A 113,861-nucleotide genomic window follows, 5' to 3' on the forward strand; every position below is an offset into this window, starting at 1 on the left:
CTGGGGTTACCCGCAAATCGTGGACAGTCGATCAGGCGGCTTGTGCCGGCTGAGGTTTATCCGTGGTGAGGAGTCGTTCGTGTTCCACGGGTGTGGTGTAGCCGATGGCTGAGTGGAGCCGGGCACGGTTGTAGAACTCCTCGATCCAGCGGCCGGTTGCCCGGATTGCGTCGTGCCTGGTTGCCCAGCGTCGCCGGTCGTAAAACTCGGTTTTCAGGGTGGACCAGAACGATTCCTGCATGGCGTTGTCCCAGCACACCCCTGTCCGGCCGACGGACTGTTGGATGCCTAACCCGGTGCAGACATCGTTGAGCTGGGTCGAGGTGTACTGGGTGCCGCGGTCGGCGTGGAACACGACGCCGGTCGGGCCTGCGCCGCGCAGGATGTAGGCCATACGCAGTGCCCGTTCGACCAGGGCGGTGGTCTGGGTTGAGTCCATCGCCCATCCGAGCACGCGTCGGGAGCAGGCGTCCCGGACAGCGCACAGATACACCCAGCCTTCATCGGTGCGCAGGTAGGTGATGTCTGAGATCCAGACCGCGTCCAGGGCCCCGGTGTCCCATTTCCTGGCCACCAGGTCCGGGATGGAATGGACTCGTGCCTCACCGATCGGCGCTATCGGCCGGAAACGCCGCGGAGAGATCCCTTCCAGGCCCTGCCGGCGCATTGAGGATGCCACGGTCTTCCGGTCAACGCCGGTCCCGTTCCTGGCCAGGGCCGCCTGGACCCGAGGGGCCCCGTAGATCCCGGACGAATCCGCATGAGCCCGCCTGACCTTCGCATCCAGTTCCGCCCGGGCAATGGCCCGCTCCGACTCCTCGGAGCTTCGTCGGCGCCAAGCGTAGTACCCGGACCGGGACACCCCCAAGAGCCGGGCCATTCGCTGGACCGGGTAGTTAGCCTTCTCCGCCTCCATCAGCTCGAAGCATTCCGATTCTGCTGCTTGGAAGCGAAGAAGGCTGCGGCTTTTCCCAGGAACTCGTTATCCATCCGCAGCTGTGCGTTTTCCCGCCGCAAACGCTCCAGCTCGGAGTTCCCTGCCTCCGCTGCCGCGGATTCCTCTGGAGCGGCCAGCCGTGCCCGTTCCTGGGCAACCCACCGGCCCAGCAGCTGCTCACCCAGGCCCAGTTCGCGGGCCACCGGCGCGACCGGCCTGCCCGTGTCAATCACAAGGCGGGCAGCCTCCCGCCGATACTCCGGGGTGAATTTTCGTCGTGTCGTGCTCACAAGAACACCTTCCCGCAGAATCCAAGGATCCCGCTACTTCAGGTGTCCATCAACAGAGGTTAACCCCACGTCGGGATCAACCTGCCCGAGACCAAAACACCCCAAAAACAAGCCCAGTGACTCCACACAGCTTGACAACTAACGCGTCAGGGGTTTTTCTGCGTTAAGTGAGAGAGCGTTCCGGCTGGGTCCTGACGTGCGCGCACGCGGCGGGACTATATTGGCCCTGTCGGCTCATCAACAGCCAGCTCTTCAACCAGCCAGCCCTTCAACCTGATCGCGGGAGTGTGCACCATGGCCAAAGAACTCGCCAACCAGCTCATCGAACAACTCCAGGCTGCCGGCGTGCAGCGGATTTACGGGATCGTGGGCGACAGCCTCAACCCGATTGTTGATGCCGTCCGGCAAACGGGAGGCGCCAAGGAGGGCGGGATCGACTGGGCCCACGTCCGGCACGAAGAGGCGGCAGCCTTCGCCGCAGCAGCCGAGGCCCAGCTGACCGGCAAACTGGCTGTCTGCGCCGGATCCTGCGGGCCCGGCAACCTGCACCTGATCAACGGCCTGTACGACGCGAACCGTTCCGGGGCGCCCGTCCTGGCCATCGCCTCGCACATCCCCAGCAAGCAGATCGGCAGCAGCTTCTTCCAGGAAACCCACCCTGACCGGCTCTTCAACGAATGCTCCGTCTACTCGGAAATGGTGAGCACCGCCGAGCAGGCGCCCCGCGTGGTGCACAGCGCCATCCAGCACGCCCTTGGGCTCGGCGGCGTGGCTGTGGTGACGCTCCCCGGCGATATTGCCGGGCTGGAAGCGACCGCACCGACGCCCCTCCCGGCCACCTTCCGGCGCGCCACACTGACGCCTGACCCGGCAAGTGTGCAGGAACTGGCGGATGCGATCAACAACGCCGGGAAGGTGGCGATCTTCGCCGGGGCCGGGGTGGAGGGTGCCCACGATGAGCTGATCGCACTCGCGGAACTTATCAACGCCCCGATCGGCCACTCCCTCCGCGGCAAGGACTTCGTCCAGTACAACAACCCCTTCGACATCGGCATGACCGGTCTGCTGGGCTACGGCGCTGCCGCCGAGGGGATCGAGGACGCCGACCTGCTGATCCTGCTGGGCACCGACTTCCCCTACGACCAGTTCCTGCCGGAAACCCGCACCGCCCAGGTGGACCGGGCCGCCCACCGGCTGGGCCGGCGCACGGATGTGGACGTCGCTGTCCACGGCGACGTGCTGCCCACCCTGGCCGCGCTGATGCCCTTGCTGAAGCCCAAGAAAAGCCGCCGGTTCCTTGACCAGATGCTCAAGAAGCACGACAGGCTGATGAACAAATCCGTCCGTGCCTACACCCGCAAAGTGGAGAAGAAGCAGCCCATCCACCCTGAATACGCGGCATCACTCCTCGATCAGGTTGCGGCGGAGGACGCCATTTTCACCGCGGACACCGGCATGTGCAACGTCTGGACGGCCCGCTACATCAATCCGCTGGGCACCCGCCGGCTGATCGGCTCGTACCTGCACGGTTCCATGGCCAATGCCCTGCCGCACGCCATCGGCGCCCAGCTGGCCTACCCCGGGCGCCAGGTGGTCTCGGTTTCCGGCGACGGCGGCCTGTCGATGCTGCTGGGCGAACTCATCACGGTGGCCGCACACAAACTGCCCGTCAACGTGGTGGTTTTCAACAACTCCACCCTGGGCATGGTCAAGCTCGAGATGCTGGTGGACGGACTGCCCGATTTCGGCGTTGACGTGCCCGACGCCGATTACGCCGCGGTGGCACGGGCGCTGGGTTTCCACGCCGTGCGGGTCGCCGATCCGGCGCTCATCGAGGGGGCCTACCGGGCGGCATTTGCCCATCCCGGCCCCTCGCTGGTGGAGCTCATCACCGATCCGCAGGCGCTCTCGCTGCCGCCGAAGATCTCCGGTACGCAGGTGCTGGGGTTCGCGACGGCTATGTCCAAGGTGGTGCTGAACCGCGGTGCCGGCGAGGCGGTCAGCATGGCGCGGAGCAACCTGCGGAACATTCCGCGGCGCTAAGCCCGGGTCCGGTGCGTCCGCCAGCGCCCGCGCGTCGCGTGAGACGGAAATGAGCGCAAAGCGTGACCCTGCCGCGCTCGCCGTGGACCGCCGTCGCTAATTGACTGGGAGGAGGCGGATTCCCGCCTGATGCGCCGGGGGAGGCAACGGAAGTGTTTCGTTTACAGCGGATGATGGCGTTCGGCGCGGTGCTGGCAGTGGCAGGATGCGCGGCCCCGGCCCCGGCCCCGGCCCCGCCGGAGCTGGTCACGGCCGACGGCGTTGAACGGGTTTCGGTGGACCGCGCCTCCTACGCCACTGAACTGCGCGCCTTCCGGGCGTCCGCATTCGTCCTCGGTTCGGCACTGCTGACCGACGGCCGCGACGGTCCGAGCGGGAACGTGGTCTCCTCACCCGGCAGCCTGCTGGTGGCCCTCGCCATGCTGCGGGCCGGAGCGTCCGGCGGTACGGCCGCCGAGATGGACGCCGTCCTGCAATTCCCTGCGGCGAGGCGCGATGAGGCGATGAACGCGGTTCTCGCCTCGCTTGAGAAGTTCGACGGCGACCCCGGCTCCGTGGATGAGGAGAACCCGCCGCGGAAACCGGTGATGCACGCAGCGAACGGACTGTTCGTGGACAGGGGCGTGCCCGCCGGGAAGTCCTTCCTGGACACCCTCGCCCGGCACTACGGGACCGGCGTGTACCCCGTGAACTTCAGCGATGAGGGTACAACCAAGCCGGCCATGGATGCGTGGGTGAACCGGAACACCGGCGGGCGGATCAAGGAAGCGCCCGCAAAGTATGACCCCCGGAACACGTTCAGCCTGCTCAATTCCCTGTACTTCGCCGCCGCCTGGAGAGCGCCGTTCGACCCGAACAACTCCTCCGATCTGCCCTTCACCACAGCCGCCGGTGAGGAGATCGATGTGCCGGCCATGCACAACGAACTCAGGATGAAATATGCGGAAGGTGCCGGCTGGCAGGGGGTTGACCTTCCCTACGCGGACGGTTTTGTTATGCGGTTGGTCCTGCCGGAACGCTCATCCGATGCCGCCGGCCGCCCCGTCCCTGCGGACTTCGGTCCGGCGAAGCTCACAGAAATCGCCGACGCCTTGGATGCTGCCCGGCCGGCCTCCGTGCAGATCCAGCTGCCCCGCTGGGACCACAAGTCCAGTTTTGACCTGCGGAAGGTTTTCGACTCCCTCGGCCTGCAGACGATGCTCAACACCACGGAAGACTTCAACACCATCCAGCAACAGATGATGATCACCCAGGCCGCCCAGGCAGCGAACATCACGGTCGCCGAGAAGGGCACCGTTGCCGCCGCGGTAACTCAGATCAACGGCATGGTGACCGGTGCCCCGCCGGAGCCCGAGCGGAGCATCGACTTCAACCGGCCGTTCCACTACCAGGTTGTGCATGTGGAGACCGGCCTGCCCCTGTTCATGGGAACGGTGGCCGACCCGCGGTAGCGGCGCTGTGCGGCACGGCCCGCCGTCGTCCGTTTGCCGGACGCTCTCTCACTTAATGCAGGAAAATCGACGGCCGCACGCTCGCTCACTTTCCCGGAGATAGTGAGCGAGCGTTGTCGAAAAACCCACATTAAGTGAGTTTCTCAGGGGCGCTGCGCTCCGCCGTGGGGGCCGAAAATGTATTGCTGCCGGGAACCTTTGCTGTGTCTGGGCTGCCGGAGCAGACTGGAGAGTGTGTTCCGGTCGACCCCGGTCTCTCTTTAGTGCCGGTGAGCCTGTAAGTGAGTTTGGTGGTGGAGGGCACAGCTTTTTGTCCGCGGGACCGTGGAATGTTGCCGTTGAGCACGAATGTCAGATTTGTTGTTTATCCGCCTTCCCCGGGACACAGACGCTATCTGTTGGAACCGGTCGAGGAAGGGTGGGCTCTCATGGAGGTCATTCACCCGCGCTGCGCGGGTATCGATATTTCAAAGAAGGACGCGAAGGTCTGTGTCCGCATCCAGGGCCGCGGCGGCCGGTCCACCACATCCACCGTCACGACCTGGGGCTCAATGACGGGGCAGATCCTGGGGCTGAAGGAACACCTGCTGGACGAGCACGTGGATCTGGTGGTCATGGAGGCCACCGGTGATTACTGGCGCCCCTTCTACTACCTGCTTGAAGGCGACGGGCTGAACATCATCCTGGTCAACGCCCATGACGCCAGGAACGTCCCGGGCCGCAAAACCGACGTTTCCGACGCTGCCTGGCTGGCCGACCTGGGCGCCCACGGGCTGGTCCGGGCCTCCTTCGTGCCCCCGCCACCGATCCGTGAACTGCGGGACCTGACCCGGGCCCGGACCATCATCACCCAGGAACGGACCCGGGAGATCCAGCGCCTGGAGAAACTCCTCGAGGACGCCTGCATCAAACTATCCTCGGTAGCTTCGAACATCACCGGGGTCTCCGGACGCCTGATCCTGCAAGCACTCATCGACGGGCAGACCGACCCGGCGGTCCTGGCGGAGATGGCCCAACGCCGGTTGCGGTCCAAAATCCCTGAACTCACCCAAGCACTCACCGGCCGCTTCAGCGCACACCACCGCTACATGACCGAACTGTATCTGCACCGCATTGATGCCCACACCGCCGACATCAACGACCTCAGCGCCAGGATCGAGGCGGCGATGGAGCCCTTTCGTTTCGCCCGGGAGCTCCTCGTGAGCATCCCGGGGTTCAGCACCACCATCGCGGAAGTCTTCATCGCCGAAACCGGGGCCGACATGAGCATGTTCCCCACCGCAGGGCACCTGGCATCCTGGGCCGGCACCTCCCCGGGATCCAACGAATCCGCCGGACGGGTAAAATCCACCAAAACACGGCCCGGCGACCGGTACCTCAAAGGCGCGCTGGGCATCGCTGCCCTATCCTGCGCGAGATCGAAGAACACCTACTTCAGCGCCAGATACGTCCGCGTCGCCTCCCGGCGGGGACCCGCCAAAGCCCTTGTCGCCGTCGAACACTCCATCCTCACCGCAGCCTGGCACATGCTCACCACCGGCGAACTCTACAACGACCCCGGCGCCGACTACTTCACCCGACAGGCACCAGCCAAGACCAAAGCCCGCGCCGTACGACAACTAGAATCCCTCGGCTACCAAGTCACCCTCGAACCCCTACAACAGGCCGGATAACACCCATCACCCCACGCCCCCCGCCGTGCTCACCCAATTTTCATGTCAGAGAGCGTCCTCGGGTGGGGTGGGGTGGGGAGTGGTGGGGTGGCTAGCGCGCGCCGCCCTGCCAGAGGGCGTCGAACGGGGCTCCGGAGGCCACACGGTTCCGGATCCCTGCCGTGACAAAGGCCTTGGCGGTCCGCGCAGCCTCGAGCGGCGCGGCGCCCTTGGCCAGTTCGGCCGTCACCGCGGCGGCCAGCGAGCAGCCGGCACCGGACACGGCCACCTCGCCCACTTTGGGGGCGCTGAGGACCTCGAGGGTCGCGCCATCGTAGTAAACGTCGACGGCGTCCGGTCCTGACAGCCGCACCCCGCCCTTGGCGAGCACCACGGCCCCGCTGAGCTCATGGATGCGGATGGCCGCGGCCTTCAGGGACTCGACGTCGGTGATCACCAGGCCGGACAGCGATTCCGCTTCAAAGTGGTTGGGCGTGACGAACGTGGCCAGCGGCAGGATTTCCGCTTTGAGGGCCTGGTCCGTGTCCAGCGCGTGGCCGGGTTCCTGGCCTTTGCAGATCAGCACCGGATCCAGCACCACGTTCCGGAAGTCACCCGCCGCCAGGGCTGCTGCCACGGTGCCAATGGTCGCAGGGCTTCCCAGCACGCCGATCTTGACGGTATCCAGGACCGGGCGGCCCGGCTCAGTCCCGCCGGAGGGCGCCCCGGCAGCGGCGCCGTACGCCGCCGTCGTGGCTTCCAGCTGGTCCGCGATCACCTGCTGCTCCATGGGCACAAACCGGTGGTTCCAGTTGTCGTTGGGGTCGAAGGAGACGATGCAGGTGAGGTTGGCGATGCCAAAGACGCCCAGCTCCTGGAACGTCTTCAGGTCAGCCTGGGCGCCGGCGCCGCCGGTGGCTTCGGAGCCTGCGATCGTGAGGACGACGGCGGGGGACTGGGCGGGGGACTGGGCGGCGGTTGAAGCAAAGGTCATGGATCCATCCTGCCATCCGCCACCCGGTGGCTCAGCGCCGCTTCCGCTTTGAGCGCTGTTCCTCCTCCCGCTCTGATCTGGCCCGTTCTGCTGAACGCTGGGATTTTCCCCCGCCCACCACTTTCTGGTGCCACTCGCGCTGATAGGCGCGGGTGGCTGCGGCATCCTTGCGGCGGGCCAGCGCGGCCTGTTCGCGTTGGAGTTTCCGGTAGTTGTTCCAGCGGCGGTCATCGAGCGTGCCGTCAGAGAGGGCGGCCTGCACAGCGCAGCCGGGTTCGTGCTGGTGGGCGCAATCGGAAAACCGGCAGAGGTGGCCAAGCTCCTCCACGTCCCCGAACATCTGCTGCATCCCGTCGTCGGCGTCGAACAGCCCGAACCCGCGGACGCCGGGCGTGTCCATGAGGACCGTGCCGTCCGCCAGCGGCACCAGTTCCCGCGACGTGGTGGTGTGCTTGCCCCTGAAATCACCGGCCCGGACCTCGCCGGTGTGCTGCACGTTGTGGCCAACCAGGGCATTGATCAGGGTGGATTTACCTGCCCCGGAGGGCCCCAGCAGGACAAGCGTGCTGCGCGGGGGCAGATGTGCCAGCAGGTTATCGATCCCGTCCCCGTTCTCCGCCGATGTGGTGACCACATCAACCCCTGCCGCCTGCAGGATGACCTCCCCGACGACGTCGTCCGCCACGCGCGCCAAGTCGGCCTTGGTGATAATCACCAGGGGAACGGCGCCGGAATCCCAGGCGGCGACGAGGGTCCGTTCGAGCCGGTTGTGAGTGAGCGGCCGGTCAACCGGGACCACGACGCCGATCACGTCCATGTTCGCAGCAAGGACCTGGGCGGCCGAGGAGTCCTCGAAGGCACGCTTCCGGCTAAGCTCCGAATGCCGGGGCAGCACGCTGAGGATCTGGCGGTCACCCGCACGGTTGGGTCCCACCCACACCCAGTCGCCCGTGACCGGCACATCCGCATCAAGCGGGTAGGGGAGGTGCAGGAGCTCCATGCCCACAGCCACCAGGATCAGGCTGCGGTCAACCCGCACCACGCGGCCGGGCTCGCAGGGATTGTCCGCGCTGGAGGCGGGTGCGGGGTTTTCGGCGAAGTGCCGCGCTACGGCCGGGTTGTAGCCGTAAAGGGTTGGGCCGGCGATGCCGGAGGCGGACGTAACAGGACTGGCCAGGCCGGGGCCTGAAGAATTTTTCACTGTGTGATACCTCGGGAAGGAGCCCCCTGGCACCGGCCACTAGCGGGCAAGGCCCAAGGGTGTGGCATCCCGCGGGCAGTGCCCTATGCGGTACGGAAGCTGGGGGCGGGGGTGGTTATTTTGATGGTTTCGGGGCGCCGAGGGCGCACGGCAATGGCAATCATCTAAAACACCTCCCTTCCCGCTGCGGTCCGGTCGACGTGGAAACCGGACTGGCTTCCACTGTAGCTTCCGTCCGAGGCTTTCCGCCATGGTTTTTCGCATGGCTTTCGCCTGTGGCTTTCCCGGTCCGAATCTCGCCCGGAGGCCCGTGAACTAGCCCCGGCTGAGACCGGCAGCATCGTGTGCGAGCCTGGTGATCTGCTCCCAGTCATTGCTCTCGACGGCTGCGCGCGGGGTCAGCCAGCTGCCGCCCACACAGGAGACATTCGCCAGCTTGAGGTAAGACGGCGCTGAGTCCAGGCTGACGCCGCCGGTGGGGCAGAACCGCACCTGCGGGATGGGAGCTCCGATGGCGGCTAGGTAGTCCGGGCCCCCGGCGGGCCCTGCCGGGAAGAATTTCATGGCCGTCAGACCCCGTTCGAGGACAGCCATCACCTCGCCCACGGTGGCCACGCCGGGGAGGACCGGGATGTTCAGCCGCAGCATGTGGTCCAGCAGTGCCGGTGTTACCCCGGGGCTCACCAGGAACTGCGCACCGGCTCCCGCCGCGGCGTCGGCCTGCGCGGGTGTGAGGATGGTGCCGGCCCCCACCAGGATGTCCGGCACCTCGGTGGCGATCCGCTTCAGCGATTCGAGGGCGCTGCCGGTCCGGAGCGTGAGCTCGATGATCCGCACGCCGCCGTCGGCCAGTGCCCGGGCCACGGGAACCGCGTGCTGTGGGTCGGCGATGGTGACGACGGGAATTACGGGGGAAACGTGCAGGACGCTGGTTGCGTCAGCCATGGGTGATCTCTTTTCTCAGGCCGTCCAGCCCGTCGGTGTCGATGATGCGGTACCAGTGATTCCTGCATGGGCTTGGGTCTGCGCCAGGGTGGGGATAAAGCCTGTACCGCCCTTGCCGCCCACGACCAGTGACGCTGCCGCGGCACCGTACCGGGCCGCCACGGGGAGCGAGTCGCCGAAGACCATCCGGGCGGTCAGGGTGCCGACGAACGCATCGCCGGCTCCGGTCTGGTCCACCACCGCGGGGGCCGGAATGGCGTCGATCCACGAGCCATCCAGGCCTTCGCCTTCGAGCTGGATGCCCTCGGCCCCGCAGGTCACGGCAACGTTTGCGGCGCCGAGGCTCCGGAGCTTCGCCGCCGCCTCTTCCGCCGTACTGCAGCCCAGGAGCGCGGACGTTTCGGACGGGAACGACGGCGTGACCAGGAAGGTGCGCGGCGCAAGTTCCAGCAGGGCCGCCGTCGCGTCCTCCGCGGACGTGAGCCGGGGGCGGAAGTTCGGATCGAAGACGAAGCGCCGGGCAAGGCCGGCCGCCTTCACCACGGCAGCGCGGGACGACGCGGAGATGGCGCAGGCGATGCCGCCTGCCACCACCGCCCCGGCAGCGGCGAAAACTGCAGGATCGACGTCGTCGGGGCCCAGGCTGGAACCGACGCTGCCGCTGCGGGCGTAAGAGAATTCGCGCTGCCCCTCCGGGTCGCAGTGCACCAGGTAAACGCCCTGCTGTCCCGTCCGGAATGTCAGCAGGGCGGGGGAAATGCCGAGTTCAACAACCCGGGCGGCGATGGCCTTGCCGAGGTCGTCGTCGGTCAGCGCCGAGAGCAGGCCAACGCGGGCGCCGGCTGCCGCAGCGGCCGCCGCGACGTTGAGGGCGTCCCCGGAGATGCCGAGCTGGGCCGGGACGCCGTGGGCGAACGCGACGTCCGTGGCGACCTCTACGAGGATTTCGCCCATCACGATGACGTCGAACGGCGTGGCGGGATTTTGTGTTGGCTTGTTCACCAGTCATGCACCGATCCGTCGAGCCGCCGGTTGATCGGCAGGTATTTGTCGTAGGGGAAGCGGCCGTCGGCTTCCTCGTTGAACTTTACGCCGAGGACTGGACGCCAGGCTCAGGCGCCGATCTCGACTTCGTCACGCGTGGTCACCAGGCGTACTACCGCCAGCCGTCCGATGGCGGCGCAGGCGCCCGTCACGGCCGGCCTTTGGTGATGCTGAGCAGGGCGCGCCCCAGCTCGGGCTGCCGGAAGATGAACCCGGCGTCGATCAGCTTTTGCGGCTGCACCCACCGGCTTTTCAGCACCAGTTCGGTTTCGGTGCGGATCAGGACCGCGCCCAGGCGCAGCAGCCACTCCGGCGTGGGGATGCCCAGCCTGGCACCGTACGCCCGCCGGACCAGCCGCATCAGTTCGCGGTTGCCCACCACGTCCGGCGAGGCAGCATTCACCGGGCCCGAAATGTCAGTCCGTGCGTGCAGGAAGCGGACGGCACGGTACAGATCTTCCACATGAATCCAGCTGAACTTCTGGCCTCCCGGGCCCATGTGCCCGCCCAGGCCGAGCCGCGCCAGGGTGGCGAAAGGGCGCAGCGCACCGCCGCCAGGTCCCAGCACGATGGCGATCCGCAGCGGAATCTTCCGGGTGCCGGGCGTGTCCGCCGCAGCCAGGGCAGCTTCCCAGGCCCGAGCCACGTCCACGGAAAAGCCGCTGCCAAGTTCGCCGTCGGCCTCCGCTTGGGGCCGGTCGTCCGCGTGCCGGTAGATGGTGCCGGTGCTGGCGTTAAGCCAGCACGACGGCGGCGCCTGGCAGCGTGCCAGGGCGCGGCCAAGCGCCGCGGTGGTGGCAACGCGGGAATCGAGGATAGCGGCTTTGTTCCGCGCGTTGTAGCGGCAGTGGACGGAGCGTCCGGCGAGGTTCACCAGGAGATCGGTGCCGTCCAGCACCCGGGCGATGGCGCCGTCGCCGTTCCAGCCCGCCGACGTCGCCGTGCCGGTCGTGACCCGGCGGCCGATGGTGCGCACCGCCCAGCCGTCCCGCTCGAAGCGCGCGCGGAGGTACCTGCCGATAAAGCCCGAAGCTCCGGCGAGGACCACCGTCTGTGTTTTGATCATTTGTTCCCCCATGATGTTTCAGTTGCGGATGCTGCGGCTCAGGCTGAGGACATCGTCCAGAACCTTGTTGACGCCCGGAATTTTTGCGAGCGAGAGCCCCCGGGCGATCAGCGGGACGGCTCCGTCCACGAGTCTCCGGGTGCGGCGCTGGCCGTCCGAGGTGTCATACACCCAGAACAGGGCGATCCCCATGTAGCCCAGCCACAGCAGCTCGGGCAGGTCTGCGCGCAGCTTCTTCGGCGCGGGCGGACTGGCGCCTTCCACCGCCGCCCGGAAGATGCCCAGCGAGGCTTCACGGGCCTCCGTCGACTCTCCGGCGAACGGGTTGACCGGGGACGTCGGCCGGATGGCCGTGGCCACGAAGTCGGCGCCGAAGCGGTGGTAGGGCGCCATGACATCCAGGCCGGCGTGCAGCGTGGCCTTCAGCCTGCTGGCCAAGTCCTTGACTCCTTCGAGGGCTTCGTCCGCCTTGGCTGCATGCTCGGCCTGCACCCGGACGTAGAGTTCCTGGACCAGATCGTCCTTGGACGCGAAGTAGTAGTAGGCGTTGCCCACGGATACGCCCGCCTCCGCAGCGATGGCCCGCATGGTGGTCTTCTCAAACCCGATCTCCCGGAACATCCGCAGCGCCACGTCCGCAAGGCGTTGCTTGGTCTGCTCGCTCTTGACTGCTGCCACGGAACTCCCCTTTTTGAACACGTTCAGGGAATCGAGTATGCCACCTTTTTGAACATGTTCAAAAAGGTGGGCTCCGGACGGATGGGAGAATGGCGTGACAGTGCTAATACAGCCAGGCGTCCCGCGGTCAGTCTTCGGCTGAGGCGGATGCCCGAGCGAACCACTACGAACGGACACCCCCATGCCATCCCCCTCAGGCCCGCGCGTCCTGCCGGCCACAGTCCCCGCACACCCGGTTGCGAAATTCGCATCCATCGGCTCGCCCTACTTCGGCATCATGCTGGCCTCTATGGCCGTTGTGCTGATCCTGTCCAACATCGGCGCGTCAAAAGGCGTGGCGATCGGCCCGATCATCACCGACGGCGGCTTCTTCCTCTTCCCGCTCGCCTACATCCTGGGCGACGTGATCAGCGAGGTCTACGGCTTCAAAGTGGCGCGCAGGGCCATCTTCACCACCTTTGCGCTGTCCGTGTTCGCCTCGGTCTGCTATTGGGTGATCATCGCCCTGCCCGGCTTTGACGACGAGTTCGGCGCGTCCAAGCAGGCCGCCCTGGAGGGTGCACTGGGCCCGGTCCCGCAGATTGTGCTGGCTTCGCTGCTGGCGTTCCTGGCCGGGCAGACCATCAACTCCTGGATCCTGGTAAAGATGAAGGCCCGTTCCGGCGAAAGATCCCTGTGGGCACGGCTGATGGGATCCTCCGGCGCAGGCGAGTTCGTGGACACCCTGATCTTCTGCAGCATCGCCGCCTCCGTCATCGGCATCACGGACTTCGGCATGTTTGTGAACTACGTAGTGGTGGGCTTTGTGTACAAGACCCTCGTGGAGTTCCTGTTCGTCCCCGTGACGTCGCTGGTGATCGGCTGGATCAAGAAGCGCGAACCAAGCTACGGCGTCCCGAGCGCTTCGGTGACCAACGCCGCGGTAACCGGCGCCGCGTAGCTGCCGCCCGGCGTCGTACTTTTAGCCGCATCCGGGAGCAACCGATGGGGTGCGGCTCTAGGCCTTCAGCGTCCCGTCGAGGAGCGCGTGGAGCTCGGTGAAGTGCCGCTCGGTCGCCTCAGCATGGAACATGGACGTGTCTGCCATCGTGTAGCCGTGGGGTGCGCCCGCGTAGACCTCGTTGGAAGCCTCGAGTCCGGCGGCCTCGAGCGCCGAACCCAGGCGTGCGACGGCGTCGGAATCCATGCTTTGGTCATGGTCCGCATGGCCGAAAACGAAGCGGGCCTTGGCCTGGGGGAGCCCCAGATGCGGGCTGTCGGGGGTCTCCGTGGCGAGGCCGCCGCCATGGAAGCCGCCGCACGCGGCCACCACCTCGGGGTGGGCGGTGGCGGTGCGGACCGCGAGGCGGGCGCCCATGCAGTAGCCGAACGTGCCGATGGGACCCGCTGCGACGCCGTCGAGCTTTTCCAAGGCCGCAACCCACGCATCAATGTCCGGGAGGGCTTTCTCGGCGGTGAGGTGCCCGACCCGCGGGAAGGCTGCCTTCCCGGCGGCGGAACGGCCCTCCGGGGTGGTCATGTCCACCTTCGGTGCGAGTTCCGCGACGGTCCCGTCCCGATAGAAAACGTTGGGTGCCAGGACAATGTAGCCCCAGTCAGCGATGCGCTGCGCCATTTCCTCGATGCGCGGCCGCAGACCGAACGCGTCCATGTACAGGATGACGCCCGGGAACGGCCCGGTGCCGGTGGACGGACGGACAACAAGGGCCTCGGCGGTGCCTGCTGCAGCAGGGATCTCAATGAACATCTGGTCAGGATAACCGAGGCAACCGGGAACAACGCTCAGGAATAATACTGTGCCAGGGTCTCGGCCTTGAACTCGAAGAAGGTGCCGGCCTCGATGGCCAGCCGGGCGTCATCCACCATTTTCACCACAAAGCGTTCGTTGTGGATGGAGATCAAGGTGGCGGACAGCATCTCCTTGGCCTTGAACAGGTGGTGGATGTAGGCGCGGGAGTAGTTGGCGCAGGCGTAGCAGTCACAGCCTTCCTGCAGCGGGCCGAAGTCGCGTTTGTACTTGGCGCCGGAGAGGTTGTAGCGGCCGGTGGGGTGGTAGAACGCCGAGTTGCGGGCTACCCGGGTGGGGGAGACGCAGTCGAAGGTGTCCGCGCCGTTTTCGATGGCGGTGAAGATGTCGTCCGGCTCGGAGATGCCCAGCAGGTGCCGCGGCTTGTCCTCCGGCAGCTCCTCGTTGCACCAGCGCACAATGGTGCCCAGGTTCTCCTTCTCCAGCGCCCCGCCGATGCCGTACCCGTCGAAGTTCATCGCGCCCAGGTCCTGGCAGGCTTTGCGGCGCAGGTCCTCGTACTGGGCGCCCTGGATCACGCCGAACAGGGCCTGGTAGGGCTTTCCCTCCCGGGACGCGGTCAGCCGGAAGTGCTCGTCCAGGCAGCGGAGGGCCCACAGCCGGGTGCGTTCCAGAGATTCCTCCTGGTAGCCGCGGGAGTTCTGCAGGGTGGTCAGCTCGTCGAAGGCGAACATGATGTCCGCGCCGATCTGGTGCTGGACCTGCATGGAGATTTCCGGGGAGAACCGGTGCCGGTCTCCGTTCAGATGCGATTTGAACCAGACGCCGTCGTCGTCGATGTGGGCGAGGCGTTCCTTGCCGGGGGCCACGGCGTCGTCGGGGAGGGCCGCGTTCGCGGCAGACACAGTTTTCATGTCGATGACCTTCTTGAACCCGGACCCCAGGCTCATCACCTGGAACCCGCCGGAATCCGTGAAGGTGGGCCCGGCCCAGTTCATAAACGCGCCCAGGCCCCCGGCCTCATCCAGGATGTCCGCGCCCGGCTGGAGGTACAGGTGGTAGGCGTTGGCCAGGAGCGCCTGCGCCCCGAGCTCCGCCATGGACTCCGGCAGCACCGACTTCACCGTGGCTTTGGTTCCGACGGCGATGAAGGCCGGGGTGCGGATCTCGCCGTGCGGGGTGGTGATGGTGCCGGTGCGGCCCAGGAACTTGCCGCCGTTCTCCGCGACCTGGGCGTCCGACGGCGGACAGCTGTCAGCCAGGCGGGTGCCTACGGTGAAGGAGAACTGGGACTGCGGCTCGGAGGCGGGGTTTGCTGGCACCGTTACAGTGTGCCAGCAAACCCGGCCCAACCTTCAGCGGGCCGCCGTCTGTGTGGGGTAGTTCTCAGTCCGCCAGCCGTCCCAGGCCGAGCGGATGGAATCCAGTTTGCGGGCACCCAGGTCATACGTCGAGGCGATCACGATCGCACCGCCGTCGGGCCTGACATCCTCGATGACAGGCTGGTCCGCCACAATCAGCAGGCCATCGCCGTGTTCGGCGTAGCCGTGGACGGTCAGGCCCACCTGGTGGTTGCTCCGATACCAGACCTTGCCGCTGATTTCCTCACCGGTGGCCAGGGTCAGCTGGTACGGTTCGCCCGGCTTGGGAACATCAGACAAGCCCAGCTTTTCGATGGCGGAGCCGTGCCCTCCCGGCAGTTCGAAGAACAGGGTGTGCCTGTTGCCGTGCGGGTGGTGCTCCAGCGCGAAACGGAGCTGCTGGAGGAAGGTCAGCCAGCCCTGGGTGATGTCCTCGTCCCACGCGGCCCACTCGGAGTTGTGGTCCAGGGCGGCCCGGGTGACACTGACCTGCGTCCCGCCGGGCACGGGTTTGAGGTCGAAGACGTCGCCACCGTTGGTGGTGAGGCTCGTATGGTCCGGGGCCTCCACCACGCCCTTGCCAAAGTAGATCTGGTTGATCTCGGCCGGCAGCTCCTCAGTCTCCCAGCCATGCCACTGGGCCACCTTGGCGGGTTCGCGCAGCATGATCCAGACCTGCGGCGCATCAGCATTAATGACCACGCTCAGATTGTTCGTCATAGCCCGAATGTACAGCGCGTGCGCAGCTCCGGGTAGGGGGCAATTCCCCCATCAGGACACCCCCGGAGCAGACGCTCCAACCCTGACGGTTCAGGCGCGGACGGCCTCGAGTTCGTTGCTGATGCGGCGCTGCAGCTCGCCGAGGCCGATCGTTTCGGATCCGCCATGGGCCCGCAGGAAAAGCAGCGACTCCAGGCGCAGCAACCGCCACTCCCGCTCGGCCTCGTGATTGGAGTTGTCGATCGAGCGGAAGATCTCTTTGTCGTACAGGTTGGGTTCGTTCAGGGAGCGCTGGCGGACCTTGGCATTCATGCGCGCCTTGAACGGGTCTGTTTCCTGGTTCTCCGGCGTGCGGAGCAGCTTTTCGTAGACCTCGGCGCGCTCTTCCTGCCGGTCCTGGCGGCAGATGTAACTGGACAGCGCCAGCGACGCCTCCACCGAGGCCCACCGGCCCGGGTTGCCGTCGAACGGCAGGACGTTGAGCAGGTCCGCCACAGCCAGTGCGCCGTCCGGGTCCTTCAGCGTGATGAACAGTTCGTGGGCGAGGTCGCTGAGGTCCTTCAGGCAGCTGCCGGACTTGAAGTTGATGCCCTTCGCCAGCTTGTCCGCCAGCAGCAGCACACCCACCGCATCCGGGTGGGCCTCCGCCGCAGCTTCCACCACAGCCTCCGGTGTGCCGGCCGGCGCGGGGATCAGCGCGAGCTCGTCCGCAGACGGGCCGCTCACCGCGGGCGGAATGGCAGGCTGGGGAGGAACGACGACGGCGGGTGCTGTGGGTGCCGCGCCGCCGGTTGCGGCGGGCTGATTTCCTGGCTGTTCTGCGCCGCGCGCTGGTACGGCCATCGTTTCGGCACCCGTGGTTCCTGCGCCGGTGCCTTCCCGGTCGGTGCCTTCGCCGCCGTTCGCCTCGACTCCCGGCGCTTCCCCGGCAGTGGCCGCCTCGTGGGGGCCGCGGGCAGCGGCCTCATGCCCGGACGCTGCCGCCGGAAGCCGCGTGACGTCGTCGGGCCCTGCTTCCAGGCCACCTTGACTGACCGCGGTGTCCAGGACGTTGACGGTGGAGCCGGCCGCGATCCTGATGGTGCCGCCGCCGGTGAGGCTGGCCAGGATCACCGCAGCGACGCCGAAATCGTCGAATTCGAGCTCAACCCGCTCGATTTCGGCGGTGCGTCCGCCATCAGGAAGGAGGAGGTGATCGCCGGAAGTCAGAGATCCAGCCTGCGTTTCGCCGTAGTGCCGTGCGGCTGGGGTTTCGGTCATGGGGATCCTTAAATTCTCTTGCGGTCCGCCCTACAGTCTACTTAGCGGGGCGGGCCAAATCCGGGAGGGTGGGGACTCCGCGGGCCTCAGAAACCCACTCCGGCGAAGGCCAGCGCCTGCCGGACCAGGGCGCCGCGGCCGCCGCTGAATTCGAGCTGGACGCCGGGGCTCAGCACTTCTTCGGGGGTCATCCAGGTCAGTTCCAGGGCATCCTGGCGGGGCTCGCATTCGCCGGTGACGGGGATGACATAGGCCAGGGACACGGCGTGTTGGCGGTCGTCGGTGAAGCCCGTATGGGACGGAGCCGGGAAGTATTCGGCCACCGTGAACGGCACGGGGCTGATGGGGAGCTGCGGAAACGCCAGCGGGCCCAGGTCCTTCTCCATGTGCCGCAGGAGCGCCCCGCGGATGGTCTCCCGGTAGATCACCCGGCCCGATACCAGCGACCTGATCATGTTGCCGTCCTCATCGGCCTGCAGCAGCGTGCCGACCTCGTTCACGAACCCCAGCGGATCCAGCCTGACCGGTACGGCCTCCACGTAGATCATGGGAAGCCTCCCGCGCGCCTCGAAGAGGTCTTCCTCGGAGAGCCAGCCGGGATTGGGGTCAGGAGTGCGAACGTTCATGGTTAAGTTCTACCCCATCGGACGCGTCCGGGTCGGCGAGTGGTGAGCTCTCAGCGTAAAGCGGCCGTTTTAGTGCCGGGATCCCGCCGGTCAGTTGGGCCGCTGCGAGATCCAGAGGGTGGGCGGGACGTGGGCGGCCGGGTGGGTGCCCTCGGCGGCGTCGGGGGTAGCGGCGTCCGGGTTGGCTACGTGCAGGGTCCGGCCGAAGGCTTCCTCCGTTTCGCTGACTTCAAAGCCGGCTGCGGTAAGCCGCGCCCGCAAGGTGCCCGGATCGCCGTCGTACTCAAATCCCAAACCCGAGCGGGGGCCGCCCGACGCCGGGCGCACCATCAGCACACCGCCGTTCTTGGCGGTAAAGTCCGCGGTTTCGTCCGCATCCGGGACGGGACGGAACCGTGCGCCGATGTCCTGCAGCGTCATTGCGGCGGCGCCGGGATCGGCGGAGAACCAGACGCCGACGACGGCCAGGGCAGGGTCTGCGTCGGCGCAGTTCGCGCCGTGGGCGGCTTTGTCCGCCAGGAAGCTGAAGCCGTCGGTGCTGGTGATGCGGCACGACTCGCCGTGGGCTGCGGTGATGAGTTCCGCGGTGGTTTTCCCGGACTCTTCCGCGGCCAGGCCGGTGCGCCGGGCAAACTCGGCCAGGTCGCCCACCTCCACGCCAAGGGCCGTGGTGCCGTCGACGTCCTGTCCCGCCGCGGCGGTGTGCAGTGCCAGCCGCCCGGAGCCGGCGTCGAACTCCCGCCACGGGCCCTGGTCAACGGTCTTGACCAGGCCCAAGGCAATCAGGAGTTCTTCCCACCGTTCAGGGCGGGACGTGTAGTGGACGGGCCTGACACGCAGCATGGGTTTCTCCTCGAATCCGGGACAGCGCAACTACCGCCATCATGCCACCTCTTGAAACGGCTGGCACCGTGCAGAATAGGGCCATGGCGATTGAACTTGAGGAATTGCTGGTGCCGGATGCCGCAGCGTGGCGGAGGTGGCTGGAAGCCAACCACCGGGACAGTCCCGGGGTGTGGCTGGTCCTCCACAAGAAGGGCGGCGGTGTCACGGAACTCGATTACGACGCGGCCCTGGATGAGGCGCTCTGCTTTGGCTGGATTGACGGCCAGGTCATCAAGCGCGACGCCGGGAGCTACAGCCAGCGCATGACCCGCCGCGGCCCCAAAAGCGTTTGGTCGGCCAGGAATGTGGGGCACATCGCCCGTCTGGAAGCCGCCGGCAAGATGACCGACGCGGGGCGCGCCGCCGTCGAAAGCGCCAAGGCTGACGGCCGCTGGGAGGTGGCCTACTCGGGCCAGGCGGCGGCGGAGGTTCCACCGGACCTTGCCGCAGCGATCGCCGCCGATCCCGCCGCCCAGGCCATGTTCGATGTCCTCACGTCGGTGAACCGGTATGCCATGATCTACCGGACGAATTCGGTGAAACAGGCGGCCACCCGGGAACGGAAGATCGCAGGGTTTGTGGAGATGCTGGCCCGCGGTGAGGCGCCGTACCCGCAGAAGAGGAAGCCCGCCGCCCCGCCCAAGTAGGTAGCGCTAAGTGTCGTTTTGACCCCTCAAAACGACACTTAGCGCTACCTAGTTGGGTTTAGTCCTCCATAGGGAACGCGACCGCTTCGCCAACCACCCGCAGGCAGAGCTCCATGCCCGGCCGGGCAATGGAGGCGTTCCAGTGCCGGATGGTGATAATCTCGCCGCCGCCGGGGTAGCGGTGATCGCTGATGCCGGCCAGTTCGGGCGGCACCGAAAGTTTGAGCCGCACCGTGGTTTCGGGGCCGAAGTAGTCGGTATCCACCACCACGCCGCGGATGGGGCCGTCCTCGGCGATCCGGATCTGCTCAGGCCGCAGCATCAGCTGCACGCGGCCCTGCGACGGCGGCCGGCGCACCGGAATTGCGCCCAGCGAACACGTGCCGAGCGAACCTTCCATCCAGGCATCGAGGATGACGGCGTCGCCCAGGAACTCGGCCGTGGCCCGATCGGCGGGCCGGGTGTACACCACGAACGGATTGCCGATCTGGGCCAGTTTGCCGCCGCGCATGACGGCCACCTGGTCCGCGAAGGACAGCGCTTCAGCCTGGTCGTGGGTAACCAGGATGGTGGTGACGCCGGCCTCGCTCAGCACCTTGGCCACCGCCCGCCGCGTTGCCACCCGGAGCCCCGCGTCCAGGGCGGAGAACGGCTCGTCCAGCAGCATCAGTTCGGGTTCACGGGCCAGCGCCCGGGCCAGCGCAACCCGCTGCTGCTGACCGCCGGAGAGCTGGTGCGGGCGCCGTTTGGCCATGGCCGGATCCAGCGACACCATCTCCAGCAGTTCACTGATCCGGGCGGCCACTGCCCGGCGGCCGCCGGAAAGCTTGGCGGGGTCCAGGCCGAAGGCCACGTTCTGGCCCACCGTGAGGTGCGGGAAGAGGGCGCCGTCCTGGGCCACATATCCCACGTGGCGTTTATGGGCGGGGAGCCAGACGCCGTCGCCCGCAACCTTGACCCCGTTCAGCGAGATGCTGCCGGTGGCGGGGTGTTCAAAGCCGGCGATGAGCCGCAGCAGCGTTGTTTTCCCCGAGCCGGACGGGCCCACAATGGCGGTGGTGCCGCCCTTGGCCACGGACAGGTTGACGCCCTTGAGCACGGCCTGGGATCCGAAGTTCTTGGTGACGTCCGTGATCTGCAGGTGGCTGTTGGTGGAAGGCTCCACGGACGGCGCGATCCGGGGTTCCGGGAGGCGTGAGGGGGATTGTTCGGTCACTGTCCGGCCACTTTCTTGGACTGCTGGAAGAGGAGGTAGGTCATGGGCGCGGAGAGCAGGATCATCAGCAGGGCATAGGGGGCCGCGCCCGCATAATCGATTTCGCTGCTCTTGCTCCAGAATTCGGTGGCCAGGGTCCGGGTCCCGTTGGGTGAGAGCAGGAGCGTGGCGGTCAGCTCGTTGGCGATGGCCAGGAACACCAGGGCCGCGCCGCCGGCTGCGGCCGGGGCCGTGAGCCGCAGCGTCACCCGGATGAACGACTCCAGCGGCGGCTTGCCGAGGGCCTGCGCCGCTTCGTCAAGTTCCTTCGGGGCCTGCGCCAGCCCGGCGCGCAGGTTTACCAGTGCACGGGGCAGGAACAGCAGGACGTAGGCGGCCACCAGTAACCCGGCGCTTTGGTAGATGCCGGGGACCACCCGGATGCTGACCGTAACAAACGCAAGACCGACCACGATTCCGGGCATGGAACTGGTGACGTAGTTCGACAGTTCCAGGGACTTACTGAACCAACTGGGGTGCCGCACCGCAAGGAAGGCCATCGGAAACGCCACCACCGTGGTCACCACGGCGCCAGCCAGGCCGTAACCCAGGGTGGCAAGCAGGGCGGGCAGGAACTCGTCCGCCGCCCAGATGGCGGGGCCGCCCGCCGCGACCCACCGCAGGACCAGGAAGAGCGGCAGCCCGAAAGCCAACGCCGTCAGGGCGAGCAGGGCAAGCTGCGCCGGCCACTGATAGACATGCAGCGGCAGCCGCAGGGCTTTGGCCTGCGCGCCGGAGCCGATCCTGGCATAGCGGGCACTGCCGCGGCCCCGGACCTCCACCACCAGCAGGACCAGGCAGAGGAACACGAGCACGCTGGCCAGCATGTTGCCCGCCGTGCCGTTGAAGGTGGACTGGTACTGGATCATGATCGCCGTGGTGAAGGTGTCGAAGCGGATCATCGCGAAGGCGCCGTATTCGGCCAGCAGGTGCAGTGCCACGAGCAGCGCACCGCCGGTCATCGCGATCCGCAGCTGCGGTAGCACCACCCGGAAGAAGACCCGCCAGTTGCCCAGGCCCAGGGCAGCCGCGGACTGTTCGATCGCCGGATCCAGGCGGCTGAGCGTCGCCGCCGCGGGAATGTAGACCAGCGGGAAGTAGGAGAGCGTGGCGATTAGGACACCGGACCCCAGCCCTTCCAGTGAAGGCACGGCCGACACCCAGGCATAGCTGTTCACAAACGCGGGGATGGCCAGCGGCGCGGCAAGCAGAACCGCCCAGATTCTGTGGCCCCGCAGCCGCGTCCGCTCCACCAGCCACGCGCCGCCAACACCGATGATGAGGCAGAGCGGGACAGTGATCAGCATCAGCAGGACGGTGTTGAGCAGCAGCTCGCCCACCCTGGGGCGGAAGATGAGTTCGACGGCGGTGTCCCACCCGGTTGCCGCCGTCATGTAGACCACGTAGCCGAGGGGGATCAGGGAGAACAGGGCAATCAGCACAGCCAGGATGGACACCGTGGAAACGCCGAGAGGCGGGCGGGGGCTCTTGCCCCGGCCCGCCGTCGTCGTGCTCCCCGCCTTGGGGGGAGCCGATAGATCAGAGGTCACAGAATTACAGGAGTCCTGCCTTGGTCATCAGCTCGGTGACCTTGGCGGAGTTGAGCTTAGCCGGGTCCACGGTGGGAGCCTGCAGGTCCTTGACGGGAACCAGCTTGTCGTTGGCCGGAACATCAGAGGCGATGGCGTACTCGAAGGAGGTGCCGTTCTTGAGGACTTCCTGGCCCTTCTTGCCCGTGATGAACTTCAGGAAGGCCTGGGCCGCCGCTGCGTTCTTGGAGCTCTTCAGGACACCGCCACCGGACACGGAGAGGAAAGCGCCCGGGTCCTGGTTCTTGAAGTAGTACGGCGTGACGTTCTTGGAGTTCTCGCCGGTCTTGGCCTGATCGCCGTAGTAGTAGTAGTGGTAGATCAGCGCGGCGTCGACTTCGCCGGCGTTGACTGCCTTCATGGCGGTGCTGTTTCCCTTGTAGGCCTTGAAGTTTTCCTTCATGCCCTTCAGCCATTCTTCAGCGGCGGACTCACCCTTGAGCTCGAGCAGGGCAGCCACGATGGCCTGGAAGTCGGCGCCGGACGGTGAAGCGGCCCACTTGCCCTTCCACTCCGGCTTGGCCAGGTCCAGCATGGACTTGGGCAGCTGGTCGTCGCTGATCTTGGTCTTGTCGTACACCAGTACGGTGGAGCGGGCGGCGATGCCGGTCCACTTGCCGGTCGAGGGACGGAACTCCGCCGGCACCTGATCGATGGTGGCCTTGTCAACGTCGGCGAACAGGCCGGCGTTCTCAACCTGCGCCATGGCCGGGGAGTTTTCGGTGAGGAAAACGTCTGCCGGGGAGGCTGCGCCTTCCTGCACAATCTGGTTGGACAGTTCGGTGTCCGAGCCCTGGCGCATGGTCACCTTGACGCCGGTCTCAGCCGTGAACGCGTCCACCCATTCCTGGGTCAGGCTTTCGTGCTGGGCGTTGTAAACCGTGATTTCACCGGAGGCGGCACCAGCGGAGCCGGATGCGGAGCCTGAGGCTGCCGGGGTGGTGGAGCCGCCGCAGGCGGTCAGTCCGAGGGCTGCAGTGGCGGCGATGGCAATGCCCGCCAGGGCGCTGTTGCGGATCTTCATTGAGGGCTACTTTCTGGGGACAAAAGTTTGTGGACCCGGGGGTCTTGCGAACCGGGGTATCGGTGGCTCACTGGAGAAAACTGTAGGTTAGCCAAACCTAAGTCTCCAAGCGCGAAGAGCCTTAAGTGATCAGGATCACATGCATTACGAAACTATTGCGTGACGTAATTAGGGGATCTGGCTGGCCGGACGGCCGCGCGGGCTGGCATAACAGCCTGAACGAGCCTGCAGAGACTCCTTCCGCGCACCCATCAGGCGAAGAGGCCCTCGCCAACGAATCCGCCGGCCTGGATGCCTGGCGGGACAGCGGCCAACGCGGAGCCCGTGTGCTTGAGATACTCCAGGGCAAGCGTGTCCTGCTTTGCCATGGCGAGCTGCATGGGCACGTAGTGGGTGCGCGGATCCTTGACGAAGGCGATAAAGAACAACCCCGCATCGAGGTGGCCCAACCCGTCCGAACCGTCGGTGTAGTTGTAGCCGCGGCGGAGCATCCGCACGCCGCCGTTCTGGTCTGCGTGGGCCAGCCTGACATGTGAATCCATGCCGATCAGGGGCCTGCCGTGGTTGCCTTCGATGGCGAAATCCGGCGCAGTGAATTCCTTGCCTCCGGAAAGCGGCGCCCCGTCGGACTTGGTCCGCCCGATCAGCTGCTCCTGTTCCCGCAACGACGTCCGGTCCCAGATCTCGATGTGCATCCGGATCCGGCGTGCCACCAGGTAGCTGCCGCCCTCCATCCAGGCCTCTCCGGGGCGGGAGCCCGGCCCGGCCCAGACGTGGTCCTGAAGCAGTGAGGTGTCTTCGGCCCGGAGGTTGTTGGTGCCGTCCTTGAAGCCGAACAGGTTCCGCGGCGTCTGCTGGTCCCGGGAGGTGGAGGATGTGCGGCCGAAACCGAGCTGGGACCAGCGGACACGTACCCTGCCGAAGCCGATCCGCGCCAGGTTGCGGATGGCGTGGACTGCCACCTGCGGATCGTCCGCGCAGGCCTGGACAATGATGTCGCCGCCGCTGCGGTTGGGCTGCAGGTCATCGCCCGGGAAGTGGGGCAGATCGATCAGGGCTTCGGGGCGGCGGCCTTCGAGGCCAAACCGTGCGGCGCCGTCCTTCTCGAAGAGCCCTGCACCGAAGCCGAACGTCACGGTGAGATTCCCGGCGCTCAGGCCAAGGGCCTCGCCGGTGTCCTCGGGCGGTGCGTCATACGGGCCATCCACGGCCCCGGTGGTGCCGGTTTCCCGGCCCAGGGTCATTGCCTCGGCCGCCTGTGTCCAGTCCTTCAGGAGCCGGATAAGGGCGGCGCGATCCTCGGTAATGACGTCGAAGGCAGCCATGTGCAGCCGGTCCTGCGCGGCGGTGGTGATCCCGGCCTGGTTTGCCCCGTGGAACGGCACCGTATCGCCGGGTCCTGCCGGAATCGGCGCGGCGGCGGCGGCCAGCGTGTCCTGGCTGAGCAGCCCGGCGGCGAGACCGGCGAGGGCACCGGCACCCCCGGCGCCGGCAAGGGAGAGCAGCCCGCGCCGCGAAAGGCGCGACGCCGGGGCCTCCTGACCGTGCCCCGCTGCGGCCGGTGCGGCCGGTGCGGCCGCTGCGGAAGGGGCGGGGGTGGCCGCTGCTGAGGGTCCCTGGGTGGCGGAACCTGCCGCGCCGGCGTCGTGCGCGCCGCCCCTGAACGGGCAGCCCGTCACAGCACAACGCCGGCGGTGAGGTGGGACAACGGCTCCCCGAGGGCGTCCACCAGGGCGGCGAGCTTCCGGACCTGGTCCGGGCTCAGCTCGTTGTAATAGGCAAACCCTTCGCCGCGGGCATGCTGCTTCAGCTCGGCCTGGAGGGCAGTGAACTTCGTGTCCAGGGAGGTGGCGAGCTCGGGGTTTCTTCGCTCCAGCACGGGACGGAGGTTTTCGAACGCAATCCGGGCGCCGTCAACGTTGGCCTGGAAGTCCCAAAGGTCAGTGTGGGACCAGATCTCTTCCTCACCGGTGACCTTGCCGGTCGCCACCTCGTCCAGGAGTTCCTTGGCCCCGTTGCCGAGCTTGTCCGCCGTCAATTCCACAGTCCGGGTCCGGGAGGCCAGGTCCTCCGTGTCCGCCACCAGCTGGGCTGCCAGTGTTTGCCGTTCGGGGCCGGTCAGGGCGGGGAAGCCTGCCGGCGGGAAGAGATCCTTCTCGGCCCGGTGCCAGCCCGTCCATTCCTCACCGGGTGCGAGGTCTGCTTCGCGGGCGTCCAGCTTGGGGTCGAGGTCGCCGAAGGATTCGGCCACGGGTTCGATGCGTTCCCAATGCATGCGGGTTGCGGCGTAGAGATCACGGGCCTTGGCGGCGTCTCCGGCGGCGTACGCCGTGGCGAACTCCTTGGTTCCCGCCAGCAACTGCTCGGCCTGGTCCTTGACGTAGGACACGTACTGGGCGGTGCCCTGGTCCGTGAGCGCCTTGAGATTGGTGTCCACGGCCGGATTGTCGCCGGACTCGGTGACCTCGAACCCGGCGCGGATGCCGTCACCCGCCATGCCCGGCTTGCAGGCCGCGGTGTAGTTGCCGGCGGGGGCTGTCACGACGAGGTTGCGGGTCAGGCCAGGCCCGATGTTTTCCACCTCGGCGACGATCCTCAGCCCGTCTGCAGCCAGCAGATAGAACTCGGTGACCTGGGTGCCGTCGTTCTGGATGGCGAAGGTGATGTTGCCGCTCGTGGTGGTGTGGGTGGACAGTGTGCAGGCGTCCGCCGTGCTGGAGACCTTGACGGGACCGGCGGCCGGGACGGCGGTGTTGTCGGTGCAGGCGGTCAGGGTCAGCGGCAGTACTGCGGCGGCGAGGAGGGCTGCGTAGCTGAGCGTCCGCCTGGGGGAGTTGGGCAGGGGGAATTTGGGCGCGGAGAAGTTGGGCACGGGCGGATCCTTTGGGGTGTGATGCGTTGGCTGGGGGGTCAGGAAACTGCTGCGGCGGCCGTGGAAGGGCCCGGGGTGACCCTGTGGGCGCGCCGGTTGGAACGGAGGTAGAGGTACATGACTGGCGGTACGTAGAGCAGCCAGGCTGCAGCTTCAAACCAGGTTGTTGCAGGGGAGAAGTTCAGGGTTCCCTTGAGCAGGGTGCCGTACCAGGACGACGGCGGGACGGCGGCTGAGACGTCGAAGGCCAGGGTGTGCAGCCCGGGGAGGATGCCTGCCTCCTGGAAATCGTGGACCGCGTAGGCCAGCACACCGCCGGCAATGACGATCAGGGCCGCGCCGCTCCACGTGAAGAACTTTCCGAGATTGACCTTCAGTGCCCCGCGGTGGAGCAGGTAGCCCAGGGCCGCCGCCGTGGCCAGTCCAAGCAGCGCACCCAGCAGCGGGGACGCCGAGGAGCCCGAGGACTGGGCGGCCGCCCACAGGAACAATGCGGTCTCGAGGCCTTCGCGGCCCACAGCCACGGCCGCCACCACGGCGAGCCCCCAGGCTGTCCCGTCGGACCGCAGGTCCACCCGCGAACGGAGGTCGCTGCCGAGTGTCCGGGCGGTCCTGGCCATCCAGAACACCATCCAGGTGACAAGCCCTACTGCCAGTACCGACAGGGTGCCGCCAATGGCCTCCTGGGCTTCGAAGGTCAGTCCGCGCGGGCCGTAGGTGAGCAGGGCGCCGAAAGCGCACGAGACGGCCACGGCGAAGCCAACACCCGCCCACATCCGCGGTAGAAGATGCCGCCGGCCACTCTTGACCAGGTACGCCATCAACAGGACCACGACCAGGGTCGCCTCGAGGCCTTCGCGGAGGCCAATCAGATAGTTTGCAGTCATTGCGGGTGGATACCTCGCGCTCATGGAAGCCAAGGTTAGGCTTACCTAAAGTGAGATTACTCAGACCATTCCGAATTATGCAAACTTTATGTGACCTAATCGACGAAACATGACGGCTGCCCTCCGCTGGCTATGCTGGCCTCATGCCTGAGCTCGCGGTGTTCCTGCCCACGCTGGTGGGCGTCGGCCTGCTCCTGGCTTTGGCCGTCGCCGTCTTGCTGGCATTCCGGGTACCGTTCGCATTTTCCCCGGCAGCGGCGATCCTCAGGGGCGCCGTGCAGCTCGCGGCCGTCAGCTTTGTCCTTAGCGGCGTCATCACGAGTCCGCAGTGGGTGGCCGTCGGGCTGCTGGTGATGTTTACGGTGGCGGCGGTGAGCGCCACCCGGCGGGTGGGCTGGAGCTGGCCCGGCTTCGCCCTGGTGGGAGGTTCCATGGCCGCCGGCATCGTAGCCACCCTGCTGATCATTTTTGGCACCGGCACCATCGATTTGAGTCCGCGGTATGCCCTGGCCATCGGCGGGATCGTGATCGGGAACGCGATGACAGTAGCGGTCCTGGCCGGGCGGCGGTTCGCGGAGACAGTGCATGACCACTGGGATGAAGTGGAAGGCTGGCTGGCGCTGGGAGCCACGCCGCGGCGGGCAACCCTTGATCTGGCCCGGCAATCGGTGCGCGCAGCGCTGATTCCGGCCACCGACCAGACCAAGACCACCGGCCTGGTCACCCTCCCGGGCGCCTTCGTGGGCGCCATCTTCGGCGGAATTTCGCCCCTGGAAGCGGGCCGCTTCCAGATCGTGGTGCTCGCGGCGATCATGGCGGCCGGAGCAGTCACCGCCGTCCTGGTGATCACCCAGCTGGCGCCGGTCAGGGTGCAGCCGGCGCTGCCCCGCTGATGGCACCCGGGCCAAGGGTGGCGGCAGCCTCCAGGACCATCCAGGCCTGCAGCTGGGTGGAAAGTTCGACGGCGGCGCCCACCGGGTAGGTGGCGCTCGCCGGCTGCGCTGCATGAACGGAGAAAATCGGACCGCCGCTGGTGCGCCGGCCCGCCCAGAACGCTTCGGCGGTCGCGCTGACAAGTTCCGCAGCAGTGGTCCGGGTGCCCTCCGGAAGCCTGGCATCGAGGGCGGCGAGTGCCAGGTATCTGCACAGGATCCCGGTGAAGAGTCCACCGTCGCCCGTTCCATCGCAGCGGAGGATGCTGGTCCGAACGCCGGGGGAGCTTCCGGGCGGCACCGCGGGGGCCGGGACCGTCAGATGTGTATCCACAGCCCTGATCACGGTCGCGGCCCGGCTGAGGTTCTCCTCGCCGCCAAGCTCCAGCAGCGCCCCAAGCACCGGCCCCTGGTTATAGGTGTAGATGGTGTTCTCCAGCGTGATTTCGCCGGCCGCGTTGAGCCGTGCCCCGTCTCTGTAAAGGCCTTGTGCCTGATCAAAGAGGACCGCATTGAGCCAGTCCACCAGCCGCTGCGCCTTGGCCTGGTGGCCGGTGCGGGCATAGTAGAGCGCTATCGGCGCAGTTGCCGGCGTGTTTTTGAAGTCCCGTTTCTTACTCCAGAAAGTGCCGCCGCCAAGGTCCTCCGTGGAGGCGGAATCGAACTGAAGCGTCAGGGTTTTACGGACCCGGGCATTGCGCCGGCGGCCCGGTTTTCGCGTCTCCTCCGCCAGATCCTGCAGGCGGAGGGTGGCCAGGCCCAGCCAGGCCATGTCGTCGTAGTAGTTGTTGACGAAGGTGAAGGCGTTGCGCAGCCTGATGCCGGTGACCAGCCGGGATGCGAGTTTTCCGGCGCTGGGGTTCCCGGGGCCGTTGAACCGGGCCGCCGGTGTGGCACCGTTGCCCAGTTCGCGGCGCCCGGCATCCACCAGGCAGTCCACATAGTGGGCCTGCCACCAGTAGTGCCAGGGGCGGAAGAGGTTCTGCAGCCGGTTCGAGGGCCAGCTGACCGAGCCGAGGTGGGTTCCGGGCAGGAACAGCAGCCGCCGGCCAAAGCGCGATGTCACCGCGCGGGCGGCCTCGTTCGCGCGGGCCTGCCAGTCGTCCGGTGTCCGGTTTGCAGGTGCGGGGCTGGTGTCCGGCGAAGTCATGCGTCAAGCCTAATGGGCGCGGGGCCTGGGCCCCGAAGGCAGGTGCGGGGTGCGGCCGGGCGGTAATTCAGTTAACATTCACTAACTAATACTCGCCGCCGGCATGCTCGCGGGGCCGCATCAAGGAGGATGTATGGACGTCAAGGGTACGGTCGCGCTGGTTACGGGCGGGGCATCGGGCCTGGGGGCCGCGACGGCGAGGAAACTGTTCGACGCCGGCGCCTCGGTGGTGCTGGTTGACCTGCCGTCCTCCGACGGGGCGGCCTACGCCGCAGAGCTGAACGCCGGGAGCGCGGGCACCGGCACCGGCCCCGCCACCGCCACCGGCGCGGGTCCGCGGGCCGTCTTTGCCGCCGCGGACGTTACCAACGAAGCTGACGTCCAGGCCGCCGTCGATACGGCCGTGGCGCTCGGACCGCTCCGGATCGTGGTCAACTGCGCCGGCGTTGCGACGCCCGGGAAGGTGCTGGGCCGGGACGGCGTCCTGCCGCTGGACGTCTTCAGCCGCGTTATCCAGGTGAACCTCATCGGGACGTTCAACGTGCTGCGCCTGGCTGCCGCCGCGATGGTGGCCACCGAACCGGTGAGTACCGACCTGGGCGGCCCGGAGCGCGGCGTCATCGTCAACACGGCATCGGTGGCTGCCTTCGACGGGCAGATCGGCCAGCCGGCCTACGCCGCGTCGAAAGGGGCGGTGGCCGCGATGACCCTGCCGCTGGCCCGGGAACTGGCACGCTCGCTGGTGCGGGTGGTGACCATTGCGCCGGGCATTTTCGAAACACCCATGATGGCAACACTCCCGCAGGACGCGCAGGATTCGCTCGGGCGGCAGGTTCCGCACCCCTCACGCCTGGGCAAGCCGGCCGAATACGCCAGCCTGGTGGCCCACATTGTGGAGAACGCCATGCTCAACGGCGAGACCATCCGCCTGGACGGCGCCATCCGGATGGGCCCCAAGTGAACGGGCTGCCTGGCGCCGACCTTTTCGCCTTCGAGTCGCTCCTCAGTCCGAACGAGCAGGCCAAGCTGGCCGAGCTGCGCGAGTTCCTCGCCGCGGAGATCGCCCCGCACGCGGCGGACTGGTGGAACAGGGCCGAATTTCCCGCGCACATCCTGCCGAAGCTCGCCGCGCTGGAGCTGAGCACACCGGCGCAACGGGGCTACAGCAACCTCTTCGCCGGCCTGGTCATCGCCGAGATGACGCGCGTTGACACCTCAATCGCCACATTCTTCCTGGTCCACCACGACCTCTTTGTGGAGTCGCTCTACGGGTTCGGTTCGGAAAGCCAAAAAGAACGGCTGCTGGCGGATGCCGCCGGCCTGCGCATCACCGGCGCCTTCGCCCTCACCGAACCCGGCCATGGTTCCGACGTCGCCGGCGGCATGGAGACGCGGGCGCGGCGCATCTCCAGCGCCACGGGAAAGGCCGACGACGGCGGTGACACCTGGGTGCTCAACGGCGCCAAGCGCTGGATCGGCAACGGAACGTTCTGCGATTACATGCTGGTGTGGGCCAGGGACGAATCCGCAGGCGCCGACGGGGCGCCGGGCGCAGTGCGCGGGTTCATTGTTGATGCTTCGTTGCCGGGCGTGAGCCGGACCCGGATCGAAAACAAGATTGCGCTCCGGACCGTGCAGAACGCGGACATCGTCTTTAAGGACGTCCAGGTTGCCGAGGCTGACCGGTTCGCGGGGATCAACAGTTTCGAGGACACCAACCAGTTGCTGCGCGGCTCCCGGATCATGGTGGCCTGGCAGGCGGTGGGGCAGCAGTTGGCGGCGTTCGACGTCGCACGGGAGTATGCGGTGGAGCGCCGGCAGTTCGGCCGGCCGCTGGCCAAGTTCCAGCTGATCCAGCAGCAGCTGGTCACCATGCTGGGCAATGCGGTGGCCAGCATGGGCATGATGGCCCGGCTCGCCCAGCTCCAGGACGCGGGCGCCGCGGACATGCCCCAGGTGGCCCTCGCCAAGTCCTATACCAGCGCCCGCATGCGCGAGACCGTGGCGCTGGGCCGCTCCATCCTGGGCGGCAACGGCATCGTGACCGACTACCGGATGGCCAAGATCTTCGCGGACGCCGAGGCCATTTTCACCTACGAAGGCTCTTACGAAATCAACACGCTGATCGTGGGCCGGGCCGTCACGGGGGTCTCCGCGATCGTCTGACACGCGCCAGGCGCGCTCACTCCCGGAGGCGAGTAACCTCTGATTTAGGGGACCGCCGCAAGTGAACAGGAGCGATCATGAAGATTGCAGTGCTTGGAACCGGAAGTGTGGGGCCCGCCCTTGCTGGAGCCCTGTCAGCTCTTGGCCACGATGTGGTGGTGGGAACCCGTGACCCGGAGGCCACGCTGGCCCGCACCGAGCCCGGCGCCACCGGGGGACCGGCGTTTTCCCAGTGGCATGCCTCCCACCCGGACATCGCCGTCGCCACGTTCGCCGATGCCGCCGCGGCCAGCGAACTGGTGGTCAACGCGACGAACGGCATGGCCTCACTCAAGGTTCTGGCTGAGGCCGGCACGGCGAACCTGGCCGGGAAGATCCTGATGGATGTCGCCAACCCGCTTGACCTCTCCCGGGGTTTCCCGCCGTCCCTGAACCCGGTGAACACGGACAGCCTGGCCGAAGAGATCCAGCGGGCGTTCCCCGAAGCGAAGGTGGTCAAGACGCTGAACACCATGACCAACAGCGTGATGGTTGATCCCGGGCGCGTAGCCGGCGGAGACCATACCGTGTTCGTCTCGGGCAACGATGCCGGCGCCAAGGCGGCAGTCACCGAGATCCTCACGGCCCTTGGCCATAAGGACGTCCTTGACCTCGGGGACATCACCACCGCCCGCGGCGCGGAGATGGTCCTGCCCCTCTGGTTGCGCGTATGGGGTGCGCTGGGGACGGGCGAATTCAATTTCAAGATAGCCCGCTGAGTTCCGCCGTGAACGTGGAGGCCCTGGCAACCATCGTGGTTTGCGCGGCGCTGATTGCGGGCTCCGCGCTCGCAGGAATTTCTGTCATGAAGCGGGGCGTCGCTTCCAAGGGCGCCACCGGAACGCTGGGGAGCGTGCTGAGCATGATGGATCCCGCCACCGGGGCGCCTACCAGGCAGGAGGCGGCCGCCGCCCGGGAAGAGCAGAAACAGCAGCGCCACGAAGCGGCGGAGTCCGGAAAGGGCTTCGGGTCGTACGGGGTTTACGGCGGAAAGGTCACCATCCAGGGTCCGCCCGCGCCCGGGAAACCCGCTCCAGGGGCGGCGGTCAAGCGGACGGACATCTTCTGAGACGGATTCCCGCTTCGCCATCGGGTGCGGGTAGCATCGGGAGGTAGTAACGCGGCTCACAGTATCCAGCGCAGTGTACGAGCCAAGTCCGAACCCTCGAAAGACAGTTTCCATGGCTAACACTGCAGTGAATCCCACCACCGATCTCGCCTCTGAACTGAGGGCCGATGTCCGGCGGGTCACGTCCCTCCTGGGCGAATCCCTGGTCCGCCAGCACGGTCCGGAGCTCCTGAGCTTGGTGGAGCAGGTCCGGCTCCTCACCAAGGAGTCCAAGGAAGCAGCCCGCGGAGGCGCCGATGCCACCGGCCCGTGGAGCGCGCACGACGTCGTCGAACAGGTCCGCGAGCTGCTGGGCTCCCTGCCGATTGAGCAGGCAACCGACCTGGTGCGCGCCTTTGCCTTCTATTTCCACCTGGCCAACGCCGCCGAACAGGTCCACCGCGTCCGCACCCTGCGGACCCGGCCGGAAAAGGACGGCTGGCTGGCCAAAGCCGTGGCCGAAATCGCGGCGCAGGCAGGACCCGCACGGCTTCAGGAAGTGGTGAACGGGCTGGACGTCCGGCCCATCTTCACAGCCCACCCCACCGAGGCCTCGCGCCGTTCAGTACTCGATAAAATCCGCAAAATCTCCGACGTTCTGGCCCAGCCCACCAAGGAAGGAACCTCCGCGCGACGCCGGCAGGACCGCCAGCTGTCCGAGGTCATCGACCAGATGTGGCAGACCGACGAACTCCGCCAGGTGCGTCCCACCCCGGTGGACGAAGCCCGCAACGCCATCTACTACCTTGGCGGCATCCTGACCGACGCCATGCCCGAGATCCTCTCGGACTTCTCCGACCTGCTCGCCGAGCACGGCGTCAGCCTCGCATCTCAGGATGCTCCCATTAAGTTCGGTTCCTGGATCGGCGGCGACCGTGACGGCAACCCCAACGTCACGGCAGGGGTCACCCGCGAAATCCTGCAGATCCAGAACCAGCACGCGGTCCGCATCAGCATCGCCATGATGGACGAACTGATCTCCATCCTGTCCAACTCCACTTCCTTGTCCGGCGCGGACCAGGGCCTGCTGGACTCAATCGAGGCGGACCTGAAAAAACTCCCGGGCCTGGACCGCCGCGTCCTGGAGCTCAACGCCCAGGAGCCCTACCGCCTCAAACTCACCTGCATCAAGGCCAAGCTGATCAACACGGGCAAGCGGGTAGCTGTGGACTCCGCCCACGAGCACGGCCGCGACTACAGGTCCACGGCCGAACTCCTGGCGGACCTGGAACTGCTGGAACTCTCGCTCCGCAACCACTCGGCGTCGCTCGTTGCCGACGGTGCCCTGGCCCGCGTCCGGCGCGCCGTCGCATCCTTCGGCCTGCACCTGGCCACCCTGGACATCCGCGAGCACGCGGACCACCACCACGACGCCGTGGGCCAGCTCATGGACCGGATCGGCGGCCCCGGCCTCCGCTACGCCGAACTGAGCCGTGCCGAGCGCTTCGAGGTGCTGGGTTCGGAACTCGCCTCACGCCGGCCGCTGTCCGGCCACCCCATTAAGCTCGACGGCGTTGCGGACGGAACGTACGACGTCTTCCGTGAGATCCGGCGGGCGTTGCGCACCTACGGCCCTGACGTCATCGAGACCTACATCATCTCCATGACCCGGGGCGCGGACGACGTCCTTGCGGCGGCGGTCCTGGCCCGTGAGGCGGGCCTGATCAACCTGTTCGGGGAGTCGCCGTACGCCAAGATCGGCTTCGCACCGCTGCTGGAAACCGTGGAAGAACTGCGGGCCTCAGCGGAGATCGTGGACCAGCTGCTGTCCGTCCCGTCCTACCGCGACCTGGTCAGGCTCCGCGGCGACGTCCAGGAAATCATGCTGGGCTACTCGGACTCCAACAAGGAATCCGGCGTGATGACCAGCCAGTGGGAGATCCATAAAACCCAGCGGAACCTGCGTGACGTCGCGGCCAAGCACGGCGTCCGGGTCAGGCTGTTCCATGGCCGCGGCGGGTCCGTGGGCCGCGGCGGCGGCCCCACGTACGATGCCATCATGGCCCAGCCGAACGGCGTGCTGGAAGGCGAGATCAAGTTCACCGAACAGGGCGAGGTCATCTCGGACAAGTATTCGCTGCCCGAGCTGGCCCGGGAAAATCTGGAGCTCTCTCTCGCGGCGGTCCTGCAGGGCTCCGCGCTGCACCGCGATCCGCGGACTTCGGACGACCAGCGCGAACGCTACGGGCACGTCATGGAAACCATCTCTGACGGCGCGTTCGACCGGTACCGCAGGCTCATTGACGATCCCGACCTGCCCGCCTACTTCCTGGCCTCCACCCCGGTGGAACAGCTCGGCTCGCTGAACATCGGCTCGCGCCCGTCCAAGCGCCCGGATTCCGGGGCTGGCCTGGAGGGTCTCCGCGCCATCCCGTGGGTATTCGGCTGGACCCAGTCCCGGCAGATCGTGCCGGGCTGGTTCGGCGTGGGCTCGGGCCTGAAGGCAGCCCGCGAGTCCGGCCACTCCGCCCAGTTGGTGGAGATGATGGAACAGTGGCACTTCTTCCGGTCCGTGCTCTCCAACGTGGAGATGACCCTGGCCAAAACGGATCTGGACATCGCCGGCTACTACGTGGCCACGCTGGTTCCCGAGGAACTGCACCGGATCTTCCGCACGATCCGTGAGGAGTACGAGCTGACGGTCACCGAAATCCAGAACCTGACCGGTGAGAATGTCCTCCTGGACGCCCAGCCCACACTGAAGCGTTCGCTGGAAATCCGGGACCAGTACCTGGACCCGATCAGCTACCTGCAGGTGGAGCTGCTCCGCCGCATCCGTGCCGCCCAGGGTTCACCGGACGAAAGCCTGACCAACACGGAGATCGACGAAAGCCTCCAGCGGGCCATGCTGATCACGGTCAACGGAGTGGCCGCGGGCCTGCGCAACACCGGCTAACCCCCCACCCCTTCGGACGCTCTCTCACTTAATGCGGGTTTTTTCCAAACGCTCTATCACTTAAAGTGGGTTCCCCCCTGACGCTCTATCACTCTCCTGAGGAAAGTGATAGAGCGTCGACCGAAAGGGCACTTTAAGTGATAGAGCGTTGGTGGATTTTGGGTATTAAGTGATAGAGCGTCAGCACACGGCAGACGTTCTTGCAGTAAATGCGGGTTTTCGTGACGACGCCCGTTCACCGGTCGCCGTAGTGCACCACCACGGTCCGGCGCATGCTGGGCCCATCCGCGTACGGCATGGTGCTGACGCCCACGCCGTACAACGCCGTGAGCTCCTTCTCGCTGAGAAGCTCCCGGGCGTCGCCGGTCCGGGGTCCGTTGGGGGCGAGCAGGACTGCGCGGTCCGCGAGGTAGAGGGCATGGTCCGGGTGGTGGGTGCTGAGGAGTACCGCCATGCCGTCCGTCATCAGTTCGCGCAGGAGCCGCAGGACGCGGACCTGGTTCTTCAGGTCCAGTCCGGTGGCGGGCTCGTCCAGCACCAGGACGGGGCAGCCGGCGGCGATGGCCCGGGCGATCAGGACCAGCTGCTGCTCCCCGCCGCTGAGTGTGGGAAAGAACCTGCTGCGGAGGCCGGCGATGCCCACCCTGTCCATTGCCTCGAGCGAAGCGGCCCGGTCCGCCGCCCCCGGCGAACGGAAGAGTCCGATCTGGCGGGCCCGGCCCATCAGCACCATGTCCAGGGCCCGGTACCCGAACGTACTGCCATGGGCCTGGGGGACATAGCCGGCCCCGGCCGTACGCATGACGCTTCCCTCGACGGGGGCGAGCAGCCCGGCCGCGCAGCGAACCAGCGTGGTCTTGCCGCTGCCGTTCGGGCCCAGGACGGCGGTTGCAGTTCCGGGGAGTACCTGGAAGCTGACGTCCCGGAAGACCCATTCCGCCCGCCCATAGCCGAAGCCCACGCCTGCCAGCTCAAGCATTTTCCCAGATCCTGTCCCGGTTCCGCCGCAGCAGGACAAAAAATGCGGGCGCCCCGATCAGCGCCGTGAGCACGCCGAGCGGGATTTCGCCCGCCGTCGCGGTGCGCGCCACCGTGTCCACCAGCATGATGTAGGCGCCGCCCAGGAGGAAGGACACCGGCAGCAGCACCCGGTGGTCCGGCCCCACCCACATCCTGGCCAGGTGGGGGATCACCAGGCCCACCCAGCTGACGACCCCGCTGACAGCCACGGCTCCGGCCACAATCAATGCCACCGAAACCAGGACCACCCAGCGCAGCGGCCGGGGCCGGATCCCGAGGGCCGTGGCGTCGTCGTCGCCCAGCGACAGTACGTTGATGCGCCAGCGCAGCGCCAGGAGCACAATTGCGCCGCCGACGACGGGAACCAGTGCCACTGCCACCTTGCTGAAGGTGGCTGTGGCCACGCTGCCCAGGAGCCAGAACACGATGGCAGGCAACGTGGTGTTCGGATCTGCGATGTATGTGACCAGGGCAACCAGCGCGGAAAAGAACGATCCCGTGACCACGCCGCCCAGCACAATCATCAGTAGGGGAGTCCCGCCGCGGCCGGACGTGATCAGGAACAGCGTGGCCAGGGCAACCAGGCCGAACGCGAAGGAACTCGTGATGAGCGCGAAGGTCCCCAGGCCCAGGAGCAGCGCCAGGGCCCCGCCGAAGGACGCGCCCGCGGACACACCGATAATGTCCGGGCTGACCAGGGGGTTATGGAAGATGGCCTGCAGCGCCGCGCCGCCGATGGACAGGCCGCCGCCCACCAGCAGCGCCAGCAGGACGCGGGGCAGCCGGACCAGCAGCACCACATTCCCCTCAGTGGCGGTTGCCTCGGAGGGGATCGGGACGGCCTGCCCTACGAGGATCTGGACCACGTGCCAGACCGGAACGTTGTACCGGCCAACGGCGAGTGCCACGACGGTCACGGCGACGAGGACGGCGGTGCTGAGGGCGATGGGCTTCAGGGCTGCTGGTCCCGGCCGTCCGGCGTCGTAAACGTCCTTGGCCGGGCTGGTGCCCCGGTCCGGACCAGCCGAAGCCCGGGCCCCGCCGGCCTCGAGCCGTTCGCCGCTGGCATCATGCAGCATTGAATTGCCCGTAGTGGTCGGAGCCGGCGTTGGCCGTGGTCCACAGGATCTTGTCCAGTTCGGCCGCCGTGGGCTTGTGGCCGTACAGGAAATCGAAGTACTCCACCACCTTGTTCCGGAGCAGGGACTGCTGCCGCGGGAACGCGATATCGCTCAGCCAGTGCCACATCAGCGGTGATTCCTGCCCGGGCGGATCCCACCGGTATCCGCCCAGCGGCACCTTATAGACGCGCCGGTTCCTGACTGCGGATACGGGCTGCCAGACGGGGTTTGAGTACAGATCCTGGGGCACGGCGTTGTCGAAATTCCCCAGCAGGATGATCTCCGGATCCCAGCGAAGGACCTGCTCCACGTCCAGGCCCACCATCCCCGAGCCCTTCAGGGGATCGTTCCCCGTGGCGGGATTCGTGCCCCCCACCAGCTTGATGTAGAAATCGTTGTAGCTGTTGGCGGCGGCCACCTTCAGGCCGCCGGTGAAGCGGTTGAAGTACAGGATGCTGGGCCTGGTTGAGCCCCTGCCGGCTGCCAGATCCTTGACGGCGGCCAGGTCCGCATCGCTCCGGGCTTTGATGTCCGCGGCGCGTTCAGGCTTCCCCAGCATTGCGGCGAACATGGCCACCCACGCGTCCACATCCTCCTGCTTGCCGGTGTTGGTGAGCCCAATGACGTTCAGGCCGGCCTTTTCCAGGGGATCGATGAGCTGCGCGTCGGACCATTGGATCACCACGTCAGGGTCCAGTGCACGCACGCTCTCCACGTTGGCGGTGAAGTCCTGGGTGGCGATTTCGTGCGGCAGCTCCAGGGCCTTGGGAAAGATGGTGCCCATGATGCCATCGCGCATGGCCACCCACGAAGCGTTGTGCATGGCGGCGAGGTGGTCCGCGGTCCGGTCCACGGCCACCAGCAGGGACGCGGCCGGCATGGGAATGGTCACCACCCGCGTCACGGGCCGGGCGAATGTGAGGGTCTTGCCACGCTGGTCGGTGACGCTGATGGTCCTGCTGCCGCCGTTCGTGCCGTTTGTGGAAGGGCCCGACGGCGGCGGCGCACCGGGCGTGCCGGCGCACCCGGCCAGCAGGGCTGCGGAGCCTCCCGCCAGCAGAAGTTGAAGGGCGGTGCGGCGGTTCAGATCAGTGGATGCCATGGTGGGCGACCCCGGCTTTCGGTCTGATTGGCGTCCGCACCTTCGCGGAGGCTGTCAACGGATATTTTGGTGCCGGCAGCGTGCCCTTGTCCGGGGCAGGCTGCGGTGCTACTTTCGAAAGACCCTCGGAGAAGGTGGCCACGCCATGGTTGTCGATGGTGCCCAGTTGTTTGTCCGGTACGCGTACCCGCCCAATTCCCGAGGCAGCTGCGGCCCTCCCGACAGTGATGCCCTGCTGCACTACGGCCAGTCCGGAGTTACTGACCAGGGCCTGCGGGAACTCGCGAGAGGGTTTGCCGGAGCCTTTCCCTACCTGGAGCTCATTGCCGGCTCCCACGGAATCCACGATCCACTCGACGCCCGCGTGGTGGAGGCCTATTGGGTGGGAAACAGCCTCCTGGACACCGTGGGCATCGGCACCATGGGCAACTCGATGGAAGACCGGTTCCGGGCCCGCACCGGCCGGCAGTTTCCGCACCTCGTGGAAGGAGTGCTGGCCGGCGGCGTCCCGCACCACAGCTTCCACGTCTTCGAAATCTATCCCTGGCTGGGCCTGCTGCGTGACGACCGGCGCTACGCCACTGCCTTGAACGTGCTGGACCGCTGCCGGATCCGGTGGGGCGAAGTCATGGCCATCACGGGTGATGAAGCCGTGGTGAAATCCCGTCCCCTTACCTGGGACGGCATTTCCCTGGCGGTGGGGGAGCCTGTGGTGGAAACGGCCAAGTATGCCGTCAACGGAACCGGCTTCATTGCCGGGCTTGCGGCGGGTGATGTGGTGTCGCTCCACTGGGACTGGGTTTGTGACCGGCTGACACCCCACCAGCTGCAGCAACTGAAACTCTTCACCGGCAGGCACCTCAAAATCGCCAACAGCGGCGTGGAGCACCGCGGCGCGGCCATCGCCCTCGAGCGGTAAGGAGTGGAGCGCTAGCCGCCAGTGCATCCGCCTAACCGCCTTGGCCGGCGTCGTCGGATGGCCGTGGCCTGCCCATCAGTTCCAGGCCGCTCATCGCCTGTTCGGCTCCCGCAGGATCCACCCGCTCGAGCGCGAAGCCCATGTGGATCAGGACCCAGCTGCCTGCTGGCAACGGTCCGTCATCCAGGAGCCCGATGTTGATCTTCCGCTGCACGCCGGCCACGTCCACCAGGGCGAGCTGATCGCCGTAGCCTTCAATCGGGCCAATGACCTGGCCGGGAATTCCGAGGCACATAGTGGGTCCGCCTTAGGTGGGTGTGGGGATCGGCCGGGAGGTGTGCTGGCTGAGGAGATCAACGACAGCGGCGACCGCCCCCGGCAGGGCGGCGGCCACCGGTGGAGTCAGGCCGACGCCCTCGGTGACGTCGGCCGGAACACAGCCCACCACGTAGGTCTCGGGGACCTCGCCACCCAGGGTCCGGAGTTTGCCCAGGACGGCGGCAGGGTCCATGCCATGGGGGTCCAGGGAAGCGCCGCCGTCGAGATCCCCGCTGCGGATCCGGAGCACCCGAAGACTCCCCGGAACGGGGGACCCGGAGCCGTCGCCATCTGTCCGATGGCCGGGCGGCACGGCATCCACCAGGACCAGCACGTCCACGCCGGCAAGGAGGTCGTAGGCGAGGTGCATCCCGCGGATGCCGTAATCCACCACCTCCACACCGGGCGGAAGGCGCACGTCCGACGCCAGCCGGCGGGCCACCTCGGGCCCGAATCCGTCATCGCGCAGGAACATGTTGCCCACGCCCGCAACCAGCACAGTCATGCCCGGCTCACATCCGCCGGGCCCTCAGATAGCGCTGGATGTCGGGAACAGACCGGATCCCCACGTAGATGGCGCCCAGCCCCAACCCCACCAGCAGCGCTACCGTGGCCATTCCTATGATTCTCATGGCATGCCTTCCTTTCCATCCGGACCCAGTGGTTCAAGCTCGTCGGGCGAGTAGTAGAAGGACCTGCCGTAGCCCTCGTGGAGGTCTGCGGCCGGGTCCTGATCCAGGACAAGGCCCACGTGCGTGCTGCCGTCAACATCGAAGTGGACGTTGGTAACGCGGCCCGTCTGCCCGGCGAAGAACAGGTCCTGGGCATCGGCGCGCCTGCTCGGATTCACCCTGACCCTGCTGCCCCGCGCCACCGGAATCCCGTTGATCAGGACGGCATCCAGGTGTGGCTGGACCAAGGCTTCGGCCTCGGGCGTCCACCACGCGGCCGCGCCGGCGTCTGAAGGGCGGGTTTCCGGAGTGTCCATCGAAGGAATGTCCATGGCATGGGGATTTCGCAGGATGCCGTGCAGTTGCTGCAGCTCTTCGGGGGACATGGCCTCACACCGGTCGATAATGGCCGCTGCCCGCGGATCCGTGGCGCGGGCCTCGGCCTTTTCCTCTTCGGTGAGGGTCAGCACGCGCAGGGTGAGGATCTCGTCGATTTCGGTGGAATCGTACAGCGCCACCGAGCTTTCGGGGGCCACAGCGGGGTGGTCGTACAGAATGATGGGGGACACCAGAACCACATCCGACTGCCCCTCCGGACCGGCGAGGACAGGCCAGCAGCGGTGTTGCCCGCAGGCGGCCGCCGCGGCCCGGGCCGCCGGCGGTGGCTCCAGCAGGGACATGAAGTCGGCGTCCTGGAGGCTCAGGAGCAGGTGCGTTCCGATGAAGGATTCCGCGACGGCATCCTGCCTGCCCCGGTCAGCCGCCGCGCCGGCTGTCCCGTTCGCGGTTGTGTTCGCAGCGCTGTTGCAGACTCCGACGCGCAGCCTGACCAGGCCCCCGGGGGCCGACGCCGCTGCCAGCCTCACCTCAGCATGAAGCGGACGACGACGGCGGACCAGCCTCCCAGCCAGCCGCCCCGAAGCGTCGTGCAGTTCCTCGGTGTCCTCGCCGCCGGGAACCTCCACCGGCAGAACTGCTTCCCTCTCACCGAGCCCGGCAACGGTAAACGGTCCCAGCGTAATTTCGCGCTCCACCGCTTCGTCCCAGCTCAGCCAGCGGGCGGCACCGACCGAAAGCTCATCCACCGCCGTGAACCGGCCGTCGTCGTCCGTTTTCTCTGCGGTCCGGCTCTGCAGCTGCAGGAATCGCAGGTGGATTTCGACGTCGGCCTGCGGGCCGGGGGCGAGCAGGCAGTCGGCGAACATGTCCGCTTCCTCGCCCGAGCCGGACGCGGCGGCGCCGGGCGGGCCAAGGATGCCAAACTGCCACCGCGCCTGGTTCTTCTGTGAGGACGCGCGGTACGGGTACAGCAGGTAGCCCTCATACAGGACGGCATCTGCCACGGCGCGGGCCAGGCTCAGGCTCATGCTCACGGCCGCGGGTCTCCTGACAGCGCAGATGGCGAGAATGACTCCGCGGACACCGCCGTGGCGTTCGCCAGCAGGCTCTCCATGGTGGCATCCCACGAGGTCAGGCCGTGGGCGGCCTTGTATTGAAGCAGCCCAGAGAGCACGTCCCGGTCCAGCCGGAGCCAGCCGGTGTTGGGGAAGTACTGGTCGATCAGCCGGCGCCATGCCTCGACGGGAAGCCGGTAGGAGGCTTCGAGGTCCCAGGGCACCTGTTCCACGCCGAAGCCGGCCTCGCCCCGGGTGAAGACGGTGCCGGAGAACAGCAGTTCCAGCGGGACCAAACCGTCACGCAGGGACTGCAGATACTTGGCAGCGGAAACATCGAAGTCAAAAGTGCAGGGCAGCGGCAGCCGCACCTCGGTTTCCCCGGTAAAGCCCTGCACCATGGTGCTGCACTGCAACCAGAGGAAGGACTTCAGGGTGGTGGGCCAGCGGCCGCGCTCGCCGAACAGGTCCAGCAGGCCGGCTTCCTCATCCGGCGTGTAGCCGCGGCGCTGGGGCAGGATCCGGACCTGGCAGCGCAGGGCGATGGCGTGCACTGCGGCGCCGGAGGACTCAGTCACCCGCAGCGTCGCCGTGAGCTGGGGTGCCGCCGCGTACGGTTCGGGCTGGATATCCACAACTTCGAAGGCGAGTGCGATCACGGCCGGCCCCCGGACGTTGAGTCTCCGGCGGCATCGGGTGCACGGTCGGCAGCGTGGACCGGCCTGCTGCGGCTGCTGACCTTTTCGAAGAACGCGGTGAGCTGGTTGCGCGCCTCCTGGCCGCCGTCGAACCCCCGCCAGAGGCGCCGCAGGTGCCCCACCAGTTCATAGCAGGCGTCCACGGGGACCAGATGGCAATCGGCCTCGGGACGGTCGTTGCCGGGTCCGCGGATCAGGAGCGCCTCAGTGTCCGGGGCCGCAACGGACAGGGCGGGATTCCGTGCCATCACGGCGTCCCAGGCGTCCAGCGGCAGCTCGGACTCGGTGGCCCCGGCAGGGCCCGGGTAGAACGCCACCGTCCGCTCCATCCTGGAGCTGCGGAAGAAGAACGCCAGTCCCACGGGTATTTCCAGCTCGTCCCACTGGCCGGGGCCGAGCTCAAAATCGGGGAAGGACAGGTACCGGTCCGGCACCGACCGATATCTCAGGTGGGCGCTGCTGTCCGTGAAGAGCAGGTAGCAGGGCCGGCACGTGCACATCATGGCGTGGCTCTCCAGGTCCACCACGTGCTGGTGTTCGGCCGCGATGGGCTCCCCGCACATTTCGCAGCGCTCGCCGGCGGGAGCGGCCGGCGGGGCGGCGGCGATCCGGCGCAGCAGCGCGACGGGCAGGCCGGGCGATTCCATCTCAGCCGCCCTTCGCGGAGGCAACCGGCACTGCAACGGACATCACGCCGCCCCGGACGAGCAGTGGGAGCGGGTCCAGGTGCAAGCTCCGGTCCTCCAGGCAGGCGCCGGCCTGGCGGACGTCGAAATGTGAGCGGCAGGTGGGACAGCGCAGCAGGCCGCCGCCGGCAGGGGCAGCCAGGGCACGCTGCAGCAAGGCACCCGCCATGGACCCCTCGCAGCGCGGGCAGAAGTCCCGGTACGCGTAGACGTCCTGCCCGGTCCGGCAGGCCAGGATTGAATAGCCGCCCACCTGGAATCCGGCCACGTCGCCGGGTTCCAGGTCTGCCACACCCGGGACCGGCTCCCAGGCCCCCTCCGGCCGGTCCGTGTGGTTCATCCTGACCAGCAGGGAGTCCACGGGGATGAACGCAGGGGTGGGGGCGTGCTTTTCGGCTTCCACCACTTCGATGGCGGTGACCTCCGGGGCAGCCGTTTCGATCGCCTCTTCGACGGCGAACTTCAACGTAACGGACGACGACGGGCAGCCCTGGCAGGTGCCGAGCAATTTCAGCCGCACCACGCCCTCCGGGCTGATGTCCAGCAACTCCACGTCCCCGCCATGGGAACCCAGGTACGGCCGGACGCTGTCCAGGGCGCCCGCCACCCTGGCCTCCATAGACTCCGGATGCAGGCCATGGATGATGAGCAGGCCGGACACCAGTTCATCGGACGCGAGTGCCGCCAGCGTGCGGTCGTCGAGCTTTCCCTGCTCATCCAGGATTGCCAGGATCCGCTCCAGCCCGGAGCCGTACATGTCCGTGACTTGGCGGACCAGTTCTTCGGCACGGGAACGGGCCACCGCCCCGCCGGCTCCGAGGGCGTCAAGGAGCGTGCCTATGCGTGCGCCGGTCCGCAGTTCTCCGGTCGCCCATTCCCCGGGCCGCCGTTCGCCTGTCTGCAGCGGCCGTTCCCCGGCGGGCATGGCAGTTACTCCCCGGTGAGGGTCTGGGTGGGGGAGTGCAACTGCTCCAGGGTCTGGCCGTTGCCCAGATACATGTGGACACCGCACGGCAGGCACGGATCGAAGCTCCGGACCGTGCGCATGATGTCGATGCCCTTGAAGTGCTCGCGGTCGTTCTCCTCAAAGATCGGCTGGCCCTGCACCGCGTCCTCGTAGGGGCCGGGCGTGCCGGACGAGTCTGTGGGGCTGGCGTTCCAGGGAGTGGGCGGGTACGGGTGGTAGTTGGCGATCTTGCCGTCCCGGATCACCATGTGGTGGGACAGGACACCGCGGACCGCTTCGGTGAAGCCGCAGCTGATGGCCTCGTCCGGAACCGTGAAAGTCTCCCAGGTCTTGGTCCGGCCGGCCCGGATTTCTTCCAGCGCCTTCTCCGCGAAGTGCAGGGCCGCCGCGGCCGCGTAAGCCTGGAAGTAGGTGCGGGCCCGGTTGCGTTCCAGGGTGTTGCTCCATTGTGGGATGTTCCATTCAAAGGAGACAGGACCCTTCAGCGCCGTCTTGGGGAGGTTGATCTGCACGCTGCTGCCCGTGGCCTTGAGGTAGCCGATGTCCACCAGCCCGGCCAGCGCCGTGGCCCACAGCCGTGCCAGCGGGCCGCCGCCGGTGTCCAAGGCCAGGTTGTTTTCGCCGTCGAACCAGCGCGGGGACATCACCCAGCTGTACTTCTCCTTCAGGTCCCGCTTCTGCGGCCGCGGATTGGTGTGCTGGTTCCAGGGGTGGCGGCGGTCCACGGGATTGCCCAGCGGATCGTGAGTCACAAACATTTCCTGGTCTTCCCAGTCCTCGTAGTACGAGGACCCCAGCATGATCCGCAGGCCAAGATTGATTCGGACCAGGTCCGTGGTGACGAGTTTGCCGTCCACCACCACGCCCGGGGTGACGAACATCTTCCGGCCCCACTCGGTCATGTCCTTGTACTCGAAGTTGCAGTAGTCAGGATCCTGGAGGGAACCCCAGCAGCCCAGCAGCGTCCGGCGCAGGCCCACCTGCTCGTAGCCGGGCAGTGCCTCATAGAAGAAGTCGAAAAGATCGTCATGCATGGGCACGACCTTCTTCATGAATTCCACGTATCGCATGAGCCTGGTGATGTAGTCCGTCATGAGCTGGATGGTGGCAACGGTCCCCACCCCGCCGGGGTAGAGCGTGGACGGATGCACGTGCCTGCCTTCCATGAGGCAGAACATCTCGCGGGTGGCGCGGCTGACCTGCAGGGCCTCGCGGTAGAACTCTCCGGTGAACGGATTCAGCGAGCGCATAATGTCCGCGATGGTGCGGTAGCCGTGATCGCCCTCGTGCGGAGCCCGGGTGTTCTCCGCCTTGGCCAGGACACCGGGGTTGGTTTCGGAGACCATCTTCTCGCAGTAGTCCACGCCCACGAGGTTTTCCTGGAAGATGTTGTGGTCGAACATGTACTCGGCGGCCTCGCCCAGGTTGACGATCCATTCGCCCAGGTTCGGCGGCTTCACGCCGTAGGCCATGTTCTGCGCATAGCAGGAGCAGGTGGCGTGGTTGTCGCCGCAGATCCCGCAGATGCGGCTGGTGATGAAGTGGGCGTCCCTCGGGTCCTTGCCCTTCATAAAGATGGAATAGCCCCGGAAGATCGAGGACGTGCTCTTGCACTCCACCACCTGGTTGTTCGCGAAATCGATCTTGGTGTAAATGCCCAGGCTGCCGACGATCCGGGTGATCGGGTCCCAGTTCATCTCCACCAGGTTGTTGTTCTCCGTCCCACTCCCGGACGGCATTGGAATCGTTGAGGTCATGTTCTTCACCTGTCTGGAATGGGGGATTTACCAGGTGCGCCGTGCGCCGGTCAGCAGCTCGGTTCCGGTCCGGCGCCACTTGGGCTCCTGGTTCAGCGTGTGGGTGGTGATGCCGCGGAGCGCCCTGATGGCTGCGCCGTAGGGGCGGATGGTGCTGGTTGAGAGCTTGCCGCCGGGAGGCTCGTCCATAAACGGCATGAACTTGTCCGGGAAGCCCGGCATGGTGCAGCCGATGCAGATGCCGCCGACGTTCGGGCACCCGCCGATCCCGTTCATCCAGCCGCGCTTGGGCACGTTGCACTTGACCACAGGGCCCCAGCAGCCAAGCTTTACGATGCACTTGGGGGAGCCGTACTCGGTGGCGAAGTCGCCCTGCTCGTAGTAGCCGGCCCGGTCACAGCCTTCGTGGACCGTTTGTCCGAACAGCCAGGTGGGCCGCAGCGCATCATCGAGCGGGATCATCGGGGCCTGGCCGGTGGCCTGGTACAGCAGGTAGGTCATGGTTTCCGAGAGGTTGTCCGGCTGGATGGGGCAGCCGGGAACGCAGACGATGGGGATGCCGGCCTTGGATTTCCAGTCGTAGCCCAGGTAGTCGGGGACGCCCATGGCACCGGTGGGGTTTCCCGCCATGGCGTGGATGCCGCCGTACGTTGCACACGTGCCCGCAGCGATGATTGCCGTTGCCTTGGGTGCCAGGCGGTCCAGCCACTCACTGGTGGTAATCGGCTGGCCCGTGGTCAGGTCGTTGCCGAACCCGCACCAGTAGCCCCCGGCGTCGTGCAGTTTCTCGTTCGGGATGGAACCTTCCACTACCAGGACGAACGGCTCGAGTTCGCCACGGTCTGCCTTGCGGAACCATTCCAGGAAATCGTCGGACCCTTCCTGCGGGCCGCATTCGAAGTCGATCAGGGGCCAGTGCATGGCGATGCGGGGCAGGCCGGGCAGGGCGCCGAGGGCGATTTCCTCCACGCTGGGCTGGGTGGCCGCCGTCAGGGCGACGGAATCGCCGTCGCAGCTCAGCCCTGCGTTGATCCAGAGCACGTGAATCAGGGTTTCTTCGGCCTTGAGGGAAGTCTCAGTAGGCATCGTTGCCTCTTTCCGCGGCCCGCGAGGGGGCTCAGTGTGCGTCTGTCAGGGTCTCTTCCAAGGGCCCTGCATGAGACCCCAGGCGGGTCTCTGTCCGGGAGGGACGGCCGTCCAGCCAGTCGTACCAGGCGGCAATGCCGTCGCCGGTAGTGGCCGAGAGGACCAGGAATTCTGCGTGGGCGTTCAGGTGACGGATGCGGCGGACGCATTCGTCGATGTCGAACTCGACGTAGGGAAGCAGGTCTGACTTGTTGATGATCACCAGGTCAGCTGCGATAAACATGTGCGGGTATTTCTGCGGCTTGTCATCACCTTCCGTCACTGAGACAACTACTACTTTGGCGGCTTCGCCCAGGTCGAAGAGGGCGGGGCAGACGAGGTTGCCCACGTTCTCGATGAACACGGTGGAACCCATCGCGGGATCGAGCGCGTCGAGTCCGCGGCGGAGCATGTCGGCGTCCAGGTGGCAGCCCGCTCCGGTGTTGATCTGCACAACGGGCCGGCCGGCCGCACGGATACGCTCGGCATCGAGGGACGTTTCCTGGTCCCCTTCAATGACCCCGGCCTGCAGCCTGTCTCCCAGTTCCATGAGCGTCCGCACCAGGAGCGTTGTCTTGCCGGCGCCCGGGGAGCTCATCATGTTCAGCGCCCGCACCTTTCGTCCCGCGAGCCAACCGCGGTTCCGTTCCGCGAGGAGGTCATTTTTGGCCAGCAGGTTCTGTTCCAGGGAGATGAGCTCCGGGGCGTGGGTATGGCTGTGCGCGTGCTCGTGCGTGTGGTCGGCGTCGTGCGCGTGGTCGTGTCCGTCCTCGTGCGGGTGGGAGTGCCCGTGGTCGTGCGTGTGCGGGTGATCATGTGACTCCGAACCGGGGACATCCAGGGCGTAAACCCGGGGTGTGGCGTCCTCGCCGCAGCCGCATGTTGCGCACATGGCCTATGCCACCTCCACCGACACGAGCTGGAGCTCGCGTCCGGTCACCACGTGGACGTCGGCGCTGCCGCACGGACAGAGGAGGAACTTGTCAGTCAGGGCGAAGTCGCTGCCGCAGGTGCGGCACAGGCCCAGGCCCTGGGGCTCATCGATCCGCAGCCTCGCCCCTGCCAGAGGGGTTCCCGCCGAGGCTACATCAAAACAGAAACGGAGGGCATCCGGAAGCACACCTGACAGCGGCCCGATCCGAAGATTGACGCCGGTCACCGCCCGGCTGCCTGTCTTGTCCAGAACCGCGTCTATGAGGCTTTGTACGATCGAGAGTTCATGCATCGGCTGTGCCTCCCTCCTGTCAAGATAGGCTCGTCCCGGTCAGAACGCAACCCAATTATTTGACAGCTGCACGCACATCGAGTATGGGCGTATAGTCGTGTCATTGTTCTGCAATGACGCGGAAGCCGGAGGCTGGGAAGTGAAGCAACCGGAAGCTGAAAACAGCACGCAGCCCAGGGCCCGGACGGGTGGGTCCGCCGTCGCGTTGACCAAGCGGGAACGGTCCTCGATCGCTGGAATGGCTGCTGTGGTGCTGCTGCTGCACGCGGTGGGCTGGGGTGTGCTTCTGCTTGTCGTCGCACCGGAAAACCTTCCGGCGGGCTCGTTCGGAGTGTTTGGTGTTGGCCTCGGCGTTGCTGCCTACACGTTGGGTCTGCGCCACGCGTTCGACGCCGACCACATCGCGGCCATCGACAACACCACACGGAAACTCGCGGGCGGTGAACCCGCAGGCGCCGCGCCGCTGCTGGGGAGCACTCCCCGCGCCGCGGGGCACTCCGTGGCCGGGCACAGGCCCATGACAGTGGGCTTCTGGTTCTCCCTGGGCCACTCGAGCATCGTCTTCGGCCTGTGTGCTGTGCTGGCCGCCGGAATCCGGACCGCATCGGCTGGGGGTGGCGTGGTTTCGGGCGAAACCGAGGCAGGCCTGCATACTCTCGGAACGGCTATATCGGGTGTTTTCCTGTACATTATCGGCATCCTGAACCTGGTGATCCTCTTGGAGGTCCTCCGCTCGGCACGGCGGCTGCGGTCCAACCGGCACGTGGACGCCGGACTGGAGATTCTGCCGGCCGCCGGTGGCCTGATGGCACGGCTGTTCGGCCGGGTCACGCGCCTCATCACCAGGCCGTGGCAGATGTACGGCGTGGGACTGCTGTTCGGACTGGGCTTCGACACCGCCACGGAGGTAAGCCTGCTGATCCTGGCAGCCGGAGCCGCTGCCTCGACACTGCCGTGGTATGCGATCCTCACGCTTCCGGTCCTCTTCGCGGCGGGTATGAGCCTGCTGGACTCGCTCGATGGCTGCCTCATGACCTTCGCCTACAGGTGGGCGCTTTCCAGGCCCGTCCGCCGTATCTACTTCAACCTGGTGGTGACCGGGATGTCCGTGGCTGTTGCGCTGGGCATCGGTTCCGTGCAGCTCATTTCCCTCCTGGTGGACAGTGCCGGGATCCGGTCCGGGCCGCTGGCAGTGATCGGCGGGCTCGACCTCGCAGCCGTCGGCTACACCACCGTTGCCCTGTTCATCTTCACGTGGCTGGTTGCACTGGGCGTGTGGCGTTTCGGGCACATCGAGGAGCGCTGGTCGCTGCCCGTTCCGAAGGGCGGCCCCGAACAGCGCGGCTAGCCGGACCAGGAGGCGGCCGGGATAGGGTTGACGGCATGCCTTCGTTCCAGACCCGCCTGAAGATCACCGGCCTGAAACCGGGCAACCCGCCCGAAGCGGTGATGGCCGCCGCGGTGGAGGCTCTGGAGACCCGCCATCACGTTGAGGCCAACCAGATAGAACTGGCCGGCGGTGTGCCGCAACTGAACCTGCGGTTCCTGGTGGAGGCCACCGAATACAACGGCGAGAACCGCCAGGCGCGGGAATCGGCAGCGATGATGCGCGACGCCGTCGAACGCGTTGCGCTGACCGGCTCACTGACCGTGCTGCGACGCAGCCGCGGCCGCTGGGCACCTGTGTAGCCCGCACGTCCCGGCACCAAATGGCGGCCCTCAGTCGCCGGGCGCCGGCTCATCCACGGGGGAACGGGTGCCGCGCCGGCGGGTGACAATGACACCGACGACGGCGCCGATCACCAGGCCCACCCCGACGCCGATCAGGGAGCTGGCCCAGAACGGCAGTTTGGTGGCTGAGCCCGTGAAGTAGCCGAGGCCCACCAGCCAGCAGGCCCAGAGCACCGCCCCGAGCCCGGCGCAGAGGCTGAAACCGCGGACCGAGACATCGGCAATTCCGGCTGCCGCGGAGGTTGCCAGCCGGCCGCCGGGGATGAAACGGGCGCCGATAATGGCTCCGTACGTGGATGAGCGGCCCGCCCTGGCGATGGCTTCATGGATGCCGTGGTGGACCTTCCTGCCCCAGCGCCAACGGTCGAGCACGTGGCTGAGCCGGCGCTTGAAGAGCTGGAACACCACCATGTCGCCGAGCCAGGAGGCCACCGCAGCCAGGGCCGCCACGAGGAAAACGTTGGCCCGGCCGTCCGCAGAGAGGGCACCGCCGGTGATCACCACCATCTCGGAGGGGATGGGCGGGAAGATGGCGTCGCCGAGCACCACGGGCATGATCCAGAAGTAGATCGCCGCGCCCCAGCTATCGGCATTGCCAAAGTCCATGGCCACAAAGTACCGCACTTTCGTTCGGCGGAGAGGCTGTCAGTGCACGGCCGGGTGGAATGCCGGCACCAGCCGCGACCGCGGGCGGCAGGCAGGGGGCCGCCCGGGGCCAGGATGCCCATTTATCCGGGATTCAACACGTGGGAAACTGGCCGCATGCGGATCAGCATCCTCCAGGCCGACATCACCACCCGCGAGGTCGACGCGATCGTCAACGCGGCCAATTCGTCGCTGCTGGGCGGCGGAGGGGTGGACGGCGCCATCCACCGGGCAGCCGGGCCGGAACTTGTGGCTGCCTGCCGCGAACTCCGCGAGGCGAGGCTGCCGCACGGTCTCGCCGTGGGTGCCGCCGTCGCCACTGCCGGGTTCCGGCTCCCGGCCCGCTGGGTCATCCACACTGTGGGGCCCAACCGGCGCGCGGGGCAGACAAACCGGGCGTTGCTGGTCTCCTGTTTCAGCGAAAGCCTGCGGCTGGCGGATTCGCTGCGTGCTGCTTCCATCGCGTTTCCTGCCGTGGGCGGCGGCGTGTACGGCTGGGCGGCGCGGCAGGTGGCTGAGGCAGCGCACGACGCCGTTACCGGGTTTGGTGCCTCCCATCCGGAGAGTGCACTCGAGGTGGTGGAGTTCGTCCTGTTCAGCGCCGAGATGGAGGACTCGTTCAGCGCGGTGTTTGAACAGCCTCGCTGAGTTCGAGGGTGCTGCGGTATTCCACGGGCTGCTTGCTGATGGGGTCCACGAACCGGATGCCGCGGGCAAGGAGTTGCAGCGGTTTGGTGTAGTCGTCCGGTGCCTTGTCCAACAGGTCGGGGTAAAACGCGTCGTTCACGATGCCCAGGCCCAACGACGCCATGTGGACCCGCAGCTGGTGCGTTTTGCCGGAGTGCGGCTCGAGGCGGTAGCGCGCAAGGCGCCGGATGCCATGGTTGCCGGCGCCGGCGGTGGCGGGCGTGCGCGGGGAGGTGCCGGCGTCGAACGTTTCCAGCCGCTCGATGCGGGTCTCCGCGTTCGGTTCGCCGGCGATCACTTCGGCCAGCAGGTAGCTGCGGGATTTGGTCATCCTGTTGCGTACCACCACGGGGAAGTCGATGGCCGGGTAGCCGGCCGCCGTCTCCGCCGCGGAGATGCATTCGTATTCCTTCTGCACCTGGCGCTTCTCGAACAGCACCTGGTAGCGGCCGCGGGTTTCGGGGTTCGTGGACAGCAGCAGCACGCCGGCGGTCATGCGGTCCAGGCGGTGCATGGGAATGAGGTCCGGCAGGTTCAGCTGGTTCCGCAGCCGGACCAGCGCCGATTCCTGGATGTAGGTTCCACCGGGGGTGGTGGGCAGGAAGTGCGGTTTGTCCACCACCAGGAGGTGCTCGTCCTGGTGCAGGATGCGGATGTCCACGGGGATGCGGGTCTCCGGCGGCAGCGTGCGGTAGTACCAGATGAAGGTGTGGTCATCGAGCTTCGTGGCCCGGTCGAGGGGGACGCCGCCCTCGCCCACGATCTCGCCGGCGTCGAACCTGTCCTCGATCCCCTGGGGATCGATGTGGCCCCAGCGGTGCATCATGTAGTCCATTGCGGTGTCCCACGGCCCCTCGTCCGGGAGGCGCAGGCGGGTGGCGTTGACGCCGTCGCGCACGGGGAGGGGGGATTGCATCACCGGTCCATTCTACTTTGCCTCGCGGGAGCGGGGTCCGAGCCACCACAACCGACGGATAAAAGCTTCTTGACAAGAAAACTTGTCGGTTGGCAGGATGGATGCATGTTGGATATCGAAGTGATCGAGGACCCGGCCGCGGCGGAAGCGTCGCTGGACCCGATCCGCACCCGCATCCTCCGGGAGCTGACGGAACCGGGATCGGCCACCCAGCTTGCCGCCAAGGTTGGCCTGGCACGGCAGAAAGTCAACTACCATCTGAAAGCCCTCGAGCGGCACGGCCTGGTGGAGCTGGTGGAGGAGCGGCGCAAAGGCAACGTCACCGAGCGCGTCCTCCAGGCGACGGCGGCCGCCTACCTGATCTCACCGGCGGCCCTCGCCTCGGTGGCGCCGGACCCGCACCGGTTTGCTGACCGTTTTTCGGCCTTCTGGCTCCTGGCGCTGGCCGGCCGCATGGTGCAGGAAATGGGCAAACTGATTGCCGGCGCGGCGGCGGCGCGGCAGAAGCTGGCCACCTTCGCCATCGACGGCGAGATCACCTTCCGTACAGCCGCGGACAGGGCCGCGTTTGCCGAGGAACTGGGCGTCGCGGTGACCCGGCTGGTGGACAAATATCACGACGGCGGTGCGCCGCGTGCGGGCGGGGAACGCACCCAAACCAGCGGCACCCCGGCGGGCGGCACCCCGGAAGACGCCACCCAAACCAGCGGCACCCCGGCGGGCGGCGGGCGGAAGCACCGCCTCGTCGTCGCGCTTCACCCCGCACTGAAGACCCCTACCAAAACCACCTCAGCGAAGGAGCAGGACAATGACTGACAAGCGTGAATTCGAGATCGTCTACGACACTGAGCTGCCGGGCACTCCGGAGCGCGTCTGGGAGGCTGTGACCACGGGTACGCCGGCATGGATGTTTCCCACGGACCAGTGGCCGGACGTCAAAACGGTGCAGGAATACCCTACGCACCTGGTCTCGCGGATGGATGGCCCGGACGGCTGGTTCAACCAGCTCGAGCATGTCCTTGAGCCGCTGGACGGCGGCCGCGCCAAGCTCCATTACGTGCACAGCGGCATCTTCGCGGACAACTGGGATGAGCAGTACGACGGCGCCAGCAAGCATACCGAGTTCTATCTCCATACCCTTGGGCAGTATCTGGCGCACTTCGACGGCCGGCCTGTGGTGTTCACGGACATCCAGGGGCCTGCGGCCTCGCAGACGCCGGACGGATTCGACCGGCTGAAGAAGGCCCTCGGCGTGGACTCCGCTGCGCAGGGTTCCGCAGTGGACCTGGAGGTCGACGGCGTCGGGAGGCTCTCCGGGGAAGTGGACTTCGCCAACGAGCACTTCCTGGGGCTCCGGACCGCCGACGCGATGTACCGGTTTTTCGGCCGCAACGCCTTCGGTGCCCCGGTGGGCATGACGGTGCACGATTTCAGCGGCAGCGGCGACCCGGCGGCAACCGCCGAGGCGTGGGGCAGGTTCCTGGCAAAGGTCTACTGAGGAACCGCAAAGTACTTTTCGACCCGTACATTTCCTGGCGCGCCCCATCTTTGGGGTGCGCGTATCTGGGGGGTGCCGGGTAATTTGCGCGTCGCTGGCCAATTAGCGCGTCAGGCGATGGGTGGAATGGGGGCTTTAGCGTCGAGGTCCTTCGGATCGGGTATGACAAAGGCGAAATCAGGTATGACAGTGCCGAAATTTAGAGTACTTTCTACGCATGTAGATCCCGGGTGATTCTTCTAAGGTCGTTGAACGAGATGACAGTCCGATCGGCCGGGCCCAGGCGCGAGATTTAAGAGTCAGACCCCGGCCCGTTCCCTCAGCGGCTGAACCGTCTCTGGCCTGCAAGGACACCTGCAGGCGCGGTTCACTCGCGAGGATGAGAATGGCGAACCTAGCAGCCTCAGGCAACCGGCCGAGCACCGGTTTTCTTCGATACCACCGGAATGCGCTGCCAGGAAATCCTGACTCTGCTGGCAGCGGCGCTGATGCTACCTCCAGGAGGCAGCAGTGACGCAAACTGTAGCCCATTCTGCCTCGGTGCCGGAATTCAATGCAGGCGCCGTCCGCGTCGGGATCAGCAACGGCATGAAGTCCTCATCCGAAAAGAGCTTCTTTAATTTCGCCACCGTCGCGCCCATGAGCCGGGCGGCTTATGAAGCCGCCCGCACTTTCATGGACGACTTTTATCAGTACGGGCCGCCGGAAGTGCTCTACCGTTACGACTCGCTGGCGGACAACATGGCCGCAGAAGCGGCCCGGCTCATCAATTGCGCGCCGGCGGAAATCACCTACCTGAAGAATACGACCGAGGGCATAATTATCGCGAGCGAGGCGCTTCCGCTGGGGTGCGGAGACGAGGTGCTGGTGCTGGGAAATGAATATCCGGCCAACCTGCTGCCCTGGTTACGTAAGCGTCATGACGGGGTGACGGTCAAGGTGATAACGGGCAGTGACAATGAGGCCGCGTTCCGGCGTTTGCTTGAGAGCATCAGCCCGCAGACCAGGGCCATCAGTATGTCCTCAGCCCAACGCTACGACGGATTTATGCCGAACCTGGCCCTGCTTTCCGAACGGTGCCGTGACCAGGGCATCTTCCTGGTGATCGACGCAGTGCAGCACATAGGGGCACGCGCGATCGATGTGGCCAAGACACCGGTGGACATACTCGTGTGTGGTGGCCAGAAGTATCTGCGTGCCGGTTTGGGCATTGGCTTCATGTACGTCAGCCAGAACGTCCTGCCCGCCCTGCGTGACAGCAGGGTCGGCATCCGCAGTATGGAGCACTTCGACGAGAACTCCTATGTCCTGAGAAATACGGCTGCCCGCTTCCAGGATGGAACCCAGAACATGGCGGGGTTGGCGGCGCTGAACGCATCGCTCCGTGAAATCAATGCCATTGGCATGGACGCCATCGAACAGAAGAACCTTGCGATCCTCCAAGGGATCAAAGCTATTCTGCGGGAATACAAGATCGATTTTATCGATCACGGTATGTGCCAGAGCAACATCGTGTCTTTGCGCACCGCTGATCCATCGGCTCTGGCCAATTTTTTGATGGAGCGCGGCGTCTATATCAAAGCTATCCAGGACGTGACCCGGGTTTCATTCATCCATGAGTCCAAACTGGAGGACGTCGAAGTCATGGCCCGGCATCTGCATGAATTTCTCCACGCGGGCACGAACTGCATTCGCTCAGGCAGCCTGGGAAAGCCGGAAACGGCGGGACGACGGACCGGGACGAAAAGGCCTAAGCTTTCTTCTCCGCTGCCAACCATTTGACCTCGGGCAGGATGATGGAGGGATCGATGTCGTCCTTGTAGCGGCTGGCAAACTCCAGCATGTTGGCCATTTCTTCCCGAAGCCGGGCGTCCTTGTTGCTGTCCACAGCCTTGATGGCTTCATGGACTTCAACCTGGGGATCCAACTTGCCGGTCGGTTCCTCACGGGGGTTCGTGAGGTAATTGATCTTCGTCGAGGGGCTGATATTTGCGAGCCTTTCGGCGATTTCGCTGATGCTCAAACGGTGGGTGTAATTGTGGACAACCATATGTTCACCGGGCGTCACGTCGAGGTCTGCAAACTTGAGGAAGTTTACGGCAGTATCCGTGAGGCTGATTAAGCCTGTCTTCTGGGTGCCGTCACCATAGACCGTCAGTGGGTGGCCAATGACCATCTGGCAGATGAATCGGTTGATGACCGTGCCGAAGACAGCATCGTAATTAAAACGGGCCGCAAGGCCCTCACGCTCCGTCCAATGGTTTTCGGGAATGGTCGCGCCAAAGATGGTGGCCTGCTGGACGGTAATGACTTTCAGTCCCCACATTTTGGAACAGAGGTCATCGATCAGGAAATCGGTAATTTTTGACTGATGGTAGAAGTCGGTCGCCTGCATGGGGAGGAAGCTCTGCAGGACTTTGTGCTGCTGGCCGTCCAGCTCAAAGGTAAAATCGTTCTTTCCCAGCGGGACATAGTCGGTGTCCGTAGCCATATAGCAGCCGCCGGAGCCCACCTTGATGTATTTCGTAGCGTTGCTGAGGTGGGCGATGGCCCACAGCACGTTGAGGTGGGCGGCAACATTATTCGAGAATGTGGCCGCCGCGTTCTTGGCGCTGCTCATGGAGAACGGCGCGGACGGCTGTTGGGCCGCATTAATGACGACAGCCGGCCGATACTTGGCAATGATGTGCTCAACAGCTTCGGGGTCCAGAAGTTCCACTTTTTCAAAGGACAGGTTGTGTTTTCCGAAGATCCGCTCATATTCGGCGATTCGGCGCTGGGGGCTTTCCAATGGAACCAGGACCTTGGCCCCTGCCTCTTTTTCCCAACGGCGCTTGACAAAGTTATCCACCAGGACAACCTGCCGGTCGGTGCGATGGGCCATTGCCAGACCCAGGGTCCAGCCCAAATATCCGTCGCCGCCGAGGATCATGACGGTATTGTCAACTGACTGATTCATAGTCCCATTCCAGCCCTGGTATGAATTTCTGAACTTTTGAAAATGTCCGGCAGGTTTATAATTCCTGAATCTAGAACAAGGCCCGGTAAACGTCAATGGCGCCCTCGCGGTTCGGAAGGTACGGCTAAACGCCGGTCGAACGGAATCAAACGCGATCAGCTGTGAACTCCCGGAAACGGGCCGTGTCCCGGATTGTCTGGGCCTGCGGGCGGGGCCGCCGGCGTGTGGATCAGGCGATGGCCACGTCCGGGGCGTGCTTTAGGGTCCGGCGGAGTTGCGGGGCGGCATCCAGCCTGTCCTGGGCGGCCCGCAGGGCCAGGACCGCCGTCGAGAGTTGGGCCGGCGGCAGGGTAAACGGCACCCGCATGTACTGCTCAAAGGCCCCGCCGGCGCCGAAGCGCGGCCCTGCGGCCAGACGGATGCCGAACTCGGGCGCGATGACGGTCAGCGCGGTGCTCGAGGCTGCGGGCAGCCGGCTCCACACCGCGAGGCCACCGGCCGGCCGCTCCGGCTGCCAGCCCGGCAGATGTTCGGCCAGCAGATCCAGCAGGAAGGCCCGGTTCTCGCGCAGTAAGGCCAGCCGGGCCCCGAGTGGCTGGTCGAAGGAGCGGACCAACCCCGTCGCAGCCAACTGTTCGACGGCGGCCCCGCCCAGATCCATGGTGGTCCGGGTGGCGATGAAGCGGCCAAGCAGTCCCTCCTCGGCGCGGATCCACCCGGTCCGCAGCCCGGCCCAGTGCGATTTGCTCAGTGATCCGATGGATACCACGGCGGGACTGAACGCTGCCAGCGGCGAGGTGGTCCCGCCGTCGAGGTTTAACGCCCGCAGGGTCTCATCCACCACCAGCACTGTCCCGGCCGCCGCGGCCGCGCGCGCCAGGCGGCGACGCTGGAGATCGGACATCAGCCGGCCCGTGGGATTGTGGAAGTCCGGCACCAGGTAGGCCATGGCCGGACGTTGTTCCTGAAGGGTGGCCTCCAGCAGGTCCATGTCCCAGCCGGGGCCCGCATCCGCAACCCCAACCGGCGCCGGCGGCAGCGGAACGGGAACCACCCGGGAGCCGGAGGCGCGGATGGCATCGAGTGCATTGGGGTAGGTGGGGTGGTCCACCAGGACTTTGTGGTTCCGGCCGGCTATGGTCTGCAACACAATGTTCAGCGCATGCTGCGCGCCCGAGGTGACCAGGATCTGCCCGGCGGTGGTGGGCACGCCGGCAGCCGTATACCGCTCGGCAATGGCCTCCCGGAGCGGCGGGAAACCTAGGGCGTCGTAGCCGAAGCCGGGCAACAGCGCGGGCAGATTCTTCAAGGCATCCGCAAAAGCCCGGTGCACCACCTCCCCGGTGGCCGGGAGCGAGGCGTGGGCCAGGTCCAGGATCCCGTCCGGGACAGCAACCCCCGGTGAGCTGACGGGCACGGTCCGGTGCGGGATGCCGGTCCGCCCGCGGCTGCCCTGGCCCGCGCTGAGGAACCCTTGCTCCCGCAGTCCGGCATAGGCGGCCGTCACGGTGGTGCGGCTCACGCCCAGGGCCTGGGCCAGTGCGCGCTCGCTGGGCAGCGCGGCGTCGAGCGGGATGCGGCCGTCCATGATCAAAAGACGGACGACGTCGGCAAGTTCCCGGTAGGCGGGCCCCGCGCCGGTGTTCCAGGGTCCCAGCAGCCGGACGAGTGCGGAGGCGTTCAAGGACGTCGACATCAGTCCAGTATTACAAACTGGCTATGGAAAACAAGGCCAGTTCTCCCGCAGTATGGGGTTCATGATGATCCGCAGAATCACCCAGCTCCTGATCGGCCTCGCGATGTACGGGATTTCACTGGCGATGTTCATCCGGGCCGGGCTCGGACTGGACCCCTGGGACGTGTTCCATCAGGGCCTGGCGGGGTTGAGCGGCTTCAGCATCGGAACAGTAGTGGTGGCAGTGAGCTTCCTGGTGCTGCTGCTGTGGATCCCGTTGCGCCAGAAGCCCGGCTTTGGCACGCTGGCGAACGCCGTCCTGGTAGGGGTCTTCGCCGACATCGGGCTGGCACTGATCCCCGCGTTCTCGCACCTCGGTGGCCAGATCGGCATGCTCGCCGGGGCGGTGGTGCTCAACGGCATCGCCTCCGCCTGCTACATCGGCGCGCGCCTCGGTCCCGGCGCCCGCGATGGCCTGATGACCGGCCTGGCACACCGCACCGGCTGGTCCGTACGGGTGTCCCGGACCCTGATCGAGGTGGTGGTCCTGGGGATCGGCTGGCTGCTGGGCGGATCCGTGGGCGTGGGAACCGTGCTCTATGCCCTGGCCATTGGACCGCTGGTCCAGTTGCTGCTGCCTTGGTTTATGGTCCCGGCCGCGGTAAAGGCTCCGGCCATTGAGCCCGAGGCCCTGGAACCACGCGCCGTCCGGTCCTAACCCGCCTGCGGCGGGTCCGCCAACGGCTGGCATTCCGGGCAGAAGTAGATGTCCCGTTCTTCCTCACCGTTGAGCTTGCCCAGCACGCCCCGGCGAATGGGTGTGCCGCATTTAAGGCAGGGCTGGTGTTCGCGACGGTAAACCCAGTAGCCCGGCCGGCCGGCCATTCGTCCCACCGGCATCCCGCGGGCATTGAGGATCGTCACCCGGCGGCCGGGGCCGAGGTTTGCCTCCAGCAGTTGTTTGGCGTCCGTCATGAGGGTCCGGAGGTCGCCGACGGCGGAAACCGGCGTGGCCGGGTGAACCCCCGAGAGGAAGCAGGCCTCGCAGCGGTAAATGTTGCCGATCCCCGCCAGGTTGCGCTGATCAAGGAGGGCAACGCCGATGGGGACCTCGGGCGCCGCGAGGATCCGCTGTTCTGCTTCGTCCAGGTCCCAGTCCGGGCCGAGCAGATCCGGCCCCAGATAACCCACGATTGAGTCCTCGTCCGCGGTGCGAACCACCTCGACGATCCCTAAAGAGAAGCCGACGGCGTCCGCCGCGGCAGTGCGGAGCACGCACCGTGCCGTGAATCCCGGCTTGCGCCACCGTCCGCCCGGGGGATAGACCTGCCAGGTGCCTTCCATTTTCAGATGGGAATGGATGGTGAGCCTGCGCCGTGGTCCCTGATCGTCCGGACCGTCTCCGTCCGGACCGTCTCCGTCCGGACCGTCTCCGCCCGGACCGTCTCCGCTCGGCCCCTGCACACGCATCAGGAGGTGTTTGCCGCGCGGCACCACTTCGGTCACGGTCCAGCCGGCCAGGTTCAGCGTGGCAAACCGGGGTACGCGGAAGTCCGACGCGGTGAGTGTCTGCCCGGCGAGGGCCTGGTGCAGCTGGGCGGCGGCGCGCCAGACCGAATCGCCCTCAGGCACGGATCCTCAGCCCCTTGGGCGTGGAATAGGCGCCGGCGGCAGCCAGTGCCCTGGCCACGGCGGTGTCCAGGATGTCGTGGCCGTTGACCTTCTCCATGATCAGCTTGTCCACGGCGCCCCGCGTGACCACACCCACCAGTGCGGCGCCTGCTGCTGCGAGGATGGCTTCGTCGTCGTTGAAGGCCAGCAGCGTCTTGCCGCCCCGCTCCACGTAGAGGACAAGGGCGCCGTCCACGAGCACCACCAGGGCCCCGGCTTTCCGGCCCGGCCGGTGGCCGGTACCGGCTTCCTCGTTAAGGGCGGGCCACGCCAGGGCGGCACCATACGGATTGGCCGGGTCCGTGGCGGCCAGCGCCAGCGCAACGGGCTCCGGTTTCGCCAACTGGCTGTCCTCGGAGTAGGACCGCAGCCTGTCCACGGTGGCCGGGACGGCGAACTGGGCAGCGCCGAGGTGCTCGATGAAGTACCCGCGGCGGCACCGGCCCGCCTCCTCCAGCCTGGCCAGCACTTTGTACATCAGGCCAAAACCGCCCAGGATCTGCTCCGCCATCACCGATCCGCGCGTGACCACGCCGTAACGGTCCAGCAGCAACTCCGCAGTGGCCCGTGCGTGGATGGTGGCATCCAGCTCGGGCAAAGGAAGCGCGGACCACCGTCCTGCAGCCAGCGGCGGCGTGGCCGCCGCACCGCCCACGGAGCCGTACCGGCCGCCGGAGCCCGGCACGCCCAGCCCCGCAGACCCCAGCAGGCCGGTGCCGTGGGAGCGCCCCAGCCTGCTCAGCCGGGGTGCTCGCGCCCGGGGTGCCCGTGCGACCTGCCGATGGGCGGTGTGGCCACCGGCGATGAGCGCGCGGACCGGCGCGAAAGTGTCCCCGGTGATGCGGCCAGCCCAGGCCAGGTCCCACAAAGCGCCAACCACATCCTGGTCGCTCAGGACGGCGTCCATGCCGCCTGCAACGTCCGTGAGCTGGCGGAAGAAATAGCCACCGCCGTTGTTCCGAAGATGGTCGAGCAGCCGCTGCTGGGCATCCCCCGGCTCGTACTCGATGGCGGGGTTCAGCGTCAGGTCGGCGGAATCGGCCAGGTGCATGCTCACCCAGCCGTCATTGCCGGGGAGCGAGCCGGCGCCGGACCAGAGGACCTCGCCGGCGGCCATGAGTTCGTCCAGCATGGCGGGCTGGTAGTTGGAAACCCGGCTGGCCAGCACCAACGGCTCCCATGCCGAAGCGGGAATGGGCACGCCGGACAGCTGGTCGATGGCGGTGACAATCCCGTCCAGTCCCCGCAAGGACGGCTGCCCGCGCCCGGAACCCGGGGTTCGGACGTGCTGCCAGGCGGGAAGGAAACGCCCGTAGGCCGCGGCATCCACCGGTTCCACTTCGGCGCGCAGTGCTGCCAGCGAACGACGCCGGAGCTTCCGGAGCACATCGGCATCACACCACTCGCTGCCGGTAGCGGCCGTCTGGTGTTCCGGATGCTGCTCCTGCGGGAGCGGCTTGGACTGCCCTTCGGATTCCAGCGCAGGAGTGTCCGGCGGTGTCACGTGTGGCCGGAACTCGCCCTCCACGACGCGGCCGTCGGCGGCGAGCCGCTTCAGCGCGGTGGCAACGACGGCGACGCCGAGGCCCAGCCGGGCAGCGGCTTCCATCGCCGTGAACGGCCCGTGCGTGCGGGCATAGCGGGAGACCAGATCGCCGAGCGGGTCAGCGACGGGTTCGATAAAAGCCAGCGGCACACCCATGGGCAGCGGCACACCGATCGCATCCCGGAGCCGGGCTGCATCTTCCACCGCGGCAAACCGCTCATAGCCGCCGACGTTGACTTTGATGGCGCGGTTGGCCCGTTGCAGTACGGCGAGGTGCTCGGCAGCGAGGCCGGTGCCGGCATGGGGGATTTCAACCGCAGCGGTTTCCGGCGGGGTTTTGGCCGGCTCTGGCGGCGGGCCCGCTTCAGCCACCCCGGTGGTGGCCGGTCCAACTCCAGGGTCCAGCCGGGCGGCGACTTCCTCAGGAGACAGCGGGCCCAGCAGCCGCAGCAGGTCCGCCACACCTTCCATGCCGCGGGCCCGGCGGTCCGGCGCAAGCCGCTGGAGTTCGAGTTCGGTGGCGTCGATGACTTTCGCGTCGAGCAGCTCACGCAGTTCCACCCGCCCGAGCAGTTCATTCAGGAGGGTCGAGTCCAGTGCCAGGGCTGCCGCGCGGCGTTCGGCCAGCGGCGAATCACCCTCGTACAGGAACTGGGCCACGTACCCGAACAGCAGGGACTTCGCGAACGGCGACGGCTGCTGGGTGGTGGTCTCGACGATCCTCAGTTCGCGGCGCTCCACCGAGGCGGCGATGTCCTTCAGCGCCGGGAGGTCGTATACGTCCTGAAGACACTCGCGGACAGTTTCCAGCACGATGGGGAACGTGGGGTATTTCCGCGCGACGTCGAGCAGCTGCGCGGAGCGCTGCCGCTGCTGCCACAACGGCTGGCGCTTGCCCGGTGTCTGGCGGGGCAACAACAGGGCACGCGCCGCGCACTCCCGGAATCTAGAGGCAAACAGGGCGCTGCCACCTACTTCCGCGGTGACAATCTGCTCAAGTTCCTCGGGATCGAAGAGGAACAGCTCCGCCCCGGGCGGTTCGTCCTCCATCATGGGAACGCGCAGCACGATGCCGTCATCCGCGGCCATCGCGGAGCCGTCCAGGCCGTACCGCTGGTGGAGCCGCTGCCCGACGGCGAGCGCCCACGGCGCGTGCACGGGCATGCCGAACGGGCTGTGGAGAATGACCCGCCAGTCACCCAGTTCGTCGTGGAACCGTTCCACCACGAGCGTGGTGTCGCTGGGGACCACCTCGGTGGCCAGCTTCTGCTCACTCAAGTATTGGATGAGGTTGTTTGCGGCGAACGTATCCAGCCCGCTGGCCGTACAGCGTTCGGTGGCAGGGCCGACGTCGGACGCGGAGAGCTCGCGGACGAACGCGCCCAGGGCGCGGCCCAGGTCCACCGGCCTGCCCAGCGAGTCGCCCTTCCAGAACGGGAGCTTGCCCGGCTGCCCGAACGCGGGGGAGACCAGGACGCGGTCGTGGGTGATGTCCTCGATCTTCCAGCTCGTGGCACCGAGGGCAAAAATGTCACCCACCCGGGACTCGTAGACCATCTCTTCGTCCAGTTCGCCCACGCGGCGCCCGCCCTTGGCCGGCGAGGGAGTGGACGCCTTGCCGTCACGGGAGGGAGAGGCCGAGCCTTCAACCTCGGTGCCGATGATGTAGACGCCGAACAGCCCCCGGTCCGGGATGGTCCCGCCCGAGGTCACGGCCAGACGCTGGGCGCCCGGCCGGCCTTCGATGGTGCCCGCGTTGCGGTCCCAGATGATCCGCGGCCGCAGTTCCGCGAATTCATCGGAGGGGTAGCGGCCGGCCAACAGATCAAGAGTTGCCTCGAACGCAGAACGGGGAAGGGACGCGAAGGGAGCTGACCGCCGGACCGTGGCGAACCATTCCTCCACGTCAATGCTGCCCAGGGCGGTGGCGGCCACGGTCTGCTGCGCCAGGATATCCAGGGGGTTTGCGGGGACAAACAGCCGCTCGATCTTTCCCTCGAGCATCCGCTCCACGGTGATGGCGGTGTGGACCAGGTCCGCGCGGTGTTTGGGAAAGAGCACACCCTGGGAGATCTCGCCCACCTGGTGGCCGGCCCGGCCCACGCGCTGCAGCCCGCTGGCCACCGACGGCGGGGACTCCACCTGCACCACCAGGTCCACGGCGCCCATGTCGATGCCCAGCTCCAGGGAGGAAGTGGCCACAACGCAGCGTAGGCGGCCCGACTTCAGGTCGTCCTCGATGATGGCCCGCTGATCCTTCGAAACTGACCCGTGGTGTGCGCGGGCCAGCAGGGGATCCGCCCCTGCAGTGCTGCCGGCCTGCGCCATCATGTGGGCCGGCGTGGCGGTGGACGCGGGGACAGCCGGCAGGCCGGGCCCGGCCTCACCGGCGCCCGCCGAATCCCACCCGCCGCCGGCCGTCACGAGCTGGCGTTCGGCATAGATCTCGTTGAGCCTGGCAGTAAGCCGCTCCGCAAGGCGGCGGGAATTGGCAAACACGATGGTGGACTGGTTGGCCAGTACCAGGTCAACGATTTTTTCCTCAACATGCGGCCAGATCGAGGCCTGCGGCTGCAGCCCCGAAGCCGGCCCGGAATCGAAGGCACCGGCCGCGCCCTGAAGGTCTGACATGTCCTCCACAGGCACGGACACTGTCAGGTCCCAGGTCTTTCGCGACGGCGGCGCTACGATTTCCACCGGCGCGGAGCCGGCCAGGAACTGGGCCACGAGCTCCCGCGGTTCCACTGTTGCGGACAGGCCAATCCGCTGGGCGGGTTTGGGCAGCAGGGCGTCGAGCCGTTCCAGGGACACCGCCAGGTGGGCTCCCCGCTTGGTGCCCGCCACGGCGTGAACCTCGTCGACGATGATGGTGTCCACCTCGGTGAGGGTCTCCCTTGCCTTGGACGTAAGCATCAGGAACAGCGATTCCGGCGTGGTGATGAGGATGTCCGGCGGGTTGCTGAGTAGCGAGCGGCGGTCAGCGGTGGTGGTGTCGCCGGACCTGACCCCCACGGTGATGAGCGGGGCAGGCAGCGCAAGCCGCTTGGCCGTCTGGGTGATCCCGATCAGCGGCGCGCGCAGGTTCCGCTCCACGTCCACGCCGAGGGCCTTCAAGGGTGAGATGTACAGGACCCGGGTCTTGCGCTTTGGTGCCCGCTGCCGCTTCCCTTTGCCCTGCACGCCTTCGAGCCCCGGCAGCTCAACGGCGGGGGCGGGAGCCGAAACGAGCAGCCGGTCCAAGGCCCAGAGGAACGCCGCGAGGGTCTTCCCCGAACCGGTGGGCGCCACCACCAGGGCATGGGAGCCGGACGAGATGGCGTTCCAGGCTCCGTCCTGGGCAGGCGTTGGCTCAGAAAAAGCGCCCAGGAACCAATCCCGGGTGGGCCTGCTGAACCGGCCCATGGAGGTGCCGGCACGGGCGTCCGGGCCCGCTGCCGGCGGCTGCTGATCCTGCATTCCTCCATCATGCCTTACCCCACCGACAGGATTGCCGGGGCCGTCCACAGAGGCAATCAACCCTTCCCCGCCGGCGGAAGATTCCGGGTGGCCGGCCCTTCGAGGAGCTGCCCGTCGCTGCCGAAACGGGAGCCGTGCAGCGGGCAGTCCCAGGACTGTTCGCTGTCATTCCAGCGCACAATTCCGCCGAGGTGGGTGCAAACGGCAGACAGCCGGCACGTGGTTCCCCCGGCTGTGGAGACTGCCACCGGACGGGCGCCGTCGCGGTATACCTTCCCGGCGCCGTCGGGCGGTGCCGCTCCTTCAGGGCGCGTGCTGTCCGCGGCCAGGTTCCCCCAGCCGGAAGCCAGGGTGGTCGCCACCTTGGCGTTGAGGGCCACCGCGGAGTAGGCCCCGGCCGGTGAGGTGATGCGGTGATGGATGGTGTCAGCCCAAGGAATTTTGCCGCCCAGGATCTCGGCCGTGATGCCGAGGGCAACCGCCACCGAATTGGTCATGCCCCACTTGTTATAGCCGGTGCCGAAAAGGATCCTTCCCCGTCCCCGCGGCAGCTTGCCAAAGAACGGCATGAGGTTGGTGGCCTGGTAGTCCTGGGCCGACCAGGTGTGGGTGGCCGCGGCGCCGGGGAAATGTGTGCCGCCCCATTCGAGCAGGCCTGAAAGGTGGGACTTTTCGGACGCAGTCCGCCCCACGGGATGGCCGTGGCCGCCCACCAGCAGCAGACTGCGCCCGGAGGATTCGTAGTCCCGGATCGAGTGCGTCGGCTCCTCCGCGGAGAGGTACATCCCCGGCGGCGGCGTCAGCCCGGGAGGCAGCTCAAGCGCGGCGGCGTAGGAGCGCAGCGGCTTGAGTTTCGCGAAGTAGAGTCCCCGGTCCAGGACCGGGATGCCGGTGGCCAGGACAACATGCTCAGCCGTGACGTTGCCCTGCTCCGTCTGTACCGTCACCGGTCCGTGCCCGGTGACATCCCGCAGCCGGACCCCGGCAGCCACCAGGCCGCCGTGGGCGCGGACGTCCAGCACCAGGGCCTCCACAACGTCCATCGGATTGATCTGGGCCTGATCGGTCAGCTTCAGGGCGCCCTGGATGGGGAAGGGAAGGCTGGCGTCGAGCACGTACTCCACGTCCAGGCCCGCAGTTGTTGCGGCGATGAGTTCCTCGCGGAGCCGCTCGGCCCCTTCCCCGGTGGTGGCGTAGGTGTACGCGTCCCGGCGCTGGTAGGGGAGGGCGTTCTCGTCGAGGTAGCGCAGCAGCCACGCCTGCCCCTCGCGGTTGGCATCAACGTACGCCTGGACCTGCTTTCCCGAATACTGCCGTGCTAGGGAGCCCAGGACGGTTCCCTGCAGGAGGCTGACCTTCGCCGTGGTGTTCCCTGTTGTCACAGCACCCGGGGACCGGGCTTCCAGGACCAGGACCCGATGCCCGGACCGGGCAAGCAACAAGGCGGTGGTCAGGCCCGTCAGCCCGGCGCCGGCCACGACCGTGTCATATCTGGCGCCGGGCTGGAAGGGATCGGAACTGAAGGTCTTGTCGCGGTCCAACCAGAGGGACTTCATGAAAGCTAAGTGTACTTATTACCTGCGGTTACGCCCATAGGCCGCACGCAGCCGGACGCAGCCTTACGCCTCTGGAAGGCTACGCCGCCTGGAACGCTCCGATAGTCAGCAGTTCAATACCTGCATTGCCGCAGGCCTGCGTGGGCTGGGGCAGGAAGAGGGATGCGGTGTCCTCCGGCGGATAGATCCGGTACCCGGCCGCGGGCGTCAGGGCACAGTCCGTGTAGTTCTCTGCGTGCGTGTACCGGAGCACGGCCTTGCCGCCCTGGCCGGGAGCCAGCAGAACCTCGGCAACAGGGGTGGACTCGTCGCGCTTGGCCGGGGCGCCGATGGGTGCGCCGTTGGCATCCGCGGTGAGGGAAACGCCCGGGTAACCCTTCAGGAGGCAGGGTTCGGTGCCGGTGTTGGTCAGCGTGAGGGTCATATAGACGCTGCCGGCAGCTCCGCCGCCGGTGGCATCGGTGGCGGCGGACAGGGTGGCTGCCTTGCAGCGGGAGGGCCCGGTGGGGCCGGTTGTGGCCAACGACGTCGGCGCCTGGGATGCGCTCGGAGCCGCCGAGGTGGGGGCGGGCTTGGCCGACTCGGTGCCGGGTGCCGTGGTCCCCTGCGACTGCGGCTGCGCCTGGCCAGAACCGCAGGCGGTGAGCATCATTGCTGCCGCGGCGACCGCCGTCGTAATTAAGAACCCTTGTGAAATGCGCTGAGACGTCATGCCCCAACTTTTATTGTTGCCGTGACCGGAGTCAACGACGCCACGGTCCGGCAGGGCGATTTGATGCCCGGATCGTGATGATCCGGGCATCAAAACACGCAACGTTACGAAGCGGACTCAGCCTTGCGCTTCGAGCCACTGCGCGCCAAAGCCAGGCCACCCAACACGAGGCCACCGAGCCCGGCGGCCAGCCCTGCCCAACTGCGGGCGTCAGCATCAGTGCTGGTCACGGCGGCTGCCTGAGCAGTGCCGGCCTGAACAGTGCCGGCGTCAGCAGCGGAACCGGTGTGGCCCGCGGCATGCGCGTCCGCGGCGCCGCTGATGGTGATGGACGGTGCCGGTGCCTTCAGGGAATGCGGGTCCTGGCCGTCCTTGGCGATCTCCGACCAGTCTGTCTGCCCCGTTTCGCAGGTCTGCAGCGTGGGGAAGTGCAGCGTGGTGCCGGCAGCGTCGGGCAGCTTCACGGACAGCACCAGGGCGTCCCGCAATTCGTGGTCCAGCGGTGCTTTGGCTGTGTAGACAATCTGGCTGGTGCGCTTGGTGATGGATGAGCCGTCGGCCAGCTTCGTGGGCTCGGCGAGCTTCTCGGTGACTTTCTCCACGGTCCAGTTGGGGTTGACCGTGGGCTGGGCGTCATTGAGTTCGGCCGGCAGCGTGATGGCCACCTTGGTGGTGGCGGATTCGTCGCAGCCGTGCGGGATGCCGAAGGTCAGCAGGGCGTACGAGTTAGCCGCGGTTTTGTCCGGGGTTACGCCGACGTGTGCGGACGCGCCGCCGGCGGCGGTCAGGAGCAGGACGGCAGCGCCGGCAACGGCGGCGGCCGGGGTCAGGGTGTGGCGCAGGGCGGTGGTGTTCATGGGTATGCCTTTCGGACACATGCCGGTTCCAGGCATGCGGAAGTACGGGGAAGGCCCGCCACCCGGGTGAAGTCCGGTGCGGGCAGGATCAGGAAAGCACGACGGCGGAAGGCGGGCCGCGTCGGCTGTCCTGCCTGAGGTTCCGCCAGGGGCGGTGGGGGAGAACCGCAGGCGTGTGGGGCACCGCCCGCGGGGTGCCGGCGTCGGGCGTTACCGCGCGGGGAAGCCGGCCGAGGGGTCTGAGCCAGGCGGCGAGGGCCCAGAGTGCGGCCTCACCTTTGGCGAGCAGGAGCGCACACGCGGCCGTGGCCAATGCGTGGACCCCGAGCATCAGGATGCTCGGGGGGCTTGCCAGGGCGTGGACATGGGCGGCGGTGTCCAGGAGGGGAATCGCCGCGGCGGAAAAGTGGTGTGCGTCCGGCGGCGGGGGACCCGCAGCCAGGGGCGTGCTGAACACCGTGAAGACTTCATGCAGGGCGAACTGTCCGGCACCCAGCAGCGCGGTGACGGCGGCTAAATTCAGCTTCAGGCGGGTGGCCGCGGTGGCCACCAAAACTGAAAGTGCCAGCACCGCCAGCAGGATGCCCGGGCCGGGGAGATCGCCGCCGCCCAGCACGTGGGCCCCGGCTGCAAGGGTGAGGGTGCCCGTGGCCAGCGACGCGGCACGCAGGAAATGAAAAGGAGCCCGGGCGTGGGTGCGCACTGGATCCTCCCTTATTTTGGTGCCGGAGCCTCGGCACTGCAGGTCACTGCAATGCCGCACAGCCAACGTTCAGATTCTACCGATTTCCGAGTGGACGGCCAGTCCGTGACGGGACGTGCAGAGGGACCACGTTGGATTGCGCCTCGGCCGCGGCGGCCGGTTCGGGGGCGGAATTCAGGAAACCCAAGGCCAGGTCCACACACTGCACGGCCACCGGCGGAACACGATAATCAGCTGCGGCCTCCACCAGCCCCAATTCGGCCAGCAATGACAACCTCTGCCGGGCCGCGAGGGCCGCGTATGCCGCGTAGGCATCTTCCAACTGGCTCTCGACCAGCTGCTGATCGTCAAACCCGGCGTCATCGGGAAAGGGCCCGGCGGGGTCCATCGCAGCCACACGGTCGAGCTGCGCCACGGGCACCGGCTCCTCACTGGTGCCGTAGGCGAGAACAGTACTCAGCGTCTCCAATACGGGTTCCCGGTCCCAGGCATCGTCTGCATCGCTGAGGACCCGGACCAGAAGGACCACGGCGAGCATCCGACGCATATCCAGCCGGTCCTCAAGCTTGGCACTGTTCCAGGCGGCCAACGCCGGACCGGGGACTGCGCGGGTGGAACTGAGCGTGATCAGGCCGGCCCCCACCAGGGCCGTCCAGATCTCACGGAGCACCGGCACATCGAACATGGTGCTCACCTCCAAAGGTGTGTCCGCCCCGCCTCCGGGGACGTCCTGCGGATCTGGTGCCACCGTGCTCCGCGCACCGCGTTTTCCCCGGGCCTCAACCTTCACCGCGGCAGCGGCCGGCTCGATGTCCTTGAGCCGCAGCGCCCCTGTTGCCGTGACTTCCTTGCCCGTCCCCAGCCACTCCAGCAGCGCGGACGCCCGCTGGATGAGGGGCATGGTTGCGAACGCGGCGTCCTGCTCCTCGTTGCTGAGCCGGGGCACCAGGATGTCCGGAAGGTCCGGGCCCGACGCGCCGAGGCCGCTCTCCAGCAGGAGATGCAAGTCCTCATACGCCTCTTCACTGCCGCTCCAGCGGCCAGTCTCCTTGAGGAAGTGGGCGAAAGAGTGCAGGGCGAAGTAGAAGTCCACCAGGGCGTCTTCGGCTTCCGCCGGGTCCAGGGACATCATGACTGATCCGACGGCGGGCTCAACGCTGTCGGCGGGAATTTCCGTGGCGGAGCTCGAATCGCTGATGGCGTGCTGCGCCGTGAGGAAGAGTTTGACCAGTTCAAGGCATTCGAAGGCATCAGCCGGATCGGGGGACTCAGTCCCGTGCCACTGAATGAACTCAAGAGCCATCGAATCAACGGACCGATGGTTCAGGACCAGCTGCAGGGGCATCTTGGGGGCTTGGGGTACTGCCTTGAGGTGCCGCTGGTTCTTGCTTTTGGTCTTGGACCTGCTGGTTTTCTTCGCCAAGGATTTGCCTCCGGTCGCGGGGGAGGGTCCCCCTTTGGTGGTTCGCGGGCCCTCCGCGCGTATATCGAGCTTACAAAACAGGGCTGCCGGCAAGAAGTTCGGCCAGGACGTCCGCGGCGGAGTCGTGGCGGATCAGCGGCGCGCCCTGGCCGGCCCACAGCGACATCAACTCGGTGTTTCCCTGAGCCGCCGCTTGGGGCCGGAACCTGCCGGTGAGCCAGTTCTGGACGGGGAAGGGGGCGGTCTCCGTGGCCTCGGAGAGTTCGCGGATGATGCGGTTAGGGATTCCGCGGGCCAGCCGTCCGCTGAGGACCCGTGTCAGCACAGTTTCGCCGGCGGCCGGGCTGTGCAGGATCTCGCGGTACGCCGGCACCGCAGCGGACTCACGGGTGGCCAGGAATGCCGAGCCCACCTGCACCCCCTCGGCACCGAGGGCCCGGGCGGCTGAGTAGCCACGGCGGTCCACAATGCCGCCGGCCGCGATTACCGGAATCTTGATGGCGTCCGCAACCTGCGGGACCAGGGCGAACGTGCCGATCAGCGACTCCTCCGCCGGTTTGAGGAACGAGACCCGGTGGCCGCCGGATTCCATTCCGCTGGCCACGACGGCATCCACACCGCCTGCCTCCAGCGCTACGGCTTCGGCCACGGTGGTGGCAGTGCCCACCAGGAGGATTCCCCGCCTGTGGGCTTCCTCCACAAGGTCCGGTGCGGGCACCCCAAAGACAAAACTGACGACGGCGGGAGCTGCCTCCAGGGTGGCGGCCACCTGCTCGTCGTAATCAGGCATGTAGCGGTCCGGCATGTCCGGAAGGGGCAGCCCAACTTCTTCGAAGTAGGGCCTCAGGGCTTCAACGTAGTTGCTGAAGTCCTGTGGAGGGAGCGAGGCCGCTTCGTCTCCGGTGGGGATCCAAATGTTGAGTGCAAAGGGTTTCGCCGTCGTCTCCCGCAGCCGCGCCGCGGTGGGGCGGATGGCGTCGGCAGTGAAGCCGTACAGGCCGTAGGAACCCAGCCCGCCGCCGTCGCTCACTGCTGCAGTCAGTTCCACGGAGGACACTCCGCCGAAGGGTCCCAGAACCACCGGAACTTCGATGCCAAACAGTTCGGTGAGGCGGTTCCGGTGGGTGGGGGTGCGGTGCTCCGGCGTCATGTCTGCTCCTGGAAGGTCGCTGGCGGCTTCTCGGCTCCAGTCTCGCAGCCGTACGCCCGGCTCCCAAGCCCCTCCCGCCTGTGGACGGCTATGTACCCTGTCCGAGGGGCGGGCTACACTGCTCGCGTAAGTCGCCGACGATCTCAGGAGACACCATGAACTACGCAGGGACTGGCAACGAGAAAGCCGTTCTGGCCAGCGAACTCAACCGAACCCATGTTGGGCAGACCATCAGCTTCGAACCGGACGATTTCACGTTGGTCTTTGGAAAGATCGCAGCCATCGCACGGAAGGAAGGCGGGGTCACCATCGCCCTGCGCGGTGTGGAAGGAAGCGGCGGCCTGCAGTCGAGTTACAGCCTGCCCGGCAGCCAGAACGTTTATTTGCAGCCTGACATGCTGACCAACACCGAGTCCACCATCAAGGATCTCTTCGGCAAGGTCCAGGAGAACCTTCGCGGCGGCGGTCACCGGGGCGAGGACAAGACGGACAAGCTCTAAGCTGCCCGGGGCCCGGAACTACACCGCGTTTTTCGGCGGCTGCGGGCTTGCATCATGGGGAGCCGGTGGCTTGCTTTTCCCGAACGCCCGGGCCGCCCGGGAACCGGCGGCGGCGCTGGCTCCGATGCTGATGAGCGCGCCCAGAATCATGGCAGCCGCTTCGCCCGGCTCCAGCAGGTGCAGTTGTGATCCGATGGTGGCCGCGGCAACCGGAACTCCGAGTTGCGACGCCGACATGATAGCCAGCGACATCGGCTGACCCAGGAGCCGAAGGCTTCCGTGCACCAGCAAGGTTCCGGCGCCCAGGCAGACCCCTAACAGGATCATCCGGGGGCTGCCGGCCAGGGCACTCAAATCCAGCGACGCCCCCAGCCAGACGAAAAATACCGGCCCAAGAAATCCGTCGCTGACCGCGAAGAGCTGGTGAGCCAGCCGTCGCGGCTCGCCGACCGCGGCCACCACCAGGCCAAAGGAAAACCCGGCCAGCATGATCGAGACGTGTCCCGCAACAGCCAGGCCTGCCAGCGCGAACAGCAAAGCCAACTGGATGCGCAGTTCGAGGGCAAACTTCCGGTCCTCGGAAACTTCGTGCAGCCGGGCCCTCGTGCCGCTGTTTTCCAGAGCCCGCAGGACAAAGTAGAGCACCGCCGCACAACCGGCCAGGGCAGTGGCACCCATGGCGGCCCTCCCGGCGTTTGGCGGGTCGACCGCCAGCGGAAGCGCCACGATGCAGGCGATGTCGGCGATCGCCACCTGAGCCGTTGTGGTCAGGACCTTGGGCCCGGACAGGCGCAAGGAGTCAACGATGGGCAGCACGAGTGCCGCTGACGAGGAGGCCAGCAGCACCACGTACAACGGCGCATGGCCAGTGCCGAAAAGTAGCGCAATGAGGATCCCGATGACGACGGCCAGCCCCGCCGCAATGCCGGCCCGAAGGGCGCCGACGCCGAGCGCCGGACGGATGGCCTTATCCCGGACGGGAACATGTGACCCTGCGACAAACATGATGAGGGCGAAGCCGACGTCGGCCACGAAGGTGAAGGTCGGATCGGTGGAATCCACCAGGCCCAGGCCGGTCCGCCCGATCGCAATCCCCGCCAGCAGTTGCCCGAGCACTACGGGAAGGTGCCATTTCTGGGGTAACGCGAGCAAGGGGCCGAGCAGCGCGACGGCGGCTATCAGTGAAAGCTGAAGAAATGACACGTGCCTCCTCTGCTGGCGTGCGTGATTGGCGCTTGGTGAACGCGGCTGCAGTTACTGGGGCAGGTGGGCCATTTTGAGCGGAATGTCCGTATTCTCATCCGTATAATAGCTGGCGCAGACACGATGATAGCCGTCCGCTACCTGCGCCGGTATCCCGCCGGCCAAAGCGCCCCGGACCATCAGGATGGGCGAGAGCGGCTTGCCCTCCTTGATTTTCTTCAGGTCCGCAGCCACATGGGCGTTGTCCGGAGGCAGCAGCTCCAAGCGGGCGGCCCTGAGGATGTCCTTGGCCTTGCGGTACTCAAGAGGGGCCTCCCGGAGGGCCGCGACGAGCGAGCCGACCACCTCGGCCGCACCGAGCAGGGAAAGGTAGCTGGACGCGTTGGGATAATCCTGCTCTTCGGGCGAAGTCAGCCAGAGCACTTCACCTTTGTCTTCACGGTGCATGGCGTTCTCCTTGGTGCCTCCGCAGGCGCGGATCATGGTGCTCAACAGTACGTACGGGCCGAGAGGACGGTCAACGGTCCAGGTTGGCGGGAGCGGGGGATAGGGTCAGAGCTGATGACACAGACAGAGGTTCGTGATGCCTATGCCAGGCGTGCGCCGGAGTACACCACCCTGTTCGGGTCCGTGGACACGGCAGACCAGCGGGACCGGCGGCTCATAACTCAGTGGGCGAAGTCGCTGCGCGGGCCGGTTCTCGATGCCGGCTGCGGCCCGGGTCATTGGACCGGTTTCCTGGCCAGCCTGGGTGCAGATGCAGAAGGCATCGACGTTGTGCCTGCGTTCGTGCAGGAGGCCGGGGTCCGCTTCCCGGGTTGCCGGTTCCGGGTTGCCGGCGCGGAGGGCACGTAGTGTCGGTTGGGTTGGAGGCTGCCGTGCCACCGTGTCTGGTGCGCGAGGCAAGGGACGGTGACCTGGCCGGAGTGGCCGGGCTCCGGCTGGCGGGCGACGGCGCGGCTTGGACTGCCGGGATGATCGCTGCGGATCCTGCAAGGACCGTAGTGGTTGCCACCGTGGGCGTGGAGCTCGTAGGCGTGGCAAAGACACATCATCATCCCGAGGCCCGGGCGGAGGCGCCTGCGGGACGCTACCTGGGAGGGATTCTTGTGTCACGGCGGTGGAGCCGGCGGGGGATCGGGACGATGCTTACGACAGCCAGGCTGGACTGGATCTGGGAACGTCGCATCGCGCCAAGAACCCGGGTGCACGGACGGGGAGGCCCGATCGGATCAGGTTCTGACGATTTCAGACTCCTGCGGAATCCACACCGTCCCATCCCGGCCACGGAACGCAATCGGCACGGCGTGAGCCCGAGGCCAGTCAGTCGAATCAGTCACCTGCACATGCACGTGGGGCTCGGTGCTGTTACCGGAGTTCCCGCATTCTCCGATCTGCTCGCCAGCCTCCACCTGCTGTCCCGGGTGTACCCGGACCGTGCCTTGCCTCAGATGCGCAAGCAGGACGAAGGGGCCGTTGGCTGTTGCGGCGATCACCACGTGATTGCCGGCCACAGCCCCGATGCCTTGGCGGATCCGGTCTGCCTGGCCCAGCATGTACGGCACGAGCGCGAGCTGCGAACGGCGCCCCTCATGATCTGGCTGGCCGTCAAGAACAGCTGCCACAGTCCCGGACAGGGGAGCGAGGATGGGCTGTCCGAACCCGACGAACGCTTCGGGGCGTTCCGCCGCGATGAGGGAGCGCCACGTTCGGGGCGCGGACCTGCCGGCAGCATTGACGGCCACGAAATCGATCGCGTGGGCAGTCCCGAAAGCGTATGTACCATGGCTCGGCACACGGCGTGCCGGACTGTTCTCCACCCGCCAGCTTCCCCGGAAGGGCAGGTCGAGCACGACTGAAGCAGCGCCGGGAGGCAGCGCGGACGGCCGGCCGGGCCCTTGGCTGCGGCGGATGATCACGAGGTCTGCTGCTCCTGCCGGAAGGGGGCTGTGCGACGAGTCATGAACCCATGGTCCTCGTCTCGCCGGGACCAGGGCAACCGCTCCGCAGGAGATCTCCAGGATTGGGGCGCGTAGGGTGGGGACCGGACGATAGGAGCACTTCATGAAGAAAATCCTCATGGTACTGACCAGCGTTTCCGAGATCGGCGATACGGGAGAGAAGACCGGCTACAACGTGGCCGAGGCAGCACACCCCTGGAAGGTCTTCAAGGATTCCGGGCATTTCGTTGACTTTGCATCCATCAAGGGAGGCCAGCCCCCGCGTGACGAGGTGGACGCTGATGATCCCATCCAGGTCGCCTTCACGGAGGACGAGACCACCCGGGCCGGGTTGTACAACACGGCCCGCGTCGACGTCGTGGATCCCGACCAGTACGACGCCGTCTACCTCGTCGGCGGTCACGGCACCATGTGGGACTTCCCGGACAGCGACGGTCTGCAGCAACTTGTTGCCCGCGTCTACAACGCGGGCGGCCTGGTGGGCGCGGTCTGCCACGGGCCGGCCGGGCTGCTCAATGTTGAGTTGGCGAACGGGCTCCGCCTCGTCGAAGGCCGGAAGGTGGCCGCCTTCACCAACGAGGAGGAAGTTGCGGCAGGGAAGGACAAGGTCATCCCGTTCTTTTTGGCAGACCGGCTGGAGGAGCAGGGCGCCACCCACGTCTCAGCTGGTGTCTTTGAGGAGATGGTCGTAGTTGACGACAGGTTGGTGACCGGCCAGAACCCGGCCTCGGCCGCCGGCGTGGCCAAGGAGATGGAGAAGCTCTTCGCGCAGGTCATCCACAAGGAAAAGGCCGAGGAACAACACGAGACCGAGGCTCTCCGGGCCGAGAAGGACGCCGAGAAGAACGCCAAGAAGATGGCCGCTGCCGAGGCTGATCACTAACTCCCCCAGCCGTTCCGGGCGCAACGATTGGCCTACTTCCCAGCTGATTATGAGGGAAGTAGGCCAACAGCCAACTTCAGCGGCCCGACCACACGTGGGGCCGACAGCCGTGGGTCTGTCAGCAGATGGGCGGCCGACAGGCTACGTGCGTTCTCCGGGTTGAGCCGCATCGAAGAACCGGAATTCCTCGCTAACCAGCTCCGTCTCCCCGCCGGCCCCCTTGTCCCGAATGAAATCGAGGTCCTCTCGTGAAAGGATCATTTGGCCATGGACGTCGACTTCAATGTGCCCGGCGGAATGCCGTTTAATCGTCGCAGCGACGGTTCTCGGCACCATCACACAGCCCGGGTTGTTCAAAAGCCACTGACGCGTTTTGGAATCAAGCCGATCCCACTCTTCTTTGAGTGTCATCTCGTAATTCACCCTTCTCATGTCCTCAAGCCCGCAGTCCTGGGCCCGGGGTTCCGCTAAGGGTACGTCTCAGGTCCAAGGAAGAACAGGGGCCACCGCTCCATCGTGGGCCGGGCGTTTGAACATGGGTGGCTTTTGCCTGCCACGCCCGTATAACGGTCCCCTCGCCGGTACTTGCGTTGAGGACGTCGCCCTGTCGATTAACCCCGGGGGGGCTTATGGCTTAAGGCAAAGGGCCCTGCCCCCTCAGTAAAGAGGAGGAGGGTCTTTCTCATTGGCAGTGACGGTGGGATTTGAACCGAGATAAACACACGCGGCACTAAGCGGAACCCCAAAAATCCTTGAAAGGCCGCGGGTCCTGACCACGTCTAATTACGCGTCCAAACATCCGCTCGCAGATGTTCCGTTACCGCGGCGTTACTGCAAAGTCTGCTTGGACCGGACTGGTGGAGGGCGGCGACGACTGCATCGAAGTCGTCCTCGAAGAGGTCAGCATACCGATCCAGCGTCATCGCACGGAGGCGTGCCCGAGCAAGTGCGTTCAGGTGTCTTTGGTGTGCCGACGATGATATGGCCGTTGACGGTCACTGCGTTGTAGTGCGCTTGGCGCTGAGTGCGCTGACCCAGGCTTTTACTTCGCTTTGGAGGGTTGAGCCGGCTTGGCGTGTGCCGGATTTCGGTTGGACGTGCATCCGCCGTGCCCGCTGAGCTGGGACACTTCTCCTGGTCCAGTTGACCTCCCCGTCGCGGCGTTTCTGAGCCTCGCCCATGGCAGCGGGCCCTAGGCCTCTACTGGCACTCCCCACAGATCCATAGCATGAGCGCAGGAGCGCCTCCCTCTGACGTGGGACAAGGCAGCTTTGGGACACTGAGGGGGAGTAATGCGCGCTCACTGGATCCGTGATCCTCGATTAGGCCTCGCGCTCTCCGTGGCGCTTGCGCTTCTCCTGGGGGGATGTGGGCAGGAGGGTCAGCCCTCGTCGTCGACGCAGTCGCCGTCATCCAGGTCTGGCAATCCGGCCTGTGATCTGATCACGCAGGAGATAGCAGCCAAGATCGACCCGAGCCTGGCTCAAATGGGGCAGAGCGGCAAACCGCCCGGGAGCCGGGCCTACGTGTGCAGCTACATGAGTATGTCGGACAAGGGCCGTGTGCTTACCGTGTCGTTGACCTCTCCGGCATCGGCGGCGGAGATCGCCCAGGCGAAAAAGACCCCTGACTGCTCGGCGGTGGAGGGCATCGGCGACTTAGCATGCATGCAGTGGACGGGGTGGTTCCGTGGCGAGGCCAACGCGTCGGCCAACACGGTCCTCAAAGCCGTCCGGGGCAACGAGTCCCTCGACCTCCGCTATCTGCTCCCTCCACCCACCGTCCCGGGACCCACTGGCACGCGCCCGCTCCCGGACGGCAACGCCACGGCCCGCGCGCTCACCCAGGCAGCCGTCCAGGGCGGGTGGGGCAACGGGAGCGCGCCCAGCGTTCCGTCCGCGCCGCCAGTCGGTCCGCAGACCGTGACAGATAGTCCCGTGTGCGCACTGGTCAGCGCCGATGCGCTCAAGCAGGCCTTCGGCGCGACAACCCAGCCGCAGGTCCTCCCGGGCGAGGGCAACTGCCGGTACATATTTGGCGCGTCGGGCACGCCCGGACCGGACTCGCTCATGTTCTCCATCGAAATCCATCAGGGCGGCGCATCATTGCTGTCACGGCCGGTGCCGGACGGCCAAAACATCGACGGCGTCGGAGACAGGGCGATCCTCATTGTGCGGTCGGACGCGGGGGGATCGAAATCCCTCCGACCCCCGAGCGATGTACCGCTCACGTACATGTCCCTCATGGTGGCCCGCGGCCAAAACATGGGCATCTTCACCGCACAGATCCTCGTCTCCCCGACAGGTCCCACAATCGAGCAGACGCAGGATCAGCTGGTCACCCTCGTCAAGGGCATCGACTTCTGACCCACCCTGCGCTTCGGCTCAACAGGTTTGGCGACGGATCTCCCAGAGAGGGTTCAGATGTATCGAGATTTCAGAAGCTCCGGGAAGAATAACTCACGTTCGGCCGCGTTCGGGGCGGCCGTGGTCGCAGGACTGTTGATCCTCACGGCATGCGGATCCGAAACGCCTGCTGACACTGTGCCAACCAACGGCAGCACCACCATCAAGACAGCGCCGCCCAGCATTGCCACACCATCAGCTGAGCCCACCGCTACGCTGCCGAAGGTCTTCACCGACCAGGAACTTATGACGATTAGCAGCAGAGTGCTGGAGCCACACGGCGGAAGGGCCGAGGACACGGCCATGGCCCGCAAGTCTTATGCCTTGATGACTCAGCCGCCAGCGTCTGCATCGCCATCGTCCATATTGGGCCCCACCGATCCAGGTGAGTGCAACGTATTCCACAGGTCGTGGCAGCACGAGGCGCAGTTGGATCCCGCTGTGAACTTCGCACTGGGCGAAGTGTTCAACCTCGGCGAACACGGAGTCGGCACGATCCTCTTTGATGTCAGGAGCGCTCCCCGGGAGACTCTAGCCAGAGCTGACTTTGATTACAGTCAGGAGCTGATGGTTCACTGCGCCACATTCGACCAGACGGTGTCCTCGGTTACCGGGCCACAGAGGTTCACCATCCAACTTCTCCAGGGTCCGGCCATCGGAGAGAAGGCTTACGTGACCAAGGGATCCTTCGACGGGAACAGCGTCTTTGTCGGGCTTCGGGTCCTTTACGGAACGATTTCTGTTGACATGGGGGTCAACACGGGGCAGGTGATAACTGCGGAAGAAGGCCTCAGCCTGATGTCGCAGATTGCGCAGGAGTTTGTCGAGGAGATAAAGAACCAGTAGCTGTAGCCAGCGAGTAGCACTCCGTCGACTGTTGGCGCCTTTGCATGGCTGCCCTGTCGCCATCTTTGGATCACGGTGTCCAATCGGGCTTCTTTGGAGGCCCGCGTTCGGGAGCCGGACATTCCCTGTTATGTGCCGCCTCTTAAGCCCACACATCCAGCCATTCGACTGGCCCGATGGGTGTCCTTCGCAGACCGAGACATTGTCTCGGCGTGGCCGGACGCGGAGCACTGCAGGAATTCTGTTACTGCCGCGTTACCGCGGGGCCTATTTGCAGGCAAAGAAATGGCCCTGCTTCCCTTTGTTTACAAGGCAAGCAGGGCCTTTCTCATTGGCGGTGACGGTGGGATTTGAACCCACGTTGGCTTTGACACCAAACAACATTTCGAGTGTTGCACCTTCGGCCGCTCGGACACGTCACCAACCTGACTAGGGTACCGGAGCAAGGCTCACATCCCCAAAACGGCTGCCGGATGGCCTGCGGCCCGAGAGGCCCTCCTAGAGCGATCGAGGATGTGGTCCCGATAATCGAAGGGTTATGCACATAGGCGTTCTACCTGACGCTGAAGTCCCAATTCTCGCGGGATGATTTTCTTATGGAACGTGGAGCTGCGGTGTTGGTTGCGGAGGCCTTGGCGGCGACTGCCAATGCGCTCGTTGCAGCGTTGCGGGGGACAAAATCTGCCGCTGCTGAACCCTACGCTGAGGATTATGGCGCTGATCCCTTGCAGGTGCTGGCGGATGATTACCTGGATGGGTTGGCGGTGACATCCCTGATTGATAGCCAAGTAGCTGCGGTACGGGTCCATCTGGCGGCCGGGTATTCCGGGGCTCTGGAAGCCCTCGGTCCGCCGGCTGCATCCCCGCAGGAACACACCGCGCGGGAGATGTCGCTGGTGGCGGAAGTGGCGGGCGTGCTAACGGTTCGCGAGTCTGCCGCCGCGGGTCTGCTGGTTGAGGCCCGGGCGCTGAGCACGTCCTTACCGTTGACGTTGTCCGCGCTGGAGGCCGGGTCGATTTCGTGGCAGCACGCCCGGATCGTGGTGGATGAGGCCGGGGGGGCTGGGGCTGGCGGGAGCGGGGGCGTTGGAGGCGCATTTTCTGGGTCCGGAGGCTTCGAATCCGGGGCGGGGGTGTCCGGCGGGTGAGTTGGTTCCTGGCCGGTTCCGTGCCAGGGCCCGGGCGTGGCGGGAGCGGCATCACCCGGTCAGTCTCGAGACGCGGCATGCGAAGAGCGTGGCGGACCGGCAGCTGCTGTTTTCTCCGGACCGGGACGGCATGGCCTGGTGCTCGGCGTATTTGCCGGCGGATACGGCGTCGGGGATCTGGCAGCGGACCACCGCGGCCGCCCGGGCACTGCAGGGCCCCGGTGAGGACCGCACACTGACCCAGTTGCGGGCGGACATCGCCGCGGCCTGGCTCCTGGGCGGGGATGCCGCTGTCGGCGGCACAGACGGGGACGGCACTGTCCATCACGCGGCCGCTGCGGACAACCCCGGTCCCGGCGTGCCCGGCAGCGGTGTGTCCAGTCGTGGCGTGGGCAAACATGGAGTGCCCAGCCGTAGTGTGTCCAGCGGTAATGTGCCCCCGCCGCGCGCGCAGGTGCTGATCACGGTCCCGGTGCTGGCCCTGCTCGGTGTCACGGAGGAACCGGCGATGCTGGACGGGTACGGGCCGGTCCCGCCCTCCATGGCAGGAAACTTATTGCCGGCGGCGCCGAGTCGTTCCACCGGGTCCTGATCGACCCCCGCGATGGGGCGCCCCTGGAGATCGGCCGGACCAGTTACCGGGTCACCAAAGCCCAGCGTCGGTGGCTTCGGCTCCGCGACGGTCGATGCCCGTTTCCGGGCTGTCCAAACCAGTCCCTGGACAACGACGCCGATCACGTCCTGGCTTGGGCCAAGGGCGGCACCACCGGGATCAGCAATCTTGGCCAGCCCTGCCGCCGTCATCACCGCCTCCGGCACACCACCGCCTGGACCCCCACCAAACCCGGCAAGAATGAACCACCGGGCTGGACCTCACCGGCGGGACGCCACTACCGAAGCGAACACCCCGACTGGGAACCGCCAATTTGGCCCGGGACGGCTACTCCATATGCCGACGGGCAGCTGTCGCCCGTCGATCCGTTGGCACCTCGTGAATGAGCGGTGCACCAAGGTGAATGAGCGGTGCAACAAGCACGTGCTTGGCTCGCTGCAACGTTGTCCGGGCAACACGGTTCCACTGACTCACTGCTGTTGAATCGACGCAACTTCCGCCAGCAGCCTCCGGCGGACTAGATTCATAAGCAAGATGACTACTCCAGATGAACCAACCCCTCAGACAGATCAGGCAACGGCATATTGGACCACCGGCCTGGAACACGGTGAACTCCGGGCAGAGGAACTGCCTGTCCCGGGACCGGGCGAAGCCCTGGTCCGCACGCTCTACTCCGGCATCAGCAAGGGCACGGAAATTGTGGTTCACACCTGCTCCGTCCCGCCGCGAGTGGCCGAGGCCATGCGAGCCCCACATCAGGAGGGCTCGTTCCCGTCTCCGGTGAAGTTCGGTTATCTGTCTGTCGGCATCGTCGAACAGGGACCGGAGGATTGGCTGGGCCAAAAGGTATTCTGCCTGAACCCCCACCAGGACCGCTACATCGTGGAAACTTCGGCGCTGACCAGGATTCCCGACGCCGTGCCCCCACGCCGCGCCGTGCTCACCGGCACCGTGGAAACAGCCATCAACGCACTCTGGGAAGCCGGCCCCCGGCTCGGGGACAGGATTGCGGTTGTCGGTGCCGGGCTGGTGGGCGGAATGGTGGCCACCCTCTTGCGGACGTTCCCGTTAGCCCGTTTGCAGCTGGTGGATCTGGATCCTGAACGGAAACAGCTGGCGGACCAGCTGGGCGTGGAATTTGCCCACCCGGATGATGCCGCAGCGGACTGCGACATCGTCTTCCACTGCTCTGCGTCGCAGGAAGGATTGGCACGCAGCCTGCAACTGGCCGGCGACGAAGCCGACGTCATTGAGATGTCCTGGTATGCCAACCGCGAGGTCACGCTGCCCCTTGGCGAAGACTTCCATGCCCGCCGGCTGTCGATCAGGGCCAGCCAGGTGGGGGTTGTAGCCCGGGCGCGGAGGCACCGGAGAACCAACGCCGAGCGTCTGAGCCTGGCGGTTTCGCTCCTGAAAGACCCCGTTTTTGACGCCTTCCTTACCGGCGCGTCGCCGTTTGCAGACCTGCCGGACGTGGTGCAGAACCTGTCCGACGGCAGACTTGAAGCGCTGTGCCACGTGATCGAGTACCCCGATGATGACGGTGCCGTACCCGGTAATGACGGTGCAGCACCCGGTAACCACACTGCAATAACCAGCTCCCAAGACAGGACGTAGCCCGTGTTCAGCCTCACCATCCGCCGCCACTTCATGATCGCCCACAGCCTCCCGCGCGAGGTTTTCGGCCCGGCCCAGGCCCTGCACGGGGCCACTTTCGTCGCGGAGGTGACGTTCCGGCGTCGTGCTTTGAACGAGGACGCGATTGTGCTTGACATCGGAGCCGCCGGCGGCATCCTCGAAGAGGTCCTGGCAGGGCTCAACTACACCAATCTGGATGAGCACCCGGACTTTGCCGGCAAACTCAGCACCACCGAGGCGCTGGCCGAGTACATCGCCCGGACTGTTGCCGGCAGGATCAAGGACGACGCTGACGGCCGCGAGCTTGCCGGAATCGACGTCACCCTGCGTGAAAATCCTGACGCGTGGGCGTCCTACGCCCTGGACCTGTCCGCCTGACCGTGGGTGTCAGACTCCTGGTCCCCGGCAACATCCGCCACAACTCAGGCGGGAATGTCTACAACGCGCGACTCGCCGAAGGGCTTCAGAGCCTGGGCATCAGCGTTGAGGTTCTTGCTGTGGGCGGGGACTGGCCGGACGCCGGGATAACTGAACGACGGCGCCTGGGGACCCTGCTGGAAGAAGGTGAACCGGCGCCGGGGCTCACGTCAGCGGCGGTCACCGTGGTTGACGGGCTCATCGCGTGCGGTGCCCCTGACGAACTGGAAGCAGCGGCGGCTGCCGGGCACGCTGCGTGGGTCCTGCTCCACATGCCCTTTCCGGGACATGCCGAGGGAGAACGGCGCGCAATGCAGGCCGCCGCCGGCGTGATCTGCACCAGTGCGTCTGCTGCGGATCACGTCAGGAAACGGCACGGCATCACCGCAAACGTGGCACTCCCGGGCACCGATACCGCGCCGGTTGCTGCCGGTTCAGACCCGGTCCACATCATTTCGGTAGCCGCGCTGCTGCCTAACAAGTCCCAGTTACTGCTGGTGGAAGCTCTCGCTAAGCTGCATGATCTGGAATGGACTGCCTCCCTGGTGGGCACGGACGACGCCGATTCCGCCTACGCCGCGGAGGTCCGGACAGCCATAAGCTCGCACGGATTGGATGGCCGGATTCGGCTGACCGGCCAACTCGCCGGACAAGCCCTGGCGGCCGAATGGCATCGGAGCGACCTGAGCGTGCTCGTTTCCCGGGCTGAAGCGTTCGGTCTGGTGGTGTTGGAATCCCTGGCCTGCGGAATCCCGGTGATTGTTCGGGCCGGCACCGGTGCTGTGGACGCGCTGGCGATAGGCGCCGGGACGGTCCTGCCGGGAGCCGCCGTTGACCTTCCCGGCGGGGAAAGCGGTGAGGCGGAGGCGCTCGCCGCGGCGCTCGGCAGATGGCTATCGGACCCAGTAGAGCGTTCAGAGTGGCGGGCTGCTGCACTTGCTGCTCGGGATCACCTGCCAGGCTGGGAATCCGCGGCCCGTAAAGTGGCGGGTATCCTCGGCGTTGGACCGCAGGTGCGCCATCAGGCCTGACCGGGCGCGCCCGCATAACCACGCACACAGCCCTACCCCAGCGCATCGCGGCCGTCTGCGGGCTCAAAGGGGAAGGGCAACCCCGGGGCTAGAGCTTGCCGCGGTGGGCGGCGAAGAATTCCCGCAGCAGCGCCCCGCACTCGTCTTCCCTGACGCCGCCGTAGACCTCCACCCAATGATTGAGGCGGCGCTCGCGGAGGACATCGAAGACCGATCCGGCCGCGCCGGCCTTCTCATCCCAGGCACCGAAAACCACCCGGGGGATCCGGGCCAGTACTACCGCTCCCGCGCACATGGCACACGGCTCCAGCGTGACCACCAGTGTGCAGTCCGCCAGCCGCCAGCCGTCCCCGGCTCCGCCCTCAAGCTTCGACAAAGCGCGCAGTTTCCCGGCCGCCTCACGGATGGCCACCACCTCCGCGTGGGCGGTAGGGTCCCCGAGTTCCTCCCGCTGGTTCCGTCCGGAACCCAGCACGGCGCCGTCGGGTCCGAGGACAACAGCACCGATGGGCACGTCCTCCGTGGCAAGGGCGCGCCGGGCCTCGTCAAGGGCAAGGCCCATCCATTCGCTGTGTTTCTTTTCGCCCGGCGCCATGGCTCAATGATAGTTTCGAGTGATATCCGTCCTTGCCACCCACTGACGCCAGGAGGAACTCGTGGATGTTGACACATTCAGGGCCCGCGCAGGCCAATGGTTCAAACCGTACGCGGCGCTGTGGATCACCATGCTGGTGGGTGGTGTTCTGGTGGTCATCATGGCGCTGCTCGGTGCCGAGGTCTACGACAACGTGGTGGACGATGCCGGGCTGACGTCCCTGGACCGGCCTGCGCTCCAACTGGCCGAAAGCCTGCGGAACCCCGGCCTCGACGCAGCCGTGACGGCATTCACCAACATCGGCGGCGGCATCGGCATGCCCATCCTGGCCAGCATCCTGACAGCGTGGCTCACGTTCCTGAGCAGGACATGGCGCCCCATCATCCTGGTGGGCGGCGCCGCAGCCGTCTCCACGACGGCGACGACAGTGGGCAAGCGTCTGGTCGGGCGCACCCGCCCGGACCACGCTGATGCGGTCCCGCCGTATGAGACCTCGCCGTCGTTCCCCAGCGGCCACACCCTGAACACCACGGTGGTCATTGGTGTCCTGATCTACATCATGTGCCTCCAGTTTGAGATGACCTGGGCGCGAATCACCGCGATCGTCGCCGGGGTGGTCTTCATCATTGCCATGGGCCTCAGCCGGGTTTTCCTGGGGCACCACTGGATGACGGACGTCATGGCCGGCTGGTTCCTGGGCCTGGCGTGGGTGGGAATAGTGATCCTGGCCCACAGGCTTTTCCATGTATTGCGGAGACGCGAGCACGCAGGTCCGCCCCCGACGTTCGAACACCCTGCTATCCGGGACGAGCAGCGGAGCTGACTCCCGGCGGGGCCGCCCGGGCCGGATGATAGTTTTGACCCATGCGCACTCTTGTTGTTGACCACCCGCTGGTCGCCCATAAGCTCACCGTCCTGAGGGACAAAAACACCCCGTCTCCGGTTTTCCGGATGCTGACGGAAGAGCTGGTGACACTGCTCGCGTATGAGGCCACGCGCGATGTGCGCACCCAGCCCGTGACCATCGAAACGCCGGTGAGCACCACCGTGGGCACCGCCTTCACCAAGCCCACCCCGCTGGTGGTCCCCATCCTCCGCGCCGGCCTGGGCATGCTTGAGGGCATGACCAAACTGGTCCCCACTGCTGAGGTGGGTTTCCTGGGCATGGCCCGCGACGAGGAAACGCTGGACATCATCACCTACGCCGAGCGTCTGCCGGAGGACCTTACGGACCGTCAGATCTTTGTCCTGGATCCCATGCTGGCTACCGGCGGGACCCTCCGCGAAGCCATCAAGTTCCTGTTCAAGCGCGGCGCCTCCGACGTCACCTGCATTTGCCTGCTGGCCGCGCCGGAAGGCCTGGCCAAGCTGGAAGAAGAACTGGCGGATGCCAACGTGACCATCGTCCTGGCCTCCATCGACGAAAAGCTCAACGACAAGTCCTACATCGTTCCCGGGCTCGGCGATGCTGGAGACCGCCTCTACGGCATTGCCGGCTAGCTTCCGGCGCAAGAGGGCAAGAGGGCCTTCCGGTTTCAGGACCCCGCCGCTAGCCTGTGCGGATGGACTGGAAACTTGAACTTGTCTTTGTCCCTGTGTCCGACGTGGACCGTGCGAAGGATTTCTACGTCAACAAAGTCGGCTTCAACGCTGACTACGACGAGCGGCCCAGTGAGGGCATCCGTTTTGTCCAGCTGACGCCGCCCGGATCCGCCTGTTCCATCTGCATTGGCGAGGGCCTCAACGACGCCCCGCCGGGGACGGCCCCGAGCCTGCAGATGGTGGTCAGCGATATCCAGGCTGCCCACGCCCATCTCAAGAAGAACGGGGTGGATGTGAGTGACGTGGACGTGCAGGACTGGGGCCATTTTGTGTACTTCGCGGATCCCGACGGCAACAAGTGGGCCGTGCAGTACATCCCGGGCCGGGAGTCCCAGGGCTGATTCAGCTGGATTCAGCCAGGGAAATATTCAGCCAAAGAAGGCAGCAGGCCCTGAACCGGGGGATTCAGGGCCTGCTGCGGCTGTGCGGATTCCGGGGAATCGGATCAGTACCAGTTGTGTGACAAGTGGAAGTTCAATGCACCGCACGGCGACTGGTAGCGCTCCTGGATGTAGTTCAGGCCCCAGTTGATCTGTGTGCGGTAGTTGGTGAGGTAGTCCGCGCCGGCACTGGCCATCTTCTCTGCAGGCAGCGACTGGACGATGCCGTAGGCACCGCTGCTGGCGTTGGTGGCCGTGGTGGTCCAGTCGGATTCCTTGGTCCACAGCGTCTGGAGGCACTGCATTTGGTCAGCGGACCAGCCATAGCTGCCCAGCTGGCCGGCGGCGTAGGCCTGGGCTCCTGCGGGGTCATTGACTGCCACCACGGGCGCAGGCTCAGGTGCGGGCGCCGGTTCAGGTGCCGGTGCGGGTGCCGGCACGGGCTCCGGCGCAGGAGCTGGAGCCGGTGCGGGTGCAGCTGCAGGCTCGGCGGCCTGCGGGGCTACGCTGATTTCAGCCGCGGCGGCCTCCGGCGCAGATTTGGCTTGTATTTCGGCCTTTTCCATCGTCAACCGGGATTCGATGTCGGCAGCGGACAGTTTCTGCGTGTCGCTGACGGCCGTAAGGCCGCCGGACTCGGATGCTTGGCCTGCTGCGCCCAACCCGATGAGGAGCGTGAGCGCCGTCCCTATAACGGCCACACGCTGTCCCAGCGTGGGAATCCGGTTGCGGAGCCTGTTTGACCCGTCCTGCGCGCGCGTTTGTACCTTGGATTCAGACATGATTGATCGCCTCTCACACCTGCGGAGTTAGCTGTCGGGTTCGGATGAGGGCATCCGGCCACACGGAATATCACGTGCTGGCTTCACCCCAAGGGCACTAAAAGCCCGGGACTCTGGGTCCCCCGCCTCTGCCTCGGTCGAACGGAATCCGGGAAGCGGCAGAGCTTGGCGTCATCCGGATGTGCGGACCAAACGGGAACCGCACGTTATCAACGGTACCGGAGTAGGCCGCCGAAGTCACATTTTGGTAACGAGGATCACGACGTCGGCGTGTTGGCTTGCGGTGCCCGGCGCCGGAGGGGTGCCGCAACGCTACGCGGCTAACTAACCAGCGCGTAGACCGTGGTTCCGCCGATGGATTGCGCAGGGAACGTTGCCGCCACCCACTGCGCAATCTGGGATGCGGCGTCCGAGCCGCTGGTGGACCGCATCGTTCCGCCGGCAATGAAGTAGTGGATCTTGCCTTGCGCCACCAGATCCTGGAACCCGCCAAGGCTGGGGGAGGGGTCCGTTCCATTGAAGCCGCCCACGGGCATGACCGGCAGTTGCGTTGCCAACTGGTAGCCGGCCGCATTGTTGGAACCCACGACGGCGGCCGCCCAGGTATAGCGGGATGCGTCACTTCTCAGGGCGGTCACCAACTGAGCCGACGGCGAGGTGGCACCCAGAAGGCCACCCATTCCGCCGGCCTGCCGGCTGGTGCCGCCCGGTCCATTGATGTTGGCGCCGGTGCCGCTGGCGGTGCCGCCAGGCCCGTTGGGATTGGCGCCGGTGCCGCCAGGCCCATTGGGATTGGCGCCGTTCCGTAACGGGTTACCTTGGCCGGCTGCAGCAGGACCGCCTGGACGGAACCCGCCTGCGCTCGTGGCAGGTCCGGCGCTGACGATCGCGCCGCTGTGGACGGCCGCGGCCGTTGATAGCGAGAACGCCAGCGGTCCGGCAAGGGAGGCGGCGACGGCGAGGACCGCCGTCGTCCGCTGCATCACACGGAAGCTCAGGTAACGGCCGAACAACACGCCTGCTGCGCCCGCAAGCCCGGCGGCCAGGACAAACCAGCGGAGCCACGGACCGTAGGCGGAGGTGGTGCCCAAAAGGGCGAAGCCCATGCTTGCCGCAGCCGCCACGGCAGCGGCGAGCAGCAGCGCTGCGGCGGGCTGCCGCCGGTGCTGCCAGAGGAGGACGCCGCCCAGTCCGGCCAGGCCGGCGATTCCGGGCGCCAGTGCCACCGCGTAGTACGGGTGGATAATGCCCGCCATGAAACTGAAGACCAGCCCCGTGACCAGCACCCACGAGCCCCACATGATGACGGAGGCGCGGACACCATCCGTGCGAGGTGCCCGCCGGCCCACCCACAGCAGGCCGGCGGCGAGGATCAGCACGGACGGCAGCAGCCACGCAATCTGGCCGCCGAACTCACTGCTGAACATCCGCAACGGGCCCGGGACGCCCCACCCGTTGCCGCCGCCCACGCTCCCGGTTTCGTCACCGCTCAGGCGGCCCAAACCGTTGTAGCCCAGCGTGAGCTCAATGATCGAGTTGTTCTGCGAACCGCCAATGTACGGCCGCAGGTTTGCCGGCGTGAGCTCCACGGCGAGGAGCCACCACCCTGCGGCGGCCACCATGGCCGCACCCGCCGCCGCCAGGCGAAGCAGGCGCCGGCCGATTCCTTCCGGTGCCGCCACAAAGTAGGCCACGGCAAAACCGGGAAGCACCAGCAGCACCTGGAGCTGTTTGGTGAGGAAACCGAAGCCCAGGAGCACTCCGGCCAGCACCAGCCAGCGCACCTTCCCGTCCTGGATGGACCGGAGTGTCGCGTAGCCTGCGGCGGTCATGAGCAGAACAAGCAGGGCATCGGGATTGTTGAACCGGAACATCAGCGCGGCCACCGGCGTGATCGCCAGAACCACGGCGGCCAGCAGGCCCGCCCGGTGTGCCAGGAGGCTATCGGCAGCGGCCGGCCCCGCTGCCCGCCGTACTGCGAGATACAGCAGCCACGCGGTGGCAACACCCATGAGCGCTTCGGGTACCAGGACGCTCCATGAACTCAAGCCGAAGAACCGGACCGACAGGCCCATGATCCACAGCGATGCCGGAGGCTTGTCAACGGTGATGGAATTGGCGGCGTCCGAAGAGCCGAAGAACCAGGCGGTCCAGTCCTGGGAGCCCGCCTGGGCCGCCGCGGAATAAAACGCATTCGCCCAGTCCGATGCTCCCAGGTTCCAGAGGTACAGCACCGCCGTGGCCACCAGGACCGCCGCCAACTCCAGGCGCAGCCGGAGACGCCCCCGACGGGCGCCGCGTGATGGGCCGGACCGTGAATGGCCGTCCTGTGAACGGGCCGCCGGGAAACCTTCCGGCACAGGAACACCGCGCCGGCCGTCCGGTGGCCTCTGAAGCCCGCCGGCATGGCCGGGGATATCGATGGCCACGGTGGGCTACTTCGCCAACGCGTACACGGTAGAGCTGCCCACGGTCTGGGACTGGAAGTTGGCCTGAACCCAGGCTGCCACTTCGGAGTTACCGCCCCGGCCGCCCATGCCCCCGCCCATGCCACCGCCGATGCCCCCGCCTTGGATGAAGTAGCCGATCTCGCCCTTGGACACCATGTCCTGGAACTGTGCCAGCGTGGGGTAGGGGTCGCCGCCATTCCAGCCGCCCAGGGCGATGACACTGGTGTTTGTTGCCAGTTCCAGGCCGGCTGCCTGGGTAGCGCCGGAGACAATCGCTGACCACTTTGTGGTGGTGGAGGAGAGCAGGGCGGTCACCGCAGAATCCGCCGTTCCCTCGCCGCCTGGGCCGCTGGCACCGCCGCCGCCGGGGCCGTCAGCACTGCCGGGGCCGTCAGCGCCCGGCAGGCCGCCCAAAGCACCGTCGCCGGCAGCAGTGTCACCGGCAGCACCGTCGGCGGAGGAGCCGTCGCTTGAAGTGCCGGCCCCGGTGCGGCCGTCCCGGAAACCGGCTGTCCGGTTGCCGAAGCCGCCTGTTGAGGACCCCGCGGGCCCCGACGTCGGGATGGAGCCTGAGTGCGCGGAGGCGGCAGTCGCCAGGGTCCACGCCCCGGTGCCCAGGCCCCCGGCCAGAATGGAAACTACGACGACGGCGGCCGCACCGGCGTGCCGGAACCTGCCGGCGGTGCCGCGGGCGTCGAGCCGAAGGATCACCGCCGCGCCGGCAAAGACGCCGAGGACGACGATGACGATGCGCAGCCACGGGAGCCAGGACACATCGCGGCCCAGCAGCACCGCGGACCAGATGGAACTGCCCAGGATAACGACGGCCAGGACGATCCGGGCTGGCCAGTAACCCCGGCCACGCCACAGTTCCACAGATCCGATGCCTACCAGGGCTGCGATTGCCGGCGCCAGCGCCACGGAATAGTAGGGGTGGACGATGCCGCTCATAAAGCTGAAGACACCCGCCGTGACCAGAAGCCAGCCGCCCCACAGGATCAGGGCAGCACGGGTACGGGAGGTCCGAATTTCCCTCCGGGTGAACCACAGGCCGGCAGCCAGCAGGACCAGGGCAGCGGGCAACAGCCAGGCAACCTCGCCGCCGAAGCTGGTGCCGAACATCCGCAGCAGGCCGGCGGCTCCGCCGAACCCGCCGTTGCCGCCGCCCGCACCCGTCCCGCCCGGCGCACCGGCGCCGCCACCTGGCATACCCTCGCCCGAGCCGGTGATGCGGGACAAGCCGTTGTAGCCGAAGGTCAGCTCCAGGAAACTGTTGGTGGTTGAACCGGCCATGTAGGGCCGTGCCGAGGCCGGAGTCAGTTGGAAAAGTGCCACATAGCTCCCGGCCACCACGATGATGCCGCCCACTGCACCGAGAAGGTGCAGTATCCGGCGTCCCACAGTGGTGGGCGCCGCCCAGAGATATGCGAGGCCAAGGGCAGGAACAATCAGGAAACCCTGCAGCATCTTGGTGAGGAAGGCCAGGCCCACCACGGCTCCGGCGGCCGCGAGCCACTTCCACCCCGCCTGCTCAATGGCGCGGGTGGTGAAGTACGCGGCGAGGACCAGGCAAAGCGTGAGCAAGGCGTCGGGGTTGTTGAACTTGAACATCAGCGCCGCCACCGGAGTCAGCGCCAGGGCGCCCCCGGCCAGCAGGCCTGCCCCCGGTCCGGAGATGCGTTTGACGGTCAGGTAAAGGATGCCGACGGCGGCCACTCCCATGAGCGCTTCGGGCACCAGCATGCTCAGCGACGAGAAGCCGAAGATCCTTCCCGCGAGGGCAGGAATCCAGAGTGCGGCAGGGGGCTTGTCCACCGTGATCGCGTTGCCGGCATCCAGTGAACCGAACAGGAAGGCCGTCCAGTCTTTGGTTCCGGCCTGGATGGCGGCGGCGTAGAAGGAGTTGCCATATCCGGTGGCCGCGAGGTTCCACAGATACAGGACTGCCGTGGCCACCAGGAGAGCCGCAGCCGAAGGCCGGACCCAGCGGGGCTGGCTGCCGAACGCGTACCGGGTCCAGCGGGTGCCGGGACCCGGGGCCGTTCCCGAGGGAACTGCGTGCCCGGAATGTGCGCCGGCGTCCGGCACGGCAGGAGCCTCCTGCGGGGCGCCGGAAGTGGGGCCGGCGTCAGCCGGTGTGATGGTGGAGGTCATGATGCTGCCGTTTCCGTCGAAGAAGTAGTGGGGGATGTGGCCGCAGGGACTGCCGGGCCGCGGAAAACCCACAGCCGGAACAGCAGGAACCTGACTGCGGTAGCGGCAAGATTCGCGGCCACCACCGTGAGGACTTCCGCCCAACGGTCCGGCGTCGTCGTACTGTGCACCACGGCGAGTGCCCCGGAGGTGAGTAGCAGGCCGATGCCGAAGACGATCAGCCCGTCGAAATGGTGCCGCACCGGGTTCCCGCCCTGAATGCCGAAGGTGAACCGCCGGTTGGCGGCGGTGTTGGCCACCGCGGTGATGAGCAGGGCCACAAAGTTGGCCACCTGGGGGTCCAAGAACCCGCGACCCACCAGGAAGATGAACAGGTACGCCAGCGTCGAGGCGCCGCCGATGGCAGCAAACCTGACCAACTGGCGGAAAAGGCTCCCCACCCGCGTCTGCTCGGCAGTACGGGATGACGCGGGCAGCGGGCCGCGGGCCAAGGCGGCACGCAATTCCGGAACAGGGATCCGGCCGTAGACCAGATCCCGGGTCAGCCGGGCCATGCCGCGCATGTCTGCCAGGGCGGTGCGGACCACATCAACGCTGGAATCGGGGTCGTCGGTCCAGTCCACCGGGACTTCATGGACCCGAAGGCCACAACGTTCGGCGAGGACCAGGAGTTCGGTGTCGAAAAACCACGAATTGTCCAGAGTATGCGGCAGGATCTGTTGAGCGACGTCGGCCCGGATGGCCTTGAAGCCGCACTGCGCATCGCTGAACCTGGCGCCCATGAAGGAATGGAGCATGAGGTTGTAGGTCCGCGAGATGAACTCCCGTTTGGGCCCGCGGACAACCCGTGAGCTACGCGTCAGGCGCGTGCCGATGGCAAGGTCCGAATGACCCGAAATCAGTGGGGCCAGCAGGGGTGCCAGCGCGGCGAGATCGGTGGACAAGTCCACGTCCATGTACGCCAGGACCGGAGACGGCGAGGCCAGCCACACTTTCCGCAGCGCATTGCCGCGGCCCTTTTCCCCCAGATGGACCACCACAAGTTCCGGAAGCTCCCTGGCCAGGCGTTCGGCGATCTTCAGGGTTCCATCCGTGCTCGCGTTGTCAGCCACGGTAATACGGAAGCTGTGCGGAAAGGACTCGCGCAGGTGCGCGTGGAGCCGGTGCAGGCATTCCTCCAAATCGCGTTCCTCGTTGAAAACGGGGATGGTGACATCGAGGACCGGGACGGCGGTGCGGGTGTTCACAGGAGCACGCCACCCGGCGCCCCGCTGGGGCCGGGGCGGCTGTGGCTGTGGCGGCTGTGGCGGCTGCGGCCGGGATTGCCGCGGCGGGAAGCTCAGCGGCGCCACTGCAGCGTCCGGCAGGCTTCCTGAGGTGGAGTCGGTGAGCGTCATGAATCAAGACTCGCGCCGCTTTATTTGAGGCCATTAGGCGCAACCTGTGACGTGCCTGTGTAATTCAGCTTGCCGTTCAGCTTGCCGCCCGGAGTCAGTTGCCGGCCGGATTCAGGCGGAGGCAACCTTGGCTGCGGGCAACCGGACGGCGAACTCGGTCCTGCCCGGCCGTGACGTCAGTTCAACGCTCCCGCCATGCGCCTGGACAATGGACTCCACAATGGAGAGCCCCAGCCCGGACGAGCCTTCCAAGCCGGCTGAGCCCTTCAACCCGGCCCGGGCAGCGTCCACCCGTGCGAAGCGCGAGAAGATCCTGCCCTGGAACTCTCCCGGAATGCCCGGCCCGTCATCGGTGACGGTGACAACAACGCTGCCATCGGCTGACCGCATCACGCCCGTCACCACCGTGGTTCCCGCCGGCGTGTGCTTGCGCGCGTTGGACAGCAGGTTGGCGAGGACCTGGTGGAGCTGGGTGTTGTCCCCCCGCACGATGATGGGCTCAGCCGGCAGTTTCAACTGCCAGATGTGGTCCGGGGCCATCACTTTCTCGTCGCTGACGGTCTCAACCACCAGCTGGGTGAGATCCACATCGGTGGTCTCCGGGGCTTTGCCTTCATCCAGCCGGGCCAAGAGCAACAGGTCCTCCACCAGCGTGGTCATGCGCTCGGACTGGCTCTGCACCCGCCCCAGCGATTTCCTGCCGTCCTCGGTGAACGTCTCCGTCATGCGCATCAGCTCCGTGTAGCCGCGGATGGCAGTCAGCGGGGTGCGCAGCTCGTGCGAGGCATCCGCCACAAATTGGCGCACCTTCATTTCGCTCCGCTGGCGGGCTTCCAAAGCGCTGGAAACGTTGTCCAGCATAAGGTTCAGGGCGTGCCCCACACTGCCCACTTCCGTGGTGGGATGCGCAGCGGAGGCAGGTACGCGGACGGCGAGCGCCACCTCGCCGGCGTCGAGGGGCAGCTTGGAAACTTTGGTGGCGACGTCGGACAGCTGCTCCAGGGGGCGCATGGTCCGGCGGATCAAGGCTGTGCCGGCCAGTCCGATCACGAGCAGGCCGCCCAGCGACACCAGCACCATCGTGAGCACAAGCGATGCCTCGGTGCTCTGTTTGGTGCTCAGCGGCAGGCCGGTAATCACCACGTCACCGTAGGGAGTCTGAGTGGCCATGACACGGTAGTCGCCGTTGGACAGCTGGCGGTCCACCGGTACGCCGTCGCGGGGTAGCGCCTGGAGGGTGGCCACATCGGAGGACGTCAGCGGGGTGCGGGTGAAATCAGAGGACAGGAAGCCCGCTTCCCGGCTGATCTGCCCGCCCGCCACCCGCGCGTTCAGCGTCCCCACGGCCTGCCCGCGGGCATCCAGGGGGTCGGGGCGCCCGGACGGGTTGCCCTCCGGCGGCCGGCCGCGGGACGCCATGGTCAACTGTTCGTTCAGTTGCTTGGAAAGGACCACGTCCATGGAGGCGTAGCTGACCACGCCAATGGCACCTGAGATGGCCACCAGCAGTGCCATGGAGAGCAAAATGAGGCGGGTCCGGAGGTGCCAGGTCGAGGGGTTGAACCAGGACCGGCCGGACCGCCGGGGAACACCGGAAAGAGCGGACATGCGGTCCCCGGCTAATCTGCAGGCTTGATGACGTAGCCGGCGCCGCGCACCGTGTGGATCATCGGCGGGTGGTTCGCCTCGATTTTCTTGCGCAGGTAAGAGATGTACAGCTCCACGATGTTGGCCTGGCCACCGAAATCGTAATCCCACACCTGGTCCAGGATCTGGGCCTTACTGACCACGCGTTTGGGGTTCTCCATCAGGTAGCGCAGGAGTTCGAACTGGGTGGCCGTCAGCTGGACCTCTTCCCCGGCCCGGGTAACTTCCCGGGTGTCCACGTTGAGCACCAGGTCACCCACCACCAGTTCGGCGGTGTCCATGGCGGCCACCCCGGAGCGCTGGACCAGCCGGTGCAGGCGCAGCAGGACCTCTTCCATGCTGAACGGCTTGGTGACGTAGTCGTCGCCGCCGGCGGCCAGGCCCACGATGCGGTCCTGGACGTCGTCCTTGGCCGTGAGGAACAGCGCCGGTACCTCCGGCGCAAAGGTGCGGATTCTGCCCAGCAGCTCCACGCCGTCGAACCCCGGCAGCATCACATCCAGCACCAAAACGTCCGGATGGAAGTCCTTGGCCAGCTTGACGGCGGCGGGCCCGTCGGCCGCGACGGCCACGGACCAGCCTGCCATGCGCAGGCCCATGCTCATGAGCTCGGACAGGCTGGGTTCGTCGTCCACCACGAGGGCGCGGATAGGCGAGCCGTCCGGGTGCGTGAGCTGGGGAAGGTTGTTGGTCATGGAGTGCGGGGATGCCATGGGACAACTCTCTGATCTGCCGGTGTGCCGGGGCTTTGCGGTTCCTGTGTGTGTGCTGTGAGTTCCAGCGTAGTCACCTGCTTGTAGCGGCGGGATGCCGTGGCCCGGAGATCGGACCCACGTCACAGTCAGGGTTTCGTTGCGGCACAGCGTGCGCACAGCAAAGCGGCCGACGCTGTTGGGACAACCGTAGCCAGCAGTACCGACCGTCTTTGGAGAAAAGCCATGGATCAGCAAAACAATCACGCCGTCCCGGGGTCTGGAGCGGGCAACAGACAGCCGGAAAACGGGCCAGCCCCGGTGTGGGAGGGCGCGCCGCAGAAGGACGCGTCCTACCAAGAACCGGAGGGTTGGGGTACGACGCCGGCAGTCCTGGCGGGCGCGAACGCCGGGACCGGATGGGGCGCACCGAAGTCCTACTCCCCGAATGGTGCCCTGGGTTCCGGCCGGAACAGGACCTGGACGGCGAAGAAGGGCATGGTTGCAGGGGGCGTGGCGGTGGTGGTTGCTGCCGCAGCGGGCGCCGGCGCTTACGCCGCCGCGAATGGTTCCAGCGCGGCTGCGGCCGACGGCCAGGGCGCGGGTGGCCAGGGTTCAGGCGGGCAGGGTTTCGGCGCGCAGGGCCAGTTCGGGCCAGGGAGCCAAGGCGGCATGACCGGCCCCGGTGCCGGCGCCGGAATGGACGGCGGCCCTTCCGGACTGGGCATGGGAATGGCTGGGCTCAATGCCGCCATCCATTCCGAATACGTCATCCTCCAGGACTCGGGCTACGTCACCATGGCGGGCCAGGCAGGGACCGTCACCAGCGTCTCCGCGAACTCCCTCACCGTCAAAAGTGATGACGGCTTTTCCCGCACCTACGCCGTGGATTCGGATGTGCAGGTCTCCGAAGGAGTGCGGCAGCGGGGGAGCTCTGCCGGCAACACACTCGGTCTGTCGGCCGTCACCACCGGTGCCAGTGTCCGTGTTTCCGCCCTCAAGGAGTCTGATTCCTACCGGGCGGAGACCATCCAATTGACGGCCGCCGGCACGTCCATCACCCCGAACTCCGGCACATCCAGCACTCCGAGCTCGGGAGTAACTACGAATTAGGAGATCGCCCCGAACCGGGGCACTCACCAGGCTCTGGCGGTTACTGCGAACTAAGACTTTTGAACCCGCTTTGGCCCTGGCAGAACCCCTTACCGGTCAGTAGGGTCGTGCTCGTTCGGCCAAGAATGCGCGTCCTGGCGAAAAAATCAGCCGACGATTGGACAACACGCCTCAACCAGTGTGGCAATTTTACGTCAAGCGCATGAAGTTCCTGTCGATTCTCAGATAATGGGTTATATCGAATAATATTCTTCATCTGAGCACAATGGGGCCCCTCGACAGAAATCCATGTCATGCAAATGCCGACTCGCCGAATTGTGATACGACGCGCATTATTGCCGCTTTGTCTCACGATGCGGACGAACGGGCCCTTTGTTACTTGCAAGTTTTCATTGTTACGTTGCACACTTTCAATTGTGAACAAGAACTCAACAGCAACTGCAGCCGCAGAATATTGGTCCAGCACATCCGCTGCTGCCGACATGCGCTGTTGTCGAATGCACGCCTGACCTTCAGACCCACGAAGTTCTTAGGCATTCGCCTTCCCAGTCCAGAGACGGGCGCCCTCCCAGATTTTTCATTGCGGGCAACCAGCATTCGAGCCGCAGTGACGGCCATTCACATTTGAGGTAAGCATTCATGTCAGTTGCATCCGGATACGTCCACATCTCCGTCCGTAACGCCGGTAAGCCCAGCCAGTCTTCCGGGCTCCGTCAGGGTTTTGGCACCCGCCAGGCGTTCGCGCCTGCCGCTGGTGGAACCGGTTTCCCCGCTCCCGGGTACGTACCCCAGGGCTACAACCCCAACTCCTACGGCCAACTCCGCGCCGTGCAGCCCTCCGAAGCTGCCCCGCTCACCGCGCCCACGCCGGTAGTAGGGGGGAACAACGCACCCAGGTCCGCGAACGATAACCTTGCTCGCGGATTCGTCCTTTACATGGGCATCGACGAGGAGACCGCGGCGGCAGCCGGAACCTCCATTGCCAAGCTTGCCCAGGAAATCCGCGCCTACGCCCAGTCGCTCGTGACCGGCGCCGAAAGCTACGCTGCGGTGGCCATGGCCCCGGCCGGTACCCCCGGTTCCGCGCTCGACGTCGTCCGGTCCACCTTTGGTGACCCCACTGTCAATGCCCAGAAGCGCACCGAAACTGCGCGGCTGCAGCAGGCGGCGGAGCCCCGTCCCTCCGGCGTCCTCATCGACCTGGCCCGCCGCGAAGTCCACCTTGACGGCGAATCCCTGAACCTGACCTTCAAGGAATTCGAACTCCTCAACTACCTCGTCGAGAACGGCACCCGCACCGTCGGCCGCGACGAGCTGCTCGAAGGCCTGTGGCGCAACGCCGAAGAGGTGCCCAACGAGCGCACCATCGACGTCCACATCCGCCGCCTCCGCTCCAAACTGGGCCGCCTCGCCAACACCGTCCGCACCGTCCGCGGCCAGGGCTACCGGTTCTACGAGCACCCCGAAGTAGTGGTCTGGGCCGCTCCGGAATACTCGATCTAGTCTTAACTTCAGTACCGCAAGAAGGCGGCACGATCCCTCTGCGCCTGCGCTCGTTCCTCGCGCAACAACGGCGCTTTCGGGATGTGCCGCCTTCTTGCGTTCCGTTCCGGTCAGCGAGTATTGGCCTCCGCGGCTAAGTTTTGGCCTCCGCGGCTGGTGTTTTTGGGGGCTAGGCTTGGGGAATGAGCGACCACCACATCAAGCGACTGGTGATCATGCGCCATGCCAAGGCTGACTGGCCCGGCGGGGTTGATGATCATGAACGGCCGCTGGAAGAGCGCGGGCACCGGGAAGCGCCGTTGGCCGGGCAATGGCTGGTCAAGCACAACATTTTCCCGGATTTCATCCTCTGCTCCAGTGCCCTGCGCACCCGTCAGACCTGTACGTGGGTGTGCGCCGAGCTGGGGGATAAGGCCCCGACGCCGAAACTTGAGGACGGCCTCTACGCCGCCTCCGCGCTACGCATGCTGACCGTGGTCAACCATGTGCCCGACACCGTGACGACGCTGATGCTCATCTCGCACATGCCCGGGGTCCAGGACCTCGCCATGCACCTTGCCTCCCGGGACTCAAACCACGATGCCTACATGGACGCCGCCACGCGCTACCCCACCAGTGCCCTGGCTGTGCTGGAAACGGAAAAGTCCTGGGCCGAACTCGACGGCCAGGACGCCCGGATCACCAAATTCAAGGTTCCGCGCCCCCACTGAGGCGCAGCGTCTGTCAGAGTTGAACGGTGAACCTCCCACACTCCCTCCTGGCGCTGCTCGTCGCCGTCCTCTGGGGCGTCAACTTCGTCGCTATCGACCTGGGACTGCATCCCGACGGCGGTGACGTTCCGCCGCTGCTGTTCGTTGCCATGCGGTTCGTCCTGGTCGTCTTCCCCCTGATCTTTTTTATCCGGAAGCCGGATGTCAGCTGGAAGGCGATCATCGGCGTCGGACTCTTTATGAGCGCGGGCCAATTTGGCCTCTTGTACCTGGCCATGGCGCTTGGTATGCCGGCCGGTCTGGCATCGCTGGTGCTCCAGGCACAGGTGCTGCTGACGGTTCTGCTGGCGGCGGGGTTCCTGGGGGAGCGCCCCAGCCGGAGCCAACTGTTCGGCGTTGTCCTTGGCGTCGCGGGACTCGCCGTGGTGGCAGTAGGGCGCAGCGCCGTGGCGCCCCTGCTGCCGTTGATCATTGTGCTGGGGGCGGCGTTGTCCTGGGCGGCCGGAAACGTCGTCGCCCGCCGGGCCAAGGCGGCATCCGGGCTCGGACTGGTGGTCTGGTCCGGGGCTGTTGTTCCGCTGCCCCTCGCCGGACTGTCGCTCCTGGTGGACGGGCCCGACGCCGTGCTCGGAACGCTGGCCCACCTGCAGCCGGTCACCATCGCCAGTGCGCTGTACACGGCTATTTTCGGGTCATTGGTGGGGTACGGGATTTGGAACCGGCTGCTGGCCCGCTACCCGTCGTCGGCGGTTGTTCCCTTCACTCTCCTGGTGCCCGTGGTGGGGATGAGTGCCGCCTGGCTGATACTGGCCGAAGTCCCCTCGCCCGCGGAACTGGCCGGTGGCGTCCTTCTGCTGGGCGGAGTGGCGACGGCGGTACTCACCGGACGCGGCGGCCCGCGTCAGCGCCGGGACGTGGTCTTGGCGCCGGATTTGGGTGCCGGCGGGGGCGCCGCTTTGGCGGCCGGTTTACGCGCCGGAGATGCCGACGACGACGCCCGCTTGGCTGCCGCCGGCAAACGGGCAGGCGCGCGGGAGCCGGAAGCCCGCTGAACCGGTGCCGCAGTGTTGCGGGCAGCCGTGCTCCGGGTGACTGGCCCGTGGCTGGCGGACGTGCCCCGGGCGGAGGGGCGGCCCTGGGACGCCGTGGGCTTCCGGCCGCTTCCCGCCACCGGCCGGTTCCGGGAGCCGGGCCGACGTCCCGGGGGCCACGCCACACCCAGAAACAGGACCAGTACTGTGGCAGCGGCCGAGGCGGCGGCCCAGAAGAAGTAATTGTCGGGATCGTTGGTGGGAAGCGGCGTGCCGATGATGGTGGACTGATCCACGAAGGCGAGCTCCCACGTGCTGAGGAAAGCCAGCGAAAAAGCGACGGTCAGGCTCGACCCGGCCCCGGTGGCCACCAGGACTGCATGGCGGCGCCGGACAAGCACTTCGCCTACCGCGGCCACGTAGGCCAAGGCCACGAGCCCCAGGAACGTGACCATCACGGCCTCCTCAAGCGTGATGGCAGTAAGCACCAGCATGCCCAGGGCCGCGATGGCCATAACGAGGGCGAACTTTCCGCTGATACCCATGTGGCGCATGGGATCAATCATCCCCGAGGGAGGAGTTACTTCAGCACGTAGCCGCGCATGCTGGCCATGATTGCTGCAACGCTTTGGTCACGGCTCCGCTCCGGGTTGTAGGTCACCCGGTCCAGGCCCACCACAAAGCAGGCACCAAAAATCGCCGTCTCCAGGCTGCCGCGCGAGATGCCGGCGTCCACCGGGTAGACGGCGGCCACCGCCTCGATGGCATCGCCGATAACCGCCAGGAGTTCGGTCCTGAGCACGGCAAACGTATCCTGCCACACGCTGGGGGTGCGCCAGTTTTCGCTGACCCACAGCCTCGCGAAGGACGGATAATCGGCCATGAAGTCCATTGCCTGACCGATCATTGCCTCCATGGCCAGCAGCGGGTCGCCGGCGGAACCACCCGCCGCGGCGGAATCACCCGCGGGGCCGGGATCATCCGCGGGGCGGGGATCAGCGGGCGCGCTGAGCAGGCGTGCCTTCAGGATGTCCACGCCATAGCGCAGCAGCTGCGCAATCAGATCGGACTTACTGCCGAAGTTGTAGTAGACGGTACCCTTGGAAACCCCGGCCGCGGCGGCGATCTCATCCACGGTCACGCCGGCAGCACCCCGCTCGCCGATCAGCTCCATCGAGGCGTCGAACAGCTTCTGCCGGGTGGCGTTGGTCCGGGCCGGCCGGAGTTTCTTCCCGGCCGCACCATCGTCGGGCAGGACGGCGCTCATACCGCGATCTCGGGTTTGAGGGTCTTGAGCGTCCAGTACTTGTGCTTCCGGACCGCGAAGGTGGACATCGCGGCGCCCAGCAGCGTGTAGCCGAGGAGCCCCAGGACGGTGGGCACAATCATGGACAGGTCCGCGCCGTAGATGAGGTGCCGCATACCGGTTACCACGTAGCCCATGGGGAGGACCTCATGGACCACGTGCAGCGGCTGCGGGGTGGTCTGCCAGGGAAACGTTCCGCCCGAGGAAACAAGCTGCAGCACCAGCAGGATCAGCACCACCAGCTTGCCCGGCGATCCCAGCAACGCAACGACGCCCTGGATGATGGCGCTGAACGCCATCGCCGCCGCCAGCATAAAGAGCCACATCAGGACCGGATGCGCCGGGTTCAGGCCCAGGGCCAGGTCCACCACGAGCGTCAGGAGGGTGGCCTGGACCGCTGAGACCGCAAGGAACGGCAGCCAGCCGCCGACGGCGATTTTCCAGGCCGGGGCGTTCGACGCCAGGGCCCGCTGGGTGATGGGACGCATGGCCTGGACCAGCATAAAGATGCCGATCCACAAGGCAAGGGTCATGAAGAAGGGCGCCAGGCCCGCCCCATAGGAGTTCGCCTTGGCCTGGGAGACGTTGCTGACTGCAACAGGGTCGGCGATCACGTGGGACAGGCTGTCCTTCTGGGCGTCGTCGGGGTTGGGCACTTGCCCGGCACCCTTGGCAATTTCGGTGGCGAGCGTCCGCGATCCGTCGGCGGCCGTCGCGGCGCCGGCCTCCACCTGCCCGGCACCGGCGTCGACCTTATTTGCACCCTCTGCCAGCCGGCCGGCTCCGTCCAGTGCTGACTGCTGGCCGGTGGCCAGCGCGGCCGCACCGGTGTGGAGCTGGTCCGCGCCCGCCGAAGCCTGTGCCACGGCGTTCTTCAAGGCCGGCATACCGGCAGCGAGCTGGGCCGCGCCCACGCTCACTGCCTCGGCACCGTCAGCCAGCTGCTGGATTTGGGCGGCGTCGGCCTGAAGGGTGGTCTTCGCACCAGCCACCGGGTTTGAGGTTGCCGCGGCGTCGAAATCGGCCAGGATGCTGTTCGCCTGTTCCTGCGTAATCACTTTCGCGGCAACGAGGCGGGTGTTCGATTCGAGCACGCGTGTCCGCAGTCCCCGGTCGGCGGCGTCGAGTTGGGTGACGACGGACTGGACCTTGGTGTTCAACTGGGCGTTCCCCGCGGCCACCTGAGCGGCCCCGTTGGCAAGGGTCTGGGTGTCCGTGGGGAGCGTGGCGGTCTTATCCTTCAGCAGGGTGAGGCCGCTGCTGAGCCGGCCAGCGCCGTCGGTCAGCTGGTTCGCGCCGTCACGGAGTTTCAGTTGCCCGGCGTAGAGCTCTGCGGCTCCGCTGCTGAGTTCGGTGGTACCCGCGTGGAGGGTAACGGTTCCGTCGCGGAGTGTGGCCACGCCGTCGGCCAGTTGTCCGGCACCGTCTCCTGCCTTGAGCATCTGGGCATGGATGGTGCCGAAGCCGGTGAGGAGCTGGTTGGCGGTTTCTTCGCCCACCTCCTTGGCAACTGTGGTGTGGACCGAGGTGGTCAGCTTGTCCACGATGGTGCTCAGCAGGTAGTTGTTGGCATCGTTGGTGGTGACGTTCAGCATTGCCTGGCTGGCGGAATCGAAGCTGCCCGGTGAGACCAGGTTGGTGGAGAAGTCCCGGGGGATCTTCAGCGCAAACGCGTACTTGCCGTTGCTGACGCCCTGATCGGCCTCCGATGCCGTGCTGACCGGCTTCCAGTTGAAGACGTGGCCCTCGATCAGGCCGTCCGCCACCTTGGTGCCGGCATGGAGTTCTGTGCCGTCGCCGGAAGTGGCTCCGGTGTCTTCCACCACCAGTGCGGCATCGATCTGATTCAGGTTCCCGTAGGGGTTCCAGTTGGCGTAGAGGTACACCGCGCCGTACAGGAGCGGCACCATGGTCAGGGCAAGGATGGTGAGCTTCGGCAGCAACCCGCCGGTCATCCGCTTCAGTTCGGAACGGGCCAGCCGCAACACGGTCACTTGGCGTCCTCGGTTTCGCGTAGGAGGGCTTCGGATTCGTCGTCAGCCAGGGAAGGTTGGTCGGTCACGGCGGTTTGGGCCGGGGTGGATTCAGGTGCCGATTCCAGCGCGGCGGGCGCTTCCTCCGCCGGCTGGACCGCGTTGCCGATCACGGCGGCGGGACCCGTCCACGAGTCCGGGAGGGCAGTGACGGTAGCGACGACGGCGAGTGGCCGCCCGCCGTCGTACGCCAGCGCTTTAAGCCGCGGGAGCCAGTCCGCAGCGCTGGCACTGTGCCGGTCCGGGGAATCCACCACCAGGAGGTCGGTGTGCGGGTTGGCCAGCGCGAGGGCGGTCAGCAACTCCGTCCGTTTGCCGGCGGGGAGCTGTTCGGTCCAAAGATCCGCGATGTCCTCAAACCTGTTGATTTTAAGCCAGGGCTTGCTGAGGAGTGCGCCGCGGTAGCGGCGGGGGACCAGGGCGAGGTCCTCGGTCACGAGGTCGCGCACGCTGAGGTGCTGCTCGGGTTCGTTGACTCCGGGGGAGTCGACCAGGGCGCTGGCCAGCCGAAGCGTCTTGGTACGGGAGTTGCCGGCCCAGGTAATCAGGCCGCCGGTGGGCTTCATGCGGCCACTGATGGTCAGTGCGAGGGCGGTTCTCTGGTCCTGCCGGTCTGCTGCCACCAGCAGCAGCTCACCGGGGCTGACGCGCAGGGAGGTGGGCGGAAGAAGTTCATCGCGCCGGCCCTTCACGTGGAGCTGCTGGACAAATAGCAAGGATGGCCTTTCGACGATTAATGTCTGCACCCATCCTAACTAAACTGACCAGTCAGTTCAAATAGGCCTAGAGGCCGTACTTTTCCAATAACCGCAGCCACACTTCGCTGATGGTCGGAAAGGAGGGCACCGCATGCCACAGCCGCTCAAGCGGGACCTCGCCCACCACGGCGATGGTGGCGGCATGCAGCAGTTCTCCCACGTCGGGTCCGGCAAAAGTTGCCCCCAGGAGAACCCGGCGGTCCTCGTCCACCACAAGCTGCGCCCAGCCCTCGTAATGCTCGGAGTGCAGGGAAGACCCTGAAACGTCGATGGGCAGCTCCACGGATGAGGCGTTGTAGCCGTCCTTCCTGGCCTGCTCCAGGGTTCGTCCGACGGCGGCCAGCTCGGGATCGGTGAACACGACACTGGGAACGGCGTGCAGGTTGGCGGTCTGGGCGTAGCGGCTCCACGCTGCCGGGTCTCCCGCCAGTTCGCCCTTGGCGCGGGCGGCGATGGCATCACCGGTTGCCCGGGCCTCGTACTTGCCCTGATGCGTGAAATAGTTCTTGCCGGCGGCGTCTCCCACCGCGTAGAGCCAAGGCTCGTGCCCGTCCGTGCCGCGGACTAGGCCAGTCAGGTCCGTCTGCAGCCGGAGTGGCTTCCCGTCCGAGGCCCCGAGGCCCACGCTTTCCAGGCCGAGGCCCTCGAGGGCCGGATGCCGGCCCGTGGAGACCAGGACCTTGTCCGCCGTCACGGCGCTCTGTCCGCCGGCGTGCTGGTCACGCAGCGTCAGGGTGAAGGTGCCGTCGTCGTTTTGATGGATGCTTTCGGTCGATGTGCCCAGGCGGATCTCCACGCCGTCCGCCCGCAGTCCGGCCGCCACGAGACTGCTGGCCTTGGCCGGGAAGCTGCCCAGGAGCCCGCTCCTGGCCACCAGAATCACCTCCGAGCCGAGGCGGGCAAATGCCTGGGCGAGCTCGGTGCCTGCCACGCCGCCGCCGAGGACCAGCAGCCGTGCCGGGATTTCCTTGGCGGACGTGGCTTCCCGGGTGCCCCAGACGTGCAGTCCTGCCAGCCCTTGGATGGGCGGCTGGTTGGGGGTGGAGCCGGTGGCCAGTACGACGGCGTGCCGCGCCTTGAGTTGGTAGATGTTTCCGTCCAGGCCGGCTACTTCCACGGCGCGGGGCCCGGTGAGCCGCCCGCGCCCGCGGATGAGTTCGATGCCGGCACCCTCGAGCCACTTCACCGCGCCCTCATCCTGCCAGTTGGCAGTGAAGTAGTCGCGGCGCTTGAGTACTGCCGCAACATCCAGGGTGCGGGTCACCGCCGCCTCGGCCCCGGGCACGGTCTGCGCACCGTGAAGGGCTGTGCCCGGTCGGAGCAGCGCCTTCGAGGGCATGCAGGCCCAGTAGGAACACTCGCCACCCACCAGTTCGGCCTCGACCACCACAACGGTGAGTCCACCTTGGACTGCACGGTCCGCGACGTTTTCACCCACGGCTCCTGCGCCAATGATTACGACATCAAATTCCCGTTCCAAGGTTTGGGGCGTCATTTGTCCAGCCTACGCCCGCCTTCCGGGACGGAGCCGGCCGGATTGGCTGCTGCCTGGCGTCGCTGTTGACCAGGCAAGGGAGCGGCGGCCCCGTGTTGCAGGGTCCGGAGTGAGGCCCGTGACAAAAAGTTACGCATTCCGGTCACGGCTTTTGGCGAGGGCTTAAAAGCAGAAGGTCCGCACCGGCGAACCGATGCGGACCTTCATTCTGTGCGCCCAAAGGGATTCGAACCCCTGACCTTCTGTTCCGTAGACAGACGCTCTATCCAGCTGAGCTATGGGCGCATTCTCTGTTTCGCGGAGTATCTCGCTCCCCGAACCTCGAATTACTTTACGCGAGTCTGGCCCTCGTGCCAAATCGGAAGGGGTGTAATATGGGTGACTAGACCGGTCTACGTGACCTTCATCACTTAATTCCATCAATTTGCGCACCGTTTCCTTGAATTTGCGCGGTTTCCGTCCCAAAAGAGCAGAAACGAGCACGCCTGCCATCCTCGGCCACCCCGGGGCGGCCAATAACATTTAGGACACACCGATGAACCCGAGGAAGGGAACCGTAATGGGCGAACTGGCGCAGAAACCGTTGCTTGAACAAGCACCCACCACCCATGCCGCACTGCTGGCGTGGGTCGAAGAGGTTGCAGAACTTACGCAGCCGGACCGCATCCATTGGGTTGACGGGTCCGAGGAAGAGAACACCCGGCTGACCGACGAGCTCGTCGCCGCCGGGACCCTGACACGGCTTAACCCGGAAACGTTCCCCAACTCCTTCGCAGCCTTCTCCGACCCGGCCGACGTTGCCCGGGTCGAGGAGCAGACCTACATCTGCTCGGAAAATGAACGCGACGCCGGCTTCACCAACAACTGGATGGCTCCGGCCGAGATGAAGCAGAAGCTGCGCGGCCTCTTCGCCGGCTCCATGCGCGGCCGCACCATGTATGTCATCCCGTTCGTCATGGGCCACCTCGAGGCCGAGGATCCCAAGTTCGGCGTGGAAATCACCGACAGCGCCTACGTCGTCGCCTCCATGCGCATCATGGCCAACATCGGCACCGCCGTGCTGGACAAGATCACCTCCACGAACGCCTTCTTCGTCCCCGCCCTGCACTCCCTGGGCGCACCCCTCGAGGCCGGCCAGGCTGATGTGCCGTGGCCGTGCAATCCGGACAAGTGGATAGTCCACTTCCCCGAAGAGCGTTCGATCTGGTCCTTCGGCTCCGGCTACGGCGGAAACGCCCTGCTGGGCAAGAAGTGCTACGCCCTGCGCATCGCCTCGGTGATGGCCCGCGATGAAGGCTGGCTGGCCGAGCACATGCTGATCCTCAAGCTCACCTCACCGGAGAAGAAGAACTACTACATCTCCGCGGCCTTCCCCTCTGCCTGTGGCAAGACCAACCTCGCCCTGCTGGACCCCACCATCGAAGGCTGGAAGGTCGAAACCCTCGGCGATGACATCACCTGGATGCGGATCGGCAAAGAGGGCGAACTGCGCGCCACCAACCCGGAAGCCGGCCTGTTCGGCGTCGCGCCGGGCACCGGCTGGGGGACCAACCCCAACGCCATGCGCGCCATTGCCAAGGGCCACAGCATCTTCACCAACGTTGCCCTCACGGACGACGGCGGCGTGTGGTGGGAAGGGATGACTGACGAGGTCCCCGCGCACCTGACCGACTGGCAGGGCAACTCGTGGACACCGGACTCGGACCAGCCGGCCGCCCACCCGAACTCCCGCTTCTGCACCCCGATCTCGCAGGTCGACATGCTGGCTGAGGAGTACTACAGCCCCGAGGGCGTGGAGCTCTCGGCCATCCTCTTCGGCGGCCGGCGCAAGACCACGGTTCCCCTGGTTACCCAGGCCCGCAACTGGACCAACGGTATCTTCATGGGCTCCACGCTCTCCTCGGAGACCACGGCCGCCGCTGCAGGCCAGGTGGGCGTGCTCCGCCGCGACCCGATGGCCATGCTGCCCTTCATCGGCTACGACGCCGGCGACTACCTGAAGCACTGGATCAGCGTCTCCGGAAAGGCCAACCCGGAACGGCTCCCGCACATTTTCCTGGTCAACTGGTTCCGGCGCACCGCCGACGGCGGCTTCGCGTGGCCGGGCTTTGGCGACAACGCCCGCGTCCTCAAATGGGCCATCGAGCGCCTCGAAGGCAAGGCTGACGCGATCGAAACGCCCATCGGCTTCGTCCCGGCGCCCCACTCGCTGGACCTGACCGGCCTGGACCTTACCCACGCCCACGTGGAAGATGCCGTCCGCGTGGACCGCGAGGAATGGGATGCCGAGCTGGCCTCGATCGAAGAGTGGTACGCGAATTTCGGTGACTCCCTGCCGGAGGCCCTGAGTGCCGAGCTGAACGCACTGAAGGAACGCATGGCGGACCACAGCTGATTAGCTGGAGTCAAACAGACATCACGACGGCGGCCCCGCACCTTTTCGAAAAGGTGCGGGGCCGCCGTCGTACTGCGACTCTTAGCTGGCGAGCCAGATGTCCGGGCCGAAGACCTCGTAGTGGATGGATGTGGCCGGGATGCCCGCGTTGATGGCCTCGTTGCGGATGTTTTTCATGAACGGGAGCGGTCCGCACAGGTACAGCGACGCATCGGCCGGGAGGTCCACCTCGCGCAGGGACATAAAGCCCTCCTTGGTGCCCTCCACCGGCTGCTCCAGCCACAGCTGCAGTTCGGCACTGTCCAGGCGTTCGACGTCGTCCGTCATCTGCCCGCGCAGTGCCCAGCTGTCCAGGGTGCTTTCGGCATGGAGCACCAGGACCTGCCGGTCCGACCCGGCTTCGGCGAGGGAACGCAGGATGGATGCGGTGGGCGTGCAGCCAATGCCGGCCGAGGCCAGGACCACCGGACCGTCACCATCTTTGAGGGTGATCTCGCCGTAGGGGTTGGAGATGTCCAGGACGTCGCCGACCTGCACGGTGTTGTGCAGCACGGGGGAGACCTCGCCGCCGTCATCCAGCTTGGTGGTGAAGCTGCGGCTGGTGCCCGCCTCGCCGGACAGTGAGTACTGGCGCACCTGGCGAAGGCCGTCCGGCAGGACCACCTTGACGCTGACGTACTGGCCCGGAAGCGCCGGGGTGATGGGGGTGTCGTCCGCCGGCTCAAGGGTGAAGGTCATGGCGCCGACGCCGGCCGCAGTCTTGGCGGACACCCGCCACGGGGCCCACATCTTGCCGTTCGCCTGCATGGCGTAAAGGCCCTTTTCAAGCTTGATGAGGGCGTCCGCCATCAGCCAGTACACCTCGGTCCAGGCCTCCGCGATTTCGGGGGTGATGACCTCCGCAAGGTCTTCGGCAATGGCGGCGAACAGGTGCTCGTAGACCACCTGGTACTGGGGTTCGGTGATGCCGAGCGAGGCATGCCGGTGGGCAATCCTGGCGAGAACGGTTTCCGGCAGCGTGCCGGGGTTGTTGACCAGGTGCGTGGCGAAAGCGGCGATGCTTCCGGCGAGGGCCTGCTGCTGGTCGCCCGAGCGCTGGTTGGAACGGCTAAACAGGCCGTCCAGCAATTCGGGGTGGGCGGCGAACAGCCGGGCGTAAAACTTAGGGGTGATGGCGCCGATCCGCGAGCCGACTAGCGGCAGGGTGGCCTCAATGACGGGGCGGGACTTGTCCGAGAGCATGTGTACTCCTGAGGTAGGTAACCGGGGCCTTCGTCCGGTCGGATAATACGTGCATTTCAAATGCTTGTATTGATACCCCAAGTTCTACACCTTGTAGAAATGTGAAATCAAATCGGCCCGTCACATGGCGCTTTGACGGGGAAGTGAGCCCGGTGAAGCGCGGTTTTGCGGCTACTGTGACGGAACCGGCGGCTGAAGGCCGGGGCGGAGGCCGATCATCTGGAAGACGGGCGCCATCTGCTTCGAGCCGGGCAGGTCGGCCACCACCACGTCGTCGAGTTCGCGGTAGAAGGCTTCGCGTGCCCGGGCAAGTGCTGCCCGGAGTTTGCATTCGTTGATGAGCGGGCAATTGCCGCCGGGGGATACGCAGTCGGCGGCGTCGGTGCGGGTGTTCAGTGACCGCAGGACCTGGCCCACGGTGGCCACGCGTCCGGCGGGGCTGAGCCGGGAGCCGCCGCTCCGGCCGCGTTCAACGTCGATCAGGCCCAGGGCCCGCAGCTTAGCCATTGCCTTGCTGACATGGTTGTACGGTGTGGCCACGGCGTCGGCAATGTTCTGCGTGGTGAGGAGCGTGGCCTCGGGGGCGGCGGCCAAAACCATCAGGGCCCTGAGGCTGACGTCTGCAAAGGCATTGATTTTCACGACCATTCGCCCCGGTCTAGTCCACCCAGATGGCGGGCTCGTTGGAATCGGCGGCGAGCTCGCCGAACTCCCACTCGCGGCTGGCTGTGTTGGCGGCGTACGGCAGGACGGCCGCGAAAACTGACCCGTCCCGGTGTTCCGCGGCCACATGGATGGCATCGGACTCATCCTCAACCAGCGTGATGTCGCAGACCACTGCGGCGGCGCGGAAATCGCCCCGGTTCTGGCGCAGCAGTTCAGTGAGGTCGCTGATCATCGCATCGGCGTCAAAGTCGCCGTCCGAACCTTCCGCAGCATCCGCCGGGGTGACGGCCATGAGCCGGACCTCGCCGTCGTTCTGCACCACCAGCGCGAACGGCAGAAACCCGCCGTTGCGCTGGAGCTGTTCCTGGGCCGCACCGAGTCCGGTGCCCATCAGGTTCTCCAGATCCGCGGCGCTGGCCTCCGGAACGGAATCCCGCCAGGACGGCACCATCTGGCCGTCCGCGGCACCGCCCGCGGCACCGCCCGCGGCTTCGCGGGCGACTGACTGTGCCGTTGTTCGGGGCGCCGGGTGATTAGCGCCGGACATTGGCCAGCACCCGGTCCCGCACGCGTTCCATCAGGAGGCGGTCCGTGGCTTCGACGTTAAGTCGGAGGAAAGGCTCGGTGTTGGAGGGGCGCAGGTTGAACCAGTAGCTGCCGTCCTTGGCCGTGAAGGTGCTTCCGTCCATGGTGTCCACGATGATGTCCTCGGCGGCAAAGTCAGCCTTGACCCGGTCCACAGCCGCCGTCTTGTCCTCGATTTCGGAGTTGATCTCACCGGAGGAGACGTACGGCTCGTACTCGCGGCCAAGCTCGGACAGCGGGCCGTCCTGCTCGCCAAGGGCCGCGAGGACGTGCATCGCTGCGAGCATCCCGGTGTCGGCGTTCCAGAAGTCGCGGAAGTAGAAATGCGCGGAGTGCTCGCCGCCGAAGACGGCACCTTCCTCGGCCATGACTGCCTTGATGAAGGAATGGCCAACGCGGGTGCGGACGGCGCGCCCGCCGTCGTTCGCCACCAATTCCGGCACCGCGCGTGAGGTCAGGAGGTTGTGGATGATGGTTGGGGTGGCCTCGCCCTGCCCCTGGGCGCGTGCGATTTCGCGGCGAGCCACCATGCCGGTAATGGCCGACGGCGAAACGGGCTCGCCTTTTTCGTCAATCACAAAGCAGCGGTCGGCGTCGCCGTCGAACGCCAGGCCGATGTCCGCCCCGTGTTTGATGACGGCGGCCTGCAGGTCGCGCAGGTTCTCCGGCTCGAGGGGATTTGCAGGGTGGTTCGGGAAGGAACCGTCCAGTTCGAAGTAGAGGGGAATGATCTCGAACGGCAGCTTCGGCAGGAGGGCGTCGCCCAGGACCGCGGGGGTGGTCAGGCCGGCCATGCCATTGCCCGCATCCACAACAACCTTCAGCGGGCGGGACCCGGACAGGTCCACCAGCCCGCGGAGGTACTCCGAGTAGCCCTTGAGGACATCGTGGACGCCGATCTTGCCGCGGGTGGCGGCCGCCGGGATGTGGCCCGTATTCAGGTACTCCTCGGCGAGGGCCTGGATCTCCTTGAGCCCCGATTCGGAGGAAATGGGCTGCGCTCCGGCCTTGGCCATCTTGATGCCGTTGTACTCGGCAGGGTTGTGGCTGGCGGTAAACGTGGCGCCCGCTGCGTTGAGGGAACCGCAGGCGTAGTAGAGCTCATCGGTGGAGATGAGGTCCAGGAGCTGGACGTTCGCGCCGCGGGTGGCGGCGCCATCGGCAAAAGCCTTGGCGAACTCGGGGGAGGAAGGGCGCATGTCGCCGCCCACCAGTACGGTCTGGCCTTCGAGTTCCAGGACATCGACGAACGCGGCACCTACGGCTTCGACGATTTCGGCCGTGATGGAATCGCCCACGATGCCCCGGACGTCGTAGGCCTTGAAGGATGCCGAGAGGTCAAAAGTCTTTGTCTGTTCGCTAGTCACGGGTCTTATCTTACGTGGAAGTGCACAGGAGCCTGTTGAGGGGGAGTGGGCGCCGGACCCTGCCCCGGCCGCAGTGTCCGAACCTGTGGGGTTGTCCACATAGGGCGGCTGCGGGGCATGGGGTGTCGGTGGGGGCTGGGATACTGAATCAATGGTCGATACCCAGAACGCCGCCCTTCTTTCCGCTTCCCCTGACTTGCCGTCCACCACCAAGGCCCAGGCGCTGGAAGTCCTCCGCGAACTGGTGGGGCATCCGGAAGCGGGATTCCACGACGGCCAGTACGAGGCGATTGAGGCATTGGTCGACGGCGGCCGCAGGGCCCTGGTGGTCCAGCGCACCGGCTGGGGAAAATCGGCTGTGTACTTCGTGGCGTCACTGCTGCTCCGGCGCCGCGGCGCCGGACCCACCCTGATCGTCTCGCCCCTGCTCGCCCTGATGCGGGACCAAGTAGCTGCAGCCGCCCGCGCGGGCGTGCGTGCCGTGGCCATCAACTCGGCGAACCAGCTGGAATGGGATTCCGTACGCGAACAGCTGGCCGCCGACGAGGTGGACGTCCTGCTCGTCTCCCCGGAAAGGCTCACCAACCCGTCCTTCCGCGAGAACCAGTTACCCGAGCTCATCCGGCGCACCGGCCTGCTGGTCATTGACGAGGCCCACTGCATCTCCGACTGGGGCCACGACTTCAGGCCGGATTACCGGCGCATCGCGGACCTGATCACGCAACTTCCGGACTCGGTGCCCGTCCTGGCCACCACCGCCACGGCCAACTCGCGCGTGGTCCACGATATCGAGGAACAGCTCGGCGCCGGTGTCCTGACCATCCGCGGCACGCTGGGCCGCGATTCCCTCCGGCTGGGCGTCCTCACCCTCCCCGACTCGCGCCAACGCCTGGGCTGGCTTCTGACCCACCTTGGCGACCTCCCCGGCAGCGGAATCATCTACACGCTGACCGTTTCTGCAGCGGAGGATACCGCGCGGCTCCTCGCTGAGGCGGGGCACGAGGTCCAGGCCTACACCGGCCGGACAGACCCCGCGGACCGGGAGCGTGCCGAGCAGCTGCTGAAGGACAACCAGGTCAAAGCGCTCGTAGCCACCTCGGCGCTCGGCATGGGCTTTGACAAGCCGGACCTGGGTTTTGTGGTTCACCTCGGCGCGCCGTCCTCTCCGGTGGCGTATTACCAGCAGGTGGGCCGTGCAGGCCGTGGCGCGGCGGATGCCGACGTGCTGTTGCTCCCCGGGTCCGAGGACCGCGATATCTGGCAGTACTTTGCAACGGCGTCCATGCCGTCTGAGGAGAAGGCCACGGCGGTGCTGACGGCACTGGCCGAAGCGGGGTCCGCTGTTTCCACAGTTGCCTTGGAAGCACGGGTGGACCTCCGCCGCACGCCGCTGGAGCTGTTGCTGAAGGTTCTGGCGGTGGACGGTGCGGTGGAGCGCGTGGGCGGCGGGTGGCGTTCCACCGGGAAACCGTGGGTCTATGACGCCGAGCGCTACAGCAGGATCGCCGAGGCCCGGGTGGACGAGCAGGACTCCATGGTGATTTACCAGGACACTGCCGGTTGCCGGATGGAGTACATCACCTCCGTCCTTGATGACGAGACGGCGCACGCCTGCGGGCGCTGCGACAACTGCGCCGGCCGCTGGTTCCCGGCCGATATT

Annotated in this window: 102 protein-coding genes, 2 tRNA genes, 2 pseudogenes and 1 riboswitch (1 of these 107 running past the window's edge); of the genes and pseudogenes, 38 read left to right on the forward strand and 68 right to left on the reverse strand. The window is 66.5% G+C overall.

The genetic code is table 11. The features are described from left to right. Positions 1-31: 31 nt before the first annotated feature. Positions 32-1,227 (reverse strand): IS3 family transposase gene (locus PY310_RS12045; RefSeq protein ID WP_275214626.1). Its coding sequence is split into 2 segments (ribosomal slippage): positions 32-960 and positions 960-1,227, totalling 1,197 coding nucleotides; the frame shifts between segments, so codons are not numbered across the junction. Positions 1,228-1,521: 294 nt separating this feature from the next. Here PY310_RS12045 and PY310_RS12050 point away from each other — a divergent pair. The 3 genes from PY310_RS12050 (at position 1,522) to PY310_RS12060 (ending at position 6,394) form a co-directional block, all read left to right on the forward strand. Continuing rightward, complete coding sequence (locus PY310_RS12050; protein WP_275214627.1) at positions 1,522-3,270, forward strand: pyruvate dehydrogenase; 1,749 nt, start codon at positions 1,522-1,524, stop codon at positions 3,268-3,270. A gap of 170 nt (positions 3,271-3,440) precedes the next feature. Further along, positions 3,441-4,721, forward strand: coding sequence for a serpin family protein (locus PY310_RS12055; protein WP_275214769.1), 1,281 nt, complete (start codon positions 3,441-3,443; stop codon positions 4,719-4,721). A 428-nt stretch (positions 4,722-5,149) separates the two neighbouring features. After that, entirely contained in the window at positions 5,150-6,394 is a 1,245-nt protein-coding gene (locus tag PY310_RS12060) for an IS110 family RNA-guided transposase (protein WP_275214628.1), read from the forward strand. Between the two features lie 91 nt (positions 6,395-6,485). On the opposite strand, the gene PY310_RS12065 is transcribed toward PY310_RS12060, so the two are convergent. The 6 genes from PY310_RS12065 to PY310_RS12090 form a co-directional block, all read right to left on the reverse strand. After that, complete coding sequence (locus tag PY310_RS12065; RefSeq protein ID WP_275214629.1) at positions 6,486-7,367, reverse strand: hydroxymethylpyrimidine/phosphomethylpyrimidine kinase; 882 nt, start codon at positions 7,365-7,367, stop codon at positions 6,486-6,488. Positions 7,368-7,398: 31 nt separating this feature from the next. Continuing rightward, entirely contained in the window at positions 7,399-8,568 is a 1,170-nt protein-coding gene (gene rsgA, locus PY310_RS12070; RefSeq protein WP_275214630.1) for a ribosome small subunit-dependent GTPase A, read from the reverse strand. A 315-nt stretch (positions 8,569-8,883) separates the two neighbouring features. Then, positions 8,884-9,513 (reverse strand): bifunctional 4-hydroxy-2-oxoglutarate aldolase/2-dehydro-3-deoxy-phosphogluconate aldolase, encoded by a 630-nt coding sequence (gene eda, locus PY310_RS12075; protein WP_275214631.1) that lies wholly within the window; start codon positions 9,511-9,513, stop codon positions 8,884-8,886. A gap of 15 nt (positions 9,514-9,528) precedes the next feature. After that, the gene (locus PY310_RS12080; RefSeq protein ID WP_275214632.1) at positions 9,529-10,515 is read right to left on the reverse strand and encodes a PfkB family carbohydrate kinase; all 987 of its coding nucleotides are present in this window, start codon (positions 10,513-10,515) and stop codon (positions 9,529-9,531) included. A 190-nt stretch (positions 10,516-10,705) separates the two neighbouring features. Continuing rightward, positions 10,706-11,623 carry a TIGR01777 family oxidoreductase gene (locus PY310_RS12085; protein WP_275214633.1) on the reverse strand — a complete coding sequence of 306 codons (918 nt, stop codon included), beginning with the start codon at positions 11,621-11,623 and terminating at the stop codon, positions 10,706-10,708. A gap of 18 nt (positions 11,624-11,641) precedes the next feature. Next, complete coding sequence (locus tag PY310_RS12090) at positions 11,642-12,301, reverse strand: TetR/AcrR family transcriptional regulator (protein ID WP_275214634.1); 660 nt, start codon at positions 12,299-12,301, stop codon at positions 11,642-11,644. Positions 12,302-12,482: 181 nt separating this feature from the next. Between PY310_RS12090 and PY310_RS12095 the strand changes: the two genes are divergently transcribed. Next, positions 12,483-13,241: a queuosine precursor transporter gene (locus PY310_RS12095; RefSeq protein ID WP_275214635.1), complete on the forward strand. Its 759-nt coding sequence runs from the start codon at positions 12,483-12,485 to the stop codon at positions 13,239-13,241. Positions 13,242-13,298: 57 nt separating this feature from the next. Here the strand turns inward: PY310_RS12095 and PY310_RS12100 are convergent, their stop codons facing one another. The 6 genes from PY310_RS12100 to PY310_RS12125 all read right to left on the reverse strand — a co-directional run bounded on the left by PY310_RS12100 (position 13,299) and on the right by PY310_RS12125 (position 18,858). Further along, on the reverse strand, positions 13,299-14,048 hold the full coding sequence (locus PY310_RS12100) for a dienelactone hydrolase family protein (protein ID WP_275214636.1): 750 nt from the start codon (positions 14,046-14,048) through the stop codon (positions 13,299-13,301). A 35-nt stretch (positions 14,049-14,083) separates the two neighbouring features. Continuing rightward, entirely contained in the window at positions 14,084-15,370 is a 1,287-nt protein-coding gene (tgt, locus tag PY310_RS12105) for a tRNA guanosine(34) transglycosylase Tgt (RefSeq protein ID WP_275214637.1), read from the reverse strand. Between the two features lie 33 nt (positions 15,371-15,403). Beyond that, entirely contained in the window at positions 15,404-16,129 is a 726-nt protein-coding gene (locus PY310_RS12110; RefSeq protein WP_275214638.1) for an SRPBCC family protein, read from the reverse strand. 90 nt (positions 16,130-16,219) lie between these two features. After that, positions 16,220-17,389, reverse strand: a complete 1,170-nt coding sequence (locus tag PY310_RS12115) for a DUF6707 family protein (protein ID WP_275214639.1) — start codon at positions 17,387-17,389, stop codon at positions 16,220-16,222. A gap of 86 nt (positions 17,390-17,475) precedes the next feature. Next, positions 17,476-18,015 carry an NUDIX hydrolase family protein gene (locus tag PY310_RS12120; protein ID WP_164202427.1) on the reverse strand — a complete coding sequence of 180 codons (540 nt, stop codon included), beginning with the start codon at positions 18,013-18,015 and terminating at the stop codon, positions 17,476-17,478. Between the two features lie 90 nt (positions 18,016-18,105). Continuing rightward, complete coding sequence (locus PY310_RS12125) at positions 18,106-18,858, reverse strand: VOC family protein (RefSeq protein WP_275214640.1); 753 nt, start codon at positions 18,856-18,858, stop codon at positions 18,106-18,108. An 83-nt stretch (positions 18,859-18,941) separates the two neighbouring features. Here PY310_RS12125 and PY310_RS12130 point away from each other — a divergent pair, with 83 nt between their 5' ends. Continuing rightward, positions 18,942-19,547, forward strand: coding sequence for a YdeI/OmpD-associated family protein (locus PY310_RS12130; protein WP_275214641.1), 606 nt, complete (start codon positions 18,942-18,944; stop codon positions 19,545-19,547). Positions 19,548-19,605: 58 nt separating this feature from the next. On the opposite strand, the gene PY310_RS12135 is transcribed toward PY310_RS12130, so the two are convergent. The 6 genes from PY310_RS12135 to efeU form a co-directional block, all read right to left on the reverse strand. Next, positions 19,606-20,763, reverse strand: coding sequence for an ABC transporter ATP-binding protein (locus tag PY310_RS12135; RefSeq protein WP_275214642.1), 1,158 nt, complete (start codon positions 20,761-20,763; stop codon positions 19,606-19,608). Further along, the gene (locus tag PY310_RS12140; RefSeq protein ID WP_275214643.1) at positions 20,760-22,352 is read right to left on the reverse strand and encodes an ABC transporter permease; all 1,593 of its coding nucleotides are present in this window, start codon (positions 22,350-22,352) and stop codon (positions 20,760-20,762) included. Before PY310_RS12140 ends, PY310_RS12135 begins: the two co-directional genes overlap by 4 nt. A gap of 4 nt (positions 22,353-22,356) precedes the next feature. After that, positions 22,357-23,415, reverse strand: coding sequence for an iron ABC transporter substrate-binding protein (locus PY310_RS12145; RefSeq protein WP_275214644.1), 1,059 nt, complete (start codon positions 23,413-23,415; stop codon positions 22,357-22,359). A 251-nt stretch (positions 23,416-23,666) separates the two neighbouring features. After that, positions 23,667-25,094, reverse strand: a complete 1,428-nt coding sequence (gene efeB / locus PY310_RS12150) for an iron uptake transporter deferrochelatase/peroxidase subunit (protein ID WP_275214645.1) — start codon at positions 25,092-25,094, stop codon at positions 23,667-23,669. After that, positions 25,091-26,287, reverse strand: a complete 1,197-nt coding sequence (gene efeO, locus PY310_RS12155; protein ID WP_275214646.1) for an iron uptake system protein EfeO — start codon at positions 26,285-26,287, stop codon at positions 25,091-25,093. The genes efeB and efeO overlap by 4 nt, the downstream gene beginning before the upstream one ends. A 38-nt stretch (positions 26,288-26,325) precedes the next feature. After that, positions 26,326-27,174: an iron uptake transporter permease EfeU gene (gene efeU / locus PY310_RS12160; RefSeq protein ID WP_275214647.1), complete on the reverse strand. Its 849-nt coding sequence runs from the start codon at positions 27,172-27,174 to the stop codon at positions 26,326-26,328. 143 nt (positions 27,175-27,317) lie between these two features. Between efeU and PY310_RS12165 the strand changes: the two genes are divergently transcribed. Continuing rightward, entirely contained in the window at positions 27,318-28,067 is a 750-nt protein-coding gene (locus PY310_RS12165; RefSeq protein WP_275214648.1) for an ABC transporter permease, read from the forward strand. Here the strand turns inward: PY310_RS12165 and PY310_RS12170 are convergent. Beyond that, positions 28,039-29,256, reverse strand: coding sequence for a glycoside hydrolase family 76 protein (locus PY310_RS12170; protein WP_275214649.1), 1,218 nt, complete (start codon positions 29,254-29,256; stop codon positions 28,039-28,041). The two genes, PY310_RS12165 and PY310_RS12170, sit on opposite strands and share 29 nt — an antisense overlap. A 133-nt stretch (positions 29,257-29,389) precedes the next feature. On the opposite strand from PY310_RS12170, the gene PY310_RS12175 reads away from it, so the two are divergent. From PY310_RS12175 to ppc, 5 genes are all read left to right on the forward strand, one after another. After that, positions 29,390-30,217, forward strand: a complete 828-nt coding sequence (locus PY310_RS12175) for an SDR family NAD(P)-dependent oxidoreductase (RefSeq protein WP_275214650.1) — start codon at positions 29,390-29,392, stop codon at positions 30,215-30,217. Continuing rightward, positions 30,214-31,422 (forward strand): acyl-CoA dehydrogenase family protein, encoded by a 1,209-nt coding sequence (locus tag PY310_RS12180; protein WP_275214651.1) that lies wholly within the window; start codon positions 30,214-30,216, stop codon positions 31,420-31,422. The genes PY310_RS12175 and PY310_RS12180 overlap by 4 nt, the downstream gene beginning before the upstream one ends. 77 nt (positions 31,423-31,499) lie before the next feature. Then, on the forward strand, positions 31,500-32,180 hold the full coding sequence (locus PY310_RS12185; RefSeq protein ID WP_275214652.1) for an NADPH-dependent F420 reductase: 681 nt from the start codon (positions 31,500-31,502) through the stop codon (positions 32,178-32,180). A gap of 8 nt (positions 32,181-32,188) precedes the next feature. Further along, positions 32,189-32,530 carry a hypothetical protein gene (locus PY310_RS12190; protein WP_275214653.1) on the forward strand — a complete coding sequence of 114 codons (342 nt, stop codon included), beginning with the start codon at positions 32,189-32,191 and terminating at the stop codon, positions 32,528-32,530. A gap of 112 nt (positions 32,531-32,642) precedes the next feature. Continuing rightward, positions 32,643-35,465, forward strand: coding sequence for a phosphoenolpyruvate carboxylase (gene ppc / locus PY310_RS12195; protein ID WP_275214654.1), 2,823 nt, complete (start codon positions 32,643-32,645; stop codon positions 35,463-35,465). 235 nt (positions 35,466-35,700) lie between these two features. Here ppc and PY310_RS12200 read toward each other — a convergent pair whose 3' ends face one another. The 3 genes from PY310_RS12200 to PY310_RS12210 are packed head-to-tail and all read right to left on the reverse strand — an operon-like array spanning position 35,701 to position 38,708. Further along, entirely contained in the window at positions 35,701-36,444 is a 744-nt protein-coding gene (locus tag PY310_RS12200) for an ABC transporter ATP-binding protein (protein WP_275214655.1), read from the reverse strand. After that, the gene (locus PY310_RS12205) at positions 36,437-37,564 is read right to left on the reverse strand and encodes a FecCD family ABC transporter permease (protein ID WP_275214656.1); all 1,128 of its coding nucleotides are present in this window, start codon (positions 37,562-37,564) and stop codon (positions 36,437-36,439) included. Before PY310_RS12205 ends, PY310_RS12200 begins: the two co-directional genes overlap by 8 nt. Further along, positions 37,554-38,708, reverse strand: a complete 1,155-nt coding sequence (locus PY310_RS12210; protein ID WP_275214657.1) for an ABC transporter substrate-binding protein — start codon at positions 38,706-38,708, stop codon at positions 37,554-37,556. The genes PY310_RS12205 and PY310_RS12210 overlap by 11 nt, the downstream gene beginning before the upstream one ends. 145 nt (positions 38,709-38,853) lie before the next feature. Between PY310_RS12210 and PY310_RS12215 the strand changes: the two genes are divergently transcribed. Next, entirely contained in the window at positions 38,854-39,627 is a 774-nt protein-coding gene (locus PY310_RS12215) for a DUF6390 family protein (RefSeq protein ID WP_275214658.1), read from the forward strand. Between the two features lie 31 nt (positions 39,628-39,658). On the opposite strand, the gene PY310_RS12220 is transcribed toward PY310_RS12215, so the two are convergent. The 11 genes from PY310_RS12220 to PY310_RS12265 are packed head-to-tail and all read right to left on the reverse strand — an operon-like array spanning position 39,659 to position 48,468. Beyond that, positions 39,659-39,922 (reverse strand): HypC/HybG/HupF family hydrogenase formation chaperone, encoded by a 264-nt coding sequence (locus PY310_RS12220; RefSeq protein WP_275214659.1) that lies wholly within the window; start codon positions 39,920-39,922, stop codon positions 39,659-39,661. 12 nt (positions 39,923-39,934) lie between these two features. Next, the gene (locus PY310_RS12225) at positions 39,935-40,450 is read right to left on the reverse strand and encodes a hydrogenase maturation protease (protein WP_275214660.1); all 516 of its coding nucleotides are present in this window, start codon (positions 40,448-40,450) and stop codon (positions 39,935-39,937) included. A gap of 7 nt (positions 40,451-40,457) precedes the next feature. Next, positions 40,458-40,577 carry a DUF6893 family small protein gene (locus tag PY310_RS21645; RefSeq protein ID WP_414004256.1) on the reverse strand — a complete coding sequence of 40 codons (120 nt, stop codon included), beginning with the start codon at positions 40,575-40,577 and terminating at the stop codon, positions 40,458-40,460. Continuing rightward, positions 40,574-41,983 (reverse strand): hypothetical protein, encoded by a 1,410-nt coding sequence (locus tag PY310_RS12230; RefSeq protein ID WP_275214770.1) that lies wholly within the window; start codon positions 41,981-41,983, stop codon positions 40,574-40,576. The genes PY310_RS21645 and PY310_RS12230 overlap by 4 nt, the downstream gene beginning before the upstream one ends. 2 nt (positions 41,984-41,985) lie before the next feature. Beyond that, a complete protein-coding gene (locus PY310_RS12235) occupies positions 41,986-42,669 on the reverse strand; it encodes a DUF6084 family protein (protein WP_275214661.1) in 684 nt (227 codons plus the stop codon). After that, positions 42,666-43,355 carry a DUF5947 family protein gene (locus tag PY310_RS12240; RefSeq protein WP_275214662.1) on the reverse strand — a complete coding sequence of 230 codons (690 nt, stop codon included), beginning with the start codon at positions 43,353-43,355 and terminating at the stop codon, positions 42,666-42,668. Before PY310_RS12240 ends, PY310_RS12235 begins: the two co-directional genes overlap by 4 nt. Position 43,356: 1 nt before the next feature. Continuing rightward, a complete protein-coding gene (locus tag PY310_RS12245) occupies positions 43,357-44,319 on the reverse strand; it encodes a NifU family protein (RefSeq protein WP_275214663.1) in 963 nt (320 codons plus the stop codon). 5 nt (positions 44,320-44,324) lie between these two features. Continuing rightward, entirely contained in the window at positions 44,325-46,118 is a 1,794-nt protein-coding gene (locus PY310_RS12250; RefSeq protein WP_275214664.1) for a nickel-dependent hydrogenase large subunit, read from the reverse strand. Positions 46,119-46,145: 27 nt separating this feature from the next. Then, positions 46,146-47,204: an NADH-quinone oxidoreductase subunit B family protein gene (locus PY310_RS12255; RefSeq protein WP_275214665.1), complete on the reverse strand. Its 1,059-nt coding sequence runs from the start codon at positions 47,202-47,204 to the stop codon at positions 46,146-46,148. A gap of 31 nt (positions 47,205-47,235) precedes the next feature. Then, on the reverse strand, positions 47,236-48,135 hold the full coding sequence (gene hypB / locus PY310_RS12260; RefSeq protein ID WP_275214666.1) for a hydrogenase nickel incorporation protein HypB: 900 nt from the start codon (positions 48,133-48,135) through the stop codon (positions 47,236-47,238). A gap of 3 nt (positions 48,136-48,138) precedes the next feature. Then, positions 48,139-48,468, reverse strand: a complete 330-nt coding sequence (locus PY310_RS12265; protein ID WP_275214667.1) for a hydrogenase maturation nickel metallochaperone HypA/HybF — start codon at positions 48,466-48,468, stop codon at positions 48,139-48,141. A gap of 139 nt (positions 48,469-48,607) precedes the next feature. On the opposite strand from PY310_RS12265, the gene PY310_RS12270 reads away from it, so the two are divergent. After that, on the forward strand, positions 48,608-49,816 hold the full coding sequence (locus tag PY310_RS12270) for a HoxN/HupN/NixA family nickel/cobalt transporter (RefSeq protein ID WP_275214668.1): 1,209 nt from the start codon (positions 48,608-48,610) through the stop codon (positions 49,814-49,816). Positions 49,817-49,851: 35 nt separating this feature from the next. Continuing rightward, positions 49,852-50,157, forward strand: coding sequence for a hypothetical protein (locus PY310_RS12275; RefSeq protein WP_275214669.1), 306 nt, complete (start codon positions 49,852-49,854; stop codon positions 50,155-50,157). Positions 50,158-50,187: 30 nt separating this feature from the next. On the opposite strand, the gene PY310_RS12280 is transcribed toward PY310_RS12275, so the two are convergent. Beyond that, positions 50,188-50,805 carry a DedA family protein gene (locus PY310_RS12280; RefSeq protein WP_275214670.1) on the reverse strand — a complete coding sequence of 206 codons (618 nt, stop codon included), beginning with the start codon at positions 50,803-50,805 and terminating at the stop codon, positions 50,188-50,190. A gap of 156 nt (positions 50,806-50,961) precedes the next feature. On the opposite strand from PY310_RS12280, the gene PY310_RS12285 reads away from it, so the two are divergent. After that, positions 50,962-51,492 carry an O-acetyl-ADP-ribose deacetylase gene (locus PY310_RS12285; protein WP_275214671.1) on the forward strand — a complete coding sequence of 177 codons (531 nt, stop codon included), beginning with the start codon at positions 50,962-50,964 and terminating at the stop codon, positions 51,490-51,492. Here PY310_RS12285 and PY310_RS12290 read toward each other — a convergent pair. Continuing rightward, positions 51,464-52,447 carry an RluA family pseudouridine synthase gene (locus PY310_RS12290; RefSeq protein WP_275214771.1) on the reverse strand — a complete coding sequence of 328 codons (984 nt, stop codon included), beginning with the start codon at positions 52,445-52,447 and terminating at the stop codon, positions 51,464-51,466. The two genes, PY310_RS12285 and PY310_RS12290, sit on opposite strands and share 29 nt — an antisense overlap. Positions 52,448-52,552: 105 nt before the next feature. Between PY310_RS12290 and PY310_RS12295 the strand changes: the two genes are divergently transcribed. The 3 genes from PY310_RS12295 to PY310_RS12305 all read left to right on the forward strand — a co-directional run bounded on the left by PY310_RS12295 (position 52,553) and on the right by PY310_RS12305 (position 55,727). Next, positions 52,553-53,263, forward strand: coding sequence for an ArsR/SmtB family transcription factor (locus PY310_RS12295; RefSeq protein WP_275214672.1), 711 nt, complete (start codon positions 52,553-52,555; stop codon positions 53,261-53,263). Then, on the forward strand, positions 53,256-53,945 hold the full coding sequence (locus tag PY310_RS12300; RefSeq protein ID WP_275214673.1) for an SRPBCC family protein: 690 nt from the start codon (positions 53,256-53,258) through the stop codon (positions 53,943-53,945). The genes PY310_RS12295 and PY310_RS12300 overlap by 8 nt, the downstream gene beginning before the upstream one ends. A gap of 510 nt (positions 53,946-54,455) precedes the next feature. Then, positions 54,456-55,727 (forward strand): aminotransferase class V-fold PLP-dependent enzyme, encoded by a 1,272-nt coding sequence (locus PY310_RS12305; RefSeq protein ID WP_275214674.1) that lies wholly within the window; start codon positions 54,456-54,458, stop codon positions 55,725-55,727. On the opposite strand, the gene PY310_RS12310 is transcribed toward PY310_RS12305, so the two are convergent. Beyond that, positions 55,696-56,877, reverse strand: coding sequence for an NAD-dependent epimerase/dehydratase family protein (locus PY310_RS12310; RefSeq protein ID WP_275214675.1), 1,182 nt, complete (start codon positions 56,875-56,877; stop codon positions 55,696-55,698). The genes PY310_RS12305 and PY310_RS12310 overlap by 32 nt on opposite strands. Before the next feature lie 256 nt (positions 56,878-57,133). Continuing rightward, entirely contained in the window at positions 57,134-58,600 is a 1,467-nt protein-coding gene (gene yczR / locus PY310_RS12315) for a MocR-like transcription factor YczR (RefSeq protein ID WP_275214676.1), read from the reverse strand. 61 nt (positions 58,601-58,661) lie between these two features. Between yczR and yczE the strand changes: the two genes are divergently transcribed. Beyond that, the gene (gene yczE, locus PY310_RS12320) at positions 58,662-59,297 is read left to right on the forward strand and encodes a membrane protein YczE (RefSeq protein WP_275214677.1); all 636 of its coding nucleotides are present in this window, start codon (positions 58,662-58,664) and stop codon (positions 59,295-59,297) included. Here yczE and PY310_RS12325 read toward each other — a convergent pair. The 8 genes from PY310_RS12325 to PY310_RS12360 all read right to left on the reverse strand — a co-directional run bounded on the left by PY310_RS12325 (position 59,294) and on the right by PY310_RS12360 (position 71,653). Beyond that, a complete protein-coding gene (locus PY310_RS12325) occupies positions 59,294-60,211 on the reverse strand; it encodes a DNA-formamidopyrimidine glycosylase family protein (RefSeq protein ID WP_275214678.1) in 918 nt (305 codons plus the stop codon). The genes yczE and PY310_RS12325 overlap by 4 nt on opposite strands. Then, positions 60,204-65,252 carry a DNA glycosylase AlkZ-like family protein gene (locus PY310_RS12330; RefSeq protein WP_275214680.1) on the reverse strand — a complete coding sequence of 1,683 codons (5,049 nt, stop codon included), beginning with the start codon at positions 65,250-65,252 and terminating at the stop codon, positions 60,204-60,206. Before PY310_RS12330 ends, PY310_RS12325 begins: the two co-directional genes overlap by 8 nt. A 56-nt stretch (positions 65,253-65,308) precedes the next feature. Further along, positions 65,309-66,808 carry an FAD-dependent oxidoreductase gene (locus PY310_RS12335; protein WP_275214681.1) on the reverse strand — a complete coding sequence of 500 codons (1,500 nt, stop codon included), beginning with the start codon at positions 66,806-66,808 and terminating at the stop codon, positions 65,309-65,311. A gap of 79 nt (positions 66,809-66,887) precedes the next feature. Then, the gene (locus tag PY310_RS12340; RefSeq protein WP_275214682.1) at positions 66,888-67,520 is read right to left on the reverse strand and encodes a DUF4232 domain-containing protein; all 633 of its coding nucleotides are present in this window, start codon (positions 67,518-67,520) and stop codon (positions 66,888-66,890) included. A 104-nt stretch (positions 67,521-67,624) separates the two neighbouring features. Beyond that, the gene (locus tag PY310_RS12345; protein ID WP_275214683.1) at positions 67,625-68,377 is read right to left on the reverse strand and encodes a YcnI family copper-binding membrane protein; all 753 of its coding nucleotides are present in this window, start codon (positions 68,375-68,377) and stop codon (positions 67,625-67,627) included. A gap of 88 nt (positions 68,378-68,465) precedes the next feature. Beyond that, positions 68,466-69,080, reverse strand: coding sequence for a hypothetical protein (locus tag PY310_RS12350; protein WP_275214685.1), 615 nt, complete (start codon positions 69,078-69,080; stop codon positions 68,466-68,468). 76 nt (positions 69,081-69,156) lie between these two features. Further along, entirely contained in the window at positions 69,157-70,503 is a 1,347-nt protein-coding gene (locus PY310_RS12355; protein ID WP_275214686.1) for a hypothetical protein, read from the reverse strand. Positions 70,504-70,573: 70 nt separating this feature from the next. Continuing rightward, positions 70,574-71,653, reverse strand: a complete 1,080-nt coding sequence (locus PY310_RS12360; RefSeq protein ID WP_275214687.1) for an NAD(P)H-dependent flavin oxidoreductase — start codon at positions 71,651-71,653, stop codon at positions 70,574-70,576. A gap of 155 nt (positions 71,654-71,808) precedes the next feature. Here PY310_RS12360 and PY310_RS12365 point away from each other — a divergent pair, with 155 nt between their 5' ends. Further along, positions 71,809-72,153, forward strand: a complete 345-nt coding sequence (locus PY310_RS12365; RefSeq protein WP_275214689.1) for a hypothetical protein — start codon at positions 71,809-71,811, stop codon at positions 72,151-72,153. Between the two features lie 18 nt (positions 72,154-72,171). Here PY310_RS12365 and PY310_RS12370 read toward each other — a convergent pair whose 3' ends face one another. Continuing rightward, positions 72,172-73,356, reverse strand: coding sequence for a cation:proton antiporter (locus tag PY310_RS12370; RefSeq protein WP_275214691.1), 1,185 nt, complete (start codon positions 73,354-73,356; stop codon positions 72,172-72,174). 51 nt (positions 73,357-73,407) lie between these two features. Continuing rightward, a complete protein-coding gene (locus PY310_RS12375; protein WP_275214692.1) occupies positions 73,408-73,803 on the reverse strand; it encodes a hypothetical protein in 396 nt (131 codons plus the stop codon). A gap of 114 nt (positions 73,804-73,917) precedes the next feature. Here PY310_RS12375 and PY310_RS12380 point away from each other — a divergent pair, with 114 nt between their 5' ends. Continuing rightward, positions 73,918-74,211 carry a class I SAM-dependent methyltransferase gene (locus PY310_RS12380; protein ID WP_275214693.1) on the forward strand — a complete coding sequence of 98 codons (294 nt, stop codon included), beginning with the start codon at positions 73,918-73,920 and terminating at the stop codon, positions 74,209-74,211. A gap of 119 nt (positions 74,212-74,330) precedes the next feature. Continuing rightward, positions 74,331-74,534, forward strand: a pseudogene (locus PY310_RS21650) (GNAT family N-acetyltransferase); the annotation flags it as partial. A 54-nt stretch (positions 74,535-74,588) separates the two neighbouring features. On the opposite strand, the gene PY310_RS12385 reads toward PY310_RS21650, so the two are convergent. Continuing rightward, the gene (locus tag PY310_RS12385) at positions 74,589-75,422 is read right to left on the reverse strand and encodes a M23 family metallopeptidase (RefSeq protein WP_342755746.1); all 834 of its coding nucleotides are present in this window, start codon (positions 75,420-75,422) and stop codon (positions 74,589-74,591) included. Between PY310_RS12385 and PY310_RS12390 the strand changes: the two genes are divergently transcribed. After that, positions 75,421-76,200: a type 1 glutamine amidotransferase domain-containing protein gene (locus PY310_RS12390; RefSeq protein ID WP_275214694.1), complete on the forward strand. Its 780-nt coding sequence runs from the start codon at positions 75,421-75,423 to the stop codon at positions 76,198-76,200. The genes PY310_RS12385 and PY310_RS12390 overlap by 2 nt on opposite strands. A gap of 141 nt (positions 76,201-76,341) precedes the next feature. Here the strand turns inward: PY310_RS12390 and PY310_RS12395 are convergent, their stop codons facing one another. Further along, positions 76,342-76,611, reverse strand: a complete 270-nt coding sequence (locus tag PY310_RS12395; protein WP_275214695.1) for a hypothetical protein — start codon at positions 76,609-76,611, stop codon at positions 76,342-76,344. Positions 76,612-77,687: 1,076 nt separating this feature from the next. On the opposite strand from PY310_RS12395, the gene PY310_RS12400 reads away from it, so the two are divergent. Beyond that, the gene (locus tag PY310_RS12400) at positions 77,688-78,566 is read left to right on the forward strand and encodes a hypothetical protein (protein ID WP_275214697.1); all 879 of its coding nucleotides are present in this window, start codon (positions 77,688-77,690) and stop codon (positions 78,564-78,566) included. Between the two features lie 53 nt (positions 78,567-78,619). Here PY310_RS12400 and PY310_RS12405 read toward each other — a convergent pair whose 3' ends face one another. Beyond that, positions 78,620-78,838: a hypothetical protein gene (locus tag PY310_RS12405; protein ID WP_275214698.1), complete on the reverse strand. Its 219-nt coding sequence runs from the start codon at positions 78,836-78,838 to the stop codon at positions 78,620-78,622. Positions 78,839-79,046: 208 nt separating this feature from the next. On the opposite strand from PY310_RS12405, the gene PY310_RS12410 reads away from it, so the two are divergent. Then, positions 79,047-79,451, forward strand: a complete 405-nt coding sequence (locus PY310_RS12410) for a hypothetical protein (RefSeq protein WP_275214699.1) — start codon at positions 79,047-79,049, stop codon at positions 79,449-79,451. 332 nt (positions 79,452-79,783) lie between these two features. Here PY310_RS12410 and PY310_RS12415 read toward each other — a convergent pair. Further along, positions 79,784-79,873: transfer RNA gene (locus tag PY310_RS12415), tRNA-Ser, on the reverse strand. 174 nt (positions 79,874-80,047) lie between these two features. Here PY310_RS12415 and PY310_RS12420 point away from each other — a divergent pair. The 4 genes and pseudogenes from PY310_RS12420 (at position 80,048) to PY310_RS12435 (ending at position 84,298) form a co-directional block, all read left to right on the forward strand. Next, positions 80,048-81,598, forward strand: a pseudogene (locus tag PY310_RS12420) (HNH endonuclease signature motif containing protein). 148 nt (positions 81,599-81,746) lie between these two features. After that, a complete protein-coding gene (locus PY310_RS12425) occupies positions 81,747-82,829 on the forward strand; it encodes a zinc-dependent alcohol dehydrogenase (RefSeq protein ID WP_275214700.1) in 1,083 nt (360 codons plus the stop codon). 3 nt (positions 82,830-82,832) lie between these two features. Further along, positions 82,833-83,228: a 6-pyruvoyl trahydropterin synthase family protein gene (locus PY310_RS12430; RefSeq protein WP_275214701.1), complete on the forward strand. Its 396-nt coding sequence runs from the start codon at positions 82,833-82,835 to the stop codon at positions 83,226-83,228. Continuing rightward, a complete protein-coding gene (locus tag PY310_RS12435) occupies positions 83,195-84,298 on the forward strand; it encodes a glycosyltransferase family 4 protein (protein ID WP_275214702.1) in 1,104 nt (367 codons plus the stop codon). Before PY310_RS12430 ends, PY310_RS12435 begins: the two co-directional genes overlap by 34 nt. Before the next feature lie 88 nt (positions 84,299-84,386). Here PY310_RS12435 and PY310_RS12440 read toward each other — a convergent pair whose 3' ends face one another. Then, positions 84,387-84,893 carry a nucleoside deaminase gene (locus PY310_RS12440; protein WP_275214703.1) on the reverse strand — a complete coding sequence of 169 codons (507 nt, stop codon included), beginning with the start codon at positions 84,891-84,893 and terminating at the stop codon, positions 84,387-84,389. Positions 84,894-85,023: 130 nt separating this feature from the next. Between PY310_RS12440 and PY310_RS12445 the strand changes: the two genes are divergently transcribed. From PY310_RS12445 to PY310_RS12455, 3 genes are all read left to right on the forward strand, one after another. Further along, positions 85,024-85,716 (forward strand): phosphatase PAP2 family protein, encoded by a 693-nt coding sequence (locus tag PY310_RS12445; protein ID WP_275214773.1) that lies wholly within the window; start codon positions 85,024-85,026, stop codon positions 85,714-85,716. A 41-nt stretch (positions 85,717-85,757) separates the two neighbouring features. Further along, on the forward strand, positions 85,758-86,393 hold the full coding sequence (gene upp / locus PY310_RS12450; RefSeq protein ID WP_164202329.1) for a uracil phosphoribosyltransferase: 636 nt from the start codon (positions 85,758-85,760) through the stop codon (positions 86,391-86,393). A gap of 62 nt (positions 86,394-86,455) precedes the next feature. After that, a complete protein-coding gene (locus PY310_RS12455) occupies positions 86,456-86,836 on the forward strand; it encodes a VOC family protein (RefSeq protein ID WP_275214706.1) in 381 nt (126 codons plus the stop codon). A gap of 104 nt (positions 86,837-86,940) precedes the next feature. On the opposite strand, the gene PY310_RS12460 is transcribed toward PY310_RS12455, so the two are convergent. The 6 genes from PY310_RS12460 to PY310_RS12485 all read right to left on the reverse strand — a co-directional run bounded on the left by PY310_RS12460 (position 86,941) and on the right by PY310_RS12485 (position 96,018). Then, on the reverse strand, positions 86,941-87,657 hold the full coding sequence (locus PY310_RS12460; protein ID WP_275214708.1) for an aggregation-promoting factor C-terminal-like domain-containing protein: 717 nt from the start codon (positions 87,655-87,657) through the stop codon (positions 86,941-86,943). Positions 87,658-87,662: 5 nt separating this feature from the next. Next, positions 87,663-87,821, reverse strand: a riboswitch (cyclic di-AMP (ydaO/yuaA leader). A 156-nt stretch (positions 87,822-87,977) separates the two neighbouring features. Then, entirely contained in the window at positions 87,978-90,080 is a 2,103-nt protein-coding gene (locus tag PY310_RS12465) for an ArnT family glycosyltransferase (protein ID WP_472925633.1), read from the reverse strand. Positions 90,081-90,092: 12 nt separating this feature from the next. Continuing rightward, the gene (locus PY310_RS12470; protein WP_275214711.1) at positions 90,093-92,261 is read right to left on the reverse strand and encodes a glycosyltransferase family 39 protein; all 2,169 of its coding nucleotides are present in this window, start codon (positions 92,259-92,261) and stop codon (positions 90,093-90,095) included. After that, positions 92,258-93,658: a bifunctional glycosyltransferase family 2/GtrA family protein gene (locus PY310_RS12475; RefSeq protein ID WP_275214712.1), complete on the reverse strand. Its 1,401-nt coding sequence runs from the start codon at positions 93,656-93,658 to the stop codon at positions 92,258-92,260. The genes PY310_RS12470 and PY310_RS12475 overlap by 4 nt, the downstream gene beginning before the upstream one ends. Positions 93,659-93,769: 111 nt before the next feature. Further along, a complete protein-coding gene (locus tag PY310_RS12480) occupies positions 93,770-95,266 on the reverse strand; it encodes a sensor histidine kinase (RefSeq protein WP_275214714.1) in 1,497 nt (498 codons plus the stop codon). A gap of 11 nt (positions 95,267-95,277) precedes the next feature. Continuing rightward, the gene (locus PY310_RS12485) at positions 95,278-96,018 is read right to left on the reverse strand and encodes a response regulator transcription factor (RefSeq protein ID WP_275214715.1); all 741 of its coding nucleotides are present in this window, start codon (positions 96,016-96,018) and stop codon (positions 95,278-95,280) included. Between the two features lie 225 nt (positions 96,019-96,243). Between PY310_RS12485 and PY310_RS12490 the strand changes: the two genes are divergently transcribed. From PY310_RS12490 to PY310_RS12505, 4 genes are all read left to right on the forward strand, one after another. Next, positions 96,244-97,110: a hypothetical protein gene (locus PY310_RS12490; RefSeq protein ID WP_275214716.1), complete on the forward strand. Its 867-nt coding sequence runs from the start codon at positions 96,244-96,246 to the stop codon at positions 97,108-97,110. A gap of 639 nt (positions 97,111-97,749) precedes the next feature. After that, positions 97,750-98,613 carry a winged helix-turn-helix domain-containing protein gene (locus PY310_RS12495; RefSeq protein WP_275214718.1) on the forward strand — a complete coding sequence of 288 codons (864 nt, stop codon included), beginning with the start codon at positions 97,750-97,752 and terminating at the stop codon, positions 98,611-98,613. A 182-nt stretch (positions 98,614-98,795) separates the two neighbouring features. After that, positions 98,796-99,323 (forward strand): SixA phosphatase family protein, encoded by a 528-nt coding sequence (locus PY310_RS12500; RefSeq protein ID WP_275214720.1) that lies wholly within the window; start codon positions 98,796-98,798, stop codon positions 99,321-99,323. A 26-nt stretch (positions 99,324-99,349) separates the two neighbouring features. Continuing rightward, positions 99,350-100,375, forward strand: coding sequence for an EamA family transporter (locus PY310_RS12505; protein WP_275214721.1), 1,026 nt, complete (start codon positions 99,350-99,352; stop codon positions 100,373-100,375). A 559-nt stretch (positions 100,376-100,934) separates the two neighbouring features. Here the strand turns inward: PY310_RS12505 and PY310_RS12510 are convergent. The 5 genes from PY310_RS12510 to PY310_RS12530 form a co-directional block, all read right to left on the reverse strand. Continuing rightward, positions 100,935-101,621 carry a TetR/AcrR family transcriptional regulator gene (locus PY310_RS12510; protein ID WP_275214722.1) on the reverse strand — a complete coding sequence of 229 codons (687 nt, stop codon included), beginning with the start codon at positions 101,619-101,621 and terminating at the stop codon, positions 100,935-100,937. Then, positions 101,618-103,654, reverse strand: a complete 2,037-nt coding sequence (locus PY310_RS12515) for a YhgE/Pip family protein (protein ID WP_275214723.1) — start codon at positions 103,652-103,654, stop codon at positions 101,618-101,620. Before PY310_RS12515 ends, PY310_RS12510 begins: the two co-directional genes overlap by 4 nt. Next, on the reverse strand, positions 103,651-104,409 hold the full coding sequence (locus tag PY310_RS12520; protein WP_275214724.1) for an ABC transporter ATP-binding protein: 759 nt from the start codon (positions 104,407-104,409) through the stop codon (positions 103,651-103,653). Before PY310_RS12520 ends, PY310_RS12515 begins: the two co-directional genes overlap by 4 nt. Positions 104,410-104,476: 67 nt before the next feature. Next, positions 104,477-105,946 carry a dihydrolipoyl dehydrogenase family protein gene (locus PY310_RS12525; protein ID WP_275214725.1) on the reverse strand — a complete coding sequence of 490 codons (1,470 nt, stop codon included), beginning with the start codon at positions 105,944-105,946 and terminating at the stop codon, positions 104,477-104,479. Positions 105,947-106,157: 211 nt separating this feature from the next. Next, positions 106,158-106,231: transfer RNA gene (locus tag PY310_RS12530), tRNA-Arg, on the reverse strand. Between the two features lie 274 nt (positions 106,232-106,505). On the opposite strand from PY310_RS12530, the gene PY310_RS12535 reads away from it, so the two are divergent. After that, positions 106,506-108,341 (forward strand): phosphoenolpyruvate carboxykinase (GTP), encoded by a 1,836-nt coding sequence (locus PY310_RS12535; protein ID WP_275214775.1) that lies wholly within the window; start codon positions 106,506-106,508, stop codon positions 108,339-108,341. Positions 108,342-108,422: 81 nt separating this feature from the next. On the opposite strand, the gene PY310_RS12540 is transcribed toward PY310_RS12535, so the two are convergent. From PY310_RS12540 to PY310_RS12555, 4 genes are all read right to left on the reverse strand, one after another. Beyond that, a complete protein-coding gene (locus PY310_RS12540) occupies positions 108,423-109,583 on the reverse strand; it encodes a globin domain-containing protein (protein WP_275214727.1) in 1,161 nt (386 codons plus the stop codon). Positions 109,584-109,754: 171 nt separating this feature from the next. Further along, the gene (locus PY310_RS12545; RefSeq protein ID WP_275214777.1) at positions 109,755-110,225 is read right to left on the reverse strand and encodes an RrF2 family transcriptional regulator; all 471 of its coding nucleotides are present in this window, start codon (positions 110,223-110,225) and stop codon (positions 109,755-109,757) included. 16 nt (positions 110,226-110,241) lie between these two features. Beyond that, positions 110,242-110,700: a hypothetical protein gene (locus PY310_RS12550; protein ID WP_275214778.1), complete on the reverse strand. Its 459-nt coding sequence runs from the start codon at positions 110,698-110,700 to the stop codon at positions 110,242-110,244. A gap of 82 nt (positions 110,701-110,782) precedes the next feature. Continuing rightward, positions 110,783-112,201 (reverse strand): phosphomannomutase/phosphoglucomutase, encoded by a 1,419-nt coding sequence (locus PY310_RS12555; RefSeq protein ID WP_275214728.1) that lies wholly within the window; start codon positions 112,199-112,201, stop codon positions 110,783-110,785. Positions 112,202-112,352: 151 nt separating this feature from the next. Between PY310_RS12555 and PY310_RS12560 the strand changes: the two genes are divergently transcribed. After that, a protein-coding gene (locus PY310_RS12560) for a RecQ family ATP-dependent DNA helicase (RefSeq protein ID WP_275214729.1) crosses the window boundary here: on the forward strand, positions 112,353-113,861 show its 5' portion. It continues 672 nt past the right edge of the window; 1,509 of the gene's 2,181 nt are visible here — the first part of the coding sequence; its start codon is at positions 112,353-112,355; the stop codon falls past the right edge of the window.

The sequence above is a fragment of the Pseudarthrobacter naphthalenicus genome (assembly GCF_029076445.1).
In the GTDB taxonomy this organism is placed as follows: Bacteria; Actinomycetota; Actinomycetes; order Actinomycetales; family Micrococcaceae; genus Arthrobacter; species Arthrobacter naphthalenicus.

Excerpts from the sequence above, each read along its gene's own strand:
- PY310_RS12050 (WP_275214627.1), top strand. The coding sequence starts at position 1,522 with ATGGCCAAAGAACTCGCCAACCAGCTCATCGAACAACTCCAGGCTGCC.
- PY310_RS12055 (WP_275214769.1), top strand. The coding sequence starts at position 3,441 with ATGATGGCGTTCGGCGCGGTGCTGGCAGTGGCAGGATGCGCGGCCCCG.
- PY310_RS12060 (WP_275214628.1), top strand. The coding sequence starts at position 5,150 with ATGGAGGTCATTCACCCGCGCTGCGCGGGTATCGATATTTCAAAGAAG.
- PY310_RS12065 (WP_275214629.1), bottom strand. The coding sequence starts at position 7,367 with ATGACCTTTGCTTCAACCGCCGCCCAGTCCCCCGCCCAGTCCCCCGCC.
- eda (WP_275214631.1), bottom strand. The coding sequence starts at position 9,513 with ATGGCTGACGCAACCAGCGTCCTGCACGTTTCCCCCGTAATTCCCGTC.
- PY310_RS12085 (WP_275214633.1), bottom strand. The coding sequence starts at position 11,623 with ATGATCAAAACACAGACGGTGGTCCTCGCCGGAGCTTCGGGCTTTATC.
- PY310_RS12095 (WP_275214635.1), top strand. The coding sequence starts at position 12,483 with ATGCCATCCCCCTCAGGCCCGCGCGTCCTGCCGGCCACAGTCCCCGCA.
- PY310_RS12100 (WP_275214636.1), bottom strand. The coding sequence starts at position 14,048 with ATGTTCATTGAGATCCCTGCTGCAGCAGGCACCGCCGAGGCCCTTGTT.
- PY310_RS12110 (WP_275214638.1), bottom strand. The coding sequence starts at position 16,129 with ATGACGAACAATCTGAGCGTGGTCATTAATGCTGATGCGCCGCAGGTC.
- PY310_RS12115 (WP_275214639.1), bottom strand. The coding sequence starts at position 17,389 with ATGACCGAAACCCCAGCCGCACGGCACTACGGCGAAACGCAGGCTGGA.
- PY310_RS12120 (WP_164202427.1), bottom strand. The coding sequence starts at position 18,015 with ATGAACGTTCGCACTCCTGACCCCAATCCCGGCTGGCTCTCCGAGGAA.
- PY310_RS12125 (WP_275214640.1), bottom strand. The coding sequence starts at position 18,858 with ATGCTGCGTGTCAGGCCCGTCCACTACACGTCCCGCCCTGAACGGTGG.
- PY310_RS12130 (WP_275214641.1), top strand. The coding sequence starts at position 18,942 with ATGGCGATTGAACTTGAGGAATTGCTGGTGCCGGATGCCGCAGCGTGG.
- PY310_RS12145 (WP_275214644.1), bottom strand. The coding sequence starts at position 23,415 with ATGAAGATCCGCAACAGCGCCCTGGCGGGCATTGCCATCGCCGCCACT.
- efeU (WP_275214647.1), bottom strand. The coding sequence starts at position 27,174 with ATGACTGCAAACTATCTGATTGGCCTCCGCGAAGGCCTCGAGGCGACC.
- PY310_RS12165 (WP_275214648.1), top strand. The coding sequence starts at position 27,318 with ATGCCTGAGCTCGCGGTGTTCCTGCCCACGCTGGTGGGCGTCGGCCTG.
- PY310_RS12170 (WP_275214649.1), bottom strand. The coding sequence starts at position 29,256 with ATGACTTCGCCGGACACCAGCCCCGCACCTGCAAACCGGACACCGGAC.
- PY310_RS12175 (WP_275214650.1), top strand. The coding sequence starts at position 29,390 with ATGGACGTCAAGGGTACGGTCGCGCTGGTTACGGGCGGGGCATCGGGC.
- PY310_RS12185 (WP_275214652.1), top strand. The coding sequence starts at position 31,500 with ATGAAGATTGCAGTGCTTGGAACCGGAAGTGTGGGGCCCGCCCTTGCT.
- ppc (WP_275214654.1), top strand. The coding sequence starts at position 32,643 with ATGGCTAACACTGCAGTGAATCCCACCACCGATCTCGCCTCTGAACTG.
- PY310_RS12200 (WP_275214655.1), bottom strand. The coding sequence starts at position 36,444 with ATGCTTGAGCTGGCAGGCGTGGGCTTCGGCTATGGGCGGGCGGAATGG.
- PY310_RS12205 (WP_275214656.1), bottom strand. The coding sequence starts at position 37,564 with ATGCTGCATGATGCCAGCGGCGAACGGCTCGAGGCCGGCGGGGCCCGG.
- PY310_RS12210 (WP_275214657.1), bottom strand. The coding sequence starts at position 38,708 with ATGGCATCCACTGATCTGAACCGCCGCACCGCCCTTCAACTTCTGCTG.
- PY310_RS12215 (WP_275214658.1), top strand. The coding sequence starts at position 38,854 with ATGGTTGTCGATGGTGCCCAGTTGTTTGTCCGGTACGCGTACCCGCCC.
- PY310_RS12220 (WP_275214659.1), bottom strand. The coding sequence starts at position 39,922 with ATGTGCCTCGGAATTCCCGGCCAGGTCATTGGCCCGATTGAAGGCTAC.
- PY310_RS12225 (WP_275214660.1), bottom strand. The coding sequence starts at position 40,450 with ATGACTGTGCTGGTTGCGGGCGTGGGCAACATGTTCCTGCGCGATGAC.
- PY310_RS21645 (WP_414004256.1), bottom strand. The coding sequence starts at position 40,577 with ATGAGAATCATAGGAATGGCCACGGTAGCGCTGCTGGTGGGGTTGGGG.
- PY310_RS12230 (WP_275214770.1), bottom strand. The coding sequence starts at position 41,983 with ATGAGCCTGAGCCTGGCCCGCGCCGTGGCAGATGCCGTCCTGTATGAG.
- PY310_RS12240 (WP_275214662.1), bottom strand. The coding sequence starts at position 43,355 with ATGGAATCGCCCGGCCTGCCCGTCGCGCTGCTGCGCCGGATCGCCGCC.
- PY310_RS12245 (WP_275214663.1), bottom strand. The coding sequence starts at position 44,319 with ATGCCCGCCGGGGAACGGCCGCTGCAGACAGGCGAACGGCGGCCCGGG.
- PY310_RS12250 (WP_275214664.1), bottom strand. The coding sequence starts at position 46,118 with ATGACCTCAACGATTCCAATGCCGTCCGGGAGTGGGACGGAGAACAAC.
- PY310_RS12255 (WP_275214665.1), bottom strand. The coding sequence starts at position 47,204 with ATGCCTACTGAGACTTCCCTCAAGGCCGAAGAAACCCTGATTCACGTG.
- hypB (WP_275214666.1), bottom strand. The coding sequence starts at position 48,135 with ATGTGCGCAACATGCGGCTGCGGCGAGGACGCCACACCCCGGGTTTAC.
- PY310_RS12265 (WP_275214667.1), bottom strand. The coding sequence starts at position 48,468 with ATGCATGAACTCTCGATCGTACAAAGCCTCATAGACGCGGTTCTGGAC.
- PY310_RS12275 (WP_275214669.1), top strand. The coding sequence starts at position 49,852 with ATGCCTTCGTTCCAGACCCGCCTGAAGATCACCGGCCTGAAACCGGGC.
- PY310_RS12280 (WP_275214670.1), bottom strand. The coding sequence starts at position 50,805 with ATGGACTTTGGCAATGCCGATAGCTGGGGCGCGGCGATCTACTTCTGG.
- PY310_RS12285 (WP_275214671.1), top strand. The coding sequence starts at position 50,962 with ATGCGGATCAGCATCCTCCAGGCCGACATCACCACCCGCGAGGTCGAC.
- PY310_RS12290 (WP_275214771.1), bottom strand. The coding sequence starts at position 52,447 with ATGCAATCCCCCCTCCCCGTGCGCGACGGCGTCAACGCCACCCGCCTG.
- PY310_RS12295 (WP_275214672.1), top strand. The coding sequence starts at position 52,553 with ATGTTGGATATCGAAGTGATCGAGGACCCGGCCGCGGCGGAAGCGTCG.
- PY310_RS12300 (WP_275214673.1), top strand. The coding sequence starts at position 53,256 with ATGACTGACAAGCGTGAATTCGAGATCGTCTACGACACTGAGCTGCCG.
- PY310_RS12310 (WP_275214675.1), bottom strand. The coding sequence starts at position 56,877 with ATGATCCTCGGCGGCGACGGATATTTGGGCTGGACCCTGGGTCTGGCA.
- yczR (WP_275214676.1), bottom strand. The coding sequence starts at position 58,600 with ATGTCGACGTCCTTGAACGCCTCCGCACTCGTCCGGCTGCTGGGACCC.
- yczE (WP_275214677.1), top strand. The coding sequence starts at position 58,662 with ATGATGATCCGCAGAATCACCCAGCTCCTGATCGGCCTCGCGATGTAC.
- PY310_RS12330 (WP_275214680.1), bottom strand. The coding sequence starts at position 65,252 with ATGCAGGATCAGCAGCCGCCGGCAGCGGGCCCGGACGCCCGTGCCGGC.
- PY310_RS12335 (WP_275214681.1), bottom strand. The coding sequence starts at position 66,808 with ATGAAGTCCCTCTGGTTGGACCGCGACAAGACCTTCAGTTCCGATCCC.
- PY310_RS12340 (WP_275214682.1), bottom strand. The coding sequence starts at position 67,520 with ATGACGTCTCAGCGCATTTCACAAGGGTTCTTAATTACGACGGCGGTC.
- PY310_RS12345 (WP_275214683.1), bottom strand. The coding sequence starts at position 68,377 with ATGAACACCACCGCCCTGCGCCACACCCTGACCCCGGCCGCCGCCGTT.
- PY310_RS12360 (WP_275214687.1), bottom strand. The coding sequence starts at position 71,653 with ATGACGCCGGAGCACCGCACCCCCACCCACCGGAACCGCCTCACCGAA.
- PY310_RS12365 (WP_275214689.1), top strand. The coding sequence starts at position 71,809 with ATGAACTACGCAGGGACTGGCAACGAGAAAGCCGTTCTGGCCAGCGAA.
- PY310_RS12375 (WP_275214692.1), bottom strand. The coding sequence starts at position 73,803 with ATGCACCGTGAAGACAAAGGTGAAGTGCTCTGGCTGACTTCGCCCGAA.
- PY310_RS12380 (WP_275214693.1), top strand. The coding sequence starts at position 73,918 with ATGACACAGACAGAGGTTCGTGATGCCTATGCCAGGCGTGCGCCGGAG.
- PY310_RS12390 (WP_275214694.1), top strand. The coding sequence starts at position 75,421 with ATGAAGAAAATCCTCATGGTACTGACCAGCGTTTCCGAGATCGGCGAT.
- PY310_RS12385 (WP_342755746.1), bottom strand. The coding sequence starts at position 75,422 with ATGAAGTGCTCCTATCGTCCGGTCCCCACCCTACGCGCCCCAATCCTG.
- PY310_RS12395 (WP_275214695.1), bottom strand. The coding sequence starts at position 76,611 with ATGACACTCAAAGAAGAGTGGGATCGGCTTGATTCCAAAACGCGTCAG.
- PY310_RS12400 (WP_275214697.1), top strand. The coding sequence starts at position 77,688 with ATGGGGCAGAGCGGCAAACCGCCCGGGAGCCGGGCCTACGTGTGCAGC.
- PY310_RS12425 (WP_275214700.1), top strand. The coding sequence starts at position 81,747 with ATGACTACTCCAGATGAACCAACCCCTCAGACAGATCAGGCAACGGCA.
- PY310_RS12440 (WP_275214703.1), bottom strand. The coding sequence starts at position 84,893 with ATGGCGCCGGGCGAAAAGAAACACAGCGAATGGATGGGCCTTGCCCTT.
- PY310_RS12445 (WP_275214773.1), top strand. The coding sequence starts at position 85,024 with ATGCTGGTGGGTGGTGTTCTGGTGGTCATCATGGCGCTGCTCGGTGCC.
- upp (WP_164202329.1), top strand. The coding sequence starts at position 85,758 with ATGCGCACTCTTGTTGTTGACCACCCGCTGGTCGCCCATAAGCTCACC.
- PY310_RS12455 (WP_275214706.1), top strand. The coding sequence starts at position 86,456 with ATGGACTGGAAACTTGAACTTGTCTTTGTCCCTGTGTCCGACGTGGAC.
- PY310_RS12460 (WP_275214708.1), bottom strand. The coding sequence starts at position 87,657 with ATGTCTGAATCCAAGGTACAAACGCGCGCGCAGGACGGGTCAAACAGG.
- PY310_RS12470 (WP_275214711.1), bottom strand. The coding sequence starts at position 92,261 with ATGACCTCCACCATCACACCGGCTGACGCCGGCCCCACTTCCGGCGCC.
- PY310_RS12475 (WP_275214712.1), bottom strand. The coding sequence starts at position 93,658 with ATGACGCTCACCGACTCCACCTCAGGAAGCCTGCCGGACGCTGCAGTG.
- PY310_RS12480 (WP_275214714.1), bottom strand. The coding sequence starts at position 95,266 with ATGTCCGCTCTTTCCGGTGTTCCCCGGCGGTCCGGCCGGTCCTGGTTC.
- PY310_RS12485 (WP_275214715.1), bottom strand. The coding sequence starts at position 96,018 with ATGGCATCCCCGCACTCCATGACCAACAACCTTCCCCAGCTCACGCAC.
- PY310_RS12490 (WP_275214716.1), top strand. The coding sequence starts at position 96,244 with ATGGATCAGCAAAACAATCACGCCGTCCCGGGGTCTGGAGCGGGCAAC.
- PY310_RS12495 (WP_275214718.1), top strand. The coding sequence starts at position 97,750 with ATGTCAGTTGCATCCGGATACGTCCACATCTCCGTCCGTAACGCCGGT.
- PY310_RS12500 (WP_275214720.1), top strand. The coding sequence starts at position 98,796 with ATGAGCGACCACCACATCAAGCGACTGGTGATCATGCGCCATGCCAAG.
- PY310_RS12510 (WP_275214722.1), bottom strand. The coding sequence starts at position 101,621 with ATGAGCGCCGTCCTGCCCGACGATGGTGCGGCCGGGAAGAAACTCCGG.
- PY310_RS12525 (WP_275214725.1), bottom strand. The coding sequence starts at position 105,946 with ATGACGCCCCAAACCTTGGAACGGGAATTTGATGTCGTAATCATTGGC.
- PY310_RS12535 (WP_275214775.1), top strand. The coding sequence starts at position 106,506 with ATGGGCGAACTGGCGCAGAAACCGTTGCTTGAACAAGCACCCACCACC.
- PY310_RS12540 (WP_275214727.1), bottom strand. The coding sequence starts at position 109,583 with ATGCTCTCGGACAAGTCCCGCCCCGTCATTGAGGCCACCCTGCCGCTA.
- PY310_RS12550 (WP_275214778.1), bottom strand. The coding sequence starts at position 110,700 with ATGGTGCCGTCCTGGCGGGATTCCGTTCCGGAGGCCAGCGCCGCGGAT.